Origin of the sequence: Chlamydia pecorum E58, from assembly GCF_000204135.1 — a bacterium.
Lineage (GTDB): Bacteria > Chlamydiota > Chlamydiia > Chlamydiales > Chlamydiaceae > Chlamydia > Chlamydia pecorum.
Genome location: NC_015408.1, coordinates 115,343 through 230,685, shown reverse-complemented (window position 1 = coordinate 230,685; position 115,343 = coordinate 115,343). Strand labels below are relative to the sequence as shown.

The following is a 115,343-nucleotide window of genomic DNA, read 5'->3' as shown; positions in this document are numbered from 1 at the left end:
GATCCTCTATTATTGGAGGCGGTCATTAACCACCCCTTGGGATGTCAGGAACTTCAATCCTTGCGTGACGGAATTTGGGATGCCGTTAAAACCCAAGAAGAAGCTATCCAACAGCACGGGCAAGCCGCAGCTCTGGAGCTCTTTAAAACCCGTACAGATTTTCGCCTCGAGCTTAGGGATAAAACTCAGATCATCCTTAACCAGCACGGTTTAGTAGAACTGCTAAATAAAAAGCTCTTCGATTTTACCCTAGGGAGTGCCGGAGATTACTTATTTCTTATAGATCCTCAAACTAAAGTAGTTTCCCGCTGCCGTTGTTCTTCAAAGAGCTCAAAATTATAATTTTTATTTTATTTTTAAATTAAAAATTAATAATAATTAGTTTTAGATGAACTATTAAAAAGTATTTTATTTTACGAGGTGGGCAAAATGGCAGATGAGGCCCCAAAAAAAGATCCTTCTAACGAGCCTTCTTCGCAGATTTCTGGCATTAAGAAAAAAGTTAAGGATTTGCATATGAACCCCAAGGTGCATAGTATGAAGCATTTTTTCATGCGTCATGCACGGGAGATTATCGGAGGAGCTCTGTTGCTTTTCGGGATTATCTCGGATTTTGTTTCTTGGATAGGGGGAGCTTTTGTTGCTTGTGGGATTGTCTTAGGGTTTTACAAGGACATCCGCCTAGCCTTGGCCAATATGCAGTATTACTATAATAAAAACGGCCCTATTAAAAATGCTCTTCTTTGTGGATTATTGTTATTTTTCATGATGAACATGTTCACATTTGTTGTGGCATTTTTGCTTCTTTGCGTAATTCTTATTTTCATTATGGATGCGCGTCCCCCTGTAGAGAGCCAAGAACATCACCACCTCTCAGATCACCATCAACAGTAAACAGCTTTTCTATCTTTGCAGGCATCAGCAGGTAAAAACTCCCCCTAAAGGGGGAGTTTTTTTTCTCCGAAGATTTAGAGAACCAGAGGTTTGGAGCCAAACAACATCATGGGGATTTCTTTAAACCAGGCAAGGGTGAAGTAGTCGATTTGTTTGATGATGAACCACCAGGCAAGGGTAAGAAAGAGAAGCCCCATAAAAGCCTTCAGAGCGGATAATAGATAGATTACCTGTACCTGAGGTGCCATACGGTTAATAATCCCCAAGAAAAGGTCAGACATAAGCATAGCAAGAGCTGCAGGAGCGCTAAGCTGGATCGTCATGATTAAGCTGAGCTGGCAGATTTTGATGAGAGTAGACCAGATAGGGGCATGGAGGCTCATGAGCTGGGGAGGGAAGAAGTTGTGGATGGGGATAACTTCTAGGGATTGTAATAGCAGCGAAAAGATAATCCTATGGCCTCCCAAAGACCAAAAGGCAATCGTGACAAAGTAATGGTAAAAGATCCCATGTGGGGAGGTTTGTTCTATGGAGATAGGAGATGTGGATCCTTCTAAACCTTGAATTCCCTGTTGGTTTGTAATGAAAGATCCTGCAGATTGTGCAGCATAAAAGGGAAATGCCAAGATAAAGCCAATCACAATGCCAATGATCATCTCTTTGATAAGCAAGATGTAAAAGAGGTCTTCATTTGTATAGTTTGCAATGCGAGTATCCATCAGGACCTTAGGAAAAATAATCGCCAACCAAGATAGGCCAATGCCAATCTTGATTGGAGAGGGGAACAGTTTTGCTCCTAAAAAGGGAACGATAGAAAAGATCGGCAAGAGCCTTGCAAGTAGAAGAAGAAAGACAGACCACACATATGCAGGAGGTAATTTAAAGATATAATCCAAGTAGGCAGATCCCAAATGAGAAACAAGCTCAGGTAGATTTATGCCCATGTGGGTTATTTCCATTTATAAAAGTTTTGGAAGATCTGACTTGCGAAGCGTAGGATCATCGTACTGAGCCACCCTCCAGAGATCATCAGAGTTCCAAAAATAACAACAAGCTTAATGGCAAAAGCAAATGTTTGCTCTTGGATTTGCGTTGCGGCCTGAAAAATCGCCACCATAATCCCTACGATGGAAGCAAGGATGATCGGAGGGGCTGAAACAATAAGAATCAGTAGGAGAGATTGGTACGAGTATTCAAACAGGATAGATTTGAAGCTTGTAGCAAGAGTTAACACGGGCGATGTCCCTATTTAAAACTAATCATAAGACCTTGAAGAAGCAATGTCCACCCATCTACCATGACAACAAGAAGCAACTTTAAAGGGAGAGAAATCGAGAGGGGAGAAAGCATCATCATTTGCATCGCTACAAGGATATTTGCAGTGACTAAGTCAATCACGAAAAAAGGTAAGTAGATCATGACTCCAATTTCAAAAGCATTTTTTATCTGCCCCATAATAAATGCAGGAATCACGATTACAAAGTCTGTTGCAGAGAGATGTTCACGAATTTCTGCAGGGAAAGTCTTTTGTGAAATCTTATAAAAACTTTGAATTTGAGCCTTTGGGGTATTGCGAATTAAAAAGTTTCTCAACGGCTCCTTAGATTTGTTAAAGGCAACAAAAACAGTCTCTGCACCTTCTGCAGTAAATAAATTCCTGGGAATAGTGTTCGCTTCGATTTCTTTTTTTGCATCTTTATACATGGCTGCTCCTGTAGGGAACATCACATAAATAGAAAGAATAAGAGCGATACCATTGAGCACTTGGCTCGGAGGAGTTTGCTGCACTCCTAAGGCGTTTCTTAACAGTACTAGGGTAATGATGATTTTCAAATATGACGTGAGCAGCATGACCAAGAAGGGCGATAATGCTAAGAAAATCAGAATAACTGCTTGCGTTGTGAGGTCAGGATAGGTGTCGGAGAAACTCCCCTCAGATAATCCTTCTCTGGGGAGTACATCATCTGCAGATACTGGAAGCCGATAGGAGGGCATGGGTAGCGGTTTTTTCTCTATCACAGGAGCAGGAAGATCCTGTGATGGCGGCAAAGGAGACGAGTCACAACGAGAAGGGCAGGATACCGATGAAACATCTGCATGAGCTACGCACCACGGAGCACTACAGGCAAAAATACAAAGGAGAGTTCGGAAAACGATGCGCATGGTTTTGGAATCCCTTTATTCTTTTTTCCCCTCTTTTTGAGTAGAAGAGGGAGATTCTGACTCACTTACAGTGGGGTCTTTTTGTTTTAATATAGAGGAGAAAGCCTTTTCGAGGGCGAGTAATTGTACATCAAGCTGCGCATTTACAATCCCCGCTTCCGTTTCGATAATACATCCTCCTGGGGTTACTTCAGGCTTGGTCGTAAGAATTAATGTATCGGCATACTCCACAATTTTTTTCAACTCAGGGCGGTTTTGTTCAACAATCTGAAGGTCTTTGGGATTGAGATAGATAGTAATCTGTTTATTTTGGGTGAGCTCTTTGAGTGCTTGAGAAATGATAGAAACAATAGTTTCTGGATGCATTTCCAACTCTTTCCCTATAATCTTTTTTACGCTCGCAACCGCTAGCTGCACTAAAGAATCTCTCACGCGGTTGCGCAAATTTTGAATTTCCTGCTGAAGAAAAGCTAACTGGGCATTCCATTCGCTGCAGCCATCTTTAAACCCCTGAGTTTTAGCTGCTTGACGTAGCCTCTCACACTCTTCCTCTGTGTTTTTAAGAAAGGTCTCGCTGTCTTCTTTTGCGTGCTCTAAAAGCTCTTCAGCATCTAGAAGAGAGGAAAATGCCTCGGGAGCTAAAACCTTCGTATTTGGGGAGACATCGTCTTGTGAATGAATTAGGCTGAAAAATTTCATCTCTACTCAAGGCGCATCTCCAAGAATTTTAGAGAAACGCCGCTCCTTTGTTATTGTGAAGTTTATGGTTTTACGAGGAACTTTTCCTTCGTATTTTCATTATCTAAGCTCTTTTTTTTCTTTAAGACAAGTTTATTGCACCAAAACTTTTAAACATCTTTCCAAAATATTTTTATAGTAATCCACATGGGGATTCATAAAAGACTCTTGTAAGGCCTGTTCAAAGACGTACCCTCGGTGAAGGTCTAATCTTCTTAAAAAATACCATAAAAAAGATGCGTTTTCTTTAGCTAAAGCTATTGCTAAAAAGCGCAACCCCTGCTTATGAAGAAAGGGCAAAAGATCCGCATCTTCTTCCCAGGCATCAAGAAAATTCGTACTTTCAAGATACTTCATAGGATGAGATTGGCAGTAGATTAGAAAAGATTTTTCTGTAGGGGAGAGGATGTTATGCACACGCTCAATAAGGACTTTATCTACGATGTTCCTAAGTTCTTTTGCAAGGTAGTGCATTCCTAAACAATTAATCACGGAGATTTTCGTAGGCCCCGAGTAATATAACATCGCGTTCATCGTAGATGCGGGAAGAAAAACCTCCTCAACAATGCCAGCAGGGCGTAGTTTCTCACTCAACATATGGAGAAGATAAAACGCTCCAAAATCTGAACAGCGCTTGGGGAGAGCTGCAATACTAGGTAGTAAAGGAAGAAGTTCCTGAACGAGAGATTCTGGAAGAAGAGCTAAAAGCTGACTTTGAATTTCTTTTGGGAACTCTTTGAATGCTGCTGCAATCCAGGAAGGATGGATCGTTGCTAGCCAACGCATAGAAAATGACAGCGCACTTAAAGGAATTTCCTGAGAATGTGGAGAGGAGACAAGAAGATCCTCTGGCAAAAATCTTGCCAGATCATCCTCTTTGGAGTGCTTCATTAAGATGTCTAGAGTTCCGAAGGTATTGGCAGTCACTAACTTTCCTCATTTTCTGCGCTTCCTTCTGGAGCATCTGTTGAGGCCTCTTTAGCTTGCTCAGCATCCTCTTTTTCTGCAGGAGCTTCTGCAGGATCTTTAGCATCAGGAGCTTTGTTTGTGGGTTGTGCAGAGTTTAACGCTACAGTAGAGTATGGCGTTGGTGAGAACAAACTTTTTGCTCCTCCCAAGGAAAGAATGAGAGTATGTGTTTTCCAAATGACCCAAAGAAGCCCGCATGAAAGGATAAACAAAATAAGAATTAAGAAATAAAAGATAAGGCGAAACTTTAAGAGTGACGATTTGGCTAGCACAATCCCCCAGACGGAAACATAATCGATATCATCTGTTAATCCCCAAGGGCCATTAATGGTAATGTCGCTGTAGGCAGCGCGATCGCTAACCACGGAAACATTTTCAGGGGTGAGACCAGGGACTGCACTAGCAATTAAGCGCTTGATTTTGGAGGCCATAATACTGTTAGGGTTGTCTAAAACCCCACGATGTTTCACGTAAACAGAGGCAGTGAGTGGGACAACGTCTTCTTCCGTAGAGAAGGAAATTTGCACACTAGCATCTACGATCCCATCCATTTTACGAATCGTAGAGGCCATCTGTTCTGAAAGGCCTTCTTGGTAGCGGATTTTTTCTTGGAGTTCTGATGGGACAAGACCTTGTTTGGCAAATAAGTCCAAGAGACTAGTTCCTTTCATTCTAGGAAGACCAGCCTGATTTAAAATAGCCAAGGCTTCAGTAATTTGTGCTGAAGGCACAGAGATATCCCAAAGCTGTTCTGTAGATCCTCCTCCCGTAGAGGCTGCAGCTTTAGGGAGCTTTTGTGCAGCGACTCCTTTGCTAACAAGAAGAACTACGATTTCATTTGCTTCTCTTCCTGGAAGCCCATACACAATGAGCGATCGGCTATTACACCCTGTACAACAAAACAGAGCGAACAAAAAGAAAAAGCACCGAGAAATAGAACTACGAAACATAATCCACGCATACCTTTTTACTCACCATAGCAAAAGGGGGGATTAGTGCCAATCGTGAACATTGAATAAGAAGTAACCTCATGATAGTGAAGTGGTTGCGCGCGGTAAAAACCCGAAACTTCTCCTCTAAAGACAGACTCTAAAGCATGTGAATATGGAAGGTGTGGGGAATTACGATACGCTAGATATCTTTTGTTGCAGCGTATCAAGTACAATATCTGCGTTGAGGCTAGAGCGCACGAAAGGTCCAGCATGGACATACAATCCTAAAGATTCTCCAACTTGGCGATAATAGGCAAATGTTTCTGGTGTGACGTATTCTTTTACGGGAATATGCAAGCGAGAAGGGCGTAAGTATTGACCGATAGTAACAATCTTCACCCCAATGGAAGCAAGATCTTGGAGAGCATGTTTCACCTCACTTTCTTGCTCTCCCAATCCTACCATGATCCCAGACTTAGTCAATATGTTAGGGCGATATTTCGCTGCGGCCTCAAGCATAGAAAGAGAACGTTGGTATGTTGCTTTGTGGCGTACCATGGGGGTTAAGCGCTCTACAGTTTCGATATTGTGATTATAAATTTCTAGCCCAGCATTTAGTAGGGTATATAAAGCAGAGAGGTTTCCCTGAAAGTCTGAAGCAAGGATTTCTATTGTTGCTTTTGGAAGCTCCTCTTTTAACTTTTGGATGATTTTTACTAGCCCTTCAGCACCTCCATCTTCTAAATCATCTCGTGCTACCATGGTAATCACTACATGACGAAGATTTAAAGCTTTCGCTGATAATGCAATTTTTTCCGGTTCTTGGGGATCGATAGGCTGGGGTTTTTGTGTAAAGTCTATGTTGCAAAAGCCGCAGCGTCTTGAGCAGGCAGAACCTAGTGCTAAATAAGTTGCCGTTTTCCGAGACCAGCATGAAGTGCGGTTAGGGCATAACGCCTCTTCACATACTGTTGCCATGCTGACACTCTTTATAGCAGCATCTGTTTTAGCAAATGTTGATCCTTTGGGGAGTTTTAGCCGCAGCCATTTTGGGAAGCGGCTAGGAAGAGGTTTTTTTTGCTTTGGGGATTCTGGTAGTGTCATAATTTCGGAGGAAGATGTAGAGGATGATTGGCAGCGAGCATTGCCCCTTCTGCCCAAACCTCAGAAAGTGTAGGGTGGGCATGAATTGTCTCATAGATGCAAGGCAATGTAAGTTCATTACGGATAGCGAGAGTCATTTCCCCAATGAGAGAAGCCGCATGGGGGCCGATGACATAGGCTCCTAAAATTTGTTGTGTGGTTTCGTGACTAAGAATTGCGGCAAAACCTTGAGACTCCCCCATGGCAACGGCCTTCCCTATAGCTTTGAAGGGAAATTTTGTGAGTTTAACAGGGAGATTTTGCTGTTGCGCTTCGTAAGGGGAGAGCCCTGTTATGGCAACTTCTGGTGTCGTGAAAATCACAGAAGGGATCGCAGAGTAATCCATAACTTTCGTATGCCCAGAAGCATTTTTCCCTGCGATAATTCCTTGATGGGAGGCAACATGTGCAAGCAAGCATTTCCCTGTGATATCGCCAATGGCGTAAATATTAGGAATATTTGTTTGCATCATGTCATCTACGGGGATGATTCCACGGTCATTGCAGATCACGCCAGCTTTATCTAGGTGGAGGTTCGCTGTGTTAAATGTTCGGCCAATTGCTACTAAGACAAAATCAAAGGTTTCAGGCTGAGCGTTTATTTGCATGGTAACGCTACTTTCGGTCTCCTGCAACGCAGAGACCGAAGCTTTTGTAAGCACGCGTATGCCTCGTTTTGTAAATTCTGACGTAATTGTTTTAGAAATTTCGAGATTATTGATAGGGAGAATCTGATCCATTGCCTCAATTAAGGTAACTTCTACCCCTAGAGCGTGGAATAAGGAGGCAAATTCACAACCAATGACTCCTCCGCCAATGATTGCTAGCGTTTTAGGTAAGGAAGAAAGATTCAATATCCCTGTAGAGCAAAGGATTCGCGAGGAAAAAGGGACTCCTGGGAAAGGGCGGGGTTCAGAGCCTGTTGCGAGAATGATTTTTTTTGTTTTGAGAATGTCAGTATTTTCTCCGATAACCTTAACTTCTGTAGAGGAAACTAAAGATCCTCTTCCCTGAAAAACGGAGATTTTATTGCTGCGAATTAACCCCTCTAGCCCCTGTCGGATGCCTTGTACTACGGTATCTTTGCGTCTTACCATAGCGGAATAATCAATCGACATCCCTTCTATATGAATCCCAAACTCTTTTGCATGTGAGAGTTGAGAGACGAGGTGTGCTCCAGTGATTAGAGCCTTAGAAGGAATGCACCCACGGTTTAAACAGGTTCCTCCTGCGTGTAGTTCTTCAACTAGAGCTGTATTTAAGCCGGATTGTGCTGCAGTAATTGCGGCGACATATCCCCCAGGGCCTGAACCAATAACAACGCAGTCAAACTCTTTAGTCATCGAAGTGTTCCTACTCTTATATTATAAAATTGCTGAAGTAATACCACTAATTAGTGAATTGTACAAAGACATGGCATCATATTTTAGGAGCTTTTACGCATTTTAGATCTAATGATTAATTTTCAGCATTGATTTTTTCCCCATAGAAGTTATAGTTTAAAGGAAACTCTGAAGTAAGCGTATTTCATGTAGAGTTGTTTGATATCTCTTCATAAATTGTACTGAAGAAGGCTTAGTCCCCATGCCATTAGCTAAAGAAACGGATGTACAACGCACGTGTTGGAAATGTGAAGGAAGCGTTTCGAAGCACGTATCACAATGTCCCTATTGTAGTGCATTTTTACAAGACCCTCCCGTAACTTCTGGGGGATTTGCTTCTTGTCATGTTTCTTTATCTGAAGATTCCGCAAAGGGAGATGTTGAAGATTTGTTCGCTGTTTCTTCTGAAGATTGGGAAGCAGTTTTAGGCAATCAGAAACATTTGAGTGCAGAAAGTACAGAACCAGAGTCACGCTATATGTGGTTGCAATATTGGCCGTTGATAGTGGGATTTTTAGGGATTGGCTTTTTAGCGTTTGCGGTTTTGATTTTATTTTTTGCTACTGATGATGGGTTGACCCTCACGTGGCCAAAAAGTCGCGTGTATCTCTATGGGATTCTAGGCTCTGTACTCACCTATCAAGGGTATCGTAGGTTATATCATCCTTAAGCTATATCTGCGGCTCTTCTATTTCGTTATGTTCATCTTTATAGGATAAGATTGCCAAGAGGTCTTCACGATTGAGCATATGTAAAATGTTAGAATCTTGTGTAACGATGACTTTGTCTAAAAGGTGAATTTTTTTCTCTATGAGATAGTGAATGCGCTCTTCCAGAGTGTTTTCCGTGATTAATTTATAAATAAACACGGTATTTTTCTGCCCGAATCTATGCACGCGATCTAAAGCTTGATTTTCTTTAGCAGGATTCCACCAACGGTCGTACATGATCACAATATTCCCAGCTGTAAGGTTTATTCCTGTCCCTGCAGCTAATAATGACCCTACAAACACCCGACATGTAGGATCTGTAGAAAACCTTTCGATTTCCTCTTTTCTGTTTAACGACTTCCCTTGAATAGAGGCATACTTTATCCCGATTTCTTCAAGATATTGCGTGATAATTTGGATCATGTGGATATATTGAGAGAACACGACGACTTTATATCCAGAAGCTAAGGAATCTTGAAGGAGCTTTACAAAAACATTCCATTTCCCGGAGTGATGGTGATGGTATTCTTCAGGCTTTTTGAAAAAGACTGCAGGATGATCGCATATTTGTTTTAGGTGGTTTAGAAGCGCAAAGATATGAAGGAAATTTGTGGTTTCTTCAGTTTCGAGCTGTTGGATTTGGCTTTTTTCTTGTTGTAAAGCTTTAGCATACAACCTTTCTTGCTCTGCAGAGAGTACACAGGGAACAATAGATTCTACCTTTTCTGGAAGCTCAGGAAGAACGAGCTTTTTCGTTCTTCTTAAGATAAACGGACGGGTAAGCTTTAATAAAAGATCTTGAGAGGGGATATCCTCAAGATCTTCTGAGGAGGCTTTCTGTGTAAAGAGCTTCTTAAATAATGTATCAGAAGGGAGGTAATTCGGTAAGATAATATCTAAGAGACCTTTGAATTCTAAAAGATTGTTTTCCACAGGTGTCCCTGTCAATCCGAGTTTCATATGGGCATCTAAGCGACAGAGGATTTTGTGGATTTGGCTCGTTTTATTTTTCGCCACATGGATCTCATCAAAAACAGCGATGGTAAAGGCGAGCTTATAAAATTTCGAGTAGTTTTGCCGTAGTGTTCCATAGGAGGTGAGCAAAATATCACAAGGAGGAAGAGTGCTGGGTTTATTAGGGCCATGGAATGTAAACATGCTCACTCCAGCAAGGTGAGAGCTTAAAATGTGTTCCCAATGGGGTAATACGCTCGTAGGACATACTACAAGGAACTTTGGATGGGGAGGCTCTTTGGAGGATTGATAGACGACATCAAGCAATGCTGTTGCTTGGTGGGTTTTCCCTAGCCCCATTTCATCACAAAGAAGCCCAGAAAGACGATAGTTATATAAGAACCATAACCACAGTAGCCCACTATTTTGATAAGGCCGAAGTTGATGATCTGTGGAGAAAAAGTTTTGCGGGATAGGAGGTAAACATGCTGCCTTAAGTTGCGAGAAGAATTGAAGGTCTTCCTCTGTCGCAAGAACATCCTGTGCAAGAGTTAATGAGGCTAAGGCATCGAGTTTAAAGATATCCGCAACAGAAGCAATGAGAGTGCTTTCAGGAATAAGACATTTATGTACAGCAAGAAACTGTTGTAAAAAGTGAAAAAGGCAGTGTTGTAGGTGTAAAAAGCCTGCTTGTGTATATAGATATGCTTTTTTATTTTTTATCCCTTGCAACACTGTTCCTAAGGGCACAGAACCTAGATTTGTCTTTAATGAGAGCTTCAAATGTAGGGGAGAGGCTGGGTGAGGTCGCGATATTGCTTGGATAATGAGTTCGTAGCTTTCTGGAGGGTGTGTTTCAGGATTGGGGAAGAGGATTTTTTCATTACGAAAAAATTCTCGAATAAACTCTGGGACCTGTTCTGCAGGGATGTGCTTAGGTAGGGAATAAATTTTTTGTAGAGTTATAGGAAGTTTTGTAAACCCTTTTCCTTCTTGATACACGAAATTTCCAAATAGTGTGGCCTGCTCTGTTTCTATCCCTTCAAACTTAGGGAGAAGATCTAATCCAGATTTTTCTGCTTTGCGCACTTCCAGAAAGAGAGCTATTGATGAGGTTGTCGGTGGAGTGAAAAAACCGGAGATTTTCTGTAGGGCTTCTTCGTTTTGTACAATAAAAGCGGGGATATCTGCAGATTCAACAATCACCCCATCGTGAATAGGGCTAGTATTTTTCTCTAATAGAAAGAACCCCTGAGTAGGGAAATAAGTCCATTTCCCAAAATACATTTCTGTAGCTGTTGGTTCCCCAACATCATAGCGGAAAAGAAGCTCCCCACGTTCTGTCACACTATAAGTAAGATGCCCTTTAGGATGTGCATCTGTAAAAACTTGAAACCCCGGCTCTTGAATCTGGTGGCCCATATTATCTAGGAATTCTTCCACCTGATCTGATTTTACGGTAAATGAGATCTGAGGAGAAAGCGCTCCAGAAATAGGAAATAGCCCAAGATTAGGACTGTAGCAGTAATTGGGAAAAAGAAGTTGCCCTGAATCAAGGTCCCCGGGAGTATGGAGGTAAGCGGAGAACGATAGCGAGGCGTCGCGAAGGAAGTGGATAGTATAGCGTAAGGGCTTTTCTGTTGTTGTATAATCTAGCTGGGGGAACAGTTGTTTTTGAAGAGCTTCGGGAAGCAAAGGAAGAAGATAGATAGGGATGGAGATTTCTCTAGAGTTAGAGATGACAGCATTTCTTCCTGCAAGATACCCTCGGGAGCCTAGCTGTGTAACGTGAGAAAGTGGGAACCTAGGAGATTCAGGAACAAGAGTACAGCGTACTTGTGATTTCTCAGTGTCTATTTGAATAGCGGAGAGAATAAAATCTTTGTGAGACTCCTCTAAAGTAGTATGAGAGATCTCTAATGTGGGGAAAAGCTTTTCTAATGTAGGAAAGTCTAGAATCTCTCCTGTGCAAGTAATCCCTTCCCAGTGAAAAGAAAATTTTGAGGGGAAGCCTTGGGGATTTTCATGGATATGTAGACGCGCTCCAGCAAGGTTAAAGAGGAAACATTGCTTCGCGATGCGATATAGTGCAGATTGTGGGAAGGTAGTGAGTGTTCGTGCTGTAGGTTCTTGAGATTCATGAATGAGAGGAAGCCAGCGTTGGAAGGCTTCAGGAGAGTTACAGGAAATTTCACAAAAAAGCTGCGGCGTCTGCAGAAGATATCGTTCATGTTCTTTTGCTTCTAATTTCGCAGCATCTAGGAAGAGTTTAAGAAAGTAGTGATACCAAAAGGACTGTAGAAACTTACGATGAATGAACTCTAGAGCTTGAGGATCATAAGCAGCAAAATATGCTGTCATTAAATGTTCACAACACTCTCCTTCGGGGCAGTTACAAGAGGCAAACGTTAACTGGTTCTCTTGATCAATTTTTAGCGTGCTTGTCCAAAAACCTTCCGGGGAGTCCTTGTCAGGAATGCGGATGGAATAACATTCATTAGAAAAACTTACTTTGATTTCTTTGCGGTTGATAGAAAAAAGTTGCAGTGCGACTTTTCGAAAAGGCGCGAGTGCTTCTAAAACCATAAGTACGTTATCAAATCCAAAAATAGTTTAACTTATCAATCTTAAAATGATTGTAAGAGAGAGAGTTAAATAAAACAAAGCTTGAGCGTGGCGAAAGTTCCATAACTTATATGCAATGCTTCCGCAAGTTAACGCAATTAAAGCAGGATAACAGAGTTGTAGCAAAGGCAAAATTAGCAAACTGATGTTTTCGAAATTCAAAATGGAAATGAGATATGTGGGGATCAATGTCAGAATAACTGCAAGAGAATACGTTAACTTCTTAGAGGCAATAACGCGCGCACAAAAATCTGCAACAATCCCAACTAAGGCTATTTCTGTAGTTAAACAGGCGATAAATACGCTGGTTCCGGTTAAGATACTATTAGGCCCTAGAGCAATCATGGAAATCCTGCCAAGGATCTGCCCTTTACTTACATGTGCTAATAATCCTGCATGACGCGCAGCACATAGGGCAAATCCTAAATAGGTTAAGCTAAGTAGCACGGCAGCAAGGAGAAAGCCAGAAATGAGTACGCGTATGTTTCTCTTGCTGATTCTCTGGAAGTTTAAGGGTACCTCATCCTCAGAATCCTGGCCATGTTGTTCTTCGGCTTGCATTTGCCTTAAGGAAATTAACACGATGGAGCAGAAAAAAAATGCTGCAAAGAGATCCATTGTATTAAATCCTTCCATTAACCCTGTAAACCATGCCTGCCTACTTGTTATAGCAGTAAACTCGGTGCTTGGGTTAGCAGGAAGAAGAAAGCTCTTAATGATAATCCACAGTAAGGAAAAGAGCATGACGGGGAAAAATACAGAGCCTAACCATTGGATTAAACGACTGAGTTTACAAGCAAACACATAGATCAATACACAGCAAATCAAGCTAAAGACAGGAAGACTTGGGAGCAATGAGGTTTGAGAGTCAGACAAAGAGGCTAGAGTAGAATGTGAAATTGCAATAGCCCTAGGAATCCCTCCAAATGGCCCAATTAAACATAGGATCGCTATGGTTAACACCATCCCAGGGACTTTCCCTATGGAGGAGAAGAAGCTGGGATAGTCTCCAGAATAGAGAAGTGTGCTAAGAAGCCCAAGAAGTGGGACGCACACAGCGGTCAATATCATCCCAAAACATGCAAACCATGGGTGTGCGTGACAATGGTAGCCCAGAGTCAAAGGAAACACAATATTTCCTGCGCCAAAAAACATGGCAAAAATAGACCCTCCAATCGACCAGAAGGAAGGCTCACATTTATGAGTCCCATTGGAATGCTTCGCTTTCATGATTTTTAATACTTTCTAGATGAGATGATGATACAGCTTTATACAGTTTAAAAAATCTCTCTCTTAGAAAGCAAACAAATTTCACTCAGAAAAGCACAAGAAAATATTATAGTTTTTAGAGAGGCAAAACCATATTTATTTCTTCGTGTGTTTAGAAATCTGCAAACATATGGGGCAGTGTTGGATTTTGTGGTGTAGGGCAGGACAAAATTTCCTTGCATAGGAGATGAGCTGTAGGTGGAGCTTAGGAGAAACTTTGTCTCCAAAAAATGCTACGAGATCTTTCTCTGCTGCTAAAGGGCTTTTCTTTTTAGAGATTCCCCAACGGTGAGATAGCCGTAAAATATGCGTATCTACAGGAAAAGTAGGGAGTTGATAGATGATGCTGAGAAAGACAGAGGCAGTTTTCCTCCCAACTCCTGGAAGCTGCATAAGAAGCCCCATCTCTCTTGGAGGCTCGCCGTGAAATTTTTCAAGGAGAAGGGTAGCTAGATGATGAATATATAGGGATTTTCTCTGGCCTAGGCCACAAGGGGCAATGAGTTCATAAAGTGTGTTTAGGGGAAGACGCGCCATAGTAAAGGCATCGGGAGCTTCTCGAAAGAGTCGCGGCGTGAGGGAGTTTACAGCTTTATCCGTAGAGTTGCCTGAGAGGAGAATTGCAATAAGGAGCTGGAAAGGAGTAGACCACCCGGTTAATGAGGGCTTGGGGTTAGGGAATAGCGTATCTAGAGTAGAGAGAATAAAGTATTTCATTTATTTCCCAATACAAAACTTACTGAAAATTTCTCTCAACACGGCTTCTGTAACTTCAGATCCTGAGAGATTCCCAATAGCATAGAGTGCGTGTCTTAGATCTTGAGCTATAAACTCTGGAGGTTGCTGGGAGAGGAGCTTGTCCTGGGCAGCTTTTAAATTACTCTGGATTGTTTGCAAAATGCTTTGGTGGCGCGAAGATACAAGAAACACTTTTGAACTTTTCCCTGAAGACTCTTTTTGGAGCCATTGCTGCAGAGCGGTTTTTAGCTCTAAAATCCCCTCTCCAGTTTTTGTAGATATGGCAAGCTCAGGGAGATTAGTATTGAATTTTTTAGGTGCAGCAAGATCGATTTTATTCCAAATTAGAAATGTTGACTTAGAAAAGAGGATTTCAGGGAGGGGATTTTGAGGCCGCGTTGCATCCATTACCCAGAGGATCCCTTGGGCAGATTCCATGGCCATGCGGGCTCTGTTGATGCCCTCCTGCTCAATAAGATCATTGGTGTCTCTTTGTCCTGCTGTATCAATTAGACGGATGCGTTTACCTTGGAGGGTCCAGGACTCTTCCAAAATATCTCGGGTGGTGCCGGGGATGTCTGTAACGATTGCTCTGTTTTTTTGTGTCAGAGCATTTAAAAGGGAGGACTTCCCAACATTAGGCTCCCCAGCAAGAATGATCGAAGTCCCTTGAGCTAAACGTTGCCCCTCATCAAAGCTGTCAAGAAACTCCGAAACCATAGCGAGAGCTTTTTGAATGTTGCTTTCTGGGATCTCTAGAGAGGGTTGTTCTTCCTCAGGGAAATCTGCGAGGACCTCAATGAATGCTAGCGCTTCAAAAATGATATCTACTACTTCTTGAATTTTTTGTGAAAATCGACCTTGAAGATGCCCTTGGGCAATATGGTAAGCATCCAAATTATCAGAGGCAATGAGGTTTTGTATCGCTTCAGCTTGTATTAAATCGATTTTCCCATTGAGAAAGGCTCTCTGTGAAAATTCTCCAGGAAGCGCTCCTCGAGCTCCTTCGTTAAGTAGGGCTTCTAAGATTTGAGTGCAGGAAAAATACCCTCCATGACATTGAATCTCAATCACGTCTTCTCCTGTGAACGATCGTGGTGCACGCATAATGATCAGCAGTACTTGATCAATAATGACCCCTTGAGATGAAACTGTCCCAAGGTGGACGGTGTGCGTAGGGAGGTCAACTATGTTCTTAGAAAAGACTTTATTGGCAATAGCAATTGCCTGAGGCCCAGATAAGCGAACAACGGCAATACTCCCTTCCCCCGGAGGCGTAGCAATTGCCGCAATGGTATCATTTGTAAGCATAGAAAATAGGAGTTGAAATAACCCTATTTAGAATATCAGTTTTGATATTAAAGAGATAAGAAGGTTTTCTTCTGGGGGAAAATAGCTAATTAAATTGGCATATTTTGATAATCTTTTTTATATTGCTTGTTTGCTCATATGAGAGAAAAATTGTGAAAAAATTACAATATATAGATCGAGAAACACGACAGAGGGTCGTTGAGCCGATCTATTATGAAGCGACAATGAATTTCTTTTACAATTCAAAAATTGGGAAGAAACTCTCTATATTTTTATCAAAAAATTCTTTGTTTTCTCGAATATATGGGTGGCTGCAAAAACGTTCTTGGACAAAAAGACAAATCGTTCCTTTTATGGAGCGGTATAAGATTTCAGAAAAAGAATTGCAGAAACCCGTTTCGGCTTACACCTCATTTAATGATTTTTTTACTCGGAAATTACGTCCAGAAGCGCGTCCTATTTCTCCAGGTGCGAATGTGTGCACCATGCCTGTAGATGGACGCTATTTAGTTTACCCTAACATCTCAGATTTAGATACATTTGTCATAAAGTCAAAATATTTTTCTCTTTCTAAATTATTAGGGAATAGTTGTCTAGTCAATCAGTACGCTCAAGGGAGTATGGTTATTGCGCGCCTTGCGCCTTTTGATTACCATCGATTTCACTTCCCTTGTGATTGTATCCCGGGTTCTGCTCGTCTTATTAATGGCTATCTATTTTCTGTGCACCCAATGGCCATCAAAGATAACTTCATTTTGTTTTGTGAAAATAAACGTGCGATCACAGTATTGCACTCAGAAGTCTTTGGAGATGTCCTTTGTCTTGAAGTTGGAGCGTTAAATGTGGGTTCTATAGAACAAACTTTTTCTCCAGGAATTTTTTATCGAAAAGGGGAAGAAAAGGGATTTTTTGCTTTTGGAGGGTCTACAGTGATTTTGTTGTTTTTACCCAAAGTGATTCAATTTGAAAGCGATTTGCTAAAAAATTCTCGTATGGGACTTGAAACCCACTGCCTTATGGGACAGTCTTTAGGAACATCTCAAAGAGAAGAATTTTAAAGACTTTAAAGATTTTTTTTGGTATTGCAAAGAGAGAAAAGTCAAAAAATAACGAATTATGTGGCTAGTCATCTTGTGGACATTAGTTGCAAGTCTAGCAATAGCGATCGTAGCGAAAAGCTATTATCGCTACACATGTTTTCGTCGTCATGCAGCTCAGGTAATTCGAGAAGTGCGCTTGAGCATCGAATTAAAAGAATGGGCAGTCGCAGAGCAAAAGCTTCTTCCAATTTTAAAAAAACGTTTTTATAGGCGTCAATGTTTGTTTGATTATATACGCATTTTGCGTGAGATGGAGCGCTTCCCTGAAGTAGAGAAATTATTAGCAGAAGCGTATACATTAAAGCTTATTGGGACACCGTTTTTTTTAGAGGTGGCGTACAAGGCGTATCGTCATAGTGCATTTAAGGAGTGTGTACAGGCATTTTCTTTGGTCCCTGGGGAGAAATTAGAAGAGCGAGATGTAGCAAAGTTTGCTTCCGCGCTCGTGCGTGTAGGCCATGTCAATGAAGCATGTAATTTGATCGAGCCCTGGATTTCGCCTCTTTCGCATCAAGAAACCTATATTACAGTTGGCTATATCTATTTTACAGCCAAGCGGTATACAGATGCTATAGAGTTTTATAGCCGTGCAAGTGCTTTAGGGCCTTGCCCTATAGAAGTCACGTATAATTTAGCCCATGCTCATCGTATTTCTTCAAACTATATGCAAGCAGGGCAATTGTTCCGAAAGCTATTAGCTGAACCCGAGTATAAAGAAGAAGCTTTGTTTAATATAGGGCTTTGTGAACAGAAACTTGGTAGATCAAATCGTGCACTTTTAATTTATCAAAGCAGCCGCTTATGGGCATATGGAGACGCTTTATTGATGAAATATGCCGCAATGGCTGCGATGGACATAAAGGATTATGCTTTGGCAGAGACCTGCTGGGGAGTTGCTTTGAAGTGTTCTACATTTGCAGAAGATGGTAATTGTTGCCTGAATTATGGCTTGTGTTTGTGCCGTTTACGCAAATACATAGAAGCTGAAAAAATCTACCTGCAGGTGATTCAAAAGTTCCCAGAGAGTGTGACGGCATGTAAAGCTTTAGCTTGGCTTGCTGGAGTAGGGTTTGCAAAGATCGTTTCTCCAGAAGAGGGACTAAAATATGCGCAGCGCTCTGTGCAGTTGCATCGAAGTCGGGAAACATTAGAGCTACTTAGTGCATGTGAAGCCCGCTTAGGGAACTTTGATGCTGCATATGAAATCCAATCTTTCCTAGCTTCACAAGATACCTCCTTAGTACAGAAAAAACGTCGTGCGCAGATTCTCCGTAATTTAAGACAAAAATTACCTTTAAGTGATCAACATATCATGGAAATCACAACTCTACTTGCTGCGTAGTAGTTATCCTACGGCTTTTCTTTGTAAAAAAATTTTTTTGCTAAAAGAGGAGAAATTGCGTCTTAGGGAACTTTTATTCGTTTTATTAAGCCTAATAGAGTATGGTGTTAGAGAACGAGTTCAAAAAAGATAATGAAGTTTATATAAGTTTGAATAACGTATGTTAGATTTTCTTAAGCGCTTCTTTGGTTCTTCGCAAGAGCGTACTTTAAAAAGATTCCAAAAGCTTGTAGATAGTGTAAACGTTTTCGATGAAATGTTTACTTCTTTGTCTGATGACGAGCTGCGGAATAAAACAGCCGAATTAAAACAACGCTATCAGGAAGGGGAATCTTTAGATGACATGCTTCCTGAAGCTTATGGTGTAGTAAAGAACGTATGTAGGCGTTTGGCTGGGACTCCTGTAGAGGTGTCTGGATATCATCAAGAGTGGGATATGGTGCCCTATGATGTCCAAATCTTAGGAGCCATCGCGATGCATAAGGGATTTATTACAGAAATGCAAACAGGAGAGGGGAAAACATTAACAGCAGTGATGCCTCTCTATTTGAATGCATTGAGTGGGAAGCCGGTACATCTTGTTACAGTAAATGATTATCTTGCACAGCGGGATTGCGAGTGGGTTGGATCTATATTACGTTGGTTAGGGCTGCGTACAGGGGTCTTAATCTCTGGGACCCCTCCAGAGAAGCGTAAGGAAATCTATCAATGCGATGTCGTTTACGGAACAGCTTCTGAGTTTGGTTTTGATTATTTGCGTGATAATTCTATGGCGACTCGTGCTGAAGAGCAAGTAGGGCGAGGGTTTTATTTTGCCATTATTGATGAAGTAGACTCGATTTTGATCGATGAGGCTCGTACACCTTTGATCATTTCTGGCCCTGGAGAAAAACACAATCCTGTCTATTTTGAATTAAAGGATAAGGTTGCAGAGCTAGTTGCTGTACAGAGGGAGCTGTGTCATCAAATTGCCCTAGAGGCGAGACGTGGTTTAGAGCCATTTTTAGATGCAGATTTTTTACCTAAAGATAAGAAAGCCGTAGAAGCAATCTCTGAATTTTGCCGAAGTCTTTGGTTAGTAAGTAAAGGGATGCCGTTAAATCGCGTTTTGCGACGTGTGCGTGAGCATCCAGATTTGCGCGCTTTGATTGACAAGTGGGATGTGTATTACCACGCAGAGCAAAACAAAGAGGAGTGTTTAGAGAAACTTTCTCAGCTATATATCATTGTAGATGAGCATAATAATGATTTTGAACTGACAGATAAGGGCATGCTTCAGTGGGTGGAACGTGCGGGAGGTTCTGCTGAAGACTTTATTATGATGGATATGGGGCACGAGTATGCTTTGATTGATGAGGATACGACGCTCTCTCCTACAGATAAAATTCATAAGAAAATTGCGGTTTCAGAAGAAGATGCACGGCGTAAAGCTCGAGCTCATGGATTGAGGCAATTATTAAGGGCACATCTTTTGATGGAGCGGGATGTAGATTATATTGTGCGAGATGATGTGATTGTCATCATTGATGAGCATACAGGCCGCCCTCAACCGGGACGTCGTTTTTCTGACGGGTTGCATCAGGCGATTGAAGCAAAAGAGAATGTTACTATCCGTAAGGAGTCTCAGACCTTTGCTACTGTGACTTTGCAGAACTTTTTCCGTCTCTATGAGAAGCTAGCTGGGATGACTGGAACGGCAATTACTGAGTCTCGAGAGTTTAAAGAGATTTACAACTTGTACGTGTTGCAAGTTCCTACATTTAAACCTTGTTTACGTGTAGATCACAATGATGAATTTTACATGACAGAGCGTGAGAAGTATCATGCGATTATCAGTGAGATTGCTAAGATACATCAGGCTGGGAACCCAATTCTTGTTGGGACGGAATCAGTAGAAGTTTCAGAAAAGCTTTCTCGTATTTTGAAGCAAAATCGTATTTCGCATACCGTTTTGAATGCGAAAAATCATGCGCAAGAAGCGGAAATTATTGCTGGAGCTGGGAAGCTTGGGGCAGTGACTGTCGCAACGAATATGGCGGGGAGAGGTACGGATATTAAGTTAGATCCTGAGGCTGTGATTGTTGGAGGGCTACATGTGATTGGAACGTCTCGCCATCAATCCCGAAGGATTGACAGGCAGCTTAGGGGACGATGTGCACGTTTAGGAGATCCTGGGTCTGCAAAGTTTTTTTTGTCCTTTGAAGATCGTTTGATGAGGTTATTTGCCTCTCCAAAGTTAAACACTTTGATTCGTCATTTTCGCCCTCCAGAAGGAGAAGCGATGTCAGATCCTATGTTCAATCGGTTAATAGAAACTGCTCAGAAGCGAGTAGAGGGAAGGAACTATACGATTCGCAAACATACGTTAGAGTATGACGATGTAATGAATAAGCAACGACAAACAATTTATGCATTTCGTAATGACGTCTTGCATGAGAAGGAAATTTTTTCTTTAGTCCAAGAAATCATTTCCCACGTTGCTTTAATGGTTGGGGATGCTCTTATGCCTTCTGCTCAGGGCGTACCTTCGGTACTTCGGGAATGGATAGATTATTCTTTCCCAATCAAACTAGAGATCCCAGAATTACTGAAACTTAAGAGCTCTGATGCTATAGCAGAGCGTATTGCTCAGGAGCTTATAGAGGTTTTATCTCAGAAGCTTGCTTGTATGGCTCAGGAAATCGCTGCAGCAGCGAACAGGGACCTTGGAGATATCGAAGAAATTTGTAAGGACGTCATTCGTTCTATAATGATCATGCATATTGATGAGCAGTGGAAAATCCATCTTATGGATATGGATTTACTGCGTAGTGAAGTAGGGCTACGTACGGTAGGGCAGAAAGATCCTCTGTTAGAATTCAAGTATGAATCGTTCTTTTTATTTGAAGGTTTAATTCGAGATATTCGCATTATGATTGCGAAGCATCTTTTCCGATTAGAGTTAACGACACAAAGGGATTATGCTTCAAATATCATCCCTACTGTAGCTACGTCGTTCCATAACGATGCAAACTATGGTCCCTTGGAATTCACTGTAGTTTCAGATTCTAATGAGGAAGAATAGAAAAGAGATCCCCTATCTCTTTTCTTGTCTATATCTTCATTAAATGAAAGTTTGCCATGGGGACCATGAGGAATCATTGTGGTGATGGCGGATCCAAAATGTTCTACGGTTATCTGCGATAAAAAACTGAATATGGTGGTGGACTTTTCGGCTAGCTATGGAGAGGATCATATTATCTAAGCTTTCAGAGCCTTTTGGAAGGTTTTCCGGAGCATTAATTAGCTTCTCTACGTTGGTAGTTAAAAGAAAATGAGGTTCCTTCAGACTATTTAAATCATAAGTTTTAGAAGAAATCGTCTTTAAAGGCATACTAGACCACAATCCCCAGCGGTTTTTGTAGTAGCTACGAGTATAGGTATGATTGTCTTCGCTAATGTAAATTTGACGGGTTGTTCCTTGTAACAGAGAATTACCAAAGACAATAAGAATATCCCCTTTCTCTTTTTCCTTCTCCTCTTCAACATACACCCCAGTTTCTTGGTATCTATCCAGAGAAATCATCTCTTCGGAATAGTGCGTGACATCATCATCGAGAAAATAAGGATCTGCTTCTGGGATATTGTGATGATCGTGGTGCATAGCTTTATATCTCCAAATAATTAATTTGTTTATTTAATTATCGTTTAATAATAATTCGTTTTTTTAACAAATTAATTTGTTCTTTTTGGTTTTTCTTTAAAAGTTAAATCAAAGGGTATACCGTGTAGTTTAAATGTTGTTTTTAATGAGTTTTTTAAATAGTTTTCATAGTGTTTTGTAAGTAAGGATTTTCTATTAATAAATAATAAAAATTGGAAAGGAGAAGAGGTTTTTTGAATGGCATAGTAAATTCTTAGTCTTCGGCCGTTGATTACCTGAGGATGGTGTTTTTGTAGGGCAGAAGCTAAGGTTTTATTCACCATAGGAGTAGGGACTTTCCGAGAGATCACTTCATGGAGCTCATCTATAGCTCGGAAGATCTGAGAGAGATTCCGTTTTTTAAGAGCAGAGATGCATAAGATCCTTGCCTGTCCTAAATAAGGGTCTGTAGCAAGAACATCACGACAATAGTGCTCCATACGGATGGAGTGCATTAAGTCCCACTTGTTTACAAGGAGAATGTGGGGTTTTTTCTCTTTAGAAATTAAAGAAAGGATGCGCTTATCGTAGGAGGAGAGCCCTTGGGTTGCATCTACAACAAGGAGGCAGATATCCGCACGGGAGATGGCTTTTTCTGTCCGCGATGTGGAAATCCACTCCACAGAATTTTTTACGCTTTTCATTTTCCTAAGACCCGCCGTATCTATAAATAAATAAGAACGGTCTTCTTTTGTATAGAGGATATCGACATTATCTCGGGTGGTCCCGGGGATATTGTCTGTGATGCAGCGCTCTTCATTCAATAGCCCGTTAATAATTGAAGATTTCCCTACATTTGGTCTGCCAATTAAAGCAATTTTTAACGGTTGGTTGGTTTCTAGAGGGGGAAGCTGAGGATCCTCAACGAAAAAACTTTCGTGATTTTCATCAAAAACTTCCTCAAAGATAGCTTCAGACTCCTTATCACAGAGAAGCTCTTTCTCTTCATGAAGATCTTCATCATCCTGAGGAGACTCAGGCTGTATCTCTGGAATTTTTGCAAGCCGTTGGATTTTATGCACAAGAGTATCAATATGTTTCCCATGAGCCGCAGAGGTCACAACAATCTCAGGAATTCCCAGGGAGTACAGCTCATGGATACCAAATTCATCCTTACGGCTATCTGCTTTGTTAGCAACGAGGATGATCGGCTTGTTTAAAGGACGCAGCAACTTGGCTAACTGCATATCCTGCTCTGTAATCCCACAGCGGATGTCTACGACTAAAAGCAAAAGATCTGCTTCCTTTGCTCCCACAAGCGCTTGTTTGAAAATATGCTTTTGGAAATGGTCCTGAGAGTCTTTATTGACACCCCCAGTATCAATCACCTGTATTGTAGAGTCGCAAATTTGCGCAGACCCATATAGACGGTCGCGCGTTGTCCCTTCTTCAGCATTGACTATCGCCAAAGAACGTTTGCAAAGCCTATTGAAAAGGGAAGATTTCCCCACATTAGGCCTTCCTAAGATGGCAATTCGCAACATATTCTTCTCATTCTATCTTAATCCGTAATAATTATCAGAAAATAATAGAAGCTAAAAAATTAAATCTAAAGAGATAAAATTCTTATTGGCAATGTAAGGATAGTCTTGATTTTAGATAAATTATTTCCAAAATCCTTTTTCTTGAAGAATCGCCAAAATTTTTTCCTTGTCAAGACACTCATGTTCTATAGAAAGATTTTCGGCTTCTTTGAGAAGATCTCCGAGTAACCTCCCAGGAGCTATGCCTTTAGCCATAAGATCGGGAGCAGAAATCAAAGGAGAGGCTGTTTTTATTCGTAAAATAAATTTTTCAAGGCGTGTTTCGAGTTCTTGAACACGCGCAATGAAATGCTGTTGTTTACTTGGATCCTTTTGTAGAGCTGAGAATATTTCTAAAAACATCGAGGCAGAAGGGGAGGCAAGGAAATGCGCCCAAAAAACCCTGCTCATAGAAATGTTTTGAAAATGTGGCAATGCTTTGTACCATGCTTCTATCAGGCGAAGTTCTTTATTTGAGACTTTGAGTCTAGAAAAAGCGGCAGATGTGGCTTCCTCTGGGACTCCTTGAAATAAGGGAAGTAATAGAAGGATTTCAGGGAATTTCTGAGGGTTAAGTTTGTTTAAGAACGCTATAGTGGAGCGTAGGATGCCGTAGGGGATGTCGCGAAGTTCTGGGAAAATGGTCACTAGAACCTTTAGTTTTAGTAACAAGACCATCGCTTGGTAGGGATGGCTTTTCATCATTTTCTTCAGCTCTTGCCAAATTCTTTCTGGAGAAACAGCGCTTACTAAAGTTGGAGCTTCTTTGATCAAAGCTCTTTCTGTTGCGGGATCCAAGGTAAACTCTAGAGACGAAGCGAAACGAATTGCCCTGAGAATCCTTAATTTATCTTCTGCAAATCTCAGGCGAGGATGACCTATAGCGCGAATTACTTTTTTTTCAATATCTCGGATTCCCTCGACAAAATCAAAGAGCTTATCTTCAAAGGGATCGTAATATATGCCGTTAATGGAAAAATCTCGACGTAAAGCATCCTCCCTCATGGAAGAAAACTTCACTTGTTGTGGATGACGACCATCTGTATACTGACCATCATTACGAAAGGTCGCAACTTCAAAAAGGTACCCTTCTAACTTGACAACAATAATTCCGAAAGCTGCTCCTATGGAAATCACGTCAGAAAAAATCGTCGAGACAATTACTGGAGGCGCATCCGTAGCAATATCGATGTCCACCATAGGTTTGCCCATAAGCATATCCCTAACGCATCCCCCGACGAAATACGCTTGGTAACCTGCATTACGCAACTTTACTAAGACTTTTTTTGCTGCTTCAAGGGCATTGACATCCATCCCAATCTCTAAAAGAAGTTATGCTATAGCTTCAGGAGCTCTTCTTATAATCAATGGGGCTTTATTTTCAGCTATTGTGTTTTCTTGGATACGTATAGATTCTACAGTAGGATCTGAAGGAACTTCAAACATAAGATCTCGAAGGAGATTCTCTAAGATCATCCCTAAAGCTCGCGCCCCAGTTTTTGCTTGCTTTGCTTTTTTTGCTATAGCATATAAAGCTTCTTTTTCAAAAACCAACTTTACGTTTTCCTCTGCAAACAGTTCAACGTATTGCTTAACGATAGCATTTGTAGGCTCAGTAAGAATAGCTACGAGTTCATCTAAGGAAAGCTCTTCACAGTTGACAATACAATTAAATCTTCCCACAAATTCGGGGATCATCCCAAAAGCAATGAGATCTTCAGTTTCTACTTTTGCTAGTAAGTGGTCGCGATCTTTTTGAGAAAAATCTGCTTGATCATCGGAAAACCCTATAGTGGTCTTTCCTAATCTTTTTGCAATGATTTTGTCTAAATTGACAAATGCTCCACCTACGATAAACAAAATGTTTTCTGTATTGACTCGGATATACTCTTGGTTAGGATGCTTACGTCCTCCTTTCGGGGGGACGTTTGCTGTTGTTCCTTCAATAATTTTTAATAATGCTTGTTGAACTCCCTCGCCAGAAACATCCCGTGTAATGGAAACATTCGCTGTAGTTCTGCCGATTTTATCAATCTCGTCAATATAGATAATTCCACGCTCTGCTCGACTCACATCATAATCAGCAGATTGTAAGAGGCGTAAAACAATATTTTCTACATCCTCTCCAACATATCCTGCTTCTGTAAGCGTCGTTGCATCTGCAATCGTAAAGGGAACATCAAGAATTTTTGCTAGAGTTTTTGCTATTAAGGTTTTCCCTGAGCCTGTAGGGCCTAGAAGTAATACATTAGACTTGCCGTAACTTACATGCTTATTGTGCAATAGTGCTCGGATCCTTTTGTAATGATTGTATACAGCAACAGCGATCGTTTTTTTTGCCCGCTCTTGCCCTACAACATATTCATCTATGTGTTTTTTGATTTCTTTAGGAGTTAGAACGCGTAAATCCACATGTTGAGAAGGAGTTTCTTGTGACGTTACGGAAGCAGAGACTGCAGCTGCAGGCTTTTTGTCTAATATTCCAGAGCAGAGTTTAATGCAGTAATCACAAATGTAAACCGAAGGGCCTGCAATGAGCTTTTCTACATCTTTTTCGGAACGACCACAAAAAGAACAGATCGTTAAATTTTTTTTATTCATAGTTCTTCTCTAAGAGCTTGAAGAGTCTTTATCTTTAGTTTCTTTTGCTGAAGTGACAACTTTATCAATAAGGCCATAGGAAATTGCCTCCTCTGCCCCCATAAAGAAATCTCGCTCGGAATCCTCTATGATTTTTTCTACTGGTTGGCCTGTACACTCAGACAAGATGTTTGCTAAGTGTTTCTTTAACGTGAGAATTTCTGCAGCTTGCAATTGAATGTCTGCAGAGGTTCCAATAATTCCTCCAGATGGCTGGTGGATCATCATGCGGCTATGAGGAAGAGCGTAACGTTTCCCCGGAGTCCCAGCAGAAAGTAATAATGCTCCCATGGATGCTGCTTGTCCAATGCAGTAAGTATTCACATCACAACCTAAGAAGCGGATGGTGTCATAAATAGCCAACCCTGCAGTGATATACCCCCCAGGGGAGTTGATGAAAATTTGAATGTCTTTTTTAGGGTCCTCAGACATGAGGAATAAGAGCTGCGCAATTACTGTATTTGCGAGGGGCTCAGTAATTTCCTGACCGATCATTACAATACGATCTTTTAGGAGTCTTGAGTAAATATCCATGGCACGTTCGCCACGGCCCGTATCCTCGACAACGTAAGGCACTAATGTCATTTGCAATTCCTCATCAAAAATTTCTATCTCGTCTTAAGCTAAGCAAACAGATCTGTTATAGTTATAGTACTCAAAGAACTTATTATGCCTGCCGACCTAATAAGTCTGGACATTAAAATCTTGAATTCTATGTTTCAGACTTTCTTGGGTCAAGTATTTTCCTATAGATAGCTATGCTAAGGAGCTTACAGCTAACTTTTCTGCTTTTTCACGAGCTTTTTCTATAGCTTTACTGTAAGTCAGCCGATCTCGAGCTGCGGAGACAAGTTCTTGCAACATTTCATTAGAAATGTCTTTAGGCGGTTGAGGGCCAAAACGCTCTCTAGAGCACACCTCTATCATGTATTGAAGTTCTTCTCGGGTAAAGGAGAGCTTTTCGTCTTCAAAAATTTTGCGGGTCAAAAATAATAGGCGTAAAGCCTTTACAGCACTATCTTCCGCTTCTTTTAAAAGTTTTTGTTTGCGGGATTCTAACTCCTCATTAGAGCAGTATTCAATTAAACGTGCATTGAGTAATTTTTCTCGGGTGAGCATAGAGATGCGATCTTTAAGAAGGTTCGCAGGAAGCTCAAAGTCTGCCATGGCTGCAAGAGCATCTTCAGTTTCCACAAACCGTTGCTGATGCTGTTTATCTTTGGCTTGATTTTCCAATTGTGCACGTAACTTAGATTTGAGTTCTTCTAATGAATCTACTTGAAGTTGACGCGCCTTCTCTTCATCTAGCTCTGGAACCTCAACCTCTACAACAGCATTCACTGTAAAAATTAAGGTGTCCCCATTTAAAAATGATTGGATTTCTGAGGAGGAAACATATTCGACAACACGATGGCCAACAGAAACCCCTAGAAATTTCTCTTTAAAGGTTTCTGACATCTCTTCATCAGAAAGCTTGAAATATTTATTTTCAAAAATTGGAACAAGAAAGCTTTCATCATCTTGCTTAGAAATATGCAAAGATAAAGAAATGAAGTCTCCTTCTTGAGAAGGACGTGTTACAGGAGTTTTGGTTGCGAAGAAGTGAGCGATATTATTTAAACTTTTTTCAACATCTTCATCAGAAACTTCTTTGTGCTGTGTGGCCTCTGGGAGAAATAAAGACTCCCAAGAAATCTCTGGAACTACAGGAAACGCTTCATAGATAAATTCTACTACTCCCCCGTTTGCTAAATCTGCTTCTTTAATTGAGGTGGATTGCACCGCTTGAGGAGAAAGAGGTTTGCGATCTCCTAAAGTAGATAAAGAGGTGTAAGCAGTGTGTACAAGGAGCTCATTACATTCTTTACGTATAGGATGGGGGTAGCGGTTCTCAATAATGTCATCAGGGACCTTTCCTTTGCGAAACCCTGGAATGGAAACGTTTTTTTTAACTTTTTTAAGGGCTTGTTTATGCAGCGTGCTGAATAAAGCAGGAGACACCTTCACAGAAGCAGTGACTAAGCATCCTGGCTGTTCTTTTAGGTCTATAGAAAACTGTTCATTAGAAAAATTACGCGACACAAAACTACCTTAGGTACAGTATTGGAAGAGAAAAGCGGGTGATGAGGCTTGAACTCACGACCTTCACGTTGGCAACGTGGCGCTCTACCACTGAGCTACACCCGCAAAGAAAAAAGCATTTTAATTTTTCGAAGAGTTTTTCGCAATGGGTAGCATTGTTTGAAGTGTTGTCTACTTATCTGTGTAGGCAGGTAAATCATAAAATTTTTGATTGATTTAGCAGGGATAAACGGGTACAAGTAAGCAGATTCTATGGTTAGCTCTTAATTTAGAGGAGAAATGCTTAATTTTCGCAAATTACGTCGAGATTTTTCAGCCAATATTTTGCAGGAAGGCAAGGAACTTTTTGAACAAGGAGCGGTGGTTAATGCAAAAATTCTCTCTATAAATGGAGAGACAGTGTGTATTGGTGCGCAGATTCGTGGTCTTTACGAGAATGTGTATGAGTGTGAAATTGAAGTCGACAGATCAGAATCAGACACCATAGATTCCAATTGTGACTGTTCCTATAATTTTGATTGTCAGCATATCGTGGCATTGCTGTTTTATCTAGAGCAATACTTTAATGAGATGGTGGTAGCCTATGCTAGAGAGGCTGATCTTGACACCAATCAAGAGATCAATGAGGAAGAGAAAAAAGAGCTTCAGGAAACGTTCGTTGTAGCAGCAACAAAAGAAGAAGAGAGGAAAGATCGCGAGCATCAAAAGGAAATTCTTAGAGAGTACATTCATGCTGCCAATGCTTTAAGTGCAAACCCGTTCTTTTTGCCTTTAGAATATTTAGAAAAGGATTCTGCAGAGCTTGCGGTTTTATTTGTCTCAGCTACAGATGAAACATTTGTAGCAAATAACCAGCCCATAGAGTTTCAGTTGGTTTTACGTCTTCCCTGCCGTTCTAAGCCCTTTCATGTCCCCAATATTCGTACTTTCTTAGAAGGAGTCCTTTATCAGGAGCCTATAGTGCTTAATGGACGTCGTTTTTTCTTTACGATGCAGTCGTTCAATGCTTCGGATAGAAAACTTATAGATCTATTGATTCGCTATGTACGCTATCCCAGCCAGACAACGGAAGAAAAGTTATTAAAATCTGCATATTTGATGCATGCTTCTCTGGGAGTCATTTTAGCGAAGATGTTCGAACATCAATTAGCAAATCGAGGAGGGGGGCAGCTTGGAGAAAAGGAAACATTTGTAGGTTTCTTTTGTGGGAATTTAGAAGAACCTCTCTATTGGTCCACAGCGCCGGCACGCATGAAGTTTAATTTAGATTTTTTTGATACACCGTATAAAGCTGTTTTGATGAGCCCCATGATTTTGGTAGATAATGATGAGGTTCTTCCTGAGCACGTCTTGCTTTTAGAGTCTGATGCCCCAGGAATGATCCATCGGAACGTGTATCATCGATTTGCTCCACAAATCAAACGTGCGCATCTACGCTCTTTTGCTCGTTTACGGGATATCACGATCCCTGAAGCTTTATTCGGGACATTTCGAGAAAATGCTCTTCCTGTATTTCAAGAGTATGCTGAAGTCGAAAATGTGCATCTTTTGAATTCCTTTGTAACCTTGCCTTATGTGGATGAGGTCCGTGCGATCTGTGATATGAGCTATTTGGACGGAGAATTAGAAGCAAAGCTATATTTCCTTTATGGGTCTTTGCGTATCCCTGCAGCTTCTATGGCTTTACAGTATGCAGATGTGCGAGCATTTATTTGTGATGAGGGCATTTTAGCAAGAAATCTTGTGGAAGAACGTAAGATTACAGAAGAAGTGTTCTCAGGGTTCATTTATGACGAGCGTGATGGGGCTTTTCATGTGAAAAGTGAAAAGAAGATCGTGGAGTTTATGACGGAAACGATCCCTGCGAATCAGCATCGCATCACCTTTAATTGTCCGGAAAACCTTTCGGATCAATTTATTTATGATGAAACTGTGTTTGACCTTGCTTTTAGAGAGGGTACAGATATCAATTACTACGAAGCAGAACTTAAAGTTCATGGGTTGCTTAAAGGGGTGAGTCTGGATCTTTTATGGGATTGCATTAGTGCAAAAAAATGCTTTTTGGAACTTCCTAAGAAAGGTCAGCAGGTAAAGAATGCTCGTCGTGGGAATGCTTTTAGTGGGAACAAGTTGCCTTGCATTTTAGTTTTAGATTTGGAAAGGATCGCGACAATTGTTCAAATTTTTAATGAAATTGGGTTTAAAGTTTTAGATAATCTTACAGAAAAGTGCCCTTTGTGGAGTTTAACAGGAATTTCTGAGGAGCAGTTTGCAGGCCTACCTGTGAATTTCTCTATGACAGAGAAACTCAAAGGGATTCAGCAGCAAATTCGTGGAGAAGTTGCTTTTAACTTCCAAGATGTTCCTAAGCAAATTCAAGCAACTTTGCGTAGTTATCAAACGGAAGGAGTACATTGGCTAGAGCGGCTAAGAAAAATGCATCTTAATGGGATTTTAGCTGATGATATGGGGTTAGGGAAGACGCTCCAGGCGATTATTGCTGTTACGCAAAGTAAGCTTGAAAAAGGGCAAGGGTGTTCTCTTATTGTGTGCCCAACCTCTTTGGTTTATAATTGGAAAGAGGAATTTCGCAAGTTTAATCCAGAGTTCAAAACTTTAGTGATTGATGGGATCCCTTCACAAAGACGGAAGCAAATACAATCTCTTGCGGATTATGATGTAGCGATAACGTCTTATAATCTTTTACAGAAAGATATAGAGCTTCATAAGGACTTCCATTTTGACTATGTAGTGTTGGATGAAGCTCATCATATTAAAAACAGAACAACGCGTAATGCAAAATCTGTGAAGATGATTCAGTCGGACCATCGATTGATTTTAACAGGAACTCCTATAGAGAACTCTCTAGAAGAATTATGGAGTCTGTTTGACTTCTTAATGCCGGGGCTGCTTAGTAGCTATGATCGTTTTGTAGGCAAGTATATCCGCACCGGCAATTATATGGGCAATAAAGCGGATAATATGGTGGCGTTAAAAAGAAAGGTCTCCCCATTTATTTTGCGTCGTATGAAAGAGGATGTTTTAGAAGATCTCCCTCCTGTTTCAGAGATCCTTTATCATTGTCATCTTACAGATTCCCAGCGTGAGCTTTATCAATCTTATGCGACCTCTGCTAAGCAGGAACTGTCTCGTTTAGTCAAGCAAGAAGGATTTGAAAGAATTCATATTCATATTCTTGCCACATTGACGAGATTAAAACAGATCTGTTGTCATCCGGCAATTTTTGCAAAGGATTCTCCAGAACCAGGGGACTCTGCGAAATATGACATGCTTATGGATTTACTGTCATCCTTAGTGGATTCTGGGCATAAAACGGTTGTGTTCAGTCAATATACGAAGATGCTTTCGATTATGAAGAAAGACTTGGAGATTCGCGGAGTTCCATTTGTGTATTTGGATGGTTCCACCAAGAACAGATTGGAGTTAGTCAATAAGTTTAATGAAGATCCCAACTTGTTGGTATTTCTGGTCTCTTTAAAAGCTGGAGGCACGGGATTAAACTTAGTTGGCGCAGATACAGTGATTCACTATGATATGTGGTGGAATCCTGCTGTAGAGAACCAGGCGACAGATAGGGTGCATCGTATTGGACAGAGCCGGTCGGTCTCGTCATACAAATTGGTGACGTTAAATACGATCGAAGAAAAGATTTTAACACTACAAAACAGGAAAAAGAGCCTTGTAAAGAAAGTCATCAACTCTGATGATGAAGTCGTTTCCAAGTTAACTTGGGAAGAAGTCTTAGAATTGTTACAAATATGATGTTATGAGCGCGCATCGTAGCCTTTTTAAAATTAAGAATTTTTCTAATCGTTTGTATAACAAGGCTTTGGGGCGTTTTGATAAAGTTTTTAATTTCTTCTCTGGCAGTGTAGGAATTGATTTAGGTACTGCGAACACTTTAGTGTATGTCCGAGGCCGTGGCATTGTTCTCAGTGAGCCTTCGGTTGTTGCTGTCGATGCACAAACCCATGCAGTTCTTGCTGTGGGGCATAAAGCGAAAGCAATGTTAGGGAAAACTCCTCGAAAGATTATGGCTGTGCGCCCAATGAAGGATGGAGTGATTGCAGATTTTGAAATTGCAGAAGGCATGCTTAAAGCTTTAATTAAACGAGTTACGCCTTCTCGAAGTGTTTTCCGCCCAAGAATTTTGATAGCAGTTCCTTCAGGCATCACAGGAGTGGAAAAACGTGCTGTTGAAGACTCTGCGCTGCATGCAGGGGCTCAAGAGGTGATTTTAATCGAAGAGCCTATGGCTGCTGCGATTGGGGTCGACCTTCCTGTTCATGAGCCGGCAGCGAGTATGATCATAGATATTGGTGGAGGAACTACGGAAATTGCAATTATTTCCTTAGGAGGGATTGTAGAATCTCGTTCCTTACGTATTGCTGGTGATGAGTTTGATGAGTGTATTATTAATTACATGCGTCGTACGTATAATTTGATGATTGGGCCTCGTACTGCTGAGGAGATTAAGATTACGATAGGTTCTGCGTATCCTTTAGGGGATCAAGAATTAGAAATGGAAGTTCGTGGTCGGGATCAGGTTGCGGGTTTGCCGATAACAAAACGGATTAACTCTGTAGAAATTCGTGAGTGTTTAGCAGAGCCCATTCAACAAATTATAGAGTGTGTAAGATTAACGTTAGAAAAGTGCCCTCCGGAGCTTTCTGCTGATTTAGTTGAACGTGGGATGGTATTGGCTGGAGGAGGTGCTTTGATAAAAGGTTTGGACAAAGCATTAAGTAAAAATACAGGACTTTCTGTTATCACAGCACCACATCCTTTATTAGCTGTGTGTTTAGGCACAGGGAAGGCTTTAGAACATCTAGATCAATTTAAGAAGCGCAAGGGGAATATGGTATAGTTATGGATTGGAGCGCAGGCATAAAGCACGAAGAATTAAAGACCTGGATTTCTCAGATTGCGGAATTAACGACACCTCAAGATATCCGTGTGTGTGATGGTTCTGAAACGGAGTATGCTGAATTATGCACGAAGATGGTGAAGTCTGGGACAATGATCCCATTGAATCCGGAGTTACATCCGAATTGTTTTTTAGTACGTTCTTCTCCTGAAGATGTTGCTCGTGTAGAGCAGTTTACATTTATTTGCACTCCTACGCAACACGAAGCTGGACCAACAAATAATTGGCGAGATCCTGAGGAAATGCGAAAAGAAATGCACCAGCTGTTTCGTGGGTGTATGCGGGGGAGAACATTGTATGTTGTGCCTTTTTGTATGGGGCCTGTGAATTCTCCTTTTTCCCTTGTTGGTGTGGAAATTACAGATTCTCCCTATGTTGTTTGTTCTATGAAAATTATGACTCGCATGGGGAAAGAGGTATTGGATTTTCTTGGAACTTCTGGGGAGTTTTTAAAATGTTTACATAGTGTTGGGAAGCCTCTAGCCCCTGGAGAAAAAGATGACCCTTGGCCATGCAATCCAAAATCTATACGAGTTGTACATTTCCAAGATGATCGTAGCGTGATGTCTTATGGAAGCGGTTATGGAGGAAATGCGCTTCTAGGGAAGAAGTGTGTAGCTTTACGGTTGGCGTCTTATATGGCGAGGACTCAGGGATGGCTTGCCGAGCATATGTTAATTATTGGCATTACTAACCCCCAAGGAGAAAAGAAGTATATTTCTGCTTCGTTCCCAAGTGCTTGTGGGAAAACAAACTTGGCAATGTTAATGCCGAAGCTCCCAGGTTGGAAGGTGGAGTGTTTAGGGGATGATATTGCTTGGATCCGTCCTGGAGCAGATGGCCGATTGTATGCGGTAAATCCTGAATTTGGTTTTTTTGGCGTGGCTCCGGGAACCTCTATGCGTACGAATCCCAATGCCTTAGCGACGTGTCAAAAGAACGCGATCTTTACAAACGTTGCTTTGACTGCTGATGGCGATGTTTGGTGGGAAGGCCTTTCAGATACGCCTCCGGAACCTTTGCTTGATTGGCATGGGAATCCTTGGAAGCCTGGGGGAGCTCCTGCAGCACATCCGAATTCACGGTTTACCTCTCCGTTGACGCAATGTCCTTCTTTAGATCCTCAATGGAATAATCCTCAGGGAGTGCCTTTATCTGCGATCATTTTTGGAGGGCGTCGTTCAGATACCATTCCTTTAGTTTATGAAGCTTTAAGTTGGCAACATGGGGTAACTATCGGTGCAGGGATGTCCTCAACGACAACAGCAGCTATAGTAGGGGAACAAGGGAAACTTCGACATGATCCCTTTGCTATGCTGCCGTTTTGTGGATACAATATGGCGAGCTATTTCCAGCACTGGCTATCTTTTGGGAAGGATGCGCGTCTTCAGTTGCCTAAAATTTTCGGAGTCAATTGGTTCCGTAAGGATGCGAATGGAAACTTCCTCTGGCCTGGGTTTAGTGAAAATCTTCGGGTGTTAGAATGGATTTTCCGACGTACAAATGAAGAGGAGGATATTGCAGAGCGCACTCCTATTGGGTATGTGCCTTCTTCGGGAGCGTTGAATGTTACAGGTTTAAATCTTCCTCCTCAGGTTCTTGAGGAGCTATTATCTATAGATCGCCAGGGTTGGCTCAATGAGGTCAAAAATATTCGCGAGTACTGTAAGATTTTTGGCGAAGATTGTCCTCAAGAAATTTTAGATGAACTTTTGCGTATAGAATCACAATTAAAATAAAAATAAAAGCCGCTAGTTTTTTATCACTTAGTTCAAGGTCATCATTTTTTAGTTTTTTTGATGGGTTTTTTCATTTAAAATTAAAAAATGATGGTTTTTGTTAGATAATTCCTGTGGCAATACAAAATTACTACATTCATTTTACTCGTAATGTGACTTCGGCTTTATCTGGTGGTCAACTAGATGCGCAAGATTTAGCTAGTGCAGTTTTCCTATTTCAAGAATTAGATCAGAAGGTATGGACGCTCAAGCGTACGTTAGGTTGGATTGAGGATATCGAACCTAGGTATTTTGCTCAGGTGGAAGAACCTGTGCATGTGTATGAAGCGTCTCAAGAGGCTTCTCCAGTACAGAAGCTTCCAGAAAGTAAAATAGAGCTTCCCGAGTTGTCCTATACGGATACAGAGCTTCAAGAAGTTATAAACAAGCCTGATCTTGCCTCAGCAAAAGTTTTTATCCAGGGTTTAGAAGCTGCCTTGGAAGCTTGGTTAACACCGTATGCTGAGGGGGGCATTGCAGATCCTACAGCTGCTGAGAACGAAATTGTTACAAGATATCAAAACCAGTTAGCAACTTTAAAAACAGCATTTAATGGAACACCTACAGATGCGAATTACACAGCTCTCTATGCGCTGCCAGCAAGCTTTATCCAAGAGATAGAGGAATTAGAGGCTCCTAATGCTCCTCCTAAGAGTCAGATTGCTGTGTTTTGGCAGGATATGATGGTGGTATATTCCTCTATGGCTGCGGTAGCGTATCCTGCTGCAGATTACTTAAATGCAGAGATATCAAATTTGTATTTAAATATTTCTGCTGCTCAGCGTGTTCAGGAGCTTTTACGACAGTTCGCAAGCGTATTGAAAGACTTCCTACTTCCTCGATGGGATGATGCAAGCCAGCCCATTGCTCATGGTACAGAATATAATTCTCGCCAAGCAGCAATGATTCAGAGTTATTTAACTTTGGGGGGAGTGTTCCGTATGCTTACAGAAAATCTTCCTCAGGGGTTAGATACCAGTTATCCTGACGAGCTAAGAAACGCCATTTTGAGCTTTTTCACTGGGTTAAGAGGAACAGAGATTCGCACTTCAGGAAGTACTACTCCGGCTTTGGGATTGGGGGAATTTCTAGGAATCCAATATGTATATCAAAAGTGTGCTTCGCTTTACGGGGAGGAGTCTACAGCACAAACAGAAGCAAGCTATAAAGCAGCGATACGACAGGAAAAGACGTACTGGGATGCTAGAGGGAACGACGGTTTTAAAGTAACGGGATCTTTTGATGCTTTTGCTAATAATTTACAGTACCCGAATACTACCTCTAGTGCGACTTTGTCTATTTTTCAAGATAATACCGTGAGTAATTTTAATCCGCGGTTTTTCCAGTTAGTTTTAGATTTGATTGCGGATAAATCTACTCTTATGACGAGGACTTCCTACCAAACTATAGCAGATGCTGCAAACGCGGCTATTACAGCTATAGATGGACTTATTGGAACTTGGAACCAGCAGATATTGGCAAAGCAGACACAAAGGTCTTCATTAGATCCTTCTCAGTTGAAATATTTTGAGTCTATGAATGCGAATAAGGAGACATTTGTGACAACCTCTCCTTTACAAAGCGTATATACTTCATTGATGTTGGATAAGTTTCTCCCTGCGCAACAACAAGTCATACGTTCTTTGGGAGATCAGATGACCTTTTCCAATAAGACGGCAAGATATCTGAATCAAATTATTCAGATGATCACGAGCTTTCATAATGCGGATACCTACTATTCCCTATCGATATATTTAAAACAGATGAACTTGCAGTCGTTAACAGATGCTGTGGGGAAAGCCAAATCTGTATTGGCTAATGAAATTACTCGCTGTGGAACTGATATTACTCGCTGTAAGCAAGCAAAAATAGAAATCGATAAGATTATTCCTGTGGTTAAGGCAGATACGGAAATGTCTTCTTCGCAAATTCGCGAGTTGGTGGGGGTATTAACTTCTTATAAGTCGCAGTTTAATGACCTTATTCGCCATTTATCTGAGTTATATGTCTTACTTAAGGGGATGGCAATTACAGCTGTGGACAATCCTGACGAGACGATCCAAGCGTTTACAGTGAGTGTACATAATCAGCCAGAGAATAGCTGGGTGAAGCAGCTGGCGACTTTTGAGAGTTTTGTGATTGAAGGTGGGCAAAACGGTGTAGTCCCTGGAGGAGAAAAGCAGCTTTTACAGTCTTTAGAATCTAGTGAGCAAGATTATACCACATTCAACCAGAACCAGCAGTTAGCGTTGCAGTTGGAAATGTCTGCTATGCAACAGGAGTGGACAATTGTAAGCACCGCTTTAGCGTTGTTAAACCAAATGTTTGCAAAGATCGCACGAAGAATAAAATCTTAATTTAGGGAAGGATTCTATGATAAATAAAATACAACACGAGCAGTATTGTCATGGGCTTGGGGAACAACAGTCTTCCTTAAATATGAGAGAGTCTTCAACAGCTTTAGCTCTGGAGTTTGTAGATGCTCATGAGCTTGCTCAGCATCTGCAGGAATTTAAAGATCTCCTGAAGAAAGTACAAAAGCTCGGTTTAGGGGAAGAGTTTGTTTCTTCTATGAATCGTAGTGCGTTACATGCTGGGGTGGAGCTTGCCATGTTTCAAGCTGTGATCAATGAGCAAAACAATAGAGAGATCCGCAAGAACAATGACAAGGTGTTCCAGAAAAACCTAAAAAAAGTTTCTCCTCAAGCTTTAACTACAGCTCCAGAGATGAATCCTGTGGAAGGGTCTGTTGTGAACAAAATGCCCTTTCAATCAGCCTTTGCTTACATTTTGCTGGATAAATACATCCCCTCTCAGGAAGCTGCATTGTACGCTTTAGGTCAGGAGTTGAACCTTGCAGGATATGCTCAGACAACCTTTAGTCCGCTTCTTGAGATTGTTAAGAATTTTAACTCTGCGCCGATAAATTATAACTTAGGATCTTACATTTCTCAAACGAATGACACTGCGAATTTTAAGTATGGCTATGAAATGGTGCTTTCGCGATACGATGAGGAAAGAGCTTCGTTAAGGAATGATATTAAAAGTACGGAGCAAGCCAAAGCTCTTTTAGCGAAGATCAAAACAAATGTATCTATGCATTCAAGTTTGACAGAAGCACAAAAAACACAACTTACAGAAATCGCGGATAATTATTTAAATTCTTTAGATCTTATAGAGGAACAATTAAAAAGCTTAATGCTGAACTTAAATTCGATCATTTTTACTCGAGGTGTTGATGATTTTTCGCCTTCATATAAAGTTGTCGGTGCAGATTTTTCTATTCTTGGGTTACAGAATACCGAAAGAGTCGTTGTGGATGGAGATATTAATATAGAAACCGCAACAACTTCAGGAGGATTATTAAACTTCTTTAATACGCTCCTTGCGGATGTGCAAAATTACGGTGATTTAGCACAAACCCAGCAGATGATGTTAGACCTTCAGCTAAAAGCAATGCTGCAACAGTGGAGCTTGGTTTCTTCGTCTCTAAGGCTTTTAGATGGTGTATATAGAACGTTAATTTCTGGAGTTAAATCTTAAAATTGGAAACCTGACATTACACTAATAGCTCTTTGATAGCCCCAGCGACTCTCTACATTATAAAAGAAGTTATCAGAGATGCAACAGGTCGCGCCACAGTAGAAGTTCGTTTTATCAAAGTTTGTAATATCACGAACTTGAAACTTGAAATTTGTAAATTGTTCTTCAAGTTTTTTAAAGCTATCCTTGGGAGCTTTACGTGTAGAATTCCCTATAGAAATCCCTAGGTATGGAAGAATATAGTCGTTTAGGTAAGTCGTAAGACCAAAGTGCGCCGACCATTCTTTATAGTTCAGGCTACCATCTGTGGAATCAAAATACACCTCAGGATTTGTCTTGTTGTACACTACAATATAGTTCACAGGGGCAGATGCTTGGCGGTAGGAGACCCCAGCTCCAATAAAAGAAACCCCATCTTTCCATAAGACTTTATCAAGAGAAAGGTCCCAAATAAACCCATAGTTGGATTGTAGTTCAATAATACCGTCTGTCACTTCAGATTCTGCATTAAGAGGTGATGAAGTGAAATCACGATACGCATTCAAGGGAAGACGGTAGTGTTGTTTGATCCCTCCGATTCTGACAGTGAAGGAGATATCAAGAAGAGGAATCATAGCAGGAGAATGCTCTTGCAAAGAGACGCTTGCAAATGCAGAGCTAGAATGCGTTGAAGCATTCATTACATCAAAGTTATAAGTTTTTGTTGTGGAAATGATCGTGGGCTGTGTTCCTACTCCTATAGTTGTTACGGAGGTAATTACAGGAACATCTGTGACATGGGCACTTTCCGAGTAGATGAAGTCTCCACAAAACCCAACTTTTAAGCTGCCTGAAAGGGCTGTAAAGAGATCCTTGCTATCACAAAGATGGAACATACACCATCCGTGTTGCCCAGAATTAATCCCAGGAAGTACGGGGAAAGCTGGATTTCCTGCAGGCATAGCATATAGAGAAGAGGTTGAAGTCCCTAGTAGGGCAAAAACGCAAAGTGTGACTAAGCGAAGGGATTTTAGCAGCTTGCTATTCATGTGCTCAGTGGCCTTATGTGCTGTGGGTGATAAAGCCTTATTTAACAGATGGTAAAAAATTGTACAAATAGAAAACAACACAAGAGAAAAAGGCACAAAAGATACCCAAAGGGCTAGAGATACTCTTCTTTTGTGCTTCTTTGTAACAGCATAGCTATGCCTTCTTGGAGATCAAGGTTTTCATAAAGGACACGATAGATCCCCGTAGTGATGGGCATTTCAATATGATGATGCTGAGCGATCTGATGAGCAGAGAGCGCTGTATAGGCACCTTCCACCACCATGCCGATCTTTTCCTTTGCTTGCTCTAAGGTATACCCTTCAGCGATAAGCTTCCCGAATTGTAAGTTTCTACTGAACTCCGAAAAGCATGTTACACAAAGATCTCCAAGTCCTGCTAAGCCATTTAAGGTTTCGGGACGACATCCCATAATGCTAGCAAGTTTGCGCATTTCATGGAGACCTCGAGTGACAAGACCCGCCTTAGCGTTGTTGCCAAAATGGAACCCTTCTGAGATTCCACAAGCGATTGCGATGATATTTTTTAAGGCGCCTCCCAAAGCTACTCCTTTAACGTCGGTATTAGGATAGACGCGAAATGTCGGTGTTGCAAATGCTTGATGGATATGCTTGAGAGTTTCTGGATCATAGGCGCTAATCACGACAGAACATGGGCAATTTTTCAGGACTTCTTTCGCTATAGAAGGGCCGCTAAGGTAACCAAGATATTGCTTTGCAGAATTCCCAAAGACTTCAAGCATAATTTCGCTGAGCAAGAGTCCTGTGTTTTGCTCGATTCCCTTAGAAGTAATGACAAAAGGCACGGATAAAGGGGAAATCTGCTTCAGTTGTTTCGCAATAGGACGAATTCCTGCAGAAGATACTCCCTCAATGATCATTGAGGCCCCTTCTAGAGTTTCTGCAAGGTCTGTAGAGAAGGTAAGGTTTGGAGAAATTGGGATTTCAGGAGCTCGTGGATGTCGTTGCTTTTGCTGGAGCTCCGCAATAAGCTGGGGATTTCGAGACCATCCTTGCACACGAAAACCTTTTTTTGCCAGCAGCGTTGCCAAACAGAATCCCCAGATTCCCATGCCTAAGTAGGCGATTTTTTCTGTCATGAGGCCTCAAAAAACGGTTCCTCGAAAAAGGCTTTATTTTCCCAGTGTAAGGAAGTAGAAGTTAAAGGATAATAAAAATCTGCTTCTAATTCAAATGTTGTATTTGGAGAGAGCTGTTTCCCTGTAACCTCATGGAAGAGCTGACGCTCTCTTGCAGAGAGGGCTTGTCTTACAGTATCTAAACTATGATTTCCTTCGAGATTTTTTAATGGCGCAAAGCATTCTTGCCGTGGGTAGACAAGAGTACGACATTGCTCGCTGTAGCAGAATAAATCGAAAATAAACTCTTCAAATTTCCAAGCATTTTTTTCCGTGGATGAGATTTGGCCAAGTTGCTTTGCATATTTGCGTGCTTTGTATAAAGGTAGAGTTTTATGTGCCGCTTTACGGATGAAATCCATAGATAGGCAATACAACCCTATGTTTGCCAAACCGTACTCTAGCTTGCCGTTAGGATGCATAGAGAACCTTTCATCTTGGGGGATCTCAGAATATTCAATAACAGAAGTTTTCCCAGAATCTTCTGATTCCACGAGGATCCCAACATCTTCGATGGCAGTTTGTCTTAGTGTTGCTTTGATCGTGACTTCGTTATTTTCCATCGCGTGAAATCCACAGAGCTCCACATCAAAAGGAAGAGCCAGAGGGTTATCTATGGGGATCACGCTGACCATTTCGATGCCGATATTATGCCATTTTTCCCAGATCCCCGAGGTGAGAAGGAGTGTCGCTAAGCACCCATTTCCATTTGGGCCTAAAGCTAATGTGGATTCATCTTCGAGAAATAATTCTCCAGAGAGGTTAAGTAAGGGCCATAATGGCTGACAGAAAAAATCGACGTGATTTGGATCTAAAGAGAAATAGGCATTTGACTCAAAATAGGAGCGGGTTTGTCTGTTATTTAGGGGAGAGGTCATAAAAGCTAAGGGTAAAGTCTGCCCAGCAAGTTTACTTGCTGCACAGACCTTTTCAGCAACAAGTTGAAAGAGCGGCTTTTTTTTAATTGGCGATACAGGAAATAACCCCTTAGGGCCGTCACATTTAAGGCGAGAGCCCTGTCCCCCTGCGAGCACGACACAAGCCACTTTTTTTTCTTTAAGAAGAGAGGTGCCTGTTTTTGTTCTTTCGGGATCTTCCCCCGAGGAAGCGAAAGAAGATACAGGACGGAAATTTTTAGGAAGAGGAGTTGGAGAAGAAAGAAGCTGTTGTTGTTGTTGGAAAAGTTGAATATCAAGAGAAGAAAGCTGGGAATACAAACGGTATTGCTGCTTTGGGGAGAGTGTGGGCCAAAAGCATAAAAGATGTTCTTGCTTTATAGCTCTGAGTTTTTCTGCTAGCGAGGGCATATCCATAGCAGATAAGGAATATGCAGAATTGGTCATTATGGGGCCTTGCGTTCCTATCTCTTAGTTTTAGAATATCTGTTGTTTTTGATCTTTTCGATGATTTTTCTACGGTTGATTATGTTCGAGAGTCGGATGGTGTTTTTTAACAGAAATTGCATAGACTCACTGTGTCGTTTATAAAGAGAATCTTGTAATGTTTTCAAGTGTTCTAAAAGAGAATCATAATTAAGAACGTTTTCTCTTGAGAGAAAACGCTCTTGACGTAGTTTCCCCAATAGGGAAACTCTCTCTTCGAGAATTTCGAGTTGCTTAGCTAAATAAGCTACCTGTTGTGCATAGGTATGAATGTTGTTCAAGGAACGGAAAATTTGTACTTTTAATATCAAAGATAAGCTTTCAAGGCGACGGTTCATGAATGAAGTAACGTTTCCAACTGTTTTATGGTCGTATCAAAGTTACAGTAATTTGTAAGAGGTTGAGAAAGAAACGCTTGAATGCTTGGGATTAGCTTCATAGCTTCATCAAGGTCTTTATCTTGTCCTGGAGTATACGCTCCTAGGCGGATAATATCTAAGGCTTCATTGTATACCTTAAGTAAAGAACGGAGTTTTTCTGCTGCAGCATAGTGATGTGGAAGAGAGAGAGATTGCGCGGATCGTGAGAGGCTAGATAAGATATCTATGGGGGGAGAGGTAAAAGCATGTCCTTGGTTGGAGAGGAAAAAGTGCCCATCCAAAAGGGACTTTAAATAATCTGTAAATACATCGGGGTGATCGGGATAGTGCAAAATTGCCAAGAGTGCTGTGATGGAGCCCTGATCGCTATTTCCTGAGCGCTCTGTGAACTCAGAAACATGATGGAATACCGAAGCAGCATAGTGGTGAGAAGAGAGAGTCTCTCCGCGAGCAAGGGCAACTTCTTGTAGAGCCGAGATCCAACGGGAAAGCGAGTCCATAATAAATAGTACATCGTGGCCTTGCTCGCGAAAAAATTCTGCAATGGTCATGGCTACACGACCCGCTATAATCTTTATAGGAGCAGTTTCGTGTGCGGGGGCTGTAACAATCACGGTTTGATGTTTTTTTAGAGCTTCTTTATGGCGCTCTATGTATTCACGAACTTCCCTTCCACGCTCTCCAATTAATGCTATCACATTGATTGTGGATTTCGATCCTAAGGCAATAGAAGAGAGAAGAGAAGATTTTCCGCTCCCAGGTTCTGAGAAGACGCCAATGCGTTGTCCCTTTCCTAGGGTTAAACAGGCATCTATCGCCTTAATTCCTGTCGGGAAGACTTCATGGATCGGTTTCCTCGTCATAGGGGGAGGGGGTGGGGAAATCAGCGGCTTACGGTGGGTTTTTGGTAGGTCTTTTTGGTTGTCGATAGGGTTCCCTAAGCCATCCAAAACTCTGCCTAGAAGGTGATCTGAAAGATGCAAAGAGGGGGGACGACGCAAGGGGAGAACTTCTGTTCCTAAGGCAACTCCATACAAGGGAGATAGCGACATGAGCAGGGTTGTCTGGTTGTGGAAGCCGATGACCTCTGCAAGAAGTTCTGAAGATTGTGTTGAAGAGATTTTGCATAGTTCTCCGAGGCATGCAGATAACCCGTGTGCTTCTAGGAGATTCCCAGACACTCGAGATAGCAAGCCGCACGCGCGGTAGGGCTGCCAATGATGGAGATGTATTTTCTCTTTGTTTAGGTAAGTCATGTGGTCAAAACAGAAAGCAGGTGGTCGAGTTCTTCTCCAATATCTTGCCTTAAGATCCCTTCGGGAGTTTCTATTTTATAGCTTGCTTTTTTACATGTTGTGTCAGGAAGAAACTCTGCATGTTTGATCAGCGGGAGGTCATGGCAGGACATCCAGGCATGAAGGTGTTTAAGGTCCTCAGGATGCAAGAAAATCTTCAGTGGAGATAGAGAACGAACAGAGGAGAATCTCTTGAGAGCTGCAGAGAGCAGCAAGGAAAGCTCTTGAGGTTGTTCTAGTTTTTTATAGAGAAACTTTTCGCAGGTGAGTAAGGCGAGCTCAAGGAGGTCGGGCTTGAGCTTTTGGGTGACCTTTTCTAGTTCTGCCAGCATATGAATAGAGAGCTTTCTAAAGAGTTGGATTAAAGAGAGGAGTTCCTGAGAGGCCGTATCCTGAGAAGGAAGTTCTTGTCCAAGGGAATCTAGAGAAGCTTCCCATTCTAAGATTAAAGAGGAATCTTCAGGACAAGTATCGGGAAAAGAACCAGGGGGTTGTGGAGTCATCCCATCTACCTAATTCTAAAGTTTATATTTCAGTACTTGATGTTGTATCTCTATAGGAAGTTTATTTAAGAGCTCTTCAGCTTTCCCTGGATCTAAAAATGAAAGAATTAACGCAATCTTTTGTGGAGGCTCTTTTTGCACGATCTCTACCAGTTTTGCGATATTTATTCCTCGTTTTATTTTTTGAGGTTCATCCATGCGATCATATGCTTGCCAGGCAAGATACAAACTCGCAAGAGCAACAATGCTTAAGCTTGAAAGGAGAATGAGCCCTGTAATTACATATCTGGAGATATCCCGACGGTTCCTGAGTTTCCCTGTAAAGGGGAGCTGCTCTTTGAGAATTGTATGACTGGTGCCATAATTTTGGTAGAGGTATTGTGTGGCATGGTTCCAAAGTTTTGTCGCATGTTCCTTGGAGAGCTTTTCTAGGAACGTTTTATTTACTGTAAGTTGCAGCGTAGGCTTCTCTTTTTTCGGGAGACAAGAGAGGGAAAAGTGTTCCTTAGGGAAAATTTTGGAGAGGTATTTTTCTAAGGAAAACAGAAGAAGAAAATTTGTATCTATAAGTTCAGGAGTGTAGAAATTCCCTTCATTATCGGAGAGGGTGATGTCTTCATGACGTAGACCTGGGAAGCTACTGCAAAGATAATCCGCAATGGAAAACAGTAGCATAGGAGTAAGGTATTGATCTTTATGTAGTGTAAGGATAACGGAAAGTTTCAAAGGGTGGGAAACTTCAGAGTCGGAAGGTAATGCTAAAGCGACTTTTGCTGAGGCTATGGGATGAAAAATCGTTAGGTCTTTTTCGAGTTGTTCTTTTTTTGCGAGTGTTTCGCAGAGCTTGAGGTTGCCAGCTTGGGAAATTTTAAGCCAGGCTCCTGATTTCTCAAGTTTAGGTGTTGGGGCTTCTGGAGAGGAGGAAGTTTTCCCAAATCCCCAGAGGCAAATGAGAGCTCCTGCTAACAAGCACATACCTAAGGGAGAAATCCCTAATGCTGAGATTTTTTTTCGCAAGATTTGGGGAAACACTGGCGGCCTGATAAAAAGTAAACAAAAGCTATTTGGTCATCATTTATTCCTCTCTATCAGAAAGTAAGAATTATTGACAAATGTTCTACAGCGAAGGTCCATCTATATTCTGGGGGTGCTGAGCGAAGGTTAAAGAGTCTTCGCAGACTTTAATTTGCAATTCCGGATAGACATAGGTACGCAGTAGCTGCCCTATAGAATTCAATGTTGTCCCTATGGAAGAGGGACAGCCAGAACAGTTCCCAGAATAGGCAATAGTGACGATATTGTTCTCTAGAGTTTTTATAGAAACTGCCCCTCCATCTAGGGCTATGTAAGGACTAATCTTTTCTTCCGTTATGGTTCTTAGCACAGCAATTTTGTTTTCTATAGACATGGCTTCCCAAGTGTGCTTGTCATAAGGATTGGCATCTTCCATCTCAGGAAACTCTGGAGTTTCCCGTAGGGGAAGAGATCCGTCTTCTAGGGGAATATTAAGACACTGTTCTATAGTAGTATCTAGGGCATCTATGATGAAATGGTACAGAGGGAGGCTGTCTTCTGGGAACGCAGGCTTCGTAGGATCAGAACGCAAAAGCTCATCTATATCGTCTATGGTGATTTTATAGGCTTGTGCATAACTTTTCCCTATCACAAGGCTACAAGTAACTTCAGCGAGAGGAATGAGGTAGGGACTACCAAAGCATTGGAATTTTGCATCCAGGATTTTCCCATGATTCTTATCGACAAGCCAATAAAACGTAATGCTATTTCCTATAAGTTTATGCCCCTGTTTCCCAATGGCAAGATACGCATCTTTGACGGCAGCATCTTCTTCTGTAAATTTGCCTGCACAGTAGGGCTTAAGAAGTTTTTTTATGACTTTGCTTGAAAATGTGGCCCAAGAGGCATTAGGTTGAAAGGGGATTGTCATAGAGCATGTGTAGTTAATGGGGTTAAAAATTGGATGCCTTCACCTAAGGCTTGGGAAAGAGAGGCAAACTGGTCCTCGTGATTTCTTTCGGTTAAAGAAAAGTGTAAGGCGCTGTGACAAAGGAAAGGGGAGATTCCACAGTTTTGTAAGACTTGTGAGAGGGGCTGAAAGCGCTCATGCCCAAGCCCTGGATAGATTTCTTGTTGATGTAGGAAAAATGCTAAACTTTCCGCGGGGACTTCAGGGAAAGCTGCAACAAGAATATTTGGAAGGCTGTGTTCCCCATGGGAAAAAAGGATGTTTAAATTAGGACATACGCTTTGTAGATGTGCAAGGAGACTTTTCTTGAGTTTCTTAGTATGAAGAGCAAACAAGGGCAGAGCAGAAGCTCGTTCCTTACAAGCTATTTGCATTGCCGCTACTGTGCCGAGATGGAGGGTCCCAGAAGGCATAGGAGGAAACCATGAAGAGAAGATCCTCTCTAGAGGCTTTTGAAGAAATATCCCTCCAATATGGCCAATCCCTCCTAAAGCAGCAGAAGAAAATGTAAGAATATCTGCTTCAAAGAGCTCTGAAGGGAGCGGTGCTCTTCCTAAAATATCTGAAATATCTAGGTGTAGGAGGATCTTTCGTTCCTTGCATATGCGTAATACAAGCTCTATAGGTTGGATGATGCCTGTAAGTCCATGTGCTGCAGACATGGAAAAGAGTAAGGTCTTTGGGGTCAGAGTTTCTATGAGTTGTTCTTCAGAAATTCTCCCTTCTGAAGTTGTTGTTACCCAGTCATAGGTGGCTCCTAAGCCGTGCCGTCGACATAATGCATCTATAAAGAACTGCTGGTCATGAGAAGGGAGAATCAGATGGTTTCTTCCTTGAAAGTGGGTATGATTTTCTAAAAGTGCCGCGACAAGAATTCTAGTAATGTGAGGATAATGAGGAATAAAATGAAAAATCTCAGGAAGATGCGGGCTGATAGATTTACGGATGGATTCTTCAGCTTCTTTTAAAAACCGTAATGCAGAAAAGGGAGCTAAAGAAAACGGATCAGAATATAAAGCATGAGCTTCTTTTACCTCTTGAGAAGGAGGAATTGCGAGTTGGTTGTTTAACCAAACGGTTCTAGAAGTTTGTCGAATTTGTGGCCGGTCCATGAATACACTATAGGTTTTCCTGTGGGAAGCTCTAAAGAGAGTACCTCTTCTTCACTTAATTTTTCTATATCCATAATCAAAGATCTTAAGGAGTTCCCATGAGCTGATATAAAAACATTTTTAGAATTGTGTAGCTGTGGGAGAATAGTTTGTGTGAAATAGGGAAGAACGCGCTGTTTGGTGTCATAGAGGCTTTCTCCTTGGGGAGGGGCGACTTTATAACTACGTCGCCACAACTTCACCTGTTCCTCACCAAATTGTTCCGCAGTTTCTTGTTTATTTTTCCCTTGAAGTTCTCCATACATCCTTTCATTTAAGGCTGAAGATGAAACAACAGGGATCATCATTTGCTCCTCTGTGGTGCTATAGATCTTCCCCATTTTGCAATGCTCAGGATCCTCATGGATAAGGTAGGGGATTTTTTGAGAGGAGTGACGAGACATTGCTAGAAGCGCCGTCATTAAGCTTCGCACTAATGTGGAGGTATAAATGCAATCTATAGGGAGATCCTTAAGTGCTTCTCCAGCGGAAAAAGCCTCTTCGATTCCTTGGGCACTCAGAGGAACATCTACCCATCCCGTAAATAAATTTCTTGCGTTCCATACAGATTGGCCATGGCGAAGTAAAATGAGTAAAGTCATAGGATCCTAAGAGAGTTGAGGTTTAGAGACCAAGCATAGAAAGAACAGAACTTTTGTCTAGAAGAATTTTATAAAAAAAAGTTTTTAAAAGAAAGAAAGCTAGACCTCTATTTCTTTTCTCAGGCACAATAGTTCCTTTAACTTGAGAATTTTATGACAAAAGTGCGCTTAAATAAGTTTTTATCTGCTGCTGGCATTGCCTCTCGTAGGAAATGTGATGAAATTATTTTCGCTGGAGAGGTTACAATAAATGGACGTGTAGCTCAGGGGCCTTTTGTTCAGGTTGATGACCAACATGATCGGGTTTTAGTGCGAGGGAAACCTATTGCAAGCACGAAAAAGGTCTATTTTATGGTGCATAAGCCTTTGGGTTTTGTTTGCACCTCTGAGAGGAAGTTCCCGGGAACCAAGCTTGTGATTGATTTGTTCTCCCATCTTCCCTATCGGGTGTTTACTGTGGGACGCTTGGATAAGGAAACCTCGGGATTGATTTTAGTTACGAATGATGGGGATTTTGCAAATAAAATTATACATCCTTCTTATGGGATTACCAAAGAGTATTTACTAAAAGTTAATCGCGACGTAATAGAAAAAGATTTGAACTCCTTGATGCAGGGCACGATGATTGATGGGAAGCGTGTTCGTCCTGTGGCTGTATCTAAAGTTCGTAGAGGAACGATAAAGATTGTTGTCAATGAAGGGAAAAAACACGAAATCCGTTTGTTTGCAGAGGCTGCGGGGTTACAGATTTTAGAACTGAAGCGGATTCGTATTGGGAGCCTTGTTTTAGGTGGGTTGCGTTATGGGGAATATCGTGAGCTCACTGATGCTGAAATCCTGACCTATCATACACTTTAACTAAAACATCTCTAGCTATGGGAAACGTAATCTTTGTAGTGGTTTTTGGTGTGCTGTGTGGGGCCCTATTAGGATCTTATCTGCAGTTGTATTACGCTATAAGCAATGTTTCTCTCGCATGGAAAGTCCTTGCTAACCATGCTCTTGCAAAACGTCAGGCTTTGGTTTCCTTAGCACAGCTGTTACAACAAGATGCTAGTAAGATAGAGAAGGAAATAGCTTTTTTGTCAGAGCATAGTAGCATTCCCTGGAGGAAATTTCTTCGTAATGGCTATACGATTCTTTTTGCTTTTCGAGAGATGGAAGAGTCTTTGCCGCAATTTCTAGCAGAATTGTTAGACTCTCTAGATTCTTGTGAAAATCAACGGCAAGCGTTGCTATGGATAGAGAATTTCTGGGCTAGAGAGAATCTTTTTTCATTTGAAATAGCGGCATATGAACAAGCCGTAGAGAAGTACTTAAAGTTGCGACGTCAAGGGTCTTTATGGTGTGCGCAACACCTCTTTCGTTTCCTAGATCTTCCTGAAATCCGTTTGAGTCGCTAACATATCTGCAATGTGAACACGTAAGATCTGTATGATCTGAGTAGTGAGTTTCTCTAGAAGCCCCCCCACATCCACCTCTTCTCCTAGTATGGCTTGTAGTGATATGGCAGGCTGATCAATAGCGTCTAGAATTTCTTTTGGGGTGTTGACATTGATCCCGATTCCTAAGGCCACTCCTAAATGCCTTTGAGACGGGAGGGTTTCACAGAGCACTCCACAGAGCTTTTTATTGTGAACGAGAACGTCGTTAGGCCATTTTATAGATGCTTTTATGTGGAGTTCTTGGGTGAGCATTAGGACAGCTTCTGTTCCTAAACGAAAGAGCTGCGAGAGATCAAGATCTTGAACTTTAAGGAAAAAACAAAATGTTGCCAGGAGATCTTTAGGGGAGCTCTTCCAAGATTTCCCAAATTTTCCTTTTCCTGCGGTCTGGTGTTTTGTCGTAACTACAGTAAGTGCATAAGGATCCCATAGGTGCATGAGTCTTTTTGCTTCTGTATTTGTAGAAGGAGTTTTTGCTACTTCGTAATAAATAACTTTCATATCCTAGACTTAAGACGTACTGTTAGAATCATTATGAGACACTACAACTATCTTCGCCATGTGAATTTATGGTTGTTTGCCATCATGTTTTCTTTAATGGCTTTGAGTATTGTCGTGATCTCTTCTATGGATTCCCTATCTACATTAGAGTCTCCATCCAAGTTTCCCTTGTCAGCAAAAAGCCTCATGCAGTTGAAACACTTTACTCTGGGCTGGATCGTCTTTGTTATATGCATGCATATGGATTACCATAAATTGCAGAAGTGGGCATGGCTACTCTACCTTCTCATGTTGCTAAGTTTAGTAGGGCTGTTCTTTGTCCCAGCAGTGCAGCATGTGCATAGATGGTATCGGATCCCCCTCATACGCCTTAGTGTACAGCCTTCAGAATATGCTAAGCTCGTGGTTGTGATTATGCTAAGCTATGCCTTAGATGCTCGTAAAGCACAGATCTCCTCAAAAACTACAGCGTTCGTTGCATGTATCATCGTCGCTGTTCCTTTCTTCTTGATTTTGAAAGAGCCAGATCTAGGAACCGCATTAGTATTGTGCCCTGTTGCTTTGGCAATCCTTTACTTAGGAAACATCTACCCGCCTTTTGTAAGATTTTGTGCGATAATTGCAGGATGTGGTGTGTTATGTTCTCTGCTGATTTTCTCTGGGATCATCTCGCATGAAAAGATCCGTCCCTATGCTTTGAAGGTAATCAAAGAATACCAATATGACCGCCTGAGCCCCGCTAACCACCATCAAAGAGCCTCATTGATTTCCATAGGGTTGGGAGGATTAAAAGGACGCGGATGGAAGTCCGGAGAGTTTGCAGGGAGAGGATGGCTTCCCTATAGTTATACGGATTCCGTATTTCCAGCTCTGGGGGAGGAGTTTGGCCTATGGGGACTTGCCGTAGTGCTCCTGCTTTTCTACTCTTTGATTTGCTTTGGTTGCCGCACCGTAGCTGTAGCTGTGGATGACTTCGGGAAACTCCTTGCAGGAGGCATTACGGTGTATCTTTCCATGCATATATTAATAAATATCAGTATGATGTGTGGACTGCTGCCTATCACGGGAGTTCCTCTGGTCTTAATTTCTTACGGAGGCTCCTCTGTGATCTCCTCTATGGCTTCTTTGGGGATTCTACAAAGTATTTATAGCCGAAGGTTTATCCGTTACTAACCTATTTTAGTAAACGCAAAGCATTCATCCCGACAATCACCGTACTGCCCTCATGAAGAATCACCGCAAGCCATAGAGGGATGATTCCAAAAGAGGCAGGCCAAGATACTAGTAAGATAATTGCCAGAGCTAAACTTAAATTCTGAGAAACGATTTTTTTTGTTTGCCGAGCTTTTTTTAGCACCCATGGTAGGGAAGCTAAAGAGTCATGCAAAAGCACAACGTCCGCAGCTTCTATAGCTGTAGCACTTCCTGCTTCTCCCATAGCGACTCCTACCGTAGCCTGAGCTAGCGCAGGAGCGTCATTAATCCCATCTCCTACCATCAAAATATGCCGCCGCTTCGCTAACTCACGAACTTTATTTAACTTTGCTTCTGGAGAGAGGTTTGCAAATACCTCAGAAATTCCAACGATCTTGGCGATATTTTCTGCGCTGACTTTATGATCTCCTGTAAGTATGCTTACGGGATAGCCTAATCTCTTTAGTTCCGAAATAATCTCCGAAGCATGAGGGCGAGGCTCATCTTTAAAGTAAAATAATGCACAACACGAACCTAAATATGCTAGGGAGCAAATTTCCCCGCGAAGTTTAGCTCGGAATATGCGCTGTTTGAGATCCTCAGCATAGACCCTAGGAATGGTTCGTAGAGCTGTTTCTGTTTTCCCTACGAAAGCTTCCTGATCTTGGAAGAAACCTCGGACCCCTTCCCCAGGGACTGTAAGATAGCGATCTGCAGCACGCGGAGTGATGCGCTGTGCAGCAAGGTATTTCACAATTGCTTGAGCTATAGGGTGCGATGAAGATTGCTCTAAAGCTAAAATCGAAGGGAAAAATTCAGGGGTTTTTTCTCCAAAGATATCACAGCGGATACAGGTGAGCGTGCCAGTAGTTAGTGTCCCTGTTTTATCCATCACTATGGAGTTACACGATACTAGGCGATCAAGAATCACACCGCCTTTTAACAACACACCATGCTTCGCACAAGCATTTATGGCACTTAAATATGCAATGGGGATGGCAATGATAAGAGCACAAGGGGATGCTGCAATGAGAAAGGCTAACGCGCGATAAAAAGCGCTATTTGGGCCTAAAAAGGGGATAGAAGAAAATAATGGCACAAAAATGGCAATGGCACTGGCAATAGCGAAAATGGCAATGGCGTAGGCAGAGGAGTATTTGTCTAAGCGTTGTTGCAAGGCAGGCTTAGAGTTTTGCGCTTGGATGACTAAATTAATAATATGTGCAATTGTGGAGTCCGCACCGATACGTAAAACCCTAAGGTCAAAGCTCCCCTCAAGATTATGCGCTCCAGCAGGAATGATCGAACCTATCTGGCATGACTTGGGGACCTTTTCTCCCGTAAGGTGCATAAGATTTACAGATGAGGAACCATGGATGATCTCTCCATCTAAAGGGACGACTTCTCCACTTTTGATTCGGAGAATATCTCCTACACAGATTTTATCTATTGGCTTTTGCTGAAGATGACCATTTTCTAACAGTACCCATCCTGTTGTGGGGGCAAGCTGCTTTAATGATGCTAAAGAGCTCTTTGCTTTCCCTGAAACCATCTGCCCTAAAGCTTCAGAAATTGCAAACAACACCAGAAGCAAGGCTCCTTCTAAAGCTCCACCAATAAAGATAGAGCCAAATGCTGCTGACGTCATCAAAATGTCAATATTTATAGTTTTATGATAGATGTTTTCCAAAGACTTAATCAATGCAGGCGTACCAGCAAAAAAGAACGTCAACACAGTAAATAAATGCGAGACATTCTCAGCGTGAAACCAATAGCATAATAACGCAACCATGTAAGTTACTAAGGATACATAGGAAGATTTTAAAGTAAGATTGCGGCTAAGTTTACGACTTTCAGCAGAAAGCATAGGGCTCGTATCTTCTGACATCCCAGATTCAAAAAAATTTGTTAAAATTTTGGCAGAAAACGGTGTCGAGAATATTCGAGAAAACACGATAACCTCCTGTCTATAAAAACTTTATAAAAGAACAGATAATGCTGATAGCTGTAAGGAAGATCCCCGCACTCCATACAGAATCTACGATTGCACTATTCTCTAAAATTTTTGCTTTAAAAATAGAAAGCACAACAATGAGGAGAGTAGAGAAGAACCCTGCGAGGGAATAGCTAGCACATAGTGTAAAGGGCAGAAAGAGCATGAGGCCTAAAAGGTTCCCTAACATGCGTACACCTCCTTGGGTTAGAGGGTGTGGGAAAGCTTCTTTGCAGATATGGAGCTCTTCACGGATCATGATGTCTAACAGTAGGGTGGTATCTGAGCAAACATACTCTATCATATCCTCAAGGAGAGGCCCTTTAAACCCTTGGTTTGAAAAGATCACGCGAAGCTCTTCCTTCTCCTGATCAAAGTGGCGTTCTATCTCCTCTTTTTCCTGAAACATAGAGCGATGAGAAAGCTCCATATAGGACCAAGCTTCCTTCGCTTTGAATGCCCCTTGATAAAAGGCCCAGCCTATTCCTAGTGAGATGAGGAGTTTGGTTTGAAAGCTATGAGCTAAAGGGGTAAGGAAAAATAAGGTGCGGATGAAAAATAAAAATACTCCAGAGGATAGAGCATCTCCTGCTAAGTGGTAAAAAAGCCCCTTAGAGGTGGTATAGGGCTCTCCCTTACATACGCCATGTTTATCTCTAACCATGCGAACATGTTGTTCTGGTGTACGGGAATAAAAGTGATTTTGAGACGTCATCGTTGAAAATATCCCTGAAATAAAAACTTTACTCTTATTATATATGCCCAGATAGATGCATATTTGCAACGTTGATCCTAATCTAAGGTTCTAGCTTTTCTTGGTTCCCTAAATAGGCTCGGAGAACTTTTGGGATCACTACAGAACCATCTTCCTGCTGGTTATTTTCTAAAATTGCCACAAGCAAACGCGGTGTTGCTAATCCAGAGCCGTTTAGGGTATGGACAAAATGCATCTTCCCTTGAGCATCTTTGTAGCGTGTCCCTGAACGTCGGGATTGGAAATCAGAGCATTTTGAAATCGAAGAGACCTCATAAAATGCATTTTGCCCAGGGAGCCATACTTCTGCATCGATAGTTTTTGAAGCTGTGAAAGACATATCTCCCGTGGAAAGAAGAGATAAGCGATAGGGAAGCTCCAGTTCGATAAGGATCTCCTCAACAATGTCGAGCATTTTAGTATAAGCAGAATCCTCCTGATCAGGGGTAGTAAACGCGAACATCTCGACTTTATGGAACTGATGTACCCGAACGAGGCCGCGTTCTTGAGACCCCGCAGCTCCAGCTTCTCTGCGGAAACACGGGGTACATGCAGCGTAATATAAGGGGAGATCTTTTTCATTGAGAAGCTCTTGAGAGTGAAACCCATTCAGGACAACTTCTGCTGTAGGAATAAGATAGAGGTGGTGGTCTCCATCCTCTACGCGGTAATACTGCCCATCAAACTTTGGGATTTGCCCAGAGCCGTATAAAATCTCTTTTTTTACTAAGAGAGGAGGAAGCCAGAGCTCAAAGCCATGGGCACGTTGCTTTTGGAGAAGATAGGTTAGTAAAGCCCACTCTAAAAGTACTCCAAAGTTTTTATATGCAGGCCATCCTGAACCGGTAGTTTTTGCCGGGGATTTGAAATCCAAGATGTCTAGTGCTTTATTGAGTTCTAGGTGGTTCTTAGGAGGAAAGGAAAATTCTCTTGGTGTGCCGAAACTTTTAATAACGCGGTTCCCAGATTTATCTGGAGCATCGGGGACGTCCTCAGCAGGATAGTTAGGAAGTCGGGACATCTCGTCGTGAAGGAGAGCTTCGTTTTCTTGGAGCCGTTCCTCTAAATCCTTCTGCTGAGAAGCAACTTTGGAGGCTTCTTGAATATGTGCTTGAGCATCTTCCCCTTGTGCTTTTAATTTTCGGATCTCTTCAGAAAGCGCACGCCTACGGGCTTGCAACGCTTCTGCTTGTGTTTTCAACTCACGGACAGTTTTGTCCAAAGTAAGGATAGGCTGTAAAGAGATATTAGAATCTTTCCTCCGAAGCCGCAGCTCACTTTTCTCAGGTTCCTTGCGTATAATCTTTATATCCAACATGCTTAGCTCTTAAGTTATCTAAGTTTTGTAGAGTATATGGAAGATTTTTCCGAGCAACAACAACTTTTTATGCGTCGTGCTATAGAAATTGGAGAGCGCGGAAGAATCACCACCCCTCCCAACCCTTGGGTGGGATGTGTTCTTGTTAAGAATGGAAAAATTTTGAGCGAGGGATATCATGAATATCCTGGAGGGCCCCATGCAGAAGAAATCGCAATCCGTAAAGCACATGTGAGTTTAGAAGGAGCCCAGGTATACCTTTCCTTAGAGCCTTGCTCTCACTATGGGAAACAGCCTCCCTGTACGGATCTCCTTATAAAACATCGTGTTGCTGAAGTGTTCATTGCTTTGAAAGATCCCGACTGTCGCGTTTCTGGGAAAGGTATTGAAAGCTTAAAAAACGTAGGAATTCGCGTACATGTTGGGCTAGAAGAAGCTCGCGCAAGAAAATCTTTGCAGCCCTATCTCTATCAAAGGAGTTCTTGCTCCCCCTGGGTCGTGTTGAAAAGTGCCGCAAGTATAGATGGACAGGTAGCAGATAGAAATTCCCAATCACAATGGATCACCTGCCCAGAAGCTCGTCATGATGTAGGATTTATTCGTGCCTGTTCTCAAGCGGTTATTGTAGGAGCAGGGACTGTAATTGCAGATAACCCTAAACTTACTGCTCGTCGTGCTTCAGGAGAGCTCTATGCAAGACAGCCTCTCCGTATAGTTTTAGATAGCTCAGGAAGAGTCCCTAAGGAGTCTCAGGTATTTCATCTCGGTGGGGAAGTTCTTTATGTGACTACAAAGCGCTGTCCTTCGCAACACCTCCAATATTTAGAAGCTTTAGGTGTAGAGATTGCTTGTGTAAAAGCTTCCTCCTCTGGAGTAGACCTTCACGAAGTCATGCGTTTGCTGGCGAATAAACATTTCCTTCAAGTTCTCGTAGAAGGAGGCGCAACTGTGCATACGGAATTTTTAAAACACCATCTGGCCAACGCTATCATTTTATATTATGGCCCGAAAATCCTTGGAGATCAGAAGAAACCACTGTTTAAAGAGCTGGGGGATTGCCTACATACGGCCCAAGCTGTTCTCCCATTAAGTGCTGATTTTGTAGGGAATTCTTTAAAAGTTTTTTGGGAGATTCCTCTTAAGAAGCAAGGATAGGATAAGAGATTGAAGGGAAAGAGGGTTTGGATTAGCATTCTTAGGTAAAATAATTGCTTTTAAGAGAAGGATTCTCGTGGTAGAAGCTGAAGAAAACGATCTCATTTCAGGTTTCGCATCTATAGAACAAGCTGTGAAAGACCTCCAAGAGGGGAAGTTCGTTATTGTTATTGATGAGGCCTCTAGAGAGAATGAGGGAGACCTTGTTCTTGCAGGAGAAAAAATAACTCTTGAAAAAATGACCTTTCTTCTCCAGCACACAACAGGGATTGTTTGTGCTGCCTTGGAGCTAAAGAGACTCGAACAACTTAAGCTCTCCCCTATGATTCAAAAAAACAGTTGTCGTTTTCGCACGCCATTTATGGTTTCCATAGATGCTGCAGAGGGGGTGACTACAGGAGTGTCTGCAGCAGATAGGACAAGGGTTGTGCAGCTTCTTGCAGATCCGAAGAGTCGTCCCGAAGATTTTGTTAGCCCTGGGCATTTTTTCCCTTTAGCCAGTTCTCCTGGAGGTGTATTGAAGCGTGCTGCGCATACGGAATCTACTGTGGATTTAATGCGTTTGGCGGGCTTAGAGCTTTGTGGGGTTCTTGCAGAGCTAGTAAATGAAGATTACTCTATGATGCGCCCTCCCCAGATTATGGAGTTTGCAAAGAAACATGGGATTTCAGTCATTTCTGTCGCAGATCTTGTGGCGTATAGGATGCTTTCAGAGAGGTTAGTAAAAAGAATCTCTTCTGCGCGGCTGCCAACTGTATATGGGGAGTTTGTGGTGCACGTCTATGAGTCTTTGTTAGACGGGATGCAACATCTTGCATTAGTTCGTGGGGAAGTGCATGGGGAAGAAAATGTTTTAGTTCGTGTGCATTCCGAGTGTATTACTGGGGATATCCTCTGTTCTACACGTTGCGACTGTGGTGAGCAGCTTAAAACAGCCATGGAGTATATTGCACAGCATGGACAGGGCGTAGTTGTGTACTTGCGAGGACAAGAAGGACGAGGCATTGGCTTAGGTCATAAAGTCCAAGCATATGCTCTACAAGATCATGGTTATGATACGGTAGATGCGAATTTAGAAATGGGCTTTCCTGTAGATTCCCGGGAATATGGCATCGGTGCGCAGATTCTTGTGGATCTTGGGCTTTCAACAATAAAATTGATAACACATAATCCTCAAAAATATTATGGTCTTCAAGGTTTTGGATTGCAGATAGTAGAAAGAATCGCACTTCCTGTGCGGGTGTTTGCAGAAAATCAGCAATATCTAAGAACAAAGAAAGAACGCATGGGACACTGGCTAGACCTTCCTCATGCAATGTCAACGAACTAAAGTTTTGAGGTCATATGAAAATTTATAGAGGAAATGTATCAGCAAAAGGATTGCGTATTGCTATCGTGGGGTCTTGTTTTAACTTGGCAATAGCAGATGCTTTAGTTTCTGGAGCGCAAGACACGTTTATTAAATATGGTGGAGATCCAGAGCTTTTAACTACCGTAAGGGTCCCTGGAGCTTTTGAGATCCCTTGTACAGTGAAAAAACTCCTTCTTTCCTTCCCAGACCAATATCATGCTATCGTTACCTGCGGCGTATTAATCCGAGGAGAAACAACACATTATGACCATATTGCTGACCAAGTTTCTGCCGGAGTCGCCAAATTAAGTTTAGATTTTTGCGTTCCAATTACCTTTTCTATAATTACTGCTCCAGACCCTGCAACAGCTTGGGAACGTGCAGGAATTAAAGGTGGACATATAGGAAGCTCTGGAATGGTCACAGCCATAGAAATGGCAACACTCTTTAGCCAAATATCATAACCCACAGCTTTGTCGTGTTGTTAGTGCGTTACATGATAACGCTAACCTCTCCACTAAAATGCACGCGTACAGAAATATTTTCAGAAAATACATCCAGGCCTTTGCAGGAGTTTGTAGTTTCTGAAAAGTCTAAGATAGTGTCAGGAGAAATAAGTTGCTTATGAAGCATTTCTTTTTGTTCTCGTAAGCTTTTTACTAATAGAGAAAGAAATGTAGAGTATACCTGCTGCAAACGATTTTCAGGATTTGTCGTTGTACTGCGGTTCGCATCAAATAATCCCGAAATTAAACTTGGCAAGCCATGAATTGATAAAGGGATATGCTCTCCCTGAAGAGTATAGAAATGGTTCACAAGAGTACTAGCCTCTTCAGAAGAGAGATTTTTGAAGCTCCAACTTAAAGCTGATGCTTCCGCTGGGGGGAGGTTCATCAATGTCGCTAAGCGTACCAAGGTCATCTCCCCTCGGGAATTTCCCTCAAAGCCCAAACGATTCGCACGATAGATAAGATACCGAGAAAATGCTTCTTCTACAGTGGCATGCTCTTGCAACATTGAAAGCAAGAGAGAAAAGCTATAGTAGAAATCTTGAGACCCTTTCCCATGGCCGCTCGCATCAAAGCAATACAAATACAAATCTAGCACAACTAAAGGACGATGAGACCTCCCCGCGGAGAGTAGCTGAGGAGAAGGAGCTTCTGTGAGGTTGAATAAAGACTCGTAGTTTCCAAAATGTCTCAAAGAGCGAAATATTTCTTGTTGCTCAGGCGTAAGTCGAGCAAATGAGGGACAGAGCTCCGGGAGGGTCTTCAAGACATGTAGAGATTTTGTATAAAAGGTTTCAGTACAAGAATCGGAAAAATAAGGCTTAAATGTGGCAACAGCTTTTGTAGAACACCCTAAAAGACGCAATACAATTGCCGTTTCTAGAATTTTTAAGGGGTTGTCAAACCCTTTTGAGGAATTTAAAAATCCCGAGAGTTGTTTATGTAGGGACTGATATTGTTTAAATGTCATCGCTTCTTCGGAAGAAGTCATCTGAGCTAACTGCGCGTAGGCTTGACGTGACCCCTGCATAAGCAAATGCAGGTAAATTAAACTCCGCATCGTAATATCAAACGCAGGAACCTTTTTATTAAATAACGCTAAGGAATAACTTGTCCCTACAGAAAGCGGAGTTTTTAAAGAGAGAGTAGAAGGTTCTGTAAGCCATAATAACTCGGGAAATTGACGTAGCTTTTGCTCTATCCATAGTTCAGAACCGACTTTAATCTTTCCAGATTGTGTGGTTTTATTTTTATATCTAACAGAAGTTTGCGATGGCATAGCAAAAGAAGGGAGTGCTATAGAAAGAACAGAAAGAAAGGCAAAACCTTTAATAAAATATTGTGCACCCATGAAAGCCCCTTATTATCCTAGCTATATGTGTTAATATCTTTATTATTCAGGAGGTTTACTAAAGCCATTTGTTGATAGCAAATGGCCAATAACAAATCAACTCGAGAAATTCAAGAGTTTCTCTTGAGAAAAGCTTCTGTCAAAATCTTTTACAAACTGTAGGATAAAGTTTATTGTGCAGTGAGGAGAAGTTATATATAATAAGTACATAGTTTTATTTAAAAAAACTTAACTCCCTCAACTAATTCATGAAAAAATCATTATATAATGTGCTTCTGGGAAGCATACTTCTCATGACAGGCTTGACAAGTTGTTGTTTGAATCCTTTTAAGGCACGCAAAAATTTAAAAAATTCTAAAGACTTAAATCAGAAGTCTGTTAAACTGGTGGAAGCGCGGGATCTTCAACCTGCTCAAAAGCGCCCCCGTCGTTTGCGGAGGCTTTTTTCTCGGCGTGGCCTGCCTAAAAAGGATGAACAAGAAGTGACAGCAAATTTCAAAGCATACTCAGACTATGTTTCGGAGCACGATAAAAGAGATATCTCTTTTGTTGTGAATGCTGTTGCTGAAAAGTCTTCGCTGTCGTTGGCCCTCTCTCAAGGTGAGATCAAAGATGCTTTGAGTCGCATTCGTGAGATACACCCCTTGGCTTTAATGCAAGTTCTTGCTGAAAATCCTGAATTAATTGAAGGTGTGAAGAAAATGCAGGGCCGTGATTGGGTTTGGACGATGTTTATAAATCAATTGAGCCAAGTTTTTTCCCAAGCAGTACGTCAGAATGTAATTTCTGAGGAAGACATTGCCTCCTTTTCTTCTACTTTAAAATTAGACTCTGGGACCGTTGCTTCCGTTGTATACGGGGAAAGGTGGCCAGAGCTTGTGGACTTAGTGGTTTCGCAGCCTTCATAATACCATTCAAAAATGGGCCTCCTTTCCCCGAAGCAAGTAAGGAGGCCAAGTCAGCATTCCTACTGTTGTACTCAACTCCTTTTTTCAATTTTTTAGTAAAAACAGTTATAGGAAAAATTTTATGATGCATCTTTTAAACAAGCTAAATGAGTTAGTTACATCATTTTTTGTATTCCCTGTAATCGTAATATTAGGGGGACTATTAAGCTGGAAATTACGTGGGCTACAGTTTAGAGGGCTCAAATTAGGCTTTAACTTAATGGTTAAAAATCGGCAGGAAGAAGCTTCTTCTCAAGATGGAAAAGTCTCCCGTTATGAAGCCGTTGCAGGAATACTTGCAGGAAATTTTGGAACAGGAAATATTGCAGGTATGGCTATTGCTGTTGTTTGCGGAGGTCCAGGTGCTCTCGTATGGATCTGGTTTGCTGCTTTGCTAGGTTCTATAGTGCAATATTCTGGATCTTATCTTGGAATAAAGTATCGTTTACCTAAAAAAGGAGCTTTTGGAGAGTTCATAGGCGGCCCTATTGCATGCATGGCTTTCGGTCTCCGTAGCCGATTTTTGGCTGTGTTATTTGGGATTTTCACTTTAATAACGGCTTTTTCTGGAGGAAATTTTGTCCAGATGAGCTGTATCGTTCCCTTGTGTGCCGATCGTTTTATAGTAAAAGTTTTTGTTGGGCTTCTGTTCGCTTTGATAGTTTATCCTGTTCTTTCAGGGGGAAATAACCGGATTTTGAGATTCTCAGCTAAAGTGATTCCCTTTGTAGCAGGATTTTATGTTCTGTCGTGTTGCTATATTCTTGTTCATCATGCCTCTGAAATTGTTCCGGCATTGAAGTTAATTGCTTCGTCTGCTCTAGGCGTAAAGGCTTCTATAGCGGGTCTCGGAGGCTACACTCTAGCTCAAGTAATTTCTACAGGCATGAGCCGTGCAATTATGGCTACAGATTGTGGTAGTGGGATGGTTTCAATATTACAGGCAAATTCCCAGAGTAAAAATCCTGTAATAGATGGATTAGTAACGCTCCTTCCTCCTGTCATTGTAGTGGCAGTATGTTCCATAACAATGTTAGTGCTTTTAGTTTCTGGAGCCTACTCTTCTGGAGAAGAGGGCACTCTCATGGTAATGTACGCCTTTAAAAATAGTATGGGAGCTATTGGAGGTAGTGTTGTACTTGTCGCGATGGCATTATTTGGTTATACGACAATATTGACATGGTTTGCTTGCGCAGAAAAAAGTTTAGAATATATGATCCCAGGACAGAGGGCTAACCTATGGTTGAAGGCTTTATATATAGGAGTCATTCCCCTAGGAGGTATTGTTGAAAAGAATTTTGCTTGGATCCTTGCAGATACAGGTTTCGCCGGTATGGTGATTTTGAATAGCATAGCTCTAGTCGCTTTATTCAAGGATGTTGTAGCATCACGTCGTGAAGTTGCCCTTTTAAAGCGGGAAAGTTTGATAGTAGATTCTGCCCGCCATTTAAATGCGTAATCATGGAGAAGAAAATACTATGCAGCTATTGTCGCCAGCATTTGCTTTTGGTAGGCCTATCCCAAGGAAATACACCTGCCAAGGCCTGAATATCTCTCCCCCTCTTACCTTTGAGGGGGTCCCCCCACAAGCAGTAAGCTTGGCCCTAATTGTTGAAGACCCTGACGTCCCCAAAGAAGTTCGTAGTGATGGCTTATGGATTCATTGGGTAGTGTTTAATTTATCCCCAAATATTGTGAACCTTGTAGAAGGGGCTACAATTTACGCAATGCAAGGATTAAACACCTCAGGGAAAGCAGAGTATCAAGGGCCTTGCCCTCCTGATAGGCAACATCGGTATTTCTTTACCCTATATGCTTTGGATGCACTCCTTCCCCAAGAAGAAGAGGTCACCCGAGATCAACTCCTTGAGGCGATGCAAGACCACATTATTGCACAAGCAGAGTTGATGGGGACATACGAGCAGAGTTAATTTATCCTTCAAGTGGAGTAAACTCTTCTCGTTTTTTTCTATGTTTCCAATAAAGTGGGCCGTAGTGATAGCAAATCTCTTCACCTGCTATAATGGGACGTATAGAGCGGATAATAACACGGAAAATCCCCTCGTGAAACATGGCGATTGCCTCGCAGTTTGGTTGGTCACTGTGGTTGATGAATCTTGTAAAGCAACCACAACTGCCACTATCTATAGTAAAATAACGTAGAGTATACAACGGCAAGGGATAGCGAAAGCAGTAATCATTTTCGTCCATCCATATAGCTTGGCGTGGGCGTAGAATTCCTGTGTATTCTCCTAGGTAGGTCCAGGAGGGTATAGGTTCTTTAGCAAAGACTCCATACCCTATGTAGGCGTTGATCCATCGAATTGCAATAGGAGAAAGCACGGGATGTGAGATGCTATGTTTATGCAGTTGCCCTAACCATCTCGCAAGAGGAGAGATGAGCCCACGTTTTTCTGCTTTTTCACAAAGAACACGGATGCGGCTTTCTACATGCCAGTTAAGGAATCTTAGCTCGGGCAAAAATGTAAAATTTAATAATTCACTGGCGCGAGATATAGAATAAAGTTTGTAGTCTTGGTTTCCACTTAAGGAAAGAGATACTTGGGGTTCTAAAATCTTCTGCGACATTACACTTCTACCAGTGGAGAAAAATATACCGGATCGGAAATGGTATGAGAAGCTGCTACAACAGCACGAATAGAAGAGATCGGGGAAATCATCTCCGAGATAGTATCTAAAGCAAGAATAGGGTCATTGCATGTGTCGGAAAGATGTGCTAAGTAGAGTTTCTTAATTTTTGGTGTGAGGATTTTTCTTAGAAGTTGTCCACATTCTTGATTAGAAATATGGCCTACCTTACTCAACACACGTCTTTTGTAAATTTCAGGACGCTGGGAGGCATGTACAAGCTCGGGATCATGGTTGGATTCTATGAGTAAATAATCACAATCATATAGTTGATGCGCGATAAGAGATGTCCCCCAGCCTAAATCTGTACAGAAACCGAATTTTTCATCACGATAGTAAAAAATAAACCCTACAGGATCTACAGCATCGTGAGGGAGGTTAAACGTATGAATTTTTAAGTCATGAAAATGAAATGCCGAGCCTGTTGAGAAAATATTAAAGGTTAGCGGGGCATCTATGAGCTGAAAGAGTGCTCGTGCCGTTTCTAAATTGCAAATGATAGGAGTGCGGTACGCTTTTACAAAACTTTTAATTCCCGAAATATGATCTGAGTGTTCATGAGAAATTAAAATCGCCTGAATTTCTTCAGGGTGCACTCCCATGGAAACCAACTCCTGCTTGACGTGTTGCTTGCTAATGCCAAGATCTATTAGGATCTTACAAGATTTTGTTCCCAAATAAGCACAATTTCCTTTGGAGCCTGAGGCTAAAGGAAAGAAACCTTCCATAAATATGTTTATCCTTCTTGTGGAGATTGCATCAATACCTGCCGGGGTTTTGCCCCTTCAGAAGGACCGATTACACGAGCTTCCTCAAGTTGATCCATGAGACTTGCCGCACGAGCATACCCAATTTTTAACTTTCTTTGTAGGAAAGTTGTTGAAGCATTGCCTGTTTGTATAACTAACATTTTTGCCTGAGGAAACAGAGGATCTTTTTCCTCTCCCTCACTGTCATTACTTAAAACATTATCGAAAACATCAAAGGAAGGAATAATATACTGCGTTGGAAAACGTGAGCATAAATCTTTGATGACCTTGTTGATATCATCATCGCAAATATAAGCCCCCTGAGCACGAGTTGCCCCAAATGAAGAAGGAGAAACTAATAACATATCGCCGTTCCCCATTAAGTTTTCTGCACCAGGCTCATCAATAATGATCTGGCTGTTTACTTTGTTAGCAACCTTAAAGGCTATGCGGGAAGGGAAATTTGCTTTAATCAAACCCGTAATGACTTCCCGAGAAGGCCTTTGCGTTGCTAAGATTAAATGGATTCCTACAGCTCTAGCCATTTGTGCAAGACGAATGATAGGAGTTTCTATGTCCTGAGAAGAAGAAAGAAGTAAATCAGAGAGCTCATCGATAATGCCAACAAGAAAAGGGAGTTTTTCAGGGATTTCCTTATCGTAAGAGTTCTCCACAGCTTCGTTTTTATTGCGAGAATTAAACGCTTGAATATTGCGAAGCCCTAAGAAGCGTAACATTTCATAGCGAGATTCCATCTCCTTTACGAGCCACATCAATGCATTGTAGACCTCTTTAGATTCTGTAATGACAGGGGCAAGCATATGAGGAAGTTGAGAATAGCCCGTCAACTCAACTTTCTTCGGATCAACAATCACAAGCTTAATATCCGAAGGGAGAGAGGTCATAATGATCGACATCACAATCGTATTAATACAGACAGATTTCCCAGAGCCTGTTGTTCCCGCAATAATTAAATGGGGCATTGTAGCTAGATCTGCCCAAAGATTATCCCCGTTCGCTTTCTTCCCAAGTAAGAGTGGGATTTGAAGTTTTTGATTATGTCTACTGTAATCCTCAAGCAAGTCGCGAAAATTCACTGTTTGTGGGAAAGGTGTAGGGATTTCAATCCCCACAGCTGCTTTCCCGGGAATTGGGGCAATAATGCGTACGCTAGATGCTTGTAGCTTTAAAGCAATATCATGTTCTAAAGCTTTAATTTTTTGTACTTTTACTCCCGTATGTGGAAACACCTCAAACGCTGCTAAAGAGGGACCAGAGCAAATATTTCCAATGTCTGCCTCAATTCCAAAGCTGGTAAGCGTCTGTTTTAACGTTAGCGCTTTTTTCTGAAGCTCTGCTTGTAACGATTCTGGCTGTACATTCTTATGTTTACTTAACAAATAGTGTTGTGGAAGCTTAATCTCGCCTTCGACAAGATTTTTAATTTTGGGGCAAGAACCAGATTTTTGCCCAAGCAAGGGTTGAGGGAGAGGAGTAATTTTAGATTCTTTAATTTCCTGAGGAATTTGGGGATTAATAAAATTCGAAAGAAGGCGCTTGCAAGGATGGGGAGCAAGGAAATGCGCTCCTTCACTTAGAGAGGAGGAATGTTTTGCTGGGGCTTTGTTCATGGGAGGGAAGTTCCCTAGGCTTTCTATAGAAATCGGAGAAGCATGAGGAGGTACAGAAGGAAGAACTGGGGAAGAACCATGCTCAGAAAGCCTGATAGATGGCTTGGGAAGATAGGATTGTTTACTTATGAGTTTTTTGAAAAGAGCGGAAAATGCGTTCCAGTATTTTGTAGATTTGTTGATAAAAAAGTTTTGGAGGGTTGTTTTTTTAATTAATGAAATGCCTCCAAACAAATAAAACACAGAAAAAAAGAGCAGGAAAGAGGTAATGATAGCTGTCCCTACAGAACCGATAAGATGTTTTAAACATAGAGATTGTCCTGCATAGAGCAAATAAAATGGAATGCCTCCGAGGTAGGCTACAGGCGGGTTTGTGCCTATATGGAACTTAGGAAGACGAGAATCTAATACTGCAGGGAGAATCTCAATAGGAGAGAGCATGGACAAAAGTATTGCCAAACATAGGGGAATCATAAAGAAAGCGCATGCTTTCTTGCGGATTTGCTCTTGGGGGACTTTTTTAATGTGAAGTATAGATAGCCATAGAAAATGCAAAGGAATAAGAAAAGATGCCGCGCCAAAGCAATATAAAAGAAAGGCACTGCACGACCACCCAACTAAACCGATCCAGTTTTGTATGTATGGTTGATCAGAATGAAAACTCCATAGGCTCAGCCCTAAAAAGCATGCCGAGATTAAGTAAAAGCTAATTTTAACAGCAGCAGGTATGGGCGGAGGCTTGGGATATTTCGACTTCTTTTGTTCTCTTACCATAGAGCTAAGATTCTTATGTGAGAAGTTCTTGATTTGGTTTTTTCGTTATACCAAGAAAAACAAAAGAAAAAAAGAAGATAAAAGGGCGAACGACGGGGCTTGAACCCGCGACCTTCGGAACCACAATCCGACGCTCTAACCAACTGAGCTACGTTCGCCAGAAAAGTAAAATACTATCCTTAGCAAGGATATTTATCCAAGATAAAAAGGAAACTTATTTTGAAGGCCTTGTGCTGCTGAAAGTTTCATAAAACTTTAAAAAATCTAGAAGGAACAAACGTGATTTCTTGCCTGTTGGGTTTTTTGCTATGATGTTACGAGAGAAAAAGAAGGAAAATGAAAAATATTGAGCGAAATGCATTGCAGAAAAAATGCTCATTTTTATAGGATGTTGGCTTCTTCTTGAGAACGAAACTTGAGAAGAGAAAACAATTCACACTTCGATGTGAGTGAGATTCGAAAGTTTGATGACGTTAGAATTCAAATTTTCTTCTTAACAATGCAAATGAGATAGAATACAGCCAGTATAAAATGCTTGTAGGGGATTTTTAAAAAAATCCGTTAATTTTTTAAGTTTTATTTTTTCTGAGAATTTGATCTTGGTTCAGATTGAACGCTGGCGGCGTGGATGAGGCATGCAAGTCGAACGGAATAATGGCTTCGGCTATTATTTAGTGGCGGAAGGGTTAGTAATACATAGATAATTTGTTCTTAACTTGGGAATAACGGTTGGAAACGGCCGCTAATACCGAATGTGGTGTGTTTAGGCATCTAAATTACATTAAAGAAGGGGATCTTCGGACCTTTCGGTTAAGAGAAAGTCTGTGGGATATCAGCTTGTTGGTGGGGTAATGGCCTACCAAGGCTATGACGTCTAGGCGGATTGAGAGATTGACCGCCAACACTGGGACTGAGACACTGCCCAGACTCCTACGGGAGGCTGCAGTCGAGAATCTTTCGCAATGGACGAAAGTCTGACGAAGCGACGCCGCGTGTGTGATGAAGGCTCTAGGGTTGTAAAGCACTTTCGCCTGGGAATAAGAGAGATTGGCTAATATCCAATTGATTTGAGCGTACCAGGTAAAGAAGCACCGGCTAACTCCGTGCCAGCAGCTGCGGTAATACGGAGGGTGCTAGCGTTAATCGGATTTATTGGGCGTAAAGGGCGTGTAGGCGGAAAGGAAAGTTAGATGTCAAATCTTGAGGCTCAACCTCAAGTCGGCATCTAATACTATCTTTCTAGAGGTTGGATGGAGAAAAGGGAATTCCACGTGTAGCGGTGAAATGCGTAGATATGTGGAAGAACACCAGTGGCGAAGGCGCTTTTCTAATTTTTCCTGACGCTAAGGCGCGAAAGCAAGGGGAGCAAACAGGATTAGATACCCTGGTAGTCCTTGCTGTAAACGATGCATACTTGATGTGGATGGTCTCAACCCCATCCGTGTCGGAGCTAACGCGTTAAGTATGCCGCCTGAGGAGTACACTCGCAAGGGTGAAACTCAAAAGAATTGACGGGGGCCCGCACAAGCAGTGGAGCATGTGGTTTAATTCGATGCAACGCGAAGAACCTTACCTGGGCTTGACATGTATTTGACCGCGGCAGAAATGTCGTTTTCCGTAAGGACAGATACACAGGTGCTGCATGGCTGTCGTCAGCTCGTGCCGTGAGGTGTTGGGTTAAGTCCCGCAACGAGCGCAACCCTTATCGTTAGTTGCCAGCACTTTGGGTGGGAACTCTAACGAGACTGCCTGGGTTAACCAGGAGGAAGGCGAGGATGACGTCAAGTCAGCATGGCCCTTATGTCCAGGGCGACACACGTGCTACAATGGGTAGTACAGAAGGTAGCAAGATCGTGAGATGGAGCAAATCCTTAAAGCTATCCTCAGTTCGGATTGTAGTCTGCAACTCGGCTACATGAAGTCGGAATTGCTAGTAATGGCGTGTCAGCCATAACGCCGTGAATACGTTCCCGGGCCTTGTACACACCGCCCGTCACATCATGGGAGTTGGTTTCACCTTAAGTCGTTGACTCAACCTATTTTTAGGAGGGAGGCGCCCAAGGTGAGGCTGATGACTGGGATGAAGTCGTAACAAGGTAGCCCTACCGGAAGGTGGGGCTGGATCACCTCCTTTTAAGGATAAGGAAAGCTATCAATTGTATAGCTTGACTAGGTTGGGCAAGCATTTTGCTGTGTATTCTATTTCTTTTGCTTTGTTAAGAGTGGTTTTCGTTACATTTAGTATTAATGATCAAGTATGTTATGTAAATAATCATGGTAACAAGTATATTTTCACATATAATAATAGACGTTTAAGAATATCTGTCTTTGGTGAAGTTATCTTGCATGGATCAAAAATTTACAGACCAAGTTAGTAAGAGCTATTGGTGGATGCCTTGGCATTGAAAGGCGATGAAGGATGCGTTTACCTGCATTAATCTTCGGCGAGCTGGTATAAAGCTATGACCCGGAGGTTTCCGAATGGGAAAACCCGATAGATTAATAGTCTATCATTATACGCTGAATCCATAGGCGTATAAGGCGAAACCTACTGAACTGAAACATCTTAGTAAGTAGAGGAAAAGAAATCAAAGAGATTCCCTGTGTAGCGGCGAGCGAAAGGGGAACAGTCTAAACCATATTTTTAATATGGGGTTGTAGGGTCGATAACGTGAGATCTTAAGTTTTAGTTGAATATTTCTGGAAAGTTGAACGATACAGGGTGATGGTCCCGTAAACGAAAAAACAAAAGACTCTATTCGATTCCTGAGTAGAACTAGACACGTGAAACCTAGTTTGAATCTGGGGAGACCACTCTCCAAGACTAAATACTAATCAATGACCTATAGTGAACCAGTACTGTAAAGGAAAGGTGAAAAGAACCCTTGTTAAGGGAGTGAAATAGAACCTGAAACCAGTAGCTTATAAGCGGTCGAAGACCTATAACTCTTCGGAGTGATGGTTGACGGCGTGCCTTTTGCATGATGAGCCAGGGAGTTAAGTTAAACGGCGAGGTTAAGGGATTTACATTCCGGAGCCGAAGCGAAAGCGAGTTTTAAAAGAGCGTTTAGTCGTTTGATTTAGACACGAAACCAAGTGATCTATTTATGACCAGGTTGAAGCATTGGTAAGACTTTGTGGAGGACCGAACTAGTACCTGTTGAAAAAGGTTTGGATGAGTTGTGAATAGGGGTGAAAGGCCAATCAAACTTGGAGATATCTTGTTCTCTCCGAAATAACTATAGGGTTAGCCTCGAATATTAAGCTTTTGGGGGTAGAGCACTGAATTCTAGCGGGGGCCTACCGGCTTACCAACGGAAATCAAACTCCGAATACCAAAAGTGAGTTCGGGAGATAGACAGCGGGGGCTAAGCTTCGTTGTCGAGAGGGGAACAGCCCAGACCGCCGATTAAGGTCCCTAATTTTATGCTAAGTGAGTAAGGAAGTGATGATTCTAAGACAGTTGGAATGTTGGCTTAGAGGCAGCAATCATTTAAAGAGTGCGTAACAGCTCACCAATCGAGAATCATCGCGCCAATAATATCCGGGGCTTAAGCATAAAACCGACATCGCGGGTGCATATGTTTAATATGCGCGGTAGGAGAGCGTAGTGTTCAGCTGTGAAGGCATACCGAAAGGAGTGTTGGAGCGGATACTAGTGAAGATCCATGGCATAAGTAACGTTAAAGGAAGTGAAAATCTTCCTCGCCGTAAGCCCAAGGTTTCCAGGGTCAAGCTCGTCTTCCCTGGGTTAGTCGGCCCCTAAGTCGAGGCACGAATGCGTAGACGATGGAGTAACAGGTTAAATATTCCTGTACCACCTAAAACTTTAGCAATGGAATGACGGAGTAAGTTAAGCACGCGGACGATTGGACATGTCCGTATCACAATGAGATCGGTTGGTAGGCAAATCCGCTAACATAAGGTCAGGTTGTGGTTAAGGGAAATCTTCGGAGGAACTGATAGTGTGGCGCGAGGCTTTCAAGAAATAATTTCTAGCTGTTGATGGTGACCGTACCAAAACCGACACAGGTGGGCGAGATGAGTATTCTAAGGCGCGCGAGATAACTTTCGTTAAGGAACTCGGCAAATTATCCCCGTAACTTCGGAATAAGGGGAGCCTTTTGGGGTGATTGCTTTTTCAGTATGAGCCCTGAGAGGCCGCAGAGAAATGGCCCAGGCGACTGTTTAACAAAAACACAGCACTATGCAAACCTTTAAGGGGAAGTATATGGTGTGACGCCTGCCCAATGCCAAAAGGTTAAAGGAATATGTCAGTCGAAAGACAAAGCATTGAACCCAAGCCCTGGTGAATGGCCGCCGTAACTATAACGGTGCTAAGGTAGCGAAATTCCTTGTCGGGTAAATTCCGACCTGCACGAATGGTGTAACGATCTGGGCACTGTCTCAACGAAAGACTCGGTGAAATTGTAGTAGCAGTGAAGATGCTGTTTACCCGCAAAAGGACGAAAAGACCCCGTGAACCTTTACTGTACTTTGGTATTGATTTTTGATTTGTTATGTGTAGCATAGCCAGGAGACTGAGAACATTCTTCGTCAGGAGAGTGGGAGTCACCGTTGAAATACTGGTCTTAACAAATTGAGAATCTAACATCACTCCATGAATCTGGAGGATGGACATTGCCAGACGGGCAGTTTTACTGGGGCGGTATCCTCCTAAAAAGTAACGGAGGAGCCCAAAGCTTATTTCATCGTGGTTGGCAATCACGAGTAGAGCGTAAAGGTATAAAATAGGTTGACTGCAAGACCTACAAGTCAAGCAGAGACGAAAGTCGGGCTTAGTGATCCGGCGGTGGAAAGTGGAATCGCCGTCGCTTAACGGATAAAAGGTACTCCGGGGATAACAGGCTGATCGCCACCAAGAGTTCATATCGACGTGGCGGTTTGGCACCTCGATGTCGGCTCATCGCATCCTGGGGCTGGAGAAGGTCCCAAGGGTTTGGCTGTTCGCCAATTAAAGCGGTACGCGAGCTGGGTTCAAAACGTCGTGAGACAGTTTGGTCTCTATCCTTTGTGGGCGCAGGATACTTGAAAGGAGCTGTTCCTAGTACGAGAGGACCGGAATGGACGAACCTATGGTGTGTCGGTTGTTTTGCCAAAAGCATAGCCGAGTAGCTACGTTCGGAAAGGATAAGCATTGAAAGCATCTAAATGCCAAGCCTCCCTTAAGATAAAGTATCCCTATGAGACTCCATGTAGACTACGTGGTTGATAGGTTGGATGTGTACGCACAGTAATGTGTTTAGCTTACCAATACTAATAAGTCCATTGACTTGGTTTTTATCATAAAAAAAGCTGAACAGGCTTTTTTGTTGAAATACCGATTTATGCAAGAGTACTAAAGACTTTCTTAAGCGTCTATTAGTATACGTGAAGATACGTTACAAGATCTAGCTTGGTGATATTGGAAAAAGGGACACACCTGATACCATTCCGAACTCAGAAGTTAAGCCTTTTATCGCTGATGGTACTATACACAAGAGTATGGGAGAGTAAGTCGTTGCCAAGCTTTTTATATAAAAGATTCCTTGGTCATAAGACTAAGTTTAAGAAAAGAGGACAAAAGCGATTTTGTTCTCTTTTTTTTTGTTTCATATTTTTCTGCGACTCAACTAAATTTTATGCTTTAGTGCTTTAGTGCTTTAGTGCTTTAGTGCTTTAGTGCTTTAGTGCTTTAGTGCTTTAGTGCTTTAGTGCTTTAGTGCTTTAGTGCTTTAGTGCTTTGGAGGTAAAGAGTGTCTATAAAAAAAAAACTAGAAAATAAGGCTATTTTCTAGCTTCCGAAATCATCTAAGATAATGGAGGAGCGTTCTACTCCATAGTTCTCTAGAAGTTTAAGAATACTGCTATTGTGCAGTGGTGGGCCACATACATAATACAAATAGTCTTCAGGATTTTCTAATTGTTTAAGCATGCCAAGCTCAAATGCTTGAAATAATAAGTTTGTTTTTATGGGGTCATTTTTATCCCACCCTGCAGCAATATCTTCAGGAAGAGGGTTAGAGAGCACGAGATGATAATGGAAATTCGGAAATTGCTTTTCTAATTGTTCATATTCATCTTGGTAGATGTTTTCTTTTAAAGAACGTGCCCCATACCATAGTGAGATCTCTCTTTTCGTATGCTTTTCTAATAATAAATCGAGAATATGACTTCTTCCAAATGATGAGCCCGCTCCACCAATCAGAAATACTAGAGGTCGGTCGTCATCAATCATAAAGGATTCCCCATAAGGGCCTGAAACTGAAATGACATCTCCAGGTTTTAGAGAGAAAATATAGGAAGAACATACACCCCAAGGAATCTCTGGTTGAGGTCTGCCCTCAACAATTGGAGGAGTGGCAATTCTTACATTAAATTTAATCAGGGGAAACTCCGCAGGATGCGATGCTAATGAATAGGCCTTGTTTGTAGACGCTGGAGCAAGCTGACGATAATCAATCTCGGTATCAAATAAGTGAAAGTGCTCCCAATCGCTATAGTATTCAGGAGCCATGGTTGCTTTCCAATCAGAAGAGTTAGTTTTGTATGGAGGTACGGTAATTTGTAAGTAGCCTCCAGGTTTGTATGGGATAGGGGTCTTAGGATCTATACGAACGACCAGCTCTTTTATGAATGTTGCGACGTTATCATTGGAGACTACCGTACCTTCCCATGTAGAGGCGTGCAAATAACGTTCTTCTATCTCTAGGCCCAGATCATGCTGTACTTTGGTTTGACAGGAAAGACGCCATCCTTGTTGCAGCTGCTGCTTAGTAAAGGTCCCGCGGTCAGTTTCTAGGGGGGCATCGGCATTTTTAACAATACGTACCTTGCACTGTTTACAGGTTGCTTTTCCTCCGCAAGGAGAGGGGATCGCGATACCAATATCCGAAAGGGTTGCTAAGAGAGATTTCCCGCTAATTACAGTTTTAGATAGGGCGTCATTGTTGTTAATAGTGAGCTTGCAAGGATGCTCTTTAATAAAAAATTTTCTAGCGAGGAGAATAACTCCAGAAAGGACTAAACCTATAAGACAAAAAACAATGCAGGAAACAAGAATGAAGGTAACATTAGAGAGCCAAGCCATAATGAAGTAAGAATTCCCATCTTAATGAAAAGTCCATAACGTTAAATTATAACTTGGCTTATAAAAAAGCAATCCAGGTTTCTGGGATTATAGAGAATGATTTAAGCTCTTGTCCCGTCTGGTTTCAGGATTTCAGAAATTGCTGCTTTGAGGATTTCAATTTTTCCAGAAGCAATGTTCAACACGACTGTGTGCTCACGAACTTCATCAATAACGCCAATAATCCCCATTGCGGTAACTTTGTCCCCTTTAGCGAGTTCATTTTTACGTTTTTCTGCAGCTTTTCTGCGCTTTTGCTCTGGACGCCATAGAATAAAATAGAAAAATAAAATCGCAATGGCAAGCATCACAGCTGGCTGTAAAAAGGTATTTTTAGCTTGGGCCATGTCATCTTCAGCGAAAACTTGTAAAGACGCCAGCAAAAATAAAAAACATGTAATGTAAGACCGCATGAAACCACCCTTAATTCGGTTAATAGAAGAGAGGGTAGCATAAGAGGAGGGCCAGGTTCAACGCTTTTCCTAGAGGAAAGAGGATCTTTCTAATAAAAGAATATTTTCTAAATGAGGGGAATGTGGGAACTGATCTATAGGTTGCATAGCTTTTATGCTATAGCCTGCGTGAATAAGTTGAAAACATTCCTGAAACTGCGTGCGGGGATTGCAGGAAATATACACAAGCTTTGGCGCACCAATCTTTAAAATATGTTTTAGCGCTTTGTTTTGTAGCCCACAGCGGGGAGGGTCTACAATGATAATATCAGGGGGGCAGGTGTATGGAAGCTTTTTACAAAATGTTTTGGTATCTTCTAGAAACACCTCCATGCGATTTTCTTGATGGTTGATAAGGATATTTTCTCTTGCAGAAAGTATCGCCTCAGGGACATTTTCTACGCCAATTACCTTCTGGACATATGGAGCGAGCATAATGCCTAGAGTCCCTACACCACAATACAGATCTAAAAGGATTTCGGTTCCTTGAGGGTTTATGAATTCTTTTACCGTATCGATAATTCGTGCAGCTTGAAGGGTTTGAGGTTGGAAGAAGCTTTTAGGGCGAATGTTAAAGGTTGCAGAGCTGCCATCGCTAGGGAGAGTAAGAGTCTGTTGAATGTAAGGTTCCCCATAAAGTAAGGTTTGAAGGTACTGTGTGGGAAGCCCTGGGGTTGAGTGTTTTTCTTCCCAGAAAATAGAGGAAATATTGAGAGAAGAACCTAGCAATGTTTGTTTCCAGTCTTCTAATGCCTCAGGGCTTATGGTATATTCAGGGGCTCCTGATGTGGTTAGGATTACCATGATTTCTTTTTTAGGATAGCCATAGCGTATTGTTAAAGTACACAAGCAGCCGCGATTTTTGGGAGGGAAATATGCGGTAAGGTAGACGTGCCTTTCCCACCATAGCCTTGTGAGTCGGAGGATTTCCATGGTATCTTCTTGGGTGAGCAGGCACTCTGTAATTTGGATTCCTTGCCGGGGTTTTGAGGAGCTCATCAACCCTAAGCTCTTTTGCTGATCTCTCGATTGGAAAAAGGAGAACTCCATTTTGTTTCTTCCTCGCAATATTGGAGTGCAGGGAATGACAGGTCGGATTTCTGAAATGAGAGAGGAGAATAACTCTTGAAGGAGGAGTTCTTTAGCTTTTAAAAAGGTAGAATAGGCTGTTTGGGGAGAAGAACATCCTCCACAAAAAGAGAGATGACGGCAGTCTTTCATGTATGTACTGTAGCATATAGATTGCAAGGAGCATAGTATACAAAATCCCATGCTGAGTACAGAAAGATCTGTATTTTGGAAAATAAGAAAGACAAAAAAAAAGAGGATAATAACAAAAATGGACTATCCTCTAAAAACAACAGACGGGAGAAAAAAGCTATTTTCTAGAGCGGGACTTAGAAACTTTTTTTACTTTCGCTGGGACTCTGACACTTTTATTAGCTACTTTTTTAGGGGGAGCTTTTTTCACTTTTGCTGCTGCAGCTTTACATGCTTTTTTAGGAGCAGCTTTTTTTGCTCTTACTGGCTTTGCTGCAGGTTTGCGTTTCATCAGGCCAGATTTTTCCGCTTTGATAGATTCTTTGCGATAGACTTTAGCAATTTTTTCTAGCTTTATGGAGTCTGTGCGAACTCTTTGTGCTGCGGCTTTGTTTCCTTTGTCTGCTTTCATTAAGTCATGTTGGATACTTTCCAACAAGTCTTTCATAATTTTTGCCGTATCTTTTAGCGCCATGAAAAGCGTCCTCTAGTTTCTGTTTTTAAACTATTTTTACTCGTTTTATTTTTTAATTAGTTTGTTTGTTCAAATTCATGCAACATTTTTTTTGATGTCACGTAGAGCAGAGAACCTTTAAAGTCTTTTGTATAAGCTTCGCATTTCTTTGTTTTTCAATGTGTTAATCCATAGAAAAACGTGAAATTTTTTAGAACGAAAATAGATGACTTCTCATTTCAAGTTCTTGGATTTTTTTCATGAAAACATGGTTTGATGTAGTGTAGGAATCAAGTTATGCCGAAAAAATCCCTTTAAGAAACATTGCTTTTGTAATCAGGGTGATGGTTCCGTATAGTTGTTTTTACAGCACAGAGGCACTGTAGACAAGAGAATAGCGCTCTGTGCTGATAAAAATAGTAGAGTAGAATTATGAAGAGAATAACACACATTGCTCAAAGGATGGTGATTTTGTGTTTTTTCCTTCCATTTCAGATGTATACATCTCCTGCTGAGCATAACAAAACTTTTGGGGCGTGTTGTAGTGATGTACATGCTGCACTAGAGTCTCAGGGGGATTGTGAATCATTATTGCAAGAGTTTGTGCATCGTATTTTTCAGGATCGTGCGAAGTTATCTGCTCGGGATTGGCAGACTGTGGGAGTGTTAGTAAAGCAGTATATTTATAAATGCCTTCGAGAAAAACGTATAGACAAGAGCAAGGAGATACTACAGCAGCTGCTTTCTTTCCCTTTACCTAATGCAGTGAAAAACGAACTGCGGATTCTTTGGCAGAGCCTAAATCCTGAAAACATGCCTTTACAACATTTTATTGAGCAATTCTCCTCCTTAAATGTGGGAGATTCTCTACAGTATCGCCTGCTTATGGACCTTTATAAAATGACTCTGCATAGTAGTTATGAAGAGCGTAAGCAAAGTGTGCTTTTAGCTAAAGAGCGCGGACTTTACAGAGAAGCCTATGATCAAGCTGTGGCATTATTGCAGGCGATAGAAAAAGGTGAGTGCTGCCCTCATGAGGAAGTCGCTGCTATTGAAACGTGCTTTTTGAAAAAGACCCTACTAGCATTGCAGATCCTTTTGGCAGAAAATCCAGAGATGTATGAATCTCTGATACCTTCGTATTACCTTACGGAAATTGCTCATACAGAGGCAATCGATATGTTAGTAGAGCGCATCGCACAGGGAGAAGTCTCCCGTTCTGACGAGGTTGATTCTGTCCTTCTTTCTCATGCGATACGTCGCTTCCCTGTAGATCCTCAAAAAACTATTCAGGAGTTAGAGGTGCTTATAGATGGCGGAAAGCACCTACAGTCGAGAGTCCTCTATCATGGTTATTTTTTTCTATTAGAGATCTACCTACAGCATAAACATTTCCCCGCAATGGAGCGCCTGCTGCGGTTTGGGGAAGCTATTTTTGATGCAGATCATGAGGCTTTCCCTGAATATCAGTATTTTCTAGGAGCGTATTTGTATGCTCTTGGAAAGCACTCTCAGGCTTTCAATATCTTCTCTGGGGCTCTTTCTTCTGCGATTCGCTGTGGGGTGACGTTAGCTAAAATTTATGAGTATTTGGGGTGCATCTCTTGTTCGCAAAAGAACTATTCTCAGGCAGAGGAGTATTTCTTAAGGGCATATAAGGGATGGGATCGTGAAGAAGCTGGGATCGGTCTGTTTCTTACATTCATGGCGCAAGGGAAAAAAGAGGAATGCGCTAAGATGCTGCAGTCATCGAATTTTTCTTTTAAGACGCAGAGGTTTCTCGAAGCTTTCTCTTCAGAGAGAGGGGGAGCTCTAGAGTCTTGTGTTTCCAAAATTTCTCCATGTCCTTCTGTGTCGGACATCTATAGTCGCTGCATTTACTTTATGATGAAGTCCCTCTCTTTTCTTTCTAAAGGCCCTGTTTTTGAGCTCGCCCAGGAAGTCCTCAATATGATGGAAGTGGCATTTCTAACTCAGGTACAACAGATTTGTCCGGATCTTAAGGAATGTACAGCTTTGGAATTCTGGAAACACAAGCTTGCAAAAACCTCTTCTCAGAGAAACCTAGCAGCTCCAGGAGAACCACACGTGCTTACCCTATGCTATAGGGCATTATATAATGAGGATCAGGAAGCTATTTCTTTGCTCCCCATGTTGTTTTCTGAGGAGAGCTCTGCACTACAGTCTGCCTTACGGTTAGTATGGGTTTTAACTAAAAACGACGATAAAAAAGATTCCCGCTATTGTCATAATCTTCCTTTACGTCCTTGTGGAGATCGTCTATATTTACTTGCCTATCCTCTTAAGGAGTATTTCGAAGGTCGAGAAGAGGCTCTTCAGCATCTTTCTTTGTTCCCAGAACTTTTCCCGCATTCTTCTTTGCTTACGCTTGCTTACTACCTGTTGGGCTGTGGAGAGCCTTCATTATTTTTAAGGGCCGCATGGTTTGTGAAAGCTCTGGCAGAGTTCCCTAAAATTTCCTTATTTGGGGAAGACGCTGAAGCTTGGGTGTACATGTATTACGATATAAAATGCAGTCTTGCAGATGCGTATTTTTCCTTAGGGGATCCTATTCGGGCTGTGGAGATGTTGGAAGAGGTAAAAGAGGATTGGTATGTGCATCATCATCCGTATTTGCAGCTTTTAGGGAAGGAAACTTACAGGAATTCTATAGAGCGCAGGTGGGTGCAGGGCTTAGCGCATGGGTATGCTATCCTTAATGAAAAGACTCGCCTTGCCCATCACTTACTTCAGCATATTGAAAAAACATTGTTGCTAACGCGCTCTCTTCAGGGAGCATTAGCAATTACAGAGGCACTATCTTCGGGGCCTCACCTTTAAAGAGAGGATACAGTTTTAAACGCTGAGGCGATGCAACGGTTCAACCCAGGACCAGCGATGTTTTGACCTGCAAGCTTGAGAGTTTTCGGCAGAGAAGGCAAGATCTGCTGTTTGGCTTTAAAGAATCCTACATTATGTTGGGGGACGCCATCTGAGGGAGAAAATAATGCAAAGGCATCAGGTTTTTGAAAGATCCCTAGGTATTCAGAAATTGTCGCAATAGAACAAGCATAGGCATCTTCCTCATGCCAGTATCCCTCGAGGAGCAGAGAAAGAGAGGTTGTTCCTGGAGCGCGCTGGGGGAAAATTTGTGAGTTCCATACTATCCCCAAGAGAGGGGGGACTTCAGCAAAGAGCATACCATACCCTTTGGGAAGAGAGAAGTTCGCAGAGCGCCATCCTAATGCTGTGCTAGAGAAGTGCCAGGGAGTGAGTTTTTCTGTCATTCTGTGTATGCTAGGAAGATCCGTTAGGGAGGGAAGGAGATGCAAAGGGCCGGTATAGATAGCAAGATCTGCGGAGAGTGTTTCCGAAGGAGTTGTGATCTGCACTTGATCCGAAGAGGCGTGGATTTGTATTACTGGAGAAGAAAACCTCCATGTTGCAGAGAGTTTTTTTATAAGAGTCTCAATAAGGAGATGCAAGGAAGGTTTTAGAGTTGCTAGGGAGTATGTCCCTTTAGCATGAGAAGGAAAGAGCATTTCTTTAAGGGCACTTTTTAAGAGAGAGCCTGTTTCTGCTTCGCGTTTTGCTAAGGAGGGGAAGGCCATGTATGTGGAGAGATGGGGGCTTTTCCCTGCACGTATCGCAGTAATTATTGGATTTAAAATATGTTTTGTAAGATTTTGCGAGCTGTGGCGTTGTAAGAAGGCCTCCACAGAGCTATCATTAGGGTTGCGAGGGGCGAAAAAATCTTTCATTAAGGCTGTCAGGAGACCTTCTTGCAGCAACGACCATAGAGAGATTTTCTTTGTTTTCCCTTTATAGTGAATGTAGCGGTTCTTGGCAGTTTTGTCGCTAAAGATGAGTGCTTCATTAAGGCCTAGCTCATCGATTAACTTTAAGGTGAATAACCCTTCTCCTCGGGTAAGAAATCCTTTAGGACCTAAGTCAAAGAGAAATTCTTCGCATTTTTTGGTGTGTAAAAGCCCTCCAGGAGAAGGCGCTTTTTCAAGGATAAGAATATGGGCAGAGGGGAACTTTTTCTGCAGCCACCATGCAGAGGAAAGTCCTGAGATTCCCGATCCTATAACAATAATGTTTTTCATATTGATGCTGAAAATCGCGGTGAAGATACTTTCTTTAAGAAATAGTGGTCAAATGCGGTAGCGATCACCCTAACGAAAAGCTCCCCTAAGGGAGTGACAGTAAGAAATGACGAGCTATTTTGGATTAACCCTGTCCGTTCCATACTTAGAAGCCTCTCTTGGCTATCAGAAAAATATTCATCAAAGCTATGACCAAAAAGAGAGAAAAACTCTTCTTTTTCTATAACAAAGGTACACATAAGCTTATGGATGACCCATTTTCGAATCAGGTCATCCTTGGAGAGCTCTTTGCTTTTTTCTGTCGCTAGAGAATGTGAAAGGATCTTCTCCTGATAGATATCGAGAGCTTTCGTATTTTGCAGGTATATTCCACGAATAAAACTTGTTGCAGAGATTCCTAGTCCGATAAGGTCTTCTTCGGGAGGCAGGGAATACCCTTGAAAATTACGAATTAATGTTTTGTTATGAAACGCTACTGTTAAGGGATCTTCGGGAAGAGAAAAATGATCCATCCCAATAGCTTGGTAGCCTGCCTTGATTAAGCTATGTCGGGATTGTGAGTATATCGCAAATTTTTCTTCCATAGAGGGAAGATCTGTAGCTTTGATTGCTTTTTGGTGCGGTTTGATCCAAGGGACTGCAGCATAAGAAAATAATGCCAGACGATCCGGGCGCATTGCGAGGATGTCTTGGATAGTTTGCGCAAAGGTGTGACGGGTTTGCTTTGGCAAGCCGTAGATTAGATCAATGTTGATGCTAGTAAAGCCCAGCTCTTTAAACTTCTCATACACACGTCGTGACTCCTCATGGGTCTGCCGTCGCTTTACGGCTTCTTGTACGGCAGCTTGGGTATCTTGTACTCCCAAGCTTACACGATTAAACCCAAGATTTTGGAAAAACTCCGCCTTCTCCATATCGTTCCTTAAAGAACGTGGGTCTATCTCTATCGCGATCTCTTCTGTTTGGGAGAGATCAAAGCATTTGTGGAGTTGATGAAAGAGCTTCTCGAACATATACCGAGAAAGACGGCTAGGAGTGCCTCCTCCAAAATGGATTCGAGAAACGGGGAACTTCATTCCTAATTCCTGCGAGATAAGAGAGATTTCTTGGAGGAGCGTATTGATGTAGTCCTCAACAATCTCTTCTCTGCGGTTGAGAATCACAGTACATCCACAATACAGACACATCGATTGGCAAAAGGGAATGTGGAAATACAAAGACAAAGGTTGGGGAGAATTTTTTATTCTTTGCAGAGCAACGCGTGCAGGGGCTTCATCAGAAGGCTCCCATTCTAAAGCTGTAGGGTAGCTTGTATATCTTGGTGCGGGTTGATGAAGTCCTTCTAGGAATTTAAAATCGATGTTGAACATAGGCGATAACGTGTTGGACATTTTCTAAGGGTGTTTCCGGAAGAATGCCATGTCCAGAGTTAAAGATGTAGTTTGGAAGAAAGCGTAGTGATTCTAGAAAGGTCTCTAGGTAGGTATCTAGCAAGGGTTCAGGAAGGAGAAACAACGCAGGATCAAAGTTTCCTTGGAAAGAGAGCCCTTTAGGGGCAACTTTCGCAAAGCGGGCAAGGTCTATATGGTAATCAGGATGGAGGGTGTCTGCTTGAGTATCTAAGAGCTTTGAAAAATTCTCTTCAAAGCAGCGACAGAATAAACTCACAGGGATCTGTTTTTCTTTTAGCTTGGCAATGAGGGCTTTATTAGGTTCTGTAACGTATTGAGAGAACAGAGCCGAAGGGAGACGGAGGCTTGAGCTTTCAAAAAGCTGCACTGCAGAAGCGCCAGCACGGACTTGGAGTTCTAAGTAAATTGCCGTACTATTGATAAGTGTATCAAGGAGCTCTTGAAATTTTTCTGGATAGCGGTAGAGAAAAGCCATGGTTTTGGAGAAATCTTTAGAAGCACCGCCATCTAGGAGATAACTTGCTAAGGTAAATGGAGAAGCAGCAAACCCTAATAAGGGGACGGAGAGTCTTGAGGTTAACGTAGAGATTGCCTCGGTTAGGTAGCGGAAGGTTTCCTCTGGCTCTGGGGTAAAGAACAAGGGTTGTGTTGGAGAGAATTCGATTTTAGGGCCTGGGGAAAAATCATAAGAAAGGCAAAAGCCATCCAAGATAGAGAGGATGTCTGCAAAGAGAATAGCTGCGTCTACATGTAAGAGCTCAGGGCCTAAAAGGGTCGCTTCTATAATTGCTTCAGGATTATGGAAAAAACTCTTTAGGGGTTGAGAACCTTTAAGCTCGTGGTATTGGGGCATGTATCTTCCTACTTGGCGTAGGAACCATACTGGAGGGCGATGGGGAGCTTGGCGTTGTAAGAGATCTGCAAATGACATGAAGCCTTTATTGTTTAAATGTGTTTAAAGGAAAAGCTTTTTCTATAGATTCACAGACTTCTTTTATTAATAGTTCTGGGGTAGGAGAAAGCGCATAAGGGAGAGTTTGTTTTATGAGCTCATTCTTTCCATGGGTTTGCTGTATAGATAAAGAGTTTCTTGTTCCCTTAATGCTGGAGATGTTGTGTTGTAGCGCAAAGAGCCGCACCTGTGCAAGGGCTAGTAGCCAGGAGACCTCTTGAGGTAGAGGCCCAAAGCGATCAAGAAGTTCTTGTTTTATGGCTTCTAAAGCTTCTATATTTTCTGCATTTCCTACTTTTTGATAGAACTCGATTCGTAAGGATGCTGAATCTATATAGGAATCAGGAATGCGAGAGTTATAGGGGAATTCAATTTTTATCGTATCTTGAAGAAGAGAAGGGCTGGAATGTGTTTTTAATGCTGCGATCGTTTTCTTTAGCAGCTTGCAGTATAAGTTAAAGCCTATAGCGCTGATATGCCCAGATTGATCTGTTCCTAAGATATTTCCAGCTCCACGGATCTCTAGATCATGGAGGGCAATTTTCATTCCCCCGCCATATTCTTGCTTGTTGAGTGCTGCTAAGCGCTTTGCAGCAGGACCAGACAGCCGATCTAGATGAGGGACAAGAAAATAACAATATGCCTTTTTATTCCAGCGGCCTACGCGGCCTTTCATTTGATATAAATCTGCCATGCCAAATTTATCTGCATGGTCGATCAAGATAGTATTGGCATTAGGAATGTCAATACCATTTTCTATGATTGCCGTGGCGATCAAAATATTGGTCTGTTGGGTCTTAAATTTGTGAAAAATCTTAGCTAGCTCTTCCGAGGTCATCTGTCCATGAGCGACTCCAATTCTGGCTTCAGGAATAAGTGTACGGATGTTCTCCGCTAAGCGAAATAGACTTTCTATCCGATTATGAATCACATAGGCTTGCCCCCCGCGAAGGAGCTCATGGCGTAATGCAGCAGATAGAGTTTCGTCATTATGTTCCATAAGGAAAGTGCTTACAGGAAGACGATCCAACGGGGGCATGGTGATGATAGAAAGATCTCTAGCACCAGTTAGGGACATGTATAGCGTCCTAGGGATAGGGGTAGCAGAGACTGTTAAGCAGTCGATATTTGGATACCGCTCTTTTAGACTCTCTTTAATTTTTACTCCAAAGCGCTGTTCCTCATCGATGATGAGCAACCCAGGATGATGAAATTCTAGGTGTTTATTAATAAGCTTGTGGGTTCCAATTAAAATATCGATTCCCCCTTCAGCAACTTTTTGGAAGATGACTTTCTGCTCTTTGGTTTGTGAAAACCTTGAAATTACTGCAATGTTTATTGGGAGCCCTGCCATCCTTTGCTTAAAGGTTTCATAATGCTGGTGTGCTAAAATTGTCGTGGGAACCATAACAATCACTTGACGGTGGCCATCACAAACAGCTTTTACTGCAGCTCTCATGATAACCTCAGTTTTCCCAAACCCTGCATCTCCACAAATGAGTCTGTCCATAAGCTTTTCAGACATCATATCTTCATAGATCTGCTCTATAGCTTTGAGCTGATCAGGAGTTTCCTCATAGGGAAAGGTCTCTGCAAACTTGATAACTTCTTCCCCATGTGGAGGATGTACAAATGCCGGAGTTGTGCTGCGCTGTGCTTCAAGCTGAAGAAGCTTTTCCGCATAGGCAACTAAAGATTTTTCCGTAAGTTCTCGAGAACGTTTCCACTTGGAACCATTAAGATTATGAAACTCTGGAGGGGTGTCAGAAGCCCCTACATAGCGAGAGATAAGGTAGGCCTGGTCTGAAGGGACATAGAGCTTGGCATGGTCTGCGTATTCTATTACGAGGTAATCTGTTTCGATGTTGAGATGGTTAGGTTTTTTCTCCACCCCGACAAACTTCCCAATCCCATTATGAAGATGCACAACTGTTTCCCCAGGAACTGGAACATAGACCTCTTCCGCTGTCGTTACTGAAAAGTAATTTCGTTGTTTTTGACGCCTTAAGATTTTTGTTGAGGCAAATTCCGATAGGGAAATTGCTACAAAGCCTTCCTGAACTAGGGCGAAACTCGACGAGAGATTCCCCGAGTTTTCATAAATAGATACGTGTGTTTTGTGAAATTGTTGAGCTAAGGTGCGAGCTTCCTTTAAGGACTTTGTCTTTGTGCTGTAGAGAGCAAGTTTCAGAGAAGCGTTTTGCTCCGGGAGGAGCTCTTGAAGACGCTGTAGGAAGCTTAGTAGGGGGTTTTCATTGTGTTCTAAGATTTCGTTAGGATAGAGCAAGGGAAGAGAAACTCTTTGAACATCAAGAGCATGGTTAAATACTTGGATTGTTACAGCATCGTTTTTTTTGATTTGCACATTAGGGAAATATGCCTCAGAGAAAAACATAGACTTGTTGTTAGAGATCCTTTGAAAAAACCCCTCAAGGGAAAGAAAGCGCTCAGGGAAAGACGCTAACGTTCCGGAGATTTCAGCAAAGTCGTTCTCTAGAGTTTCCAGATCATCAAAAAGGCATAACGGTGGTGTAGAAAAAAAGTCCAAAAGTGTATGGGAGAGCGTCCCTGAAGAGGAGATTTTCTCTACGGGAGAGATCAAGATCTGAGAAACCTTCTCTATGGATAATTGATCCGAGGGATTATAGGCTCGTAAGGAGAGAATTTTCTCTCCCCAGAATTCTATACGAAAAGGCTCCGTTGCAGATAAGGGAAAGATATCTACGATCCCCCCACGATGAGCAAACTCCCCTTTTTCTCTTGCTACTGTTACCTGTGTATAGCCGAGATCTTTACACAGCTCTACTGTAGTTTCAGGATCTAAGGTATCACCAACATGAAGCTCCAAATGTCGCTTTGCGCTTTCCTTGGGGGAGAGAGTCTTCTCAAGAAGAGCTTTTAAAGTAGTCACACATACTAGAGGCGCAGTGTTTTTATGAATCGTATAGAGAAGATAATCACGTTTCCCTACAGCATCAATATTTACCAACTTAGGAGAAAGATCTATCTCTGATGAAGGAAACTCAACAGGGAGAGTAGGCAAAAACGTCGAGAGGTTTTCAAACAGATCATCAAGGCGCGCAGGGGTGGTAATCATGATAATAGGTTGCGCTGTATCATGAAACATCTTTGCTGCCAAAAACGCTAATGCCCCTGGACGTACATTTTCAATCAGAAGGGGGGCGGTATGTTGATACAACCTTTGGGTAAAAGAAAGCTCTAAGTTAATTGGGTTGAAATCCATTGCCATAACGTTTGATATAGTTCTTCTGTTGCTGGAAGAGAGGAAGCACTTCCCTGAGCAGAAAGCTTCGCTCCTCCCCAGCGTCCGCCATAAGGAGCTAGTATGGCTTTTAAGAGTTCTTGAGCCTGGAACCCTTGTGCAGCAAGATCCTCTGAAATTCGAGATAAAACAATATATTTCCTATTTTTCTTAGTGATCCACAGGGAAATACTTCGCTGTGGGAGCTTTTGATGAAAGCAGTTAGCATATTGTTGTAGGTGGTGGCCTTCTTTTTCTGCTAAATGATAGACTAAGTAAGAAATCTCGTGTGAGGAGTGGCGCTGATTTATAAGTTCATCTAACTGAGCACTGATTAACTTATTCTCTAAATCAGAGATGACCTTATCTTGTTTTTTTCTTTGCTCAAGAGCGTGCGTGAGTTTCGCAAGCAACTGGTCTTTAGGTGCTTGTAGCAGTAGCGCAGCCTCATCCAAAAGCTTTCTTTCTTGGCGGCTAGCAGCTTCTGCCTCCTCTCCTGTAATAGCTTCAATCCTACGAATTCCCGTAGCGATCGCATGTTCTTTCACTATGCGGAAATAGCCAAGATCTCCCGTAGCTTGCGCATGCGTTCCTCCACATAGCTCGTGAGAAACTCCAGCAGAAACTACCCGGACAGTATCGCCATATTTATCCCCAAAGAACTGCTTAATTTCTTTAGAGTTCATAACATCCGAATACAGAGTTTCTCGTGTAAGTACGGGATGGTTTTCTCGGATAAGATCGTTTACTAAAGACTCAATAGAAGCAAGATCTTCAGGAGCGATTGCTTTAGGATAGGTAAAGTCTAAGCGGATTTTTGTTTCATCAACATAAGAGCCCGCTTGGCGGATATGATTTCCCAATACAGAAGCTAAGGCATGGTGTAATAGGTGACACCCTGTATGGTTATTGGCGATTTTTTTTCTGCGGATACAATTGACTTGTGTAGTCACTGCCTCAGCCTGTGAAAGCTTCCCTTGAGACATTTTTCCATGATGGGCAATAAATCCAGCCTGGGGGGTTGTCGTATGGGAAACAATAAAAGATCCTTCCTGAGAAAAGATCTCGCCAGAATCTCCTACCTGGCCGCCTTTTTCTGCATAGAAAGGTGTAGTTTTTAATATTAAGATCCCTTCCTCTCCTTCTTGAAGGGAAGAGACGATCTGGTCTTGAGAAATAATCGCTTCAATAAAAGTATCGCAAGAGAGCGTATCATAACCGATAAATTCCACAGAAAGCTCAGGGAGCTGCTCGTAAACGACTTTGACCTCTTCTTGGGTTTTTACGGAGTGTTTTCTAGAGCGTTCTTTAGCTTCTTGTTCAAGGAGAGCAAAGGTTTCCATGTCCACTTGAAAATTGTAATCTTTCGCTAGTAGAAAAATTTCATCTATAGGAAGGCCGTAGGTGTCTTTTAATTTAAATGCATCTTCCCCAGAGATTACAGAGGAAGAGGAAGAAGCTTTTAACACTTGTTGTAAAAGGTTCCCCCCTCGATGTAGAGTTTTCAGGAAACACTCCTCTTCATTAGAGAGTACCTCTTGAATTTGTGTTAAGGAAAGACGTAGCTCTGGATAGGCTTCTCCCATTGCATCTGCTAAAGAGGGGACAATCTCTGCTAAGAAAGGCTGCTGAAACCCTAGGCGTCGGCCATAGTTTACTGCCCTTCTTAAAATTTTCCTTAAAACGTATCCGCGTTCTGTATTTCCTGGAAGTAGCCCATCCGCAATCGCGAAAGATAACGAGCGAATATGATCTGCAATAACTCGGAAAGCAGCTCCGTGGGGAGAGTCTGGACAGTAGGTTTTCCCACTTAACTGTTCGATTTTCCCTATCAGCATGCGCAAAACATCTGCTTCAAATACAGTGTTTGTCCCAGAGATTAATGAAATTAACCTCTCCAGCCCAGCTCCGGTATCAACATGCTTATTTGGTAAGGACAAAAGGTCTCCTTCAGCTGTACGGTTAAACTCCATGAAGACCAGATTCCAATATTCTAGAAAACGTTCTCCTTCTATGTCCTCAAGAGGAGAACTAGCAGAGCCAAACTTAGGCCCCCGATCAAAAAGAAGTTCGGAGCAGTACCCACAAGGACCAGTATCTGCCATGCTCCAAAAGTTATCCTTGTCCGTTAGCCGAAAAATGCGTTCTGTGGGGAGGTAACGCTCCCAAAGGGCAAAAGCTTCATCATCTTTTTCATGTACTGTGGCATAAATAAACTCAGGAGCAAAGTTAAAAACAGAAAGAGAGGCTTCCCATGCAAAGGTAGTCGCATCTGCTTTGAAATAGTCCCCAAAGGAAAAGTTCCCTAACATTTCAAAGAAGGTCAAATGCCGAGAAGTATGACCTACATTTTCTAAATCATTATGCTTTCCTCCAGCACGGATACATTTTTGTGAAGTCGTTGCTCGAGAATAACTCACCGTTTCCTTGTTAAGAAAAATATTTTTGAATTGATTCATGCCGGCATTGGTAAAGAGAATCGAAGGGTCTTGGTGAGGGAACACCGGAGAGGAAGGGATGATCTTATGGTGCCGGTTTGCATAAAAATTCAAAAACTTGGAACGAAGAAGATTGCTTAGCATGAGAAAAGTCAGCAGGTGTAATAGATTTTTTGATGACTATGTATTATAGGACAACGCTTTTTTTTCGTCTCTATTCCTAATTTGTTTCAGTATGAAGGACACCCTCCTTTCTCTTGGGGATATTCTAGATTTTCTGAGATAAGAGTTGCTTGCTTTTTGGTTGAGGATACCATATGATCGCCAATCTTTATTACGTAGATGTAAGGCTAAGGGCATGTTCGCTAAAGAGTGTAACTTAGAACTTTTAGAAAAAATTGCAGGAGCCATTAAGCAGCTCAGTATAGAAGCGATTCAGAAAGCTGCTTCTGGTCATCCAGGGTTGCCATTAGGATGTGCTGAGCTCGCAGCATATTTGTATAGCTATGTTTTGAGACACAATCCTCGAGATCCTCAATGGATAAATAGGGACCGCTTTGTTCTTTCTGCTGGACATGGTTCCGCAATGTTGTATGCATGTTTGCATCTTTCAGGGTTTAATGTTTCTTTAGAGGAGATACAACAGTTTCGACAGTTGCATTCTCGAACTCCTGGCCATCCAGAATATCGTGAAACAGAAGGCGTTGAAGCGACAACAGGCCCTTTAGGTCAGGGAGTGGGAAATGCTGTGGGCATGGCTTTAGCGGGAAAAATGTTGGCCGCTAGGTTTAATCGTCCTGAGCATGAAATTTTTAATAGTAAGGTGTACTGTTTAGCTGGGGATGGCTGCATGATGGAGGGCGTGAGCCATGAGGCTTGTAGTTTGGCCGGCTCTTTATGCTTGGATAACCTTGTGGTAATCTATGATTATAATGATGTCGTTTTAGATGGCAATTTACGAGAAGTTAGTGTTGAAGATACAAGAAAGCGTTTTGAAGCATACAACTGGGAAGTGAAAGAAATCGATGGGTATGACTTTCCCCAAATGCATGAGGTCTTTTCAGAAATTCAATGCAATCAAGAGCGCCCTGTATTGATCATTGCCCACACAATTATAGGACACGGCTCTCCAAAAGAAGGGAGTTCCGCGGCTCATGGCTCTCCTTTAGGTGCTGAAGGTGTGGCACAAACAAAACAGTTTTGGTGCCTCTCCGAAGAGAAGTTTTATGTTCCTCCTGCAGTAAAGGCCTTTTTTTCTCAAAAAGGTCATGAAGAGAAAAAAGCCCAGGAAAAATGGCTAGATGATTTTCGTGTCTGGTCTAAGCAGTTTCCTCAATTACATGAGGATTTTCTTGCGTTAACAACTCATAAGTCCTCTAGTGATATAGAAGATTTATTGCGAAGCATAAGCATGCCAGAATACATTTCTGGAAGGGCAGCTTCCAACAAAATTATTCAATTTTTAGCTCAATATTTACCCTATATAATCGGTGGATCAGCAGATCTGTCTAGTTCTGATGGCACTTGGATCCGGGATGCTGGAGTGATTCAAAGTCATGATTTCACAGGAAGAAATATTAAATATGGTGTGCGCGAGTTTGGAATGGGAGCAATTATGAATGGCTTTGCCTATCATAAAGTTTTCACTCCTTTTGGCGGTACCTTCCTTGTTTTTTCTGATTATATGCGTAATGCAATTCGTTTAGCAGCATTGTCGAAACTCCCTGTGATCTATCATCTCACTCATGATTCTATTTTCTTAGGTGAGGATGGACCCACACATCAGCCCATCGAACAGCTAATGTCTTTACGAGCCATCCCTGGACTGCAGGTAATTCGTCCTGCAGATGCTAATGAAGTTAAAGGAGCTTGGCAAGCAGCATTGCGGTTTCAGGGGCCAACAGCGATTGTGTTGTCGCGTCAGAATCTCCCGACGTTGTCCTATACAGATCGTCATTTTAAAGAGGGCGTAGGGAGAGGAGCATATATTTTAAAAGATACAGAGGGAACACCTGATTATACCTTGTTTGCAACAGGATCTGAAGTTTCTTTAGCACTTTCTGTAATGAAGGAGTTAGAGCTTTTAGATAAGCATGTGCGTGTGATTTCTTTCCCTTGTTGGGAGATCTTTGAAGAACAAGATGCCGCGTATAAGGAAAAAATCCTCGGGGGAGACTTAGGCATCCGGGTGTCTATAGAAGCTGGTTCTGCGTTAGGCTGGTATAAGTATATTGGCTCTTCTGGGATTGCCATTGCTATGGATCAATTTGGGGTTTCTGCTGCTCCAGAGGATGCTGCTGAAGCATGTGGGTTTACCACAGAATTGATCTTACAAAGAATCCTTTCTCAATAATCTGCATCAGAAGTTGCAGAGCCTTTCGCCATGGTGTCATCTGCCTCTCCTAGCTCCATATGGGGGAGGTCTCTATGGTGTTTAGAGCGATTTTTAGGAGCCTTTTCGAGTTCTGCAATCACCTGAAGCCCAGTAAGGATGTGGTCCTTAGTATAGGTTTTCAAAACAAAATTGCTGCTGGCTTTCGTTTTTATCCCCTCTTTCCTTAAAGGAAGGTCTGAAATCAGTAAAAGCGCTCCAATTGGGAGGTTTCTGCGATAGCCTGCAGAGAAAAGCGTCGCACACTCCATTTCTGCAGATTGGACTTTTGCTTCATACAGCTTTTTTCGAAATTCTTTGTTAAATTCCCAAAAGCGGATGTTTGTCGTGTGGGAAATCCCAATATGAAAATTTGCTTTATTTCTTTCGAGAACTTCTGTGGTTGTCCTTTGCACCATGAAGTTGGCTAGAGCGGGAACTTCTGGAGCAAAGTATGCATCTGATGTCCCTTCCCCTCGAATGCTAGCAATAGGAACAAAGTAATCCCCAACTTGATAATGGGAACGTAACCCTCCACACATTCCTAACATAAGGGCAGCCTTGACTTCTGGGAGGAAAGAGCAGAGATCAACAGTAAGTGCAGCTCCTGGAGAGCCTAATTTAAAGTTAAGAATAGAGGTATTTACTTGAGGAGCATGGGCAGCAGAAAACATCGAGCCTTCTGAAATGGGGACTTGGTGGATTTCTGCGAAGGTTTGGATGTAGTAGGAAAAATTTGTTAGCAGCAAGTACTGGCAGAAAGCAGAAACCTCAGATCCTGAGTAGCGCTCGAGAGTTTCTTGAGCGATTTGCATTTCGCTAATAGAACTTTGTGTCACTATTTCTCCTTGAAAATGATGAAAACCTATAAAGGTATTCTATAGCATAACTCAAGAAAAGATTAGAATTCCCAAATCTCGATAGGAGACATTCTTCTGGACAAAGGAGAAACACAGAGATAACATTCTTAGGAAAAACTTAGGAAATAAAGAACTTTATGGTCCGTGTAAGCACTAGTGAATTCCGTGTAGGATTAAGAGTAGAAATCGATGGTCAACCCTATCTTATTTTACAAAATGAGTTTGTAAAGCCAGGGAAAGGACAAGCATTTAATAGAATTAAAGTGAAAAACTTCCTGACAGGACGTGTGATTGAAAGAACATTTAAATCTGGGGAATCTATAGAAACTGCAGATGTTCGGGAAACGAGCATGCGTCTTCTTTATACGGATCAGGAAGGGGCAACCTTCATGGATGATGAATCTTTCGAGCAGGAAACCATCTTTTGGGACAAATTGGAAAACGTCAAAAATTGGCTGCTAGAGGATACAATCTATACTTTAATTTTATATAACGGTGAGGTTATTTCCGTAGAACCTCCGATCTTTATGGAACTTTCCATCACAGAGACAGCCCCAGGGGTCCGTGGGGATACAGCTTCCGGACGGGTGCTTAAGCCTGCTGTTACAAATACAGGAGCGAAGATTATGGTCCCGATTTTTATTGAAGAGGGAGAAGTCGTTAAAGTCGATACGCGTAATGGAAGTTATGAGTCACGAGTTTCTAAATAGTTCTTTAAAGTTCCATTTGTATAAAAAATCCCTGTTAATTTAGATAACTAAGTATGACAGAGAAAAAAATGAAAGAACTTTCAGCGGAATTATGCTTGTTGAAGCAGCTGCAAAACCATGCGGCTGCCCTTGAAGAAGCAAAAAAGCGTCAGGTGTGGGTAGAAAAATTACTTGCTATGCCGGATGCTGTCCGTGATGTAGAAGTTCGCGATACCTATGAGGAAACCCCTCAGTTATTTCAAGATATGGCCAAAAAAATCGTAGAAGAAGGATTATAGTCCCCCTTTTTTTGCGTTTAAGTTTTGAGCTTTCCAGGTAGTTTCTATTTTTATATTTAAAGGCTCCTCATAATTCATAAGATTGGTAAGCACTGCAGTGTGAACCTGGTAATCTTGAGGGTAAAGGTCGATAATGTAGAAACGTGCATTGCTAGGAAGAGAAATCGAGCCACTATTGAGAATAAGTCCTGGAGATAAGTCTTTATTTGCATATAAAGTAGCTTGATGGTCATGGCCATGCAGGTACAGGCGGATATTAGGGAAGTCCCTAAGGGTTTCTTGAAGGAGAGAATTGTTTAGAAGAGTATGAAATTTTTTCTTAGATGTGAGTAGGGGATAGTGGTTTGCAATGATGATGTTTTCTGACTGGGGGATGGAACGGAGGAGAGATTCTAAAGCGGCGATTTGAGAAAGAAAAACCTTCCCATTCGCAGAGAACCAACCATTTAAGCAGGAGCAATCTAAAAGAATAATCCACCAGTCTGGGGTAAGCCTATACTTAGCAACTTTGTTTTTCTGCAACCGTACATTAGGGAAGTAATGATAAAAGGTTTGCTCTTGATAGGAGGTTTTTGTGTATACATCGTGGTTCCCGGGGACAAGATGGATTTTTGCATACTGTGCTAAGTGATCTATAAAATGACGAGCAAGAGAAAACTCCGCATGTAGAGCAGTTAATGTTAAATCCCCAGTAAGGCAGACGCTATTGGTATGAAGAGAGCGGATAAGATCTGGGAAGCGGTTGCAAATAGTAACGTCTTGGAAGTCTACAGAACAAAAAACTTGACGCAAGAAGCTTTTAAATCTCTTGTTAAAACAATAAAAGAGATTTTTAGGGAATACACGACAGTGAACATCAGAAATATGAACTAAGCGAAAAGCATCTTTGGGTTTAGGTAGCATAAGTTTTGAATACTATCTTATTCTTACGGAGAAATTTCCCTGGAGTTTGTAATAAAAAAGATTAAATCAAATTATTTAAGATAACAATAAGCAAAAACCCCCTAAGTGATCACTTTTGAAGAGAACACAGTAATGGCAGTTTCTGTGGCGCAAGATAAAGCTGTGGAAATGGTCGCCAAAGAATCCAAAACACCTCCTGCAATGAGATCTTCAATCTCCTGAGAGAGAACGTTAAAACCCATACTTGCCGTTGCAAGAGATTTTAGTTTATTAATCACTACATCACAATCTGCCTGTGAATTGAGGATCAGTTGCTCTAAGGGCGCCCTACACGCGGTTTGTAAAATATGTGTTGCCGCGAGCTCTTCTGTAGAAAGACTGTCTTTATCTAAGCTTAAAGAAGCATACAGTAAAGAGACCCCACCTCCGGGGAGATAGCCATGCTCTTTTGCGGAATTGGCTAGTCTAAGACCTAATGTATATAGAGGCTCTGTCTCTTCCTTAGTAGTAATTAGAACTAAAGAACCTTGCAGGCGTTGTTTTCTTTCCAGAAGAGCCAATTTTTCTTCAGGTGAGGTCGTCGTGCGGATTTCCTCATCGAGTTGACGAATTTTCAACGCAAGAACTTCGGGAACATGTTGGCCATAAATTAGTAGTGTTTGAGTTTCAGAGATTTCAGCAGAGGCGCAGGAGCCTAGCATGGTCATGCTCAGATCAGCATCCTGCGAGTAAACGTGTGTCCCTGTAAATAGAGCTAGATCTTTTGCTAAGTTCTGCCGCTTTGTTGAGAGCTCAGGGATAGTTACAACAGTAACCTGTAATAACTTCCGAAGCTTGTTCACGATTAGCGTTGCAAGAACATCTTTGTCAATGTCTTCGCAGAAAATCAAAAGATGTTTGTGATTTTGAGAGATTTCCTTAAGCAGAAGAAGGATCCTATGAATGCTGGAAATTTTCTGATCTAGGATGAGAATATAAGGGAAAGAGAGCGTAGTTGTGCGTGAAAGGGGATCGGAAATAAAATATGTCGATGTATAGCCAAAATCTATTTTTATCCCCTGGGTTACCTGGAGGTCTATTTGATAACTTCTCGTTGTAGAAATACATCCTGAAGGTCCTATTGCAGCAACAGCAGAGGAGATATTCTCAGCAATGGAAGGATAACGCAGTGCTGTTAACACCAAATCTTTGATTTTCTTGGGATCTTTCACTGGCCAGGAATACGTATGTAAATGCTCAAGGAGTTGGGAGGATTTCTTCTGCAGTGCTAAGGAGAGTTTATAAGTCGAGAGACCTTGATTAATGAAAACGTAGCTTTCTTTTAATATGGAGTAGAGAAGAATGAGCCCCGTAGTAGCACCGTCTAAATGCTTTTTATGGATAGCATTCGCCATGGCCTTAGCAAAATCTGCTCCAGCATTTTCATGGGGATCTTCAAGAGTCATATGAGAAAGGACAGAGTAGCCGCGCTCCTCCAAAAATGTTAAAGAAGACGGAATCAGGCGGGGCCCATAAAACTTTTTAGCAACGTCGTAGACCTTTTTTATCCCTAAAAAAAGCTTTTTATCTACTTCGCAGTTTGATAGCTTCCCCTGATCAGACATGTGGTTCTCCAGTAGTGCTGTATAAAACTCACACTACCAAGTCATTTTTTAGTTCACAATATCTTCAATAGGAAAGGTGGCACCCGGAATCGAACCGGGGATAGAGGCTTTGCAGGCCTCGGCCTTACCGCTTGGCTATGCCACCGCAAATGAGATTCAGATGCTTTAGTTTATGCGAAACAGGATTTTATAGTAAGGGGAATTGTTAAAACTTCAACAGTGTATTATCTTTATTTATATTATTCTTTAAGGATAATTAAACTTGGTCAAAAAATCTTTGAGAAGAACTTGAGAGGGAACTATGCAATCCATATTGTTAGAGGAGTGGGTTTCATTAATGTTATCAAAAGCGCTCTACTGGAGATCTGGGAAGAAGATTTCTGGGGTGGCGATTGATTCTCGACAAGTTCAACCAGGAGATCTCTTTTTTGCTCTTCCTGGGAAGACTACAGATGGCCATAATTTTTTGCAGCATGCCGCCCAAGCAGGAGCTGTTGCTGCTGTGATTTCTCAGGAATATAAGGGAGATAATTATGGTCTAGAATTTGTTCGGGTTGAAGACCCTAGGAAGGCGCTGCAAGAAGCAGGGCTGAATAAGGGAAGGTTATTTCAAGGAAAGATTATTGGAATTTCAGGCTCTTTAGGGAAGACAACAACGAAAGAATTCTCAAATGTATTCTTATCTTCAGTCTATAGGGTGTTTATGAGCCCGAAAAGTTATAATTCTCAGCTTACAGTCCCTTTAAGTATCTTAATGGCAGATGGGGATGAAGATTTCTTGCTTTTGGAAATGGGAGTCTCTGAACCTAAGGATATGCACAATCTTCTTTCTATTGTGCAGCCTGAGGTGGCTGTAATTACCCACATTGCTACGCAACATACGATGCATTTTCCTAGAGGCATCCAGGAGATTGTAGAAGAAAAACGACAAATTTTACAGGGAAGTTCTTTGCAACTTCTCCCTAAAGACTCTCCCTGGTACAAGGATCTGTGTGAAGTGTCACCTTCTGCAGAAAAATTTTCTTTTTCTTTTCATGACCAAGCTGCAGATTTTTGTTATAAATCTCTAGATTCTCATGGGGTAACGATACAAACTCCAGATGAGGACATCTATCTCCCTATAGCGTTTCCTTATCAGCCTGCTTATGCAAATTTACTTATTTCTGTATCTTTAGCTTGGCTCCTTGAGACTCCTCTAGAGCATCTTATAAGTTCCTTGCCGGACCTGAAACTTCCTCCCATGCGCTTTGAACAGAGTCTACGTAATGGCATTCATGTAATTAATGATGCGTATAATGCTTGCCCTGAGGCAATGTTAGCGGCTCTAGAGGCTCTCCCCTCTCCTAGTAATGGAGGGAAGGTAATTTTGATTCTAGGGCATATGGCAGAGCTAGGAGTGTATTCTGAGGAAGGCCATGCCTTGGTGGCGACAAAAGCTTTGTCTAGAGCACATGTGATATTTTTTATTGGGGAAAAATGGAGCCCCGTGCTGCATATGGTACAACATCACTCTTGCCAAGTGGAGTTTTACTCTGCCCCTCATGATATCGAAATGATCTTGAAAGATCTTGTGCAGCAGGGGGATGTGGTTCTACTTAAGGGATCGCGATCTTTAGCTTTAGAATCTCTTTTAAATTGTTTTTAGTGCTGTAGGGTAACATGCTTTCTTGGATTTATTGTTCCTTACTTCCTTCTTTGTTTTTGAGCATAAGCACAATATCTGCTGCAACAATTGTGTTTACAATCGCTTTAGGGAAAACTGTGATTCGTAGATTGCAGAGCTCTAACTTTTTAGATCAAATTGCTAAGGAGCATTGTGGAAAACTTGAAGCTCTCCATAAAGACAAAGCTCATGTTCCTACTGGAGGAGGCATCCTTTTATTTCTCGTATTTTTGATGGCCCTGATAGTTTGGATGCCGTGGTTTAGACTAATAACATGGATCATGCTTGTCCTGGCATGCTGTTGGTGCGGGTTGGGATGGTACGATGATGCGATCAAAAATAAGAAGAAAAAGGGACATGGGTTAAAGGCAAAACATAAGTTTTTTATTCAGGTGTGCATTGCGATTGCAACGTTGGCAGTATTGCCGAAAGTTTATGGTAGCACACAACCTTTATTTACCTTGCAAATTCCCTTTTACTCTAATTATGTGCAGTTTCATTCGTTCTTAGGAAAGATTTTTTGTTTGGGATTAGCAGTCGTCGCAATTGTTGGGACGTGTAATGCAGTAAATATTACAGATGGTTTAGATGGCCTGGCCGCAGGGAGCTTCTGTTTTGCCTCCTTAGGCCTTCTTCTTGTTGCGTTATATCGGCCCATGGCTCCAGAAATCACCTTGGAGGTCTTAATTGTTTTGGCAACCCTAATAGGTATGGGAGCGGGATTTCTATGGTATAATAGCTTCCCAGCTCAGGTATTTATGGGGGATACGGGATCTTTATTGTTAGGTGGGTTGTTAGGATGTTGCGCGGTAATCATGAGGGCGGAAATATTTTTGGTGATTTTTGGCGGAGTTTTTGTTGTCGAGGCGGGATCCGTCATTTTACAGGTGCTCAGTTGTAAACTCCGAAAAAAGCGGATATTTTTATGTTCTCCATTGCATCATCATTTCGAATATAAAGGTGTTCCTGAACCTAAGATTGTACAACGCTTTTGGCTGTTTGGGGTCTTTTGTGTTTTTGTTGGGGTTGTGGCTTTATTTTGGGGATATTAAATGTCTCGACATGTTGTGGTTTTAGGTGCCGGGGTCTCAGGAAAATCTTTAGCGAAATACTTTTATCGTCTCGGGGATCATGTTACGATTGTAGATCGTTCTTTAAAGGCACTACACAATATCCCTGAGTCGCATGTAAAGCTTTTAGAAGGGACGCAAGAGCTTCCTAAACAGGTTGATTTTGTCGTGCGCTCTCCAGGAATTCCTCCTACGCATGCATGGGTAATAGAGGCGAAATCTCGAGGGATTTCTGTAGAGACAGATATCCAAGTAGCCTTAAAAAGTCCAGAATTTCAACAATATCCTTCTATAGGTGTCACAGGGTCAAATGGAAAGACTACAACGGTGAGTTTTTTAACGCATTTGTTTCATACACTGGGACTCTCCGCAGTATCTATGGGGAATATTGGCACGCCCATTTTAGAGCTTCAGGGAGTTTCAGGAATTCGTGTTGTAGAGATAAGCTCATTTCAACTAGTAGATCAAGAAGAGAGGATCCCTGTGTTCTCTTCTGCCGCTTTGCTGAATGTATGCCAGAATCATCTTGACTATCACGATACGATGGATGCCTACATGATGGCGAAAAGCCATATTGCTAATTATGTGCAAGATCCTCAAACTTTATGGGTTGGGGAGGGGATTTCTTTAGGAAAGCCTTATCGGGCGTATTTTGAAGAGACTCAAGAAATTTTGGATAAAGCAAGTGCATTAAAACCAATATACTTGCATGATAGAAGTAATTACTGTGCTGCCTATGCTTTGGCTAAGGAAGTCTGTCATGTTCCTCTTGAAGGTTTCCTTTTGGCAATACAGACTTTTAAAAAGCCCCCACATAGAATAGAGTATCTTGGGAAAAAGCATAATGTGCATTACTATAACGATAGTAAAGCGACAACAGTTGAGGCTGTAAAACAAGCCCTTATTGCTTTGGGGAGCAAGGTGATAGTCATATTAGGGGGTAGAAATAAGGGTGGAGATTTCTCCGCTCTCTCTTTTGTTCTCTCTCAAACAGCAAAACATGTTATAGCAATGGGAGAGTGTCGAGAAGAAATTGTTCAAGCTGTGGCAGGTGTTGTTCCTGTATGTATGGCTCATAAATTAGAAGAAGCTATAGAGATTGCGCAAGCGCTTGCTAGTGCAGGAGATTCTATCCTATTATCCCCAGGGTGCACAAGCTTCGATCAATTTCAGAATTTTGAAGAACGAGGGATTTTCTTTAAGAAATTAGTTGGAGAAATGGAGGCTTTGAGTTCTTTATGAATCGCAGAGATATGGTAATCACTGCTGTTTTGATGAATGCAATTTTGCTTGTGGCTTTGTTCGCCACGTCAAAGCGTGGTGTAGTAAAAAATTATGCAGAGAATTATTCAGAGTTTTCCTCTGAAAAGATTGTCAAAGTTCTTGCCCCTGAAGAGAAACTCCCAGAGGCTTCTCAAGTGGCTGCTGTCGTTCCTGCACAGCCAGTTCCCGTAGCTAAAGAGGTCTTGGCAGCGCAGTTTATGGAAGAGCAACATATTGTGGTTTCTCCTCAACAGCCTGCCCAGGAAGCTCAAGAAGTGCAGCAGCAACCCCAGCCTGTTGTGGAGGAACGGAAGGAGGCCTTCACTACAGTGATTGTAAAGAAAGGGGATTTCCTAGAGCGTATAGCGAAAGCCAACCATACGACAGTGTCTACTCTGATGCAGTTGAATGATTTGTCTTCAACACAATTAAAAATTGGTCAGGTATTAAAAGTCCCTGTTGTGGAGCAGGTTGCTACTCAAAGTTCCCGCCCCGAAACATTGAATCCTGAAAATTACTATACTGTGCAAGAAGGGGATAGCCCTTGGACTATTGCTTTAAGGAATCATATTCGTTTAGAGGAACTACTTCGACTCAATAATCTTGATGAGCATAAGGCAAGACGGATTCGTCCTGGGGATCAACTGCGTATACGATAGAACCGCGCGTATTTTATGAAGTGGTTTGTCGTTTCTTGTTTATTAGGGATTTTCTCCTTAGGGTTAATCATGGTCTTCGATACTTCTTCTGCAGAAGTGTTAGATCGCTCTTTAGCATGCAGTACCCATAAAGCTTTACTTCGTCAAGTAACCTATCTTATTCTTGGTCTAGTGGCATCTTCTGTTATCTATATGATAGGATGGGAAGATTTCCTTAAGATGAGCCCAGTATTTTTGCTTGTAGCAAGCGTGGTTTTGATTTTTATATTAATTCCTGGCGTTGGGATTTGTAGAAATGGCGCGAGACGTTGGATAGGGGTTGGCCAGCTAGCTCTACAACCTTCGGAGTTTGTCAAATATCTTATCCCTATAGTCGCTATAGAGTTCCTCGGGACCTATCAGCAATATCGCCAGAACTTTCTACAGTTTCTAAAACTCTCAGTAGGTTTGTTTCTCCCCATTTTCCTAATTGCAGTAGAACCAGATAATGGCTCAGCTGCTGTGATTGCATTCTCTTTGATCCCTGTATTCATTATGATGTCAGTACGTTGGTGGTATTGGCTTGTGCCTCTGATAGGGATTATCTGTTGTGGGGGGTATCTAGCGTATAGAATGCCTTATGTACGCCATCGCTTAAATGTGTATCTTCATCCTGAATTAGATATTAAAGGACGAGGGCACCAGCCGTATCAGGCGAAAATTGCTGCTGGTTCAGGTAGACTTATCGGAAAGGGCCCGGGAGCAGGATTGCAAAAGCTTACCTATTTGCCAGAAGCACAAAATGACTATATCGCTGCAATTTATGCTGAGGAATTTGGATTTATAGGGATGGTGTTTCTGATCTTGCTTTACATGTGCGTGATTTACGGGGGGTATGCGATCGCTATTCGTGCAGTTTCAGAAAAAGGTGCTGCACTTGCAATCGTTATTACTGTAATTCTTGGTATGCAGGCGTTCATCAATCTCGGAGTGGTTTCTGGTCTACTGCCTAGTAAGGGTGTGAACCTCCCTTTTTTCAGCCAAGGAGGATCTTCATTGATCGCAAATATGTGCGGAGTTACCTTATTATTAAGGGTTTATGATGAAGGGCATGCGTAAGGTAATTTTAGCTGTTGGGGGGACTGGGGGACACATCGTTCCTGCATTAGCAACGAGAGAGCTCTTTCATAGCAAAGGCGTAGAGACATTGTTAATAGGGAAAGGCTTAGAAGGACATCCGGTAATACAAGACAATAATGTAGCATATAGAGAAATTCCTTCAGGCCTTCCAGCATTAGCTTCTCCTTTAGTGATGTTACGTCGAGGGAAAGCGATACTTGCAGGATATCAGCACTCTTTAAAAGTATTTCGAGAGTTTGAACCTGATCTTGTTGTAGGATTTGGAAGCTACCATTCTCTCCCCGTAGTATTAGCCGCAGCCAGGAAAGGTTTGCCTATGTTTTTGCATGAGCAAAATGTTGTGCCAGGCAAGGTAAACCAGCTGTTTTCCCGTTTTGCCAAAGGGGTAGGAGTAAACTTTTCTACTACAGCAAAAAGGTTCCCTTGTCCTTCTCGCGAGGTATTTGTCGCAAGAAGGACGCAAAAACAACATGTACAGTGTTCTGGAAGTCCGAGGATCTGTGTGGTTGGAGGGTCTCAGGGGGCAAGAATATTGAATCAGATAGTTCCTAGAGCTCTATGTCAGCTTAGGGAGACATTTCCGAATATCCATGTGCATCATATTGTTGGCCCTATGGGGGAAATTAGAGACGTGGAGGTTTGTTATACACAGGGGGAGATTTCCCATTGTGTAAAACATTTTGAAACGCACATGCTTGATGTTCTTATCTCTTCAGATCTTGTAATTAGTCGTGCAGGAGCTACAATTTTAGATGAACTTCTGTGGGCAAAGACCCCAGCGATTTTTATCCCTTATCCAGGAGCATATGGCCATCAACAAGCGAATGCGCAATTTTTTGTAGAGAATATCCGGGGGGGAGAGATGATTTTAGAAACGGAGTTGAACGAGAAAATATTGGTCAAAAAAGTCATGCTTGCTCTAGATTCTCAAACTAGTGAAGCCAGAAGGCAATCTCTGTGTAATTATGAGAAGCACAGATCTCGGATCTCCTTTTATCAGTTTATTTGTGAGCACTTATAGGTAAGGATATGCGCACAACGCCTCACTATCATTTTATTGGGATAGGCGGTATTGGAATGAGTGCATTAGCACACATCTTGCTGGACAAGGGATTTTCAGTGTCCGGGAGTGATTCTTCGCAAAATTCCATCATAAATAAGCTAAAAACTAAGGGAGCTTTGTGTTTTTATGGCCATCATGAAGACCATATTCCTGAGCATGCAACTGTGATTTATAGCTCGGGGATCTCCGAGGATAACGTAGAATTTTGTAAAGCAAAACAGCGAGGGCTTCCTCTGCTTCATCGCTCGCAGTGCTTAGCAATGCTTATGGAAGAAAGCACAAAAATTCTTATATCAGGAAGTCATGGGAAAACTACAACGACTTCTTTGATCATCGCAATTTTTCAAGAAGCAAAAAACGACCCCTCTTATGCTGTTGGAGGCCTAAATTCGGAATCTCTGAATGGCCATGCAGGGAGCTCCTCGATATTTATTGCAGAAGCCGATGAGAGTGACGGCTCCTTAAAGCACTATGCTCCCGACGTTGCCGTCGTGACAAACTTAGATGAGGAGCATCTTGTTAATTACGATGATGACCCTGAAAAGCTCTTAAAGGCAATGCAGGAGTTCTCAAATAAAGTCAGAGATTCCCAAAAGGTATTTTATAATGGAGATTGCCCCCAGCTAAAAGGGGAGATCTCAGGAATTACCTATGGGTTTTCTCCATCCTGTCAACTGCAGGTCGTATCTTTCTATCAAAGGGAATGGCAGAGCTCATTTTCCTTTATCTTTTGTGGTATAGAATATCAAAATATCGAGCTCAATCTCCCTGGCCGGCATAACGTCCTGAATGCTGCTGCAGCCTGTGGGGTGGCATTGACTTTTGGGATTGAGATTTCTGTGATTCGTAAGGCTTTGAAGAAGTTCCCAGGAGTGCAACGGAGGTTAGAACAGAAAAATTGCTCTAATAAGTATCTTTACCTTGAAGATTATGCCCATCATCCTGTGGAGATTTCCCATACCTTACAAGCTGTCCGTGATGCTGTAGGGTTGCGGAGGGTCATTGCAATTTTCCAGCCACATAGGTTTTCACGACTGCAAGCCTGTTTAGATCTGTTTCCTCATGCGTTTAAAGATGCTGACGAAGTGATTTTAACAGATGTCTATAGTGCTGGAGAACCCTTTGTAGAGATCTCCATGGAACAGCTTAGCAACCAAATTGCTTTGAAGTCTCTTGTGAAGTGCTCTTATATTCCTTTTGATCAGCTTGTGCAGTTTTTGAAAGAGAAAATTCGTGTTCATGATGTTTGTATTTCCCTAGGGGCAGGAAATATTCATGTTTTAGGAAGTGCCCTAAAGAACTTTGAACCTAGAAAGTTATCTATAGGGCTTGTATGTGGGGGGAAATCATGTGAGCATGAAATCTCTCTACTTTCTGCTCGCCATGTTTCCCATAGGTTTTCTCAGGAGTACTATGACTGTACATTTTTTGTCATCAGCCGCGATGGATTATGGAACGTTGTTCAGGATTTGAATACCCCCCTTCCTAAGGAGCAGGGAAGCCCTGTATTATCTTCAGAAATTGCCAAAGCCTTGCTAAGTATCGACTTTTTCTTACCGATATTGCATGGCCCCTTTGGGGAAGATGGCTCTATACAGGGATTTTTTGAAATTTTAGGGAAGCCTTACGGAGGACCAGATTTGCTTCCTGCTGCGATCTCTATGGATAAACTCATGACAAAACGCGTTGCGTCTGCTGTAGGGGTTCCTGTAGTCCCCTACCAAGAGCTCTCGTTGTTTGCTTGGAAAAGAAATCCTGAAGGTTGTATCCGCAGCATATTGGATATCTTCACGTTCCCTATGGTTGTGAAATCTTCGCATCTTGGATCTAGCTTGGGGATTTTCCTTGTAAACAATAAAGAGGAGCTTGAAGAGAAAATTTCAGAGGCTTTTCTTTATGATACAGATATTTTTATTGAAGAGAGCCGCTTAGAGTCTCGGGAAATCGAAATTTCTTGTATAGGCCAGCCTTATAGCTTTTATATTGCAAAACCTAATGAAAGGCGTGGTTCTCAGGGATTTATTGGGTACCATGAGAAATATGGCCTGAATGGAATATCCAGTGCTAGGATTATCTTTGATTTGCAGCTTCCTAAAGAATCAGAGAATCGTGTAAAAGAGTTCGCAGAACGCGTATTTAAAGCGATCCAAGGTAAAGGTTGCGCTAGGATAGATTTCTTTTTGGATGAAGAAGGAAACTATTGGCTTTCAGAAATCAATCCAATCCCGGGAATGACAGCGTCGAGTTCTTTTTTAAGAGCTTTTGAACAATCCGAATGGTCTGCAGAAAAAGTTCTAGATTATCTCATTATAGAAGGTTTACATAGATTCGACAAACAAGAGAAAGTTTTGAGAGTTCCGCATCCTACGTGTGATTACGCAAAAAAAAGCTAAAAGAGAAAAACCTCTTTTAGCTTTTTAACTCTAAAGAAAAATTAACATTGAGAGTGGGAACCACAGCAACATTTACAAGAAGAAGCTAAAAACTCTTCTTCTATAACCTCAAGTCCCTCATCGTTTACGATATCCTCTTGAATGACTTCTTCGTCCTGATCCGAAAACTCAGGCTTAGAATCATAATAAGCATCACTATACACAATATTTTCCCCATTTTCTGGTTGCACTAAGTCTACTTGCACCTTTTTTCTTAATCTAGCACACACACGCCTAAGAATAGTCCTCAAAGCATGTATAGTGTTGCCTCTTCTTCCGATAATTTTTCCAATATCTTGAGGCGCTACACGGATCTCTACTTTGATAGACTCCTTAGCTTTATCTTCAACAGATGAAATTTGAACAGCTTCAGGATCAGCAACTAAATTTTTAACGATATAAGCTACAAACTCTTCCATAAAATCCAAATTAAATTGAGACGTAGATTACAACCAATGTAAGATTATATTTTTCTATTTCGTGGAAGGAGTATAGCTTATCAGGGGAAAAAGTCAATGTTTATTCATGATTTTGAACACTGGTATTGAAGCCATTGTAAATACGCAGGATTTCCCTTTTCTATAGGGACCAGAAGGACTTCTGGGCAGGAATATGAACAGGTTTGTTGGATTTTCATAGTGATGCTTGCAAAGTGCTTTTTTAGAGTTTTGATCTGTACAAGATACTCTTCATGAGAAGTTAACTGTCCTTCCCAGATATATAGAGATTCCCCTTTAGGAAAAATGTGCACACACGCAGCTAAGTGTTCTAAGACAAGAAGTTCGGCTAGCATTACTGCTTCTTTTTTAGAGGAAAGTTGGGAGAGAACTAAAACGGGTTGCATTGTTGTTTTAATAGTAATGTGCAAGGAAATCTCAAATCATAGATGTAAGAGCAATTAGAATCTATTAAAGGATGCTTTTTTGCTTGTTTATATAGTTGAATTGCAGAGGAAAAATCTTGTTTAGGAAGACGTAAAAAGTCTCCAGATGGTAGGGAAATAAGGATTTCTCCTGGGTAAGTGTCGTATGTTGTTAAATCTATAGTCATTGATAGGCTTGGGAATTCTTGAAGGAGTCGAGTAATTAATAAAGTTTTCTCTTTTGGGATGTTGGAAGAGGAAAGATCGTGTTCTGGGAAAAATACCTGAGGGAGATTAAGAGAAGGGAAATATGGAAGGCAAGGGAATAGGTCTCCTTCGAGATCGAATAGCATGTTAGATTGGTTTGCGACATAGGCCATAGGATCTTTCAATGCGTAGAAAATAGCAATCCCTTTGTAATCAGGGACTTTTTTGATGGATAGTGAAGAAAAGATTCCTAGGCGGTTTAGGGTGTTTTCTGCCTGTGTTATGGAAAAGCTTTGCAAAGAGGTAGATTCATCTGCAAAAAGCCCTAAAAGTTCAGAGAAGACAATTCCGGGGAGTTTATGCAAGCTTGTAGGTTTTAAAAAGAGGTTTTTTATGGGGTAATCTTTTGTTTTCGAGATAAGAGCTTGGTTAGGAAAAAGTAATAGACAAAATGTTGGGACACAGATTAACGCACTTAAAAAAATCACAGTAAAAGCTGTAAGTACAGAGTACTTAGGGCCTGGAGAGAAAATGCTCTTAAAAAAAAATCTGGCCATGAGAGTACATTGTTTTTTATTTTTATCGTAAATAATATACCTAATATTTTCGAGATGCTGTTGGAGATACTTCGTATGGATATCACGATCAGGGAATATGGAGAGATTATTGTTGTTTCTTTGCAAGGAGCTTTGGATGCTGTAGCAGTGCCAAAAGTAGAGGAATATCTCCAACAGCAAATTTCCTTAGGTAAGCATAAAATTGTTATAAATATGCAGGAAATGCACTATATCAGTAGTGCTGGGATTCGTCTTGTCCTGTCTATATTCAAGTTCCTACAAGGATTGCAGGGAAGATTATGCATATGTTGTATGCAAGATCAGGTCGCTGAAGTGTTGCGTATGGCTGGGGTAGACCAACTGTTATCATTGTGTCATTCAGAACAGGAATGTTTCAGTAAATTTTAGTTTTGGGTATGTTGCTACCAGAACCTACTGCTTTATCTATAGAAATTGAGCAGCGTCTTGAGCCTCAAAAGCAGTTCGTGAAGCTATTTAAACGTACAGTGATTTTGCTTGCAGGCCCTACTGGCTCAGGGAAAACCGAGGTTTCTTTAAAATTAGCTTCTATGATTGACGGGGAAATTGTCTCAGTAGATTCTATGCAAGTTTATCAAGGCATGGATATTGGCACGGCTAAGGTTCCCTGGGAAATGAGGCGCGTTATCCCACATCATTTAATTGATGTGTGTCATGTTCAAGAGCCTTTCAACGTTGTCGATTTTTATTATGAAGCTATCCACGCGTGTCAAGCAATTTTTGCAAGAAATAAAGTGCCTATTTTAGTTGGGGGTACAGGCTTTTATTTTCATGCGTTTTTAGCTGGACCTCCGCAGGGCCCAGCAGGAGATGTCTATGTACGCTCCGCGTTAGAGGCTCATGCAGAAAAGGTTGGTTTGGCAGCTCTTTATGAAGAAGTAAAGTCTTTAGATCCTCAATACGCCTTAACGATTACGAAAAATGATCGCAATAAAATTATTCGTGCCTTGGAAATTATGAGAATTACTGGAAAGCGTGTCAGTGATCATAAGTGGAATGACCGTCCTGTCTGCTCATCAGAGTACTCTTGTCGTGCTTGGTTTCTTTCTCCCCATCAAGAGATGTTAAAACAGCAATTATATATTCGCTGTGACAAGATGCTTCAAGAGGGATTGCTAGAAGAGGTGCGAAACCTTTTGGCTCAGGGGATAAAACACAATCCCTCTGCGGCAAAAGCTATAGGGTATCGCGAATGGATAGAGTTCATAGAATGTGGAGAGCCAGAAGATCATTATTTAGAAGTCAAACAAAAATTTTTTTCTAATAGCTGGCGATATACGAAAAAGCAAAGAACATGGTTTAAGCGCTATAGCATGTTTCGAGAGCTCCCTACGCTAGGGCTAACTGCGACTTCCATTGCAGAAAGAATTGCAGAGGATTACCATCTCTATGGGTAAGAAATTGTCTCGATGCGCTGAAAGAAAGAATTTCTTTCTACAGGAATAAAGCCTGCTTTCTGGATGATCTCGCGGATTTCGTTTTCAGTGCTTTTTAGTTCCCATCCTGCACACTTATGCACGCTTTCATCTAAAATGGTGCCTCCAAAATCATCAGCACCATAATGTAATGCTCGAGCTCCAACTTCCTTCCCCTCTCCAAACCATGAAGCAGCTATATGGTCGAAGTTGTCTAAAAAGATACGTGCTACTGCCAAAATACGATAATACATCTCTTCTGTATGTCTTGGAGGGATTTTTTTGCCCAGAGGAGAGTTTTGAGGCTTATAGCTCCAAGGAATAAAGCTCAGAAAGCCGGGGCATTCATCTTGAGCTTCACGTAGTGATTCAAGATGGATCAGGATATCTTCCAATGTTTCTACATGACCAAACATCATAGTTGCTGTGGTCCGAAAGCCGACCTTATGACTGAGCTTATGAAAATTTAACCATCCGCCAGGGCCCATTTTTTTAGGAGAGATAAGTTTTCTAACGCGCTCTGAAAGAATTTCTGCACCACCCCCAGGAATAGTTCTTAACCCAGCTTGCCAAAGCCTATTGAGAGCTTCTTCTTCACTGATACGAGAAACTAAAGCTGCATGGTGAATTTCAACAGCAGAAAAAAAATGTGGATGTATAGAGGGGAATTCTTGTACGGTAACACGAACTAAAGACTCCAGATAATCTATACCAATCGTAGGATGAACTCCTCCCTGTAACAAGACTGTTTTGATTCCTAGCGTTGTATAATATTTTAATAATTTACGAAAATCCTCAAGAGACAGTAAATAAGCATCTGGAGAGTGTGGTTTTCTATAAAAGGCACAGAACGTACAATTCATCTTACAGATGTTTGTATAATTTGGATTCGCATCGAGGACATAGGTAACTTCTTTATTGGGATGTCGCTGTTCTCGAATGGCGTTTGCCAACTGTTTAAGCTCTGACAATGGAGAGGAAACCAGTATTTCTAGCCCTTCTTTAAAGGATAGTCGATGGGAGTTCATAAAACAATTGACGATAAAGAGCTCGGAACGCACACTTTACTCTCTACAGATTTTCTTTTCAAGTTCTACCCTATTGTTTTATGGATACCTCAGATAACAGTTTTTCTTCAGAGCAAACAAGGCAAGGTCAAGGCGTTTTAACAGAGTCAGGTGAGAGGTGTATGCGGGGAAATAAGATAGCTTCGGAAAATGCTCTTGCAATGTTTCTAGAAGAATTGACAAAATTTCCTTCGTCAGAGGAGCAGATCACATTTAGCTTGGATCGGATGGAGGAAGCCTTGAATGATGCAACAGACGCTAATCTAAGGCTTTTTTGGGCAATACGTAAGCATTGTTTGCCTTTATTCCATCAGGAAAAGGATGCTGGAAAGAAAGCTGAGTCTTGGAATCGTTACCTAGAGCTTACCAAAGAAGGGCGCCGCATTAAGGCTCTTGCTGATGGTGATGGTGCTTTTGTGACAGATCAAATTGAGCTGGCGATTTCCTGTTTAGAAAAAGACGTGAATACAGCCTTGCAAAATGTAAATAGTGATGATGTTGACGCTGTATTTTTAGAAACGCAGGCACTAGAAAAGCATCGCGAATTTTATAAAACTCAGCATGCGACTCTTGTATGGTTAAGTAGTTTTTCTACGAAAATTGTAGCGCTTCGTAAAGAGCTCATGAATGTGGGAATGCGGATGAAGTTGAAAAGCGAATTTTTTCAGCGGCTATCTGTATTGGGAAATCAAGTATTTCCTTTGCGTAAAGAGCTTATAGAAAAAGTTAGTGGTGTTTTCCACGAAGATGTCAATGCGTTTATTTCAAGATATTTTGCAAAAGCAGATAAAGCTGCTTTGAAGCGTTCTGTTTTTTTTTTAAGAAAGGAAATAAAAAATCTCCAGAACGTTGCTAAGAAACTTTTTGTTTCTTCTAATATATTTTCTGAAACACGTTTGAAGCTCGGCCAATGTTGGGATCAGCTAAAAGGGCTAGAAAAAGAGATCCGACAAGAGCAGGGGCGGTTGCGTGCGGCTTCTGTTGAAAACTCTAAGGAAGTAAGGGGGCTTTTGGAGGCTGCAGAGAAGATCGTAGAAGAGGAAGAGGATCTCATTAAAGTTCGTAAGCACTTGGAAGGTATAGCAAAGCGTATCCGAGCATTAGATCTTGTGCATGACGATGTGGTTGCATTGAAAGCAGAACTCCAGGTCTTATTTGACCGGTTACATGTAAAGCAAGAAGCTGCAGAGCAAATTTATCAGGAACGCTTATTAAAAGAGAGCCTAGCAAAACAAGAGGCAATTCAAACGATGTCCTCTCGGATAGTTGAGTTTTCTCAAGCTTGTGAGGCTGGAAATATTACTTCCTCTTCTAAGGAAGAGTGGCAGGAGCTTAAAGAGGCTCTTGCAAAGATGAATTATATCCCTCTGCCTGAAAAAATTTCTTTAGACAACCAATTGAATCAAGCTTTGACAATGATTACGAATTTTTTTGAAGAGCGGTTATTATCGTCTTCGGATTCTCGAGAAAAGCTTGAAAATATGCGTCAAGTCTTGTCGCAGCGTCTCGAGCGTCGCAAGGAATTAAAAGAAAAATTAGAGAAAGACAAGAAGTTGCTGGGGTCTTCAGGGTTGGACTTTGATCGCGCTATGCAGTACAGTTCTCTTGTGGAGGAGGATAAACAAGCTCTAGAGGAGCTAGATCAAAGTATTTTAATGTTGAAAAAGCAAATCCAGCAGATGTTATGACGCGGTGTTGTATCTATGCTTTCGACTTAGATGGGACCCTTCTTCAAGGAAATAGTAGTTGGAAGTTCTATCGTTATGCTCTACTTCACCGACTCTTTCCTTATAAGAGTGTTCCTAAGTGTGTCGCAAGATTTTTAGGTTTTAAATTTTTTTTTTTAGATTTACCCTCTCTCTATACTCAAATTGTAAATCATCTGTTTGTCAATGTTTCTCAGGACAGTTTGTATAGTTGTGCTAGAGATTTTGTTGATAGTTTAACGACCAAAGATTTTTACGCTCCAGCTATAGAAGGTCTTGAAGAAGCCTTTAATGCCCCTAATAGCCAGGTGATTTTATTTTCTTCTTCTCCAGATTTTATTGTTGGCCCCATAGCAGAACGTTTGGGGATTCAGCTGTGGTATGCTTCATCTTACCAAAAAGAATCTGCAGAGCGATTAATCCAGAATAAATGTTTAACGGGAGAGAAAAAGGCTAGGATCTTGAGCTATCTGAAAAAGATTTGCCAAGCCAGAAGTCATACATTTTCTGATCATATTCTTGATTTGCCGTTTCTTCTCTTGGGAGAGGAGAAAACAGTGATTCGTCCTAGAGGGCAGTTAAAGAAAATGGCAAAAAAGTGTTACTGGAATATCATTTAGGGGGATTAAAAAAAGCTCGACCTTATCTTGGATAATCGGGTATTCTCGAGCGGATCTCTATGGAGTTATTTTATATTAATTTATTGAAGACTATAGCTAAGATTATTGATCAGAAAAAGGGCAATAATCCTGTAGTTTTAGATGTGAGCAATCTTTCTGCATTTACAAACTATTTTGTATTTGCCGAAGGAAACGTTTGCGTACATGTTAAAGCTTTAGCAGATGAAATCATTGTTGAATTAAAAAAACAAAATGTAATTCCTCTGTGTGTAGAGGGCCTAAATCATAGTGATTGGGTAGTTATAGATTATGGATTCATTGTTATTCATTTGTTTGTATCCTCGATTCGAGCGCAATATCGTTTGGAAGAGTTGTGGAAAGATGGTTCCATTATTACCTCAAAACTTCTAGCCTCTTAATGGAGCAAAGAGCTGTATGAGTAGAAAACGAGTGGTTGTTACAGGATTAGGCGTAGTCTCATGCTTGGGCAATGAGATAGATACCTTTTATGATAATTTACTTGCAGGTGTCAGTGGTGTTAAAACAATTACTTCCTTCCCATGTGAAGACTATGCTACGCGATTTGCTGGTTGGGTCCCAGAGTTTAATCCAGAGCCTTATTTAGATAAAAAACAAGCTCGTCGTGTGGATCCTTTTATTACGTACACTATGGTTGCTGCGAAAAAAGCTATAGCGATGTCTCGATGGGACAAAGAGCACCTTCCTGCAGATCCTTTGCGTTGTGGAGCTATTATTGGCTCAGGAATGGGGGGATTAGCAACCTTTGATGAAGGGATGGAAAGGATTTTAGTCGCAAATAAAAAAGTATCTCCCTTTTTTATCCCTTACATTATTACCAATATGGCTCCCGCCTTAGTTGCAATGGATTTTGGACTAATGGGGCCAAATTTTTCTATATCCACAGCATGTGCAACCTCAAATTACTGCATAGAAGCTGCGTATCAGCACTTAATTTCAGGACGAGCAGATATGATTGTTTGTGGAGGTTCTGAAGCTGCTGTGAATCGTATAGGATTAGAAGGCTTTATTGCAAATCGTGCTTTGTCGGAAAGGAATGATGCCCCAGAGAAAGCATCTCGACCTTGGGATCGTGATCGTGATGGTTTTGTTATGGGAGAAGGAGCGGGAATCCTTGTCTTAGAGACCTTAGAGAATGCTTTGCGTCGAGAAGCTCCTATTTTTGCTGAGATGCTTGGAGGGTATACCACATGTGATGCCTTCCATATTACAGCACCTCGGGATGATGGAGAGGGCATTACAGCATGTGTACTTGGGGCATTAGAATCTGCTGGGATAGCAAAAGAGCGTGTGAATTATATCAATGCTCATGGGACTTCTACACCTCTTGGGGATATTTCTGAGGTTTTAGCTATGAAAAAGGCTTTTGGTAGTCATGTGAAGAATCTTCGTATGAACTCTACGAAGTCTTTAATTGGTCATTGTCTTGGAGCCGCAGGTGGAGTTGAAGCAATTGCAACGATTCAGGCAATTCTCACAGGGAGGCTTCATCCGACAATTAATTTAGAAAATCCTATTGCTGAAATAGAAGATTTTGATGTGGTTGCAAATAAAGCCCAAGATTGGGATATTGACGTGGCAATGTCGAATTCTTTTGGTTTCGGTGGACATAATTCAACGATATTATTTTCGAGGTATGAACCCTAATTATGATGAAGGCACACTATGAGTATTCGTTTGGTATTATTCCAATAAAATTTTTTGGAACTCCGGATAAAGATACATTAAAAGCTTGTTTTATTTGTCACACGAAAGGGAGACATTGGGGGTTTCCTAAAGGGCATCCTGAAGACGAAGAGGGGCCTCAAGAGGCTGCAGAAAGGGAATTCATAGAAGAAACGGGCTTGGGTATTGTAAAATTTTTCCCAAAGGTTTTCGTAAATTCTTATTCTTTTACTAATGATAACCAAGAGTTTGTGCGGAAGGAAGTTGTATATTTCTTAGCTGAAGTCCAGGGCGAAGCACATGTTGATCCAGTGGAAATCTGTGATCTTCGTTGGCTATCTTTCCAGGAAGGAGCTCGTTTAATCGCTTTCCCTGAGTTGCAAGAGATTTCTATAGATGCCGATAAATTTATCAATAACTATCTTTTTTCTTCATAAAGGAGAATACTCTCCTTTATGAGGTGGTTACAGAATATTCTTTGCCGATGTAGGCGAGGTAATCTTCGTGCGCTAGCTCAATAACTCTTTGAGCTTCTTTTTTACCGTAAATCCCGATGATTTCTATTTTTGCAGCTTCTCCTCGGATAAGGCTTTCTGGAGTTGCTTTATAGGTTAAAAAGTAGTGCTGGATCATGTCTAAAACTGTCCCTGGACAATCCGAAACATCATTAACCTCAGAAAAGACAAGATCATCCTCTAATACCGCAATGATTTTATCATCAGCTTCTCCTGAGTCAATAATACGAAGGCCTCCAATTGGACGAGCTTGAAGTAAAATATTTCCTTGATTTATCTTTTTTTCCGTAAGAACACAAACATCCAAAGGATCTTTATCTCCTTGGATATTGTCCCTGCGGATTTGCTCTCCGCTGTATTTCCCAGAGGCTTCTCCACAATAGGTTTGAGGTAATAAACCATAAAGACACGGACAGAGATTAGAAAACTTTTGAGGACGATCTACTTTTAAGAGGCCTGTAGCTTTATCTAATTCAAATTTTACAGAGTCTTCGGGGGTAATTTCTATGTAGCAACACAGAGTTTCATAGTTGTCTTGAGTTAGTGTAGGGCCGTGCCAAGGATGGACAATATTTAGAGGAGGTTTACACATAAGCAGCTCTCTTTGCTGAATTTATTAGACTAGTGTCATCAGGCTATCATGTAAGAGTTTTTAAGAAAAGATCACGCCTTGCTTGAATTGACTTTTAATTAATTTTATAGAATACTTACTTTTTAATTTTGTAGATTTTATGAAATACTCTCTAGTTTTTAAAGACTTAGAAGTTGCTGATTATGAGCGTGTTCTTGAGGTCACCTGTGAAGAAGTGGGGCTTCATGCGATTATTGCGCTTCATCAAACGGTGGTAGGCCCAGCTTTAGGGGGAACACGAGCTTCTGTATACAATTCTTTTGATGACGCATTGACAGATGCATTACGTTTATCTCGAGGCATGACATATAAGAGCATCATCTGTGGCGCAGGAACGGGAGGAGGGAAAAGTGTGATTATTCTTCCTGCTAGTGCTCCTGTATTGACAGATGATATGCTGAGAGCTTTTGGTCAGGCAGTGGAATCTTTAAAGGGGAAGTATATTTGTGCTGAGGACCTTGGCGTTTCTGTGCGAGAGATTGCTATTATCGCAGAAGAAACTTCCTATGTTTGTGGGGTCGATTCTATTAGCGGGAATCCTTCGATCTATACGGCTCATGGGGTGTTTTTATGTATGCAAGAAACAGCAAGGAAACTTTGGGGCTCTTCATCTTTAAGACAGAAGAAAATTGCCATTCAAGGCGTGGGTTCTGTAGGGAGACTGTTGTTGCACTCTCTGTTTTTTGCAGGAGCTGAGTTGTACGTTTCAGATATTGTCGAGGCTTCTGTAGATTTTGCCGTAAAACTCTATGGAGCGACACCTCTTTCTGGAGAAGAGCTCTTTGCTTTAGATTGTGATATTCTCTCCCCTTGCGCTCGAGGGAATGTGATCCGTAGAGATAACGTAGGCAGCTTGCATTGTAAGGCTATTGTTGGAGCAGCAAATAATATTTTAGAAGATGCATCTATAGGTGCAGTACTGCATGAGAGAGGCATCGTATATGCTCCTGATTATTTGGCTAACGCCGGGGGATTAATTAATGTGGTGTCTGCTGTAGGCAGTGATTATGATCCGAAAGCAGTACTATCTCGAGTAGAACAGCTTCCTAAAACCCTTAGAGAGTTGTATTCCCGATGTGAAACCTTAAATAAGGACACTGCAGAGCTTGCAGATCTTTTAGTAGAAGAGAGACTCGCTGCGCATCTTTCATAAAGAGGAGAGCGTAGGGAGGATATGCAAGTCGCGCTGTAGCACCTGTAATATCGTTTCATGAATTTCTAGACTTCCAGAGGCTAGGATAATTGGATGGTTGTCTAACACAAAGTCTTTTCTCCCATAATCTAAAGGTTCGCCGAAGACATCTGTAACTATGCCGCCGGCTTCTTCTACAAGGAATGCCCCCGGAGCATGATCCCAAGTGCGCGCTTGCGTAGGGACAAAGGGATAGCGGATAAAAAAGTCTGCGAACCCTTCCGCAACTAAAGCATATTTGTATTGGCTTTCTGTTCGGAAGGCCTGAGGAGTTCCTGGGAGACTTAGCCCTAACAACCGGGTTGTGTAGTGTTGTTGGTTGCTAGCAGCAAGGGAGGCTTCGCAGTAACGATAAGCTCGGGGTTTTTTATTGTTAAGGGGGAGCTTTTCTGTGCTTCCAGGGCGATAAATAGTTAGCCCAAGACCTTTTGCTGCAGAATAGATAGTTACGTTGCGTGCATAGGAGGGACAGGCCATTACTGCCAAAATAGGGGAGCCTTCATGAATTAAGGTGAGGGCTATAGCAAAAGAACGTTTTCGGATAAATCCTGAAGTCCCATCAATTGGGTCTGCGAGCCAGAACAAGGATGAGGGAAGTTGCTGAGGGGTTAGGGTGTTAAGTAGATCAGCTTCTGTGACTTGAGGATCAAAGTTGCGTAGGAAAGCTAGAATTTCAGGGAGTTTTTTAGCGTCTTCTTTAAGGGTAAGGACCTCCTCCCCAATAAAAGGAATGTCGGGGAAAGCTTGTCTTAGCTGTTTTTTCAGGAAATATTGTACGCCATAATCTGCTGGAGTAACAAACGAGTTGTCGGGCTTTTCCCACACCGTCATTAGGGAGTGTCTTTGTTGATAATGAACGAGATGGATAGCAATTTCTGTGACCACATTTTCTGCGAGAGACTGGTAGTCAGGTAAATGAGACCACATGGCGTATTCCCTAAGTAACAGAATAAGGATGCTATCAAATGTTGGGATTATGTTAAACTTGTACTAGGTATCCATCGCAGGAAATCTTAACTTTATGAAGCGAAATATTTTTCGGGCTATTTGCGATCACCTGTACAAAACCCTTATTGGTGTGGCTTTAAAATTACGC

General features: G+C 41.7%; 93 protein-coding genes, 3 tRNA genes, 3 rRNA genes and 1 pseudogene (2 of these 100 running past the window's edge). 43 read left to right on the top strand and 57 right to left on the bottom strand.

Features of this window, described 5'->3' with window-relative positions; translation table 11 throughout:
• A protein-coding gene (locus G5S_RS01000) for a hypothetical protein (protein ID WP_013712312.1) crosses the window boundary here: on the top strand, positions 1-342 show its 3' portion. The gene continues 663 nt to the left of window position 1, outside the view; 342 of the gene's 1,005 nt are visible here — the last part of the coding sequence; its start codon lies off the left edge, out of view; it ends in the stop codon at positions 340-342.
• An 87-nt stretch (positions 343-429) separates the two neighbouring features.
• Complete coding sequence (locus G5S_RS00995) at positions 430-894, top strand: hypothetical protein (protein WP_013712311.1); 465 nt, start codon at positions 430-432, stop codon at positions 892-894.
• A 74-nt stretch (positions 895-968) separates the two neighbouring features.
• Here the strand turns inward: G5S_RS00995 and G5S_RS00990 are convergent, their stop codons facing one another.
• The 8 genes from G5S_RS00990 to lpdA all read right to left on the bottom strand — a co-directional run bounded on the left by G5S_RS00990 (position 969) and on the right by lpdA (position 8,182).
• A complete protein-coding gene (locus G5S_RS00990; protein ID WP_013712309.1) occupies positions 969-1,838 on the bottom strand; it encodes an EscT/YscT/HrcT family type III secretion system export apparatus protein in 870 nt (289 codons plus the stop codon).
• Between the two features lie 5 nt (positions 1,839-1,843).
• Complete coding sequence (gene sctS / locus G5S_RS00985) at positions 1,844-2,128, bottom strand: type III secretion system export apparatus subunit SctS (RefSeq protein ID WP_021756941.1); 285 nt, start codon at positions 2,126-2,128, stop codon at positions 1,844-1,846.
• Positions 2,129-2,139: 11 nt separating this feature from the next.
• Positions 2,140-3,057 (bottom strand): type III secretion system export apparatus subunit SctR, encoded by a 918-nt coding sequence (gene sctR, locus G5S_RS00980; protein ID WP_013712308.1) that lies wholly within the window; start codon positions 3,055-3,057, stop codon positions 2,140-2,142.
• Positions 3,058-3,072: 15 nt separating this feature from the next.
• Positions 3,073-3,756 (bottom strand): HrpE/YscL family type III secretion apparatus protein, encoded by a 684-nt coding sequence (locus G5S_RS00975; protein WP_013712307.1) that lies wholly within the window; start codon positions 3,754-3,756, stop codon positions 3,073-3,075.
• Between the two features lie 132 nt (positions 3,757-3,888).
• Positions 3,889-4,722, bottom strand: coding sequence for a hypothetical protein (locus tag G5S_RS00970; RefSeq protein ID WP_013712306.1), 834 nt, complete (start codon positions 4,720-4,722; stop codon positions 3,889-3,891).
• Positions 4,722-5,714 carry a type III secretion system inner membrane ring lipoprotein SctJ gene (gene sctJ / locus G5S_RS00965; protein ID WP_013712305.1) on the bottom strand — a complete coding sequence of 331 codons (993 nt, stop codon included), beginning with the start codon at positions 5,712-5,714 and terminating at the stop codon, positions 4,722-4,724. The genes G5S_RS00970 and sctJ overlap by 1 nt, the downstream gene beginning before the upstream one ends.
• A gap of 171 nt (positions 5,715-5,885) precedes the next feature.
• Positions 5,886-6,800, bottom strand: a complete 915-nt coding sequence (lipA, locus tag G5S_RS00960) for a lipoyl synthase (protein WP_013712304.1) — start codon at positions 6,798-6,800, stop codon at positions 5,886-5,888.
• Positions 6,797-8,182 (bottom strand): dihydrolipoyl dehydrogenase, encoded by a 1,386-nt coding sequence (lpdA, locus tag G5S_RS00955; RefSeq protein WP_013712303.1) that lies wholly within the window; start codon positions 8,180-8,182, stop codon positions 6,797-6,799. The genes lipA and lpdA overlap by 4 nt, the downstream gene beginning before the upstream one ends.
• A 241-nt stretch (positions 8,183-8,423) precedes the next feature.
• Between lpdA and G5S_RS00950 the strand changes: the two genes are divergently transcribed.
• Positions 8,424-8,891 carry a hypothetical protein gene (locus G5S_RS00950; RefSeq protein ID WP_013712302.1) on the top strand — a complete coding sequence of 156 codons (468 nt, stop codon included), beginning with the start codon at positions 8,424-8,426 and terminating at the stop codon, positions 8,889-8,891.
• A 1-nt stretch (position 8,892) separates the two neighbouring features.
• Here G5S_RS00950 and G5S_RS00945 read toward each other — a convergent pair whose 3' ends face one another.
• From G5S_RS00945 to mnmE, 4 genes are all read right to left on the bottom strand, one after another.
• Complete coding sequence (locus G5S_RS00945; RefSeq protein ID WP_041466999.1) at positions 8,893-12,471, bottom strand: DEAD/DEAH box helicase; 3,579 nt, start codon at positions 12,469-12,471, stop codon at positions 8,893-8,895.
• 27 nt (positions 12,472-12,498) lie between these two features.
• The gene (gene brnQ, locus G5S_RS00940) at positions 12,499-13,740 is read right to left on the bottom strand and encodes a branched-chain amino acid transport system II carrier protein (protein ID WP_013712300.1); all 1,242 of its coding nucleotides are present in this window, start codon (positions 13,738-13,740) and stop codon (positions 12,499-12,501) included.
• A 135-nt stretch (positions 13,741-13,875) separates the two neighbouring features.
• On the bottom strand, positions 13,876-14,496 hold the full coding sequence (locus G5S_RS00935) for an endonuclease III domain-containing protein (RefSeq protein ID WP_013712299.1): 621 nt from the start codon (positions 14,494-14,496) through the stop codon (positions 13,876-13,878).
• Complete coding sequence (gene mnmE, locus G5S_RS00930; RefSeq protein ID WP_013712298.1) at positions 14,497-15,828, bottom strand: tRNA uridine-5-carboxymethylaminomethyl(34) synthesis GTPase MnmE; 1,332 nt, start codon at positions 15,826-15,828, stop codon at positions 14,497-14,499.
• Between the two features lie 152 nt (positions 15,829-15,980).
• Between mnmE and G5S_RS00925 the strand changes: the two genes are divergently transcribed.
• The 3 genes from G5S_RS00925 (at position 15,981) to secA (ending at position 21,334) form a co-directional block, all read left to right on the top strand.
• Complete coding sequence (locus tag G5S_RS00925; protein ID WP_013712297.1) at positions 15,981-16,886, top strand: phosphatidylserine decarboxylase; 906 nt, start codon at positions 15,981-15,983, stop codon at positions 16,884-16,886.
• Between the two features lie 58 nt (positions 16,887-16,944).
• Complete coding sequence (locus tag G5S_RS00920) at positions 16,945-18,270, top strand: tetratricopeptide repeat protein (RefSeq protein ID WP_013712296.1); 1,326 nt, start codon at positions 16,945-16,947, stop codon at positions 18,268-18,270.
• A 160-nt stretch (positions 18,271-18,430) separates the two neighbouring features.
• Positions 18,431-21,334 carry a preprotein translocase subunit SecA gene (gene secA / locus G5S_RS00915; RefSeq protein ID WP_013712295.1) on the top strand — a complete coding sequence of 968 codons (2,904 nt, stop codon included), beginning with the start codon at positions 18,431-18,433 and terminating at the stop codon, positions 21,332-21,334.
• A 39-nt stretch (positions 21,335-21,373) separates the two neighbouring features.
• On the opposite strand, the gene G5S_RS00910 is transcribed toward secA, so the two are convergent.
• From G5S_RS00910 to G5S_RS00880, 7 genes are all read right to left on the bottom strand, one after another.
• On the bottom strand, positions 21,374-21,913 hold the full coding sequence (locus G5S_RS00910) for a hypothetical protein (protein ID WP_013712294.1): 540 nt from the start codon (positions 21,911-21,913) through the stop codon (positions 21,374-21,376).
• Positions 21,914-21,984: 71 nt separating this feature from the next.
• Entirely contained in the window at positions 21,985-23,436 is a 1,452-nt protein-coding gene (gene der, locus G5S_RS00905) for a ribosome biogenesis GTPase Der (RefSeq protein ID WP_013712293.1), read from the bottom strand.
• Positions 23,437-23,556: 120 nt separating this feature from the next.
• On the bottom strand, positions 23,557-24,789 hold the full coding sequence (locus tag G5S_RS00900) for a CCA tRNA nucleotidyltransferase (RefSeq protein WP_013712292.1): 1,233 nt from the start codon (positions 24,787-24,789) through the stop codon (positions 23,557-23,559).
• Positions 24,790-24,807: 18 nt separating this feature from the next.
• The gene (clpX, locus tag G5S_RS00895) at positions 24,808-26,076 is read right to left on the bottom strand and encodes an ATP-dependent Clp protease ATP-binding subunit ClpX (protein ID WP_013712291.1); all 1,269 of its coding nucleotides are present in this window, start codon (positions 26,074-26,076) and stop codon (positions 24,808-24,810) included.
• A gap of 9 nt (positions 26,077-26,085) precedes the next feature.
• The gene (locus tag G5S_RS00890; protein ID WP_013712290.1) at positions 26,086-26,700 is read right to left on the bottom strand and encodes an ATP-dependent Clp protease proteolytic subunit; all 615 of its coding nucleotides are present in this window, start codon (positions 26,698-26,700) and stop codon (positions 26,086-26,088) included.
• Between the two features lie 171 nt (positions 26,701-26,871).
• Positions 26,872-28,197 (bottom strand): trigger factor, encoded by a 1,326-nt coding sequence (gene tig / locus G5S_RS00885; RefSeq protein ID WP_041466998.1) that lies wholly within the window; start codon positions 28,195-28,197, stop codon positions 26,872-26,874.
• A 33-nt stretch (positions 28,198-28,230) separates the two neighbouring features.
• Positions 28,231-28,302, bottom strand: a tRNA-Gly gene (locus tag G5S_RS00880).
• Between the two features lie 174 nt (positions 28,303-28,476).
• Between G5S_RS00880 and G5S_RS00875 the strand changes: the two genes are divergently transcribed.
• From G5S_RS00875 to G5S_RS00855, 5 genes are all read left to right on the top strand, one after another.
• Complete coding sequence (locus tag G5S_RS00875) at positions 28,477-31,980, top strand: DEAD/DEAH box helicase (protein ID WP_013712288.1); 3,504 nt, start codon at positions 28,477-28,479, stop codon at positions 31,978-31,980.
• A gap of 4 nt (positions 31,981-31,984) precedes the next feature.
• Positions 31,985-33,085 (top strand): rod shape-determining protein, encoded by a 1,101-nt coding sequence (locus tag G5S_RS00870; protein WP_013712287.1) that lies wholly within the window; start codon positions 31,985-31,987, stop codon positions 33,083-33,085.
• Between the two features lie 2 nt (positions 33,086-33,087).
• Positions 33,088-34,884 carry a phosphoenolpyruvate carboxykinase (GTP) gene (locus G5S_RS00865; RefSeq protein WP_013712286.1) on the top strand — a complete coding sequence of 599 codons (1,797 nt, stop codon included), beginning with the start codon at positions 33,088-33,090 and terminating at the stop codon, positions 34,882-34,884.
• A 113-nt stretch (positions 34,885-34,997) separates the two neighbouring features.
• On the top strand, positions 34,998-37,280 hold the full coding sequence (locus tag G5S_RS00860; RefSeq protein WP_013712285.1) for a CT620/CT621 family type III secretion system effector: 2,283 nt from the start codon (positions 34,998-35,000) through the stop codon (positions 37,278-37,280).
• A 16-nt stretch (positions 37,281-37,296) separates the two neighbouring features.
• On the top strand, positions 37,297-38,466 hold the full coding sequence (locus G5S_RS00855) for a CT620/CT621 family type III secretion system effector (RefSeq protein WP_013712284.1): 1,170 nt from the start codon (positions 37,297-37,299) through the stop codon (positions 38,464-38,466).
• Here the strand turns inward: G5S_RS00855 and G5S_RS00850 are convergent.
• The 10 genes from G5S_RS00850 to G5S_RS00805 form a co-directional block, all read right to left on the bottom strand.
• Positions 38,463-39,494, bottom strand: coding sequence for an outer membrane protein (locus G5S_RS00850; RefSeq protein ID WP_021757546.1), 1,032 nt, complete (start codon positions 39,492-39,494; stop codon positions 38,463-38,465). The two genes, G5S_RS00855 and G5S_RS00850, sit on opposite strands and share 4 nt — an antisense overlap.
• Positions 39,495-39,607: 113 nt before the next feature.
• Positions 39,608-40,612 (bottom strand): NAD(P)H-dependent glycerol-3-phosphate dehydrogenase, encoded by a 1,005-nt coding sequence (locus G5S_RS00845; protein ID WP_013712282.1) that lies wholly within the window; start codon positions 40,610-40,612, stop codon positions 39,608-39,610.
• The gene (locus tag G5S_RS00840) at positions 40,609-41,994 is read right to left on the bottom strand and encodes a UTP--glucose-1-phosphate uridylyltransferase (protein ID WP_021757544.1); all 1,386 of its coding nucleotides are present in this window, start codon (positions 41,992-41,994) and stop codon (positions 40,609-40,611) included. Before G5S_RS00840 ends, G5S_RS00845 begins: the two co-directional genes overlap by 4 nt.
• 17 nt (positions 41,995-42,011) lie before the next feature.
• Positions 42,012-42,371 (bottom strand): hypothetical protein, encoded by a 360-nt coding sequence (locus G5S_RS00835; RefSeq protein WP_021757543.1) that lies wholly within the window; start codon positions 42,369-42,371, stop codon positions 42,012-42,014.
• Positions 42,368-43,669: a FliI/YscN family ATPase gene (locus G5S_RS00830; protein WP_013712280.1), complete on the bottom strand. Its 1,302-nt coding sequence runs from the start codon at positions 43,667-43,669 to the stop codon at positions 42,368-42,370. The genes G5S_RS00835 and G5S_RS00830 overlap by 4 nt, the downstream gene beginning before the upstream one ends.
• Positions 43,666-44,211, bottom strand: a complete 546-nt coding sequence (locus G5S_RS00825) for a FliH/SctL family protein (protein ID WP_013712279.1) — start codon at positions 44,209-44,211, stop codon at positions 43,666-43,668. Before G5S_RS00825 ends, G5S_RS00830 begins: the two co-directional genes overlap by 4 nt.
• A gap of 15 nt (positions 44,212-44,226) precedes the next feature.
• Entirely contained in the window at positions 44,227-45,243 is a 1,017-nt protein-coding gene (locus G5S_RS00820) for a type III secretion system protein (RefSeq protein ID WP_041466997.1), read from the bottom strand.
• Positions 45,244-45,328: 85 nt separating this feature from the next.
• Positions 45,329-46,156 (bottom strand): NifU family protein, encoded by an 828-nt coding sequence (locus G5S_RS00815; protein WP_013712277.1) that lies wholly within the window; start codon positions 46,154-46,156, stop codon positions 45,329-45,331.
• Positions 46,153-47,307 (bottom strand): aminotransferase class V-fold PLP-dependent enzyme, encoded by a 1,155-nt coding sequence (locus G5S_RS00810; protein ID WP_013712276.1) that lies wholly within the window; start codon positions 47,305-47,307, stop codon positions 46,153-46,155. The genes G5S_RS00815 and G5S_RS00810 overlap by 4 nt, the downstream gene beginning before the upstream one ends.
• Positions 47,262-47,948 (bottom strand): 2,3-bisphosphoglycerate-dependent phosphoglycerate mutase, encoded by a 687-nt coding sequence (locus G5S_RS00805; protein ID WP_013712275.1) that lies wholly within the window; start codon positions 47,946-47,948, stop codon positions 47,262-47,264. The genes G5S_RS00810 and G5S_RS00805 overlap by 46 nt, the downstream gene beginning before the upstream one ends.
• Before the next feature lie 153 nt (positions 47,949-48,101).
• On the opposite strand from G5S_RS00805, the gene G5S_RS00800 reads away from it, so the two are divergent.
• The gene (locus tag G5S_RS00800) at positions 48,102-48,806 is read left to right on the top strand and encodes a pseudouridine synthase (protein WP_013712273.1); all 705 of its coding nucleotides are present in this window, start codon (positions 48,102-48,104) and stop codon (positions 48,804-48,806) included.
• A gap of 17 nt (positions 48,807-48,823) precedes the next feature.
• A complete protein-coding gene (locus G5S_RS00795) occupies positions 48,824-49,351 on the top strand; it encodes a hypothetical protein (protein ID WP_013712272.1) in 528 nt (175 codons plus the stop codon).
• Here the strand turns inward: G5S_RS00795 and G5S_RS00790 are convergent.
• The gene (locus G5S_RS00790; protein WP_013712271.1) at positions 49,319-49,894 is read right to left on the bottom strand and encodes a biotin--[acetyl-CoA-carboxylase] ligase; all 576 of its coding nucleotides are present in this window, start codon (positions 49,892-49,894) and stop codon (positions 49,319-49,321) included. The genes G5S_RS00795 and G5S_RS00790 overlap by 33 nt on opposite strands.
• Positions 49,895-49,927: 33 nt before the next feature.
• Here G5S_RS00790 and G5S_RS00785 point away from each other — a divergent pair, with 33 nt between their 5' ends.
• Positions 49,928-51,067 (top strand): FtsW/RodA/SpoVE family cell cycle protein, encoded by a 1,140-nt coding sequence (locus tag G5S_RS00785; protein ID WP_013712270.1) that lies wholly within the window; start codon positions 49,928-49,930, stop codon positions 51,065-51,067.
• 1 nt (position 51,068) lies between these two features.
• On the opposite strand, the gene G5S_RS00780 is transcribed toward G5S_RS00785, so the two are convergent.
• The 3 genes from G5S_RS00780 to serS all read right to left on the bottom strand — a co-directional run bounded on the left by G5S_RS00780 (position 51,069) and on the right by serS (position 55,153).
• Positions 51,069-53,042 carry a cation-translocating P-type ATPase gene (locus tag G5S_RS00780; RefSeq protein WP_021757537.1) on the bottom strand — a complete coding sequence of 658 codons (1,974 nt, stop codon included), beginning with the start codon at positions 53,040-53,042 and terminating at the stop codon, positions 51,069-51,071.
• Positions 53,043-53,055: 13 nt separating this feature from the next.
• A complete protein-coding gene (locus tag G5S_RS00775; RefSeq protein WP_013712268.1) occupies positions 53,056-53,796 on the bottom strand; it encodes a VIT1/CCC1 transporter family protein in 741 nt (246 codons plus the stop codon).
• 82 nt (positions 53,797-53,878) lie between these two features.
• Positions 53,879-55,153: a serine--tRNA ligase gene (serS, locus tag G5S_RS00770; RefSeq protein WP_013712267.1), complete on the bottom strand. Its 1,275-nt coding sequence runs from the start codon at positions 55,151-55,153 to the stop codon at positions 53,879-53,881.
• A 36-nt stretch (positions 55,154-55,189) separates the two neighbouring features.
• On the opposite strand from serS, the gene ribD reads away from it, so the two are divergent.
• The 3 genes from ribD to ribH all read left to right on the top strand — a co-directional run bounded on the left by ribD (position 55,190) and on the right by ribH (position 58,123).
• The gene (ribD, locus tag G5S_RS00765; protein ID WP_013712266.1) at positions 55,190-56,308 is read left to right on the top strand and encodes a bifunctional diaminohydroxyphosphoribosylaminopyrimidine deaminase/5-amino-6-(5-phosphoribosylamino)uracil reductase RibD; all 1,119 of its coding nucleotides are present in this window, start codon (positions 55,190-55,192) and stop codon (positions 56,306-56,308) included.
• A gap of 103 nt (positions 56,309-56,411) precedes the next feature.
• On the top strand, positions 56,412-57,638 hold the full coding sequence (locus tag G5S_RS00760) for a bifunctional 3,4-dihydroxy-2-butanone-4-phosphate synthase/GTP cyclohydrolase II (protein WP_370913665.1): 1,227 nt from the start codon (positions 56,412-56,414) through the stop codon (positions 57,636-57,638).
• A 14-nt stretch (positions 57,639-57,652) separates the two neighbouring features.
• Positions 57,653-58,123 carry a 6,7-dimethyl-8-ribityllumazine synthase gene (gene ribH / locus G5S_RS00755; protein WP_013712264.1) on the top strand — a complete coding sequence of 157 codons (471 nt, stop codon included), beginning with the start codon at positions 57,653-57,655 and terminating at the stop codon, positions 58,121-58,123.
• 28 nt (positions 58,124-58,151) lie between these two features.
• On the opposite strand, the gene G5S_RS00750 is transcribed toward ribH, so the two are convergent.
• The gene (locus G5S_RS00750; RefSeq protein ID WP_013712263.1) at positions 58,152-59,519 is read right to left on the bottom strand and encodes a hypothetical protein; all 1,368 of its coding nucleotides are present in this window, start codon (positions 59,517-59,519) and stop codon (positions 58,152-58,154) included.
• A 248-nt stretch (positions 59,520-59,767) separates the two neighbouring features.
• Between G5S_RS00750 and G5S_RS00745 the strand changes: the two genes are divergently transcribed.
• The 3 genes from G5S_RS00745 (at position 59,768) to G5S_RS00735 (ending at position 62,397) form a co-directional block, all read left to right on the top strand.
• Positions 59,768-60,427, top strand: a complete 660-nt coding sequence (locus G5S_RS00745; protein ID WP_013712262.1) for a DUF8085 domain-containing protein — start codon at positions 59,768-59,770, stop codon at positions 60,425-60,427.
• A 121-nt stretch (positions 60,428-60,548) separates the two neighbouring features.
• Positions 60,549-61,925 (top strand): alanine/glycine:cation symporter family protein, encoded by a 1,377-nt coding sequence (locus G5S_RS00740; protein ID WP_013712261.1) that lies wholly within the window; start codon positions 60,549-60,551, stop codon positions 61,923-61,925.
• A gap of 19 nt (positions 61,926-61,944) precedes the next feature.
• Positions 61,945-62,397, top strand: a complete 453-nt coding sequence (locus G5S_RS00735) for a YbhB/YbcL family Raf kinase inhibitor-like protein (RefSeq protein ID WP_013712260.1) — start codon at positions 61,945-61,947, stop codon at positions 62,395-62,397.
• 1 nt (position 62,398) lies between these two features.
• Here the strand turns inward: G5S_RS00735 and G5S_RS00730 are convergent, their stop codons facing one another.
• From G5S_RS00730 to G5S_RS00715, 4 genes are all read right to left on the bottom strand, one after another.
• On the bottom strand, positions 62,399-63,055 hold the full coding sequence (locus G5S_RS00730; protein ID WP_013712259.1) for an SET domain-containing protein: 657 nt from the start codon (positions 63,053-63,055) through the stop codon (positions 62,399-62,401).
• Positions 63,055-63,843 (bottom strand): MBL fold metallo-hydrolase, encoded by a 789-nt coding sequence (locus tag G5S_RS00725; protein ID WP_013712258.1) that lies wholly within the window; start codon positions 63,841-63,843, stop codon positions 63,055-63,057. Before G5S_RS00725 ends, G5S_RS00730 begins: the two co-directional genes overlap by 1 nt.
• 8 nt (positions 63,844-63,851) lie before the next feature.
• The gene (locus tag G5S_RS00720) at positions 63,852-66,269 is read right to left on the bottom strand and encodes an FtsK/SpoIIIE family DNA translocase (protein WP_041466996.1); all 2,418 of its coding nucleotides are present in this window, start codon (positions 66,267-66,269) and stop codon (positions 63,852-63,854) included.
• Positions 66,270-66,353: 84 nt separating this feature from the next.
• Positions 66,354-66,427, bottom strand: a tRNA-His gene (locus G5S_RS00715).
• A gap of 423 nt (positions 66,428-66,850) precedes the next feature.
• Between G5S_RS00715 and G5S_RS00710 the strand changes: the two genes are divergently transcribed.
• The 3 genes from G5S_RS00710 to rrf all read left to right on the top strand — a co-directional run bounded on the left by G5S_RS00710 (position 66,851) and on the right by rrf (position 71,799).
• Positions 66,851-68,403 (top strand): 16S ribosomal RNA (locus G5S_RS00710).
• A gap of 230 nt (positions 68,404-68,633) precedes the next feature.
• Positions 68,634-71,571: ribosomal RNA gene (locus G5S_RS00705) — 23S ribosomal RNA — on the top strand.
• A 113-nt stretch (positions 71,572-71,684) separates the two neighbouring features.
• Positions 71,685-71,799 (top strand): 5S ribosomal RNA (gene rrf, locus G5S_RS00700).
• Together the 16S, 23S and 5S rRNA genes form the textbook arrangement of a ribosomal RNA operon.
• A gap of 264 nt (positions 71,800-72,063) precedes the next feature.
• Here the strand turns inward: rrf and nqrF are convergent.
• The 4 genes from nqrF to hctA form a co-directional block, all read right to left on the bottom strand.
• Positions 72,064-73,359 carry an NADH:ubiquinone reductase (Na(+)-transporting) subunit F gene (nqrF, locus tag G5S_RS00695; RefSeq protein ID WP_013712255.1) on the bottom strand — a complete coding sequence of 432 codons (1,296 nt, stop codon included), beginning with the start codon at positions 73,357-73,359 and terminating at the stop codon, positions 72,064-72,066.
• A 101-nt stretch (positions 73,360-73,460) separates the two neighbouring features.
• Positions 73,461-73,811, bottom strand: a complete 351-nt coding sequence (yajC, locus tag G5S_RS00690; RefSeq protein ID WP_013712254.1) for a preprotein translocase subunit YajC — start codon at positions 73,809-73,811, stop codon at positions 73,461-73,463.
• A 69-nt stretch (positions 73,812-73,880) separates the two neighbouring features.
• The gene (locus G5S_RS00685) at positions 73,881-75,071 is read right to left on the bottom strand and encodes a class I SAM-dependent RNA methyltransferase (protein WP_013712253.1); all 1,191 of its coding nucleotides are present in this window, start codon (positions 75,069-75,071) and stop codon (positions 73,881-73,883) included.
• A gap of 157 nt (positions 75,072-75,228) precedes the next feature.
• The gene (gene hctA / locus G5S_RS00680; protein ID WP_013712251.1) at positions 75,229-75,585 is read right to left on the bottom strand and encodes a histone H1-like protein HctA; all 357 of its coding nucleotides are present in this window, start codon (positions 75,583-75,585) and stop codon (positions 75,229-75,231) included.
• A 411-nt stretch (positions 75,586-75,996) separates the two neighbouring features.
• On the opposite strand from hctA, the gene G5S_RS00675 reads away from it, so the two are divergent.
• Positions 75,997-78,405, top strand: coding sequence for a tetratricopeptide repeat protein (locus G5S_RS00675; protein WP_013712250.1), 2,409 nt, complete (start codon positions 75,997-75,999; stop codon positions 78,403-78,405).
• Here the strand turns inward: G5S_RS00675 and G5S_RS00670 are convergent.
• The 5 genes and pseudogenes from G5S_RS00670 to alaS all read right to left on the bottom strand — a co-directional run bounded on the left by G5S_RS00670 (position 78,402) and on the right by alaS (position 87,881).
• On the bottom strand, positions 78,402-79,673 hold the full coding sequence (locus G5S_RS00670; protein WP_013712249.1) for a protoporphyrinogen oxidase: 1,272 nt from the start codon (positions 79,671-79,673) through the stop codon (positions 78,402-78,404). The two genes, G5S_RS00675 and G5S_RS00670, sit on opposite strands and share 4 nt — an antisense overlap.
• Positions 79,670-81,034 carry an oxygen-independent coproporphyrinogen III oxidase gene (hemN, locus tag G5S_RS00665; RefSeq protein WP_370913666.1) on the bottom strand — a complete coding sequence of 455 codons (1,365 nt, stop codon included), beginning with the start codon at positions 81,032-81,034 and terminating at the stop codon, positions 79,670-79,672. Before hemN ends, G5S_RS00670 begins: the two co-directional genes overlap by 4 nt.
• Positions 81,016-82,016 (bottom strand): annotated as a pseudogene (gene hemE / locus G5S_RS00660) (uroporphyrinogen decarboxylase). The gene hemN and the pseudogene hemE overlap by 19 nt, the downstream one beginning before the upstream one ends.
• A 7-nt stretch (positions 82,017-82,023) precedes the next feature.
• Positions 82,024-85,287 carry a transcription-repair coupling factor gene (gene mfd / locus G5S_RS00655; RefSeq protein WP_041466995.1) on the bottom strand — a complete coding sequence of 1,088 codons (3,264 nt, stop codon included), beginning with the start codon at positions 85,285-85,287 and terminating at the stop codon, positions 82,024-82,026.
• Positions 85,257-87,881 carry an alanine--tRNA ligase gene (gene alaS / locus G5S_RS00650; protein ID WP_013712245.1) on the bottom strand — a complete coding sequence of 875 codons (2,625 nt, stop codon included), beginning with the start codon at positions 87,879-87,881 and terminating at the stop codon, positions 85,257-85,259. Before alaS ends, mfd begins: the two co-directional genes overlap by 31 nt.
• 214 nt (positions 87,882-88,095) lie before the next feature.
• On the opposite strand from alaS, the gene tkt reads away from it, so the two are divergent.
• Positions 88,096-90,090 (top strand): transketolase, encoded by a 1,995-nt coding sequence (gene tkt / locus G5S_RS00645; protein ID WP_041466994.1) that lies wholly within the window; start codon positions 88,096-88,098, stop codon positions 90,088-90,090.
• Here tkt and G5S_RS00640 read toward each other — a convergent pair.
• Entirely contained in the window at positions 90,084-90,923 is an 840-nt protein-coding gene (locus G5S_RS00640) for an AMP nucleosidase (protein WP_013712243.1), read from the bottom strand. The two genes, tkt and G5S_RS00640, sit on opposite strands and share 7 nt — an antisense overlap.
• A gap of 182 nt (positions 90,924-91,105) precedes the next feature.
• Here G5S_RS00640 and efp point away from each other — a divergent pair, with 182 nt between their 5' ends.
• Together efp and G5S_RS00630 are read left to right on the top strand one after the other, a co-directional pair.
• Positions 91,106-91,678, top strand: coding sequence for an elongation factor P (gene efp / locus G5S_RS00635; protein WP_013712242.1), 573 nt, complete (start codon positions 91,106-91,108; stop codon positions 91,676-91,678).
• Between the two features lie 68 nt (positions 91,679-91,746).
• The gene (locus G5S_RS00630) at positions 91,747-91,956 is read left to right on the top strand and encodes a hypothetical protein (RefSeq protein ID WP_370913621.1); all 210 of its coding nucleotides are present in this window, start codon (positions 91,747-91,749) and stop codon (positions 91,954-91,956) included.
• Here the strand turns inward: G5S_RS00630 and G5S_RS00625 are convergent.
• The 3 genes from G5S_RS00625 to G5S_RS00615 form a co-directional block, all read right to left on the bottom strand.
• Positions 91,951-92,859 (bottom strand): metallophosphoesterase family protein, encoded by a 909-nt coding sequence (locus G5S_RS00625; protein ID WP_013712240.1) that lies wholly within the window; start codon positions 92,857-92,859, stop codon positions 91,951-91,953. The genes G5S_RS00630 and G5S_RS00625 overlap by 6 nt on opposite strands.
• A gap of 101 nt (positions 92,860-92,960) precedes the next feature.
• The gene (groEL3, locus tag G5S_RS00620; protein ID WP_013712239.1) at positions 92,961-94,463 is read right to left on the bottom strand and encodes a variant chaperonin GroEL3; all 1,503 of its coding nucleotides are present in this window, start codon (positions 94,461-94,463) and stop codon (positions 92,961-92,963) included.
• Positions 94,464-94,537: 74 nt separating this feature from the next.
• Positions 94,538-94,608 (bottom strand) — tRNA-Cys (locus G5S_RS00615).
• 156 nt (positions 94,609-94,764) lie between these two features.
• On the opposite strand from G5S_RS00615, the gene G5S_RS00610 reads away from it, so the two are divergent.
• Genes G5S_RS00610 through G5S_RS00580 form a run of 7 tightly spaced genes read left to right on the top strand, consistent with a single transcriptional unit; the run spans position 94,765 to position 103,693 of the window.
• Entirely contained in the window at positions 94,765-96,108 is a 1,344-nt protein-coding gene (locus G5S_RS00610) for a UDP-N-acetylmuramoyl-tripeptide--D-alanyl-D-alanine ligase (RefSeq protein WP_041466993.1), read from the top strand.
• A gap of 14 nt (positions 96,109-96,122) precedes the next feature.
• The gene (mraY, locus tag G5S_RS00605; RefSeq protein WP_024010743.1) at positions 96,123-97,178 is read left to right on the top strand and encodes a phospho-N-acetylmuramoyl-pentapeptide-transferase; all 1,056 of its coding nucleotides are present in this window, start codon (positions 96,123-96,125) and stop codon (positions 97,176-97,178) included.
• Positions 97,179-98,438 carry a UDP-N-acetylmuramoyl-L-alanine--D-glutamate ligase gene (gene murD / locus G5S_RS00600; RefSeq protein WP_013712236.1) on the top strand — a complete coding sequence of 420 codons (1,260 nt, stop codon included), beginning with the start codon at positions 97,179-97,181 and terminating at the stop codon, positions 98,436-98,438.
• Complete coding sequence (locus G5S_RS00595; protein ID WP_021756884.1) at positions 98,435-99,118, top strand: LysM peptidoglycan-binding domain-containing protein; 684 nt, start codon at positions 98,435-98,437, stop codon at positions 99,116-99,118. The genes murD and G5S_RS00595 overlap by 4 nt, the downstream gene beginning before the upstream one ends.
• A 15-nt stretch (positions 99,119-99,133) precedes the next feature.
• On the top strand, positions 99,134-100,216 hold the full coding sequence (gene ftsW / locus G5S_RS00590; protein ID WP_013712234.1) for a putative lipid II flippase FtsW: 1,083 nt from the start codon (positions 99,134-99,136) through the stop codon (positions 100,214-100,216).
• Entirely contained in the window at positions 100,197-101,258 is a 1,062-nt protein-coding gene (murG, locus tag G5S_RS00585) for an undecaprenyldiphospho-muramoylpentapeptide beta-N-acetylglucosaminyltransferase (protein WP_148290059.1), read from the top strand. The genes ftsW and murG overlap by 20 nt, the downstream gene beginning before the upstream one ends.
• Positions 101,259-101,266: 8 nt before the next feature.
• Positions 101,267-103,693, top strand: coding sequence for a bifunctional UDP-N-acetylmuramate--L-alanine ligase/D-alanine--D-alanine ligase (locus tag G5S_RS00580; protein WP_013712232.1), 2,427 nt, complete (start codon positions 101,267-101,269; stop codon positions 103,691-103,693).
• 41 nt (positions 103,694-103,734) lie between these two features.
• Here G5S_RS00580 and G5S_RS05070 read toward each other — a convergent pair whose 3' ends face one another.
• From G5S_RS05070 to G5S_RS00565, 3 genes are all read right to left on the bottom strand, one after another.
• Positions 103,735-104,151 (bottom strand): KH domain-containing protein, encoded by a 417-nt coding sequence (locus G5S_RS05070; RefSeq protein ID WP_021756881.1) that lies wholly within the window; start codon positions 104,149-104,151, stop codon positions 103,735-103,737.
• A gap of 104 nt (positions 104,152-104,255) precedes the next feature.
• Entirely contained in the window at positions 104,256-104,525 is a 270-nt protein-coding gene (gene cutA, locus G5S_RS00570; protein ID WP_230469032.1) for a divalent-cation tolerance protein CutA, read from the bottom strand.
• A 35-nt stretch (positions 104,526-104,560) separates the two neighbouring features.
• Positions 104,561-105,358, bottom strand: a complete 798-nt coding sequence (locus G5S_RS00565; protein ID WP_041466992.1) for a hypothetical protein — start codon at positions 105,356-105,358, stop codon at positions 104,561-104,563.
• 75 nt (positions 105,359-105,433) lie between these two features.
• On the opposite strand from G5S_RS00565, the gene G5S_RS00560 reads away from it, so the two are divergent.
• Positions 105,434-105,766: an STAS domain-containing protein gene (locus G5S_RS00560; protein WP_013712228.1), complete on the top strand. Its 333-nt coding sequence runs from the start codon at positions 105,434-105,436 to the stop codon at positions 105,764-105,766.
• A gap of 8 nt (positions 105,767-105,774) precedes the next feature.
• Positions 105,775-106,794 carry a tRNA (adenosine(37)-N6)-dimethylallyltransferase MiaA gene (gene miaA, locus G5S_RS00555; protein ID WP_013712227.1) on the top strand — a complete coding sequence of 340 codons (1,020 nt, stop codon included), beginning with the start codon at positions 105,775-105,777 and terminating at the stop codon, positions 106,792-106,794.
• On the opposite strand, the gene mqnC is transcribed toward miaA, so the two are convergent.
• On the bottom strand, positions 106,785-107,840 hold the full coding sequence (mqnC, locus tag G5S_RS00550; RefSeq protein WP_013712226.1) for a cyclic dehypoxanthinyl futalosine synthase: 1,056 nt from the start codon (positions 107,838-107,840) through the stop codon (positions 106,785-106,787). The two genes, miaA and mqnC, sit on opposite strands and share 10 nt — an antisense overlap.
• An 80-nt stretch (positions 107,841-107,920) precedes the next feature.
• On the opposite strand from mqnC, the gene G5S_RS00545 reads away from it, so the two are divergent.
• The 5 genes from G5S_RS00545 to G5S_RS00525 are packed head-to-tail and all read left to right on the top strand — an operon-like array spanning position 107,921 to position 112,346.
• Positions 107,921-109,567, top strand: a complete 1,647-nt coding sequence (locus tag G5S_RS00545; RefSeq protein ID WP_041466991.1) for a hypothetical protein — start codon at positions 107,921-107,923, stop codon at positions 109,565-109,567.
• Positions 109,564-110,205, top strand: a complete 642-nt coding sequence (locus G5S_RS00540; RefSeq protein ID WP_013712223.1) for a haloacid dehalogenase-like hydrolase — start codon at positions 109,564-109,566, stop codon at positions 110,203-110,205. Before G5S_RS00545 ends, G5S_RS00540 begins: the two co-directional genes overlap by 4 nt.
• 59 nt (positions 110,206-110,264) lie before the next feature.
• Entirely contained in the window at positions 110,265-110,624 is a 360-nt protein-coding gene (gene rsfS / locus G5S_RS00535; protein ID WP_013712222.1) for a ribosome silencing factor, read from the top strand.
• 16 nt (positions 110,625-110,640) lie between these two features.
• A complete protein-coding gene (fabF, locus tag G5S_RS00530; protein WP_013712221.1) occupies positions 110,641-111,891 on the top strand; it encodes a beta-ketoacyl-ACP synthase II in 1,251 nt (416 codons plus the stop codon).
• Positions 111,892-111,893: 2 nt separating this feature from the next.
• On the top strand, positions 111,894-112,346 hold the full coding sequence (locus G5S_RS00525; RefSeq protein WP_013712220.1) for a bis(5'-nucleosyl)-tetraphosphatase: 453 nt from the start codon (positions 111,894-111,896) through the stop codon (positions 112,344-112,346).
• A gap of 16 nt (positions 112,347-112,362) precedes the next feature.
• Here the strand turns inward: G5S_RS00525 and G5S_RS00520 are convergent, their stop codons facing one another.
• Entirely contained in the window at positions 112,363-113,016 is a 654-nt protein-coding gene (locus tag G5S_RS00520; RefSeq protein WP_013712219.1) for an inorganic pyrophosphatase, read from the bottom strand.
• A 139-nt stretch (positions 113,017-113,155) separates the two neighbouring features.
• Between G5S_RS00520 and G5S_RS00515 the strand changes: the two genes are divergently transcribed.
• Entirely contained in the window at positions 113,156-114,208 is a 1,053-nt protein-coding gene (locus G5S_RS00515) for a Glu/Leu/Phe/Val dehydrogenase family protein (RefSeq protein WP_013712218.1), read from the top strand.
• On the opposite strand, the gene G5S_RS00510 is transcribed toward G5S_RS00515, so the two are convergent.
• The gene (locus tag G5S_RS00510) at positions 114,203-115,174 is read right to left on the bottom strand and encodes an inositol monophosphatase family protein (protein WP_013712217.1); all 972 of its coding nucleotides are present in this window, start codon (positions 115,172-115,174) and stop codon (positions 114,203-114,205) included. The two genes, G5S_RS00515 and G5S_RS00510, sit on opposite strands and share 6 nt — an antisense overlap.
• 94 nt (positions 115,175-115,268) lie before the next feature.
• Here G5S_RS00510 and G5S_RS00505 point away from each other — a divergent pair, with 94 nt between their 5' ends.
• Positions 115,269-115,343 carry the beginning of a lysophospholipid acyltransferase family protein gene (locus G5S_RS00505; protein WP_013712216.1) on the top strand. The gene runs 687 nt beyond the window's last position, so only the first 75 of its 762 coding nucleotides appear in the window; the start codon lies at positions 115,269-115,271; the stop codon falls past the right edge of the window.

Coding starts and splice junctions, on each gene's coding strand:
- G5S_RS00995 (WP_013712311.1), top strand. CDS start 430: ATGGCAGATGAGGCCCCAAAAAAAGATCCTTCTAACGAGCCTTCTTCG.
- G5S_RS00990 (WP_013712309.1), bottom strand. CDS start 1,838: ATGGGCATAAATCTACCTGAGCTTGTTTCTCATTTGGGATCTGCCTAC.
- sctR (WP_013712308.1), bottom strand. CDS start 3,057: ATGCGCATCGTTTTCCGAACTCTCCTTTGTATTTTTGCCTGTAGTGCT.
- G5S_RS00975 (WP_013712307.1), bottom strand. CDS start 3,756: ATGAAATTTTTCAGCCTAATTCATTCACAAGACGATGTCTCCCCAAAT.
- sctJ (WP_013712305.1), bottom strand. CDS start 5,714: ATGTTTCGTAGTTCTATTTCTCGGTGCTTTTTCTTTTTGTTCGCTCTG.
- lipA (WP_013712304.1), bottom strand. CDS start 6,800: ATGACACTACCAGAATCCCCAAAGCAAAAAAAACCTCTTCCTAGCCGC.
- lpdA (WP_013712303.1), bottom strand. CDS start 8,182: ATGACTAAAGAGTTTGACTGCGTTGTTATTGGTTCAGGCCCTGGGGGA.
- G5S_RS00950 (WP_013712302.1), top strand. CDS start 8,424: ATGCCATTAGCTAAAGAAACGGATGTACAACGCACGTGTTGGAAATGT.
- G5S_RS00945 (WP_041466999.1), bottom strand. CDS start 12,471: ATGGTTTTAGAAGCACTCGCGCCTTTTCGAAAAGTCGCACTGCAACTT.
- brnQ (WP_013712300.1), bottom strand. CDS start 13,740: ATGAAAGCGAAGCATTCCAATGGGACTCATAAATGTGAGCCTTCCTTC.
- G5S_RS00935 (WP_013712299.1), bottom strand. CDS start 14,496: ATGAAATACTTTATTCTCTCTACTCTAGATACGCTATTCCCTAACCCC.
- mnmE (WP_013712298.1), bottom strand. CDS start 15,828: ATGCTTACAAATGATACCATTGCGGCAATTGCTACGCCTCCGGGGGAA.
- G5S_RS00920 (WP_013712296.1), top strand. CDS start 16,945: ATGTGGCTAGTCATCTTGTGGACATTAGTTGCAAGTCTAGCAATAGCG.
- secA (WP_013712295.1), top strand. CDS start 18,431: ATGTTAGATTTTCTTAAGCGCTTCTTTGGTTCTTCGCAAGAGCGTACT.
- G5S_RS00910 (WP_013712294.1), bottom strand. CDS start 21,913: ATGCACCACGATCATCACAATATCCCAGAAGCAGATCCTTATTTTCTC.
- der (WP_013712293.1), bottom strand. CDS start 23,436: ATGTTGCGAATTGCCATCTTAGGAAGGCCTAATGTGGGGAAATCTTCC.
- G5S_RS00900 (WP_013712292.1), bottom strand. CDS start 24,789: ATGGATGTCAATGCCCTTGAAGCAGCAAAAAAAGTCTTAGTAAAGTTG.
- clpX (WP_013712291.1), bottom strand. CDS start 26,076: ATGAATAAAAAAAATTTAACGATCTGTTCTTTTTGTGGTCGTTCCGAA.
- G5S_RS00890 (WP_013712290.1), bottom strand. CDS start 26,700: ATGACATTAGTGCCTTACGTTGTCGAGGATACGGGCCGTGGCGAACGT.
- G5S_RS00875 (WP_013712288.1), top strand. CDS start 28,477: ATGCTTAATTTTCGCAAATTACGTCGAGATTTTTCAGCCAATATTTTG.
- G5S_RS00870 (WP_013712287.1), top strand. CDS start 31,985: ATGAGCGCGCATCGTAGCCTTTTTAAAATTAAGAATTTTTCTAATCGT.
- G5S_RS00865 (WP_013712286.1), top strand. CDS start 33,088: ATGGATTGGAGCGCAGGCATAAAGCACGAAGAATTAAAGACCTGGATT.
- G5S_RS00855 (WP_013712284.1), top strand. CDS start 37,297: ATGATAAATAAAATACAACACGAGCAGTATTGTCATGGGCTTGGGGAA.
- G5S_RS00850 (WP_021757546.1), bottom strand. CDS start 39,494: ATGAATAGCAAGCTGCTAAAATCCCTTCGCTTAGTCACACTTTGCGTT.
- G5S_RS00845 (WP_013712282.1), bottom strand. CDS start 40,612: ATGACAGAAAAAATCGCCTACTTAGGCATGGGAATCTGGGGATTCTGT.
- G5S_RS00840 (WP_021757544.1), bottom strand. CDS start 41,994: ATGACCAATTCTGCATATTCCTTATCTGCTATGGATATGCCCTCGCTA.
- G5S_RS00835 (WP_021757543.1), bottom strand. CDS start 42,371: ATGAACCGTCGCCTTGAAAGCTTATCTTTGATATTAAAAGTACAAATT.
- G5S_RS00830 (WP_013712280.1), bottom strand. CDS start 43,669: ATGACTTACCTAAACAAAGAGAAAATACATCTCCATCATTGGCAGCCC.
- G5S_RS00825 (WP_013712279.1), bottom strand. CDS start 44,211: ATGACTCCACAACCCCCTGGTTCTTTTCCCGATACTTGTCCTGAAGAT.
- G5S_RS00815 (WP_013712277.1), bottom strand. CDS start 46,156: ATGACAATCCCCTTTCAACCTAATGCCTCTTGGGCCACATTTTCAAGC.
- G5S_RS00810 (WP_013712276.1), bottom strand. CDS start 47,307: ATGGACCGGCCACAAATTCGACAAACTTCTAGAACCGTTTGGTTAAAC.
- G5S_RS00805 (WP_013712275.1), bottom strand. CDS start 47,948: ATGACTTTACTCATTTTACTTCGCCATGGCCAATCTGTATGGAACGCA.
- G5S_RS00800 (WP_013712273.1), top strand. CDS start 48,102: ATGACAAAAGTGCGCTTAAATAAGTTTTTATCTGCTGCTGGCATTGCC.
- G5S_RS00795 (WP_013712272.1), top strand. CDS start 48,824: ATGGGAAACGTAATCTTTGTAGTGGTTTTTGGTGTGCTGTGTGGGGCC.
- G5S_RS00790 (WP_013712271.1), bottom strand. CDS start 49,894: ATGAAAGTTATTTATTACGAAGTAGCAAAAACTCCTTCTACAAATACA.
- G5S_RS00785 (WP_013712270.1), top strand. CDS start 49,928: ATGAGACACTACAACTATCTTCGCCATGTGAATTTATGGTTGTTTGCC.
- G5S_RS00775 (WP_013712268.1), bottom strand. CDS start 53,796: ATGACGTCTCAAAATCACTTTTATTCCCGTACACCAGAACAACATGTT.
- serS (WP_013712267.1), bottom strand. CDS start 55,153: ATGTTGGATATAAAGATTATACGCAAGGAACCTGAGAAAAGTGAGCTG.
- ribD (WP_013712266.1), top strand. CDS start 55,190: ATGGAAGATTTTTCCGAGCAACAACAACTTTTTATGCGTCGTGCTATA.
- ribH (WP_013712264.1), top strand. CDS start 57,653: ATGAAAATTTATAGAGGAAATGTATCAGCAAAAGGATTGCGTATTGCT.
- G5S_RS00750 (WP_013712263.1), bottom strand. CDS start 59,519: ATGGGTGCACAATATTTTATTAAAGGTTTTGCCTTTCTTTCTGTTCTT.
- G5S_RS00745 (WP_013712262.1), top strand. CDS start 59,768: ATGAAAAAATCATTATATAATGTGCTTCTGGGAAGCATACTTCTCATG.
- G5S_RS00740 (WP_013712261.1), top strand. CDS start 60,549: ATGATGCATCTTTTAAACAAGCTAAATGAGTTAGTTACATCATTTTTT.
- G5S_RS00735 (WP_013712260.1), top strand. CDS start 61,945: ATGCAGCTATTGTCGCCAGCATTTGCTTTTGGTAGGCCTATCCCAAGG.
- G5S_RS00730 (WP_013712259.1), bottom strand. CDS start 63,055: ATGTCGCAGAAGATTTTAGAACCCCAAGTATCTCTTTCCTTAAGTGGA.
- G5S_RS00725 (WP_013712258.1), bottom strand. CDS start 63,843: ATGGAAGGTTTCTTTCCTTTAGCCTCAGGCTCCAAAGGAAATTGTGCT.
- G5S_RS00720 (WP_041466996.1), bottom strand. CDS start 66,269: ATGGTAAGAGAACAAAAGAAGTCGAAATATCCCAAGCCTCCGCCCATA.
- nqrF (WP_013712255.1), bottom strand. CDS start 73,359: ATGGCTTGGCTCTCTAATGTTACCTTCATTCTTGTTTCCTGCATTGTT.
- yajC (WP_013712254.1), bottom strand. CDS start 73,811: ATGCGGTCTTACATTACATGTTTTTTATTTTTGCTGGCGTCTTTACAA.
- G5S_RS00685 (WP_013712253.1), bottom strand. CDS start 75,071: ATGAAAGACTGCCGTCATCTCTCTTTTTGTGGAGGATGTTCTTCTCCC.
- hctA (WP_013712251.1), bottom strand. CDS start 75,585: ATGGCGCTAAAAGATACGGCAAAAATTATGAAAGACTTGTTGGAAAGT.
- G5S_RS00675 (WP_013712250.1), top strand. CDS start 75,997: ATGAAGAGAATAACACACATTGCTCAAAGGATGGTGATTTTGTGTTTT.
- G5S_RS00670 (WP_013712249.1), bottom strand. CDS start 79,673: ATGAAAAACATTATTGTTATAGGATCGGGAATCTCAGGACTTTCCTCT.
- mfd (WP_041466995.1), bottom strand. CDS start 85,287: ATGGCAATGGATTTCAACCCAATTAACTTAGAGCTTTCTTTTACCCAA.
- alaS (WP_013712245.1), bottom strand. CDS start 87,881: ATGCTAAGCAATCTTCTTCGTTCCAAGTTTTTGAATTTTTATGCAAAC.
- tkt (WP_041466994.1), top strand. CDS start 88,096: ATGTTCGCTAAAGAGTGTAACTTAGAACTTTTAGAAAAAATTGCAGGA.
- G5S_RS00640 (WP_013712243.1), bottom strand. CDS start 90,923: ATGCAAATCGCTCAAGAAACTCTCGAGCGCTACTCAGGATCTGAGGTT.
- efp (WP_013712242.1), top strand. CDS start 91,106: ATGGTCCGTGTAAGCACTAGTGAATTCCGTGTAGGATTAAGAGTAGAA.
- G5S_RS00630 (WP_370913621.1), top strand. CDS start 91,747: ATGAAAGAACTTTCAGCGGAATTATGCTTGTTGAAGCAGCTGCAAAAC.
- G5S_RS00625 (WP_013712240.1), bottom strand. CDS start 92,859: ATGCTACCTAAACCCAAAGATGCTTTTCGCTTAGTTCATATTTCTGAT.
- groEL3 (WP_013712239.1), bottom strand. CDS start 94,463: ATGTCTGATCAGGGGAAGCTATCAAACTGCGAAGTAGATAAAAAGCTT.
- G5S_RS00610 (WP_041466993.1), top strand. CDS start 94,765: ATGCAATCCATATTGTTAGAGGAGTGGGTTTCATTAATGTTATCAAAA.
- mraY (WP_024010743.1), top strand. CDS start 96,123: ATGCTTTCTTGGATTTATTGTTCCTTACTTCCTTCTTTGTTTTTGAGC.
- murD (WP_013712236.1), top strand. CDS start 97,179: ATGTCTCGACATGTTGTGGTTTTAGGTGCCGGGGTCTCAGGAAAATCT.
- G5S_RS00595 (WP_021756884.1), top strand. CDS start 98,435: ATGAATCGCAGAGATATGGTAATCACTGCTGTTTTGATGAATGCAATT.
- ftsW (WP_013712234.1), top strand. CDS start 99,134: ATGAAGTGGTTTGTCGTTTCTTGTTTATTAGGGATTTTCTCCTTAGGG.
- murG (WP_148290059.1), top strand. CDS start 100,197: ATGATGAAGGGCATGCGTAAGGTAATTTTAGCTGTTGGGGGGACTGGG.
- G5S_RS00580 (WP_013712232.1), top strand. CDS start 101,267: ATGCGCACAACGCCTCACTATCATTTTATTGGGATAGGCGGTATTGGA.
- G5S_RS05070 (WP_021756881.1), bottom strand. CDS start 104,151: ATGGAAGAGTTTGTAGCTTATATCGTTAAAAATTTAGTTGCTGATCCT.
- cutA (WP_230469032.1), bottom strand. CDS start 104,525: ATGCTAGCCGAACTTCTTGTCTTAGAACACTTAGCTGCGTGTGTGCAC.
- G5S_RS00565 (WP_041466992.1), bottom strand. CDS start 105,358: ATGGCCAGATTTTTTTTTAAGAGCATTTTCTCTCCAGGCCCTAAGTAC.
- G5S_RS00560 (WP_013712228.1), top strand. CDS start 105,434: ATGGATATCACGATCAGGGAATATGGAGAGATTATTGTTGTTTCTTTG.
- miaA (WP_013712227.1), top strand. CDS start 105,775: ATGTTGCTACCAGAACCTACTGCTTTATCTATAGAAATTGAGCAGCGT.
- mqnC (WP_013712226.1), bottom strand. CDS start 107,840: ATGAACTCCCATCGACTATCCTTTAAAGAAGGGCTAGAAATACTGGTT.
- G5S_RS00545 (WP_041466991.1), top strand. CDS start 107,921: ATGGATACCTCAGATAACAGTTTTTCTTCAGAGCAAACAAGGCAAGGT.
- G5S_RS00540 (WP_013712223.1), top strand. CDS start 109,564: ATGACGCGGTGTTGTATCTATGCTTTCGACTTAGATGGGACCCTTCTT.
- rsfS (WP_013712222.1), top strand. CDS start 110,265: ATGGAGTTATTTTATATTAATTTATTGAAGACTATAGCTAAGATTATT.
- fabF (WP_013712221.1), top strand. CDS start 110,641: ATGAGTAGAAAACGAGTGGTTGTTACAGGATTAGGCGTAGTCTCATGC.
- G5S_RS00525 (WP_013712220.1), top strand. CDS start 111,894: ATGATGAAGGCACACTATGAGTATTCGTTTGGTATTATTCCAATAAAA.
- G5S_RS00520 (WP_013712219.1), bottom strand. CDS start 113,016: ATGTGTAAACCTCCTCTAAATATTGTCCATCCTTGGCACGGCCCTACA.
- G5S_RS00515 (WP_013712218.1), top strand. CDS start 113,156: ATGAAATACTCTCTAGTTTTTAAAGACTTAGAAGTTGCTGATTATGAG.
- G5S_RS00510 (WP_013712217.1), bottom strand. CDS start 115,174: ATGTGGTCTCATTTACCTGACTACCAGTCTCTCGCAGAAAATGTGGTC.